This is a genomic window from Nocardia sp. NPDC127606, assembly GCF_042671725.1.
Classification (GTDB): Bacteria; Actinomycetota; Actinomycetes; order Mycobacteriales; family Mycobacteriaceae; genus Nocardia.
On sequence record NZ_JBHXWQ010000003.1, the window covers coordinates 281,825 to 397,167 of the forward strand.

General features: G+C 67.9%; 94 protein-coding genes (2 of these 94 running past the window's edge). 53 read left to right on the forward strand and 41 right to left on the reverse strand.

Annotated features, from left to right (window positions below; genetic code table 11):
* Both moaCB and glp read right to left on the reverse strand, forming a co-directional pair.
* Window positions 1-802 carry the 5' portion of a bifunctional molybdenum cofactor biosynthesis protein MoaC/MoaB gene (gene moaCB, locus ACFVJ5_RS16985; RefSeq protein ID WP_379221080.1) on the reverse strand. It extends 212 nt beyond the left edge of the window, so the window shows 802 of its 1,014 coding nt (coding positions 1-802); the start codon lies at window positions 800-802; its stop codon lies off the left edge, out of view.
* Window positions 799-2,004 carry a gephyrin-like molybdotransferase Glp gene (gene glp / locus ACFVJ5_RS16990; RefSeq protein WP_379221082.1) on the reverse strand — a complete coding sequence of 402 codons (1,206 nt, stop codon included), beginning with the start codon at window positions 2,002-2,004 and terminating at the stop codon, window positions 799-801. The genes moaCB and glp overlap by 4 nt, the downstream gene beginning before the upstream one ends.
* A 142-nt stretch (window positions 2,005-2,146) precedes the next feature.
* On the opposite strand from glp, the gene moaA reads away from it, so the two are divergent.
* From moaA to ACFVJ5_RS17005, 3 genes are read left to right on the forward strand one after another with little or no spacing between them, the layout of a single operon-like run.
* A complete protein-coding gene (gene moaA, locus ACFVJ5_RS16995) occupies window positions 2,147-3,205 on the forward strand; it encodes a GTP 3',8-cyclase MoaA (protein WP_378991486.1) in 1,059 nt (352 codons plus the stop codon).
* The gene (locus ACFVJ5_RS17000; protein ID WP_056812377.1) at window positions 3,198-3,440 is read left to right on the forward strand and encodes a MoaD/ThiS family protein; all 243 of its coding nucleotides are present in this window, start codon (window positions 3,198-3,200) and stop codon (window positions 3,438-3,440) included. Before moaA ends, ACFVJ5_RS17000 begins: the two co-directional genes overlap by 8 nt.
* A gap of 2 nt (window positions 3,441-3,442) precedes the next feature.
* Complete coding sequence (locus ACFVJ5_RS17005; protein WP_379221084.1) at window positions 3,443-3,787, forward strand: iron chaperone; 345 nt, start codon at window positions 3,443-3,445, stop codon at window positions 3,785-3,787.
* 42 nt (window positions 3,788-3,829) lie between these two features.
* On the opposite strand, the gene nadE is transcribed toward ACFVJ5_RS17005, so the two are convergent.
* On the reverse strand, window positions 3,830-4,654 hold the full coding sequence (nadE, locus tag ACFVJ5_RS17010; protein ID WP_378633155.1) for an ammonia-dependent NAD(+) synthetase: 825 nt from the start codon (window positions 4,652-4,654) through the stop codon (window positions 3,830-3,832).
* Between the two features lie 6 nt (window positions 4,655-4,660).
* Window positions 4,661-5,308, reverse strand: a complete 648-nt coding sequence (locus tag ACFVJ5_RS17015; RefSeq protein WP_379221884.1) for a TetR/AcrR family transcriptional regulator — start codon at window positions 5,306-5,308, stop codon at window positions 4,661-4,663.
* A 96-nt stretch (window positions 5,309-5,404) separates the two neighbouring features.
* Here ACFVJ5_RS17015 and ACFVJ5_RS17020 point away from each other — a divergent pair, with 96 nt between their 5' ends.
* From ACFVJ5_RS17020 to nrdE, 4 genes are all read left to right on the forward strand, one after another.
* Window positions 5,405-5,974: an NAD(P)H-dependent oxidoreductase gene (locus ACFVJ5_RS17020; protein ID WP_379221086.1), complete on the forward strand. Its 570-nt coding sequence runs from the start codon at window positions 5,405-5,407 to the stop codon at window positions 5,972-5,974.
* Window positions 5,975-6,361: 387 nt separating this feature from the next.
* Window positions 6,362-6,595 (forward strand): glutaredoxin-like protein NrdH, encoded by a 234-nt coding sequence (gene nrdH / locus ACFVJ5_RS17025; protein ID WP_379221088.1) that lies wholly within the window; start codon window positions 6,362-6,364, stop codon window positions 6,593-6,595.
* A gap of 97 nt (window positions 6,596-6,692) precedes the next feature.
* A complete protein-coding gene (gene nrdI / locus ACFVJ5_RS17030; RefSeq protein ID WP_378953263.1) occupies window positions 6,693-7,166 on the forward strand; it encodes a class Ib ribonucleoside-diphosphate reductase assembly flavoprotein NrdI in 474 nt (157 codons plus the stop codon).
* Window positions 7,167-7,201: 35 nt separating this feature from the next.
* On the forward strand, window positions 7,202-9,307 hold the full coding sequence (gene nrdE / locus ACFVJ5_RS17035) for a class 1b ribonucleoside-diphosphate reductase subunit alpha (protein WP_379221886.1): 2,106 nt from the start codon (window positions 7,202-7,204) through the stop codon (window positions 9,305-9,307).
* Window positions 9,308-9,357: 50 nt separating this feature from the next.
* Here nrdE and ACFVJ5_RS17040 read toward each other — a convergent pair whose 3' ends face one another.
* Together ACFVJ5_RS17040 and ACFVJ5_RS17045 are read right to left on the reverse strand one after the other, a co-directional pair.
* Window positions 9,358-9,768 carry an RDD family protein gene (locus tag ACFVJ5_RS17040; RefSeq protein ID WP_378651675.1) on the reverse strand — a complete coding sequence of 137 codons (411 nt, stop codon included), beginning with the start codon at window positions 9,766-9,768 and terminating at the stop codon, window positions 9,358-9,360.
* A gap of 71 nt (window positions 9,769-9,839) precedes the next feature.
* Window positions 9,840-11,324: a cellulase family glycosylhydrolase gene (locus ACFVJ5_RS17045; RefSeq protein WP_379221090.1), complete on the reverse strand. Its 1,485-nt coding sequence runs from the start codon at window positions 11,322-11,324 to the stop codon at window positions 9,840-9,842.
* 218 nt (window positions 11,325-11,542) lie between these two features.
* Between ACFVJ5_RS17045 and pnuC the strand changes: the two genes are divergently transcribed.
* The 3 genes from pnuC (at window position 11,543) to ACFVJ5_RS17060 (ending at window position 13,884) form a co-directional block, all read left to right on the forward strand.
* Entirely contained in the window at window positions 11,543-12,184 is a 642-nt protein-coding gene (pnuC, locus tag ACFVJ5_RS17050) for a nicotinamide riboside transporter PnuC (RefSeq protein ID WP_379221092.1), read from the forward strand.
* Window positions 12,181-13,245, forward strand: a complete 1,065-nt coding sequence (locus ACFVJ5_RS17055) for an AAA family ATPase (RefSeq protein WP_379221094.1) — start codon at window positions 12,181-12,183, stop codon at window positions 13,243-13,245. The genes pnuC and ACFVJ5_RS17055 overlap by 4 nt, the downstream gene beginning before the upstream one ends.
* 150 nt (window positions 13,246-13,395) lie before the next feature.
* Entirely contained in the window at window positions 13,396-13,884 is a 489-nt protein-coding gene (locus ACFVJ5_RS17060; RefSeq protein WP_379221096.1) for a DUF3558 family protein, read from the forward strand.
* Window positions 13,885-13,941: 57 nt separating this feature from the next.
* Here ACFVJ5_RS17060 and ACFVJ5_RS17065 read toward each other — a convergent pair whose 3' ends face one another.
* Window positions 13,942-14,934, reverse strand: a complete 993-nt coding sequence (locus ACFVJ5_RS17065) for an LLM class F420-dependent oxidoreductase (protein WP_379221098.1) — start codon at window positions 14,932-14,934, stop codon at window positions 13,942-13,944.
* A 183-nt stretch (window positions 14,935-15,117) separates the two neighbouring features.
* Between ACFVJ5_RS17065 and ACFVJ5_RS17070 the strand changes: the two genes are divergently transcribed.
* Window positions 15,118-15,645, forward strand: coding sequence for a hypothetical protein (locus tag ACFVJ5_RS17070; RefSeq protein ID WP_378633174.1), 528 nt, complete (start codon window positions 15,118-15,120; stop codon window positions 15,643-15,645).
* On the opposite strand, the gene ACFVJ5_RS17075 is transcribed toward ACFVJ5_RS17070, so the two are convergent.
* Window positions 15,624-16,310 (reverse strand): DUF899 family protein, encoded by a 687-nt coding sequence (locus ACFVJ5_RS17075; protein WP_379221100.1) that lies wholly within the window; start codon window positions 16,308-16,310, stop codon window positions 15,624-15,626. The two genes, ACFVJ5_RS17070 and ACFVJ5_RS17075, sit on opposite strands and share 22 nt — an antisense overlap.
* Window positions 16,311-16,389: 79 nt before the next feature.
* Here ACFVJ5_RS17075 and ACFVJ5_RS17080 point away from each other — a divergent pair, with 79 nt between their 5' ends.
* Together ACFVJ5_RS17080 and mgtE are read left to right on the forward strand one after the other, a co-directional pair.
* Window positions 16,390-16,965, forward strand: coding sequence for a TetR/AcrR family transcriptional regulator (locus ACFVJ5_RS17080; RefSeq protein WP_379221101.1), 576 nt, complete (start codon window positions 16,390-16,392; stop codon window positions 16,963-16,965).
* Between the two features lie 357 nt (window positions 16,966-17,322).
* Window positions 17,323-18,771 (forward strand): magnesium transporter, encoded by a 1,449-nt coding sequence (mgtE, locus tag ACFVJ5_RS17085; protein ID WP_379221103.1) that lies wholly within the window; start codon window positions 17,323-17,325, stop codon window positions 18,769-18,771.
* Here mgtE and ACFVJ5_RS17090 read toward each other — a convergent pair.
* The 3 genes from ACFVJ5_RS17090 to ACFVJ5_RS17100 form a co-directional block, all read right to left on the reverse strand.
* Window positions 18,768-19,748 (reverse strand): peptidase, encoded by a 981-nt coding sequence (locus ACFVJ5_RS17090; RefSeq protein WP_379221105.1) that lies wholly within the window; start codon window positions 19,746-19,748, stop codon window positions 18,768-18,770. The two genes, mgtE and ACFVJ5_RS17090, sit on opposite strands and share 4 nt — an antisense overlap.
* Window positions 19,749-19,884: 136 nt before the next feature.
* Entirely contained in the window at window positions 19,885-20,829 is a 945-nt protein-coding gene (locus ACFVJ5_RS17095; RefSeq protein WP_379221106.1) for a hypothetical protein, read from the reverse strand.
* A gap of 20 nt (window positions 20,830-20,849) precedes the next feature.
* Window positions 20,850-21,836 (reverse strand): hypothetical protein, encoded by a 987-nt coding sequence (locus ACFVJ5_RS17100; RefSeq protein ID WP_379221108.1) that lies wholly within the window; start codon window positions 21,834-21,836, stop codon window positions 20,850-20,852.
* A 393-nt stretch (window positions 21,837-22,229) separates the two neighbouring features.
* On the opposite strand from ACFVJ5_RS17100, the gene nrdF reads away from it, so the two are divergent.
* Window positions 22,230-23,192, forward strand: coding sequence for a class 1b ribonucleoside-diphosphate reductase subunit beta (gene nrdF / locus ACFVJ5_RS17105; RefSeq protein ID WP_056812336.1), 963 nt, complete (start codon window positions 22,230-22,232; stop codon window positions 23,190-23,192).
* Between the two features lie 47 nt (window positions 23,193-23,239).
* Here nrdF and ACFVJ5_RS17110 read toward each other — a convergent pair whose 3' ends face one another.
* Window positions 23,240-24,196 carry a helix-turn-helix transcriptional regulator gene (locus ACFVJ5_RS17110; protein ID WP_379221110.1) on the reverse strand — a complete coding sequence of 319 codons (957 nt, stop codon included), beginning with the start codon at window positions 24,194-24,196 and terminating at the stop codon, window positions 23,240-23,242.
* A 63-nt stretch (window positions 24,197-24,259) separates the two neighbouring features.
* Between ACFVJ5_RS17110 and ACFVJ5_RS17115 the strand changes: the two genes are divergently transcribed.
* Window positions 24,260-25,417, forward strand: a complete 1,158-nt coding sequence (locus ACFVJ5_RS17115) for an epoxide hydrolase family protein (protein ID WP_379221111.1) — start codon at window positions 24,260-24,262, stop codon at window positions 25,415-25,417.
* Here ACFVJ5_RS17115 and ACFVJ5_RS17120 read toward each other — a convergent pair whose 3' ends face one another.
* From ACFVJ5_RS17120 to ACFVJ5_RS17130, 3 genes are all read right to left on the reverse strand, one after another.
* The gene (locus ACFVJ5_RS17120) at window positions 25,418-25,822 is read right to left on the reverse strand and encodes a hypothetical protein (RefSeq protein WP_379221113.1); all 405 of its coding nucleotides are present in this window, start codon (window positions 25,820-25,822) and stop codon (window positions 25,418-25,420) included.
* A gap of 152 nt (window positions 25,823-25,974) precedes the next feature.
* On the reverse strand, window positions 25,975-27,528 hold the full coding sequence (locus ACFVJ5_RS17125; RefSeq protein ID WP_379221115.1) for an AMP-binding protein: 1,554 nt from the start codon (window positions 27,526-27,528) through the stop codon (window positions 25,975-25,977).
* Window positions 27,522-28,814 (reverse strand): lipase family protein, encoded by a 1,293-nt coding sequence (locus ACFVJ5_RS17130; RefSeq protein ID WP_379221117.1) that lies wholly within the window; start codon window positions 28,812-28,814, stop codon window positions 27,522-27,524. The genes ACFVJ5_RS17125 and ACFVJ5_RS17130 overlap by 7 nt, the downstream gene beginning before the upstream one ends.
* A gap of 95 nt (window positions 28,815-28,909) precedes the next feature.
* Between ACFVJ5_RS17130 and ACFVJ5_RS17135 the strand changes: the two genes are divergently transcribed.
* The 3 genes from ACFVJ5_RS17135 (at window position 28,910) to ACFVJ5_RS17145 (ending at window position 31,269) form a co-directional block, all read left to right on the forward strand.
* Window positions 28,910-29,587 (forward strand): TetR/AcrR family transcriptional regulator, encoded by a 678-nt coding sequence (locus ACFVJ5_RS17135; protein WP_379221118.1) that lies wholly within the window; start codon window positions 28,910-28,912, stop codon window positions 29,585-29,587.
* Between the two features lie 108 nt (window positions 29,588-29,695).
* Window positions 29,696-29,989, forward strand: a complete 294-nt coding sequence (locus tag ACFVJ5_RS17140) for a helix-turn-helix domain-containing protein (protein ID WP_379221120.1) — start codon at window positions 29,696-29,698, stop codon at window positions 29,987-29,989.
* Window positions 29,986-31,269 (forward strand): type II toxin-antitoxin system HipA family toxin, encoded by a 1,284-nt coding sequence (locus ACFVJ5_RS17145; protein ID WP_379221122.1) that lies wholly within the window; start codon window positions 29,986-29,988, stop codon window positions 31,267-31,269. Before ACFVJ5_RS17140 ends, ACFVJ5_RS17145 begins: the two co-directional genes overlap by 4 nt.
* 14 nt (window positions 31,270-31,283) lie before the next feature.
* Here ACFVJ5_RS17145 and ACFVJ5_RS17150 read toward each other — a convergent pair whose 3' ends face one another.
* The 9 genes from ACFVJ5_RS17150 to ACFVJ5_RS17190 form a co-directional block, all read right to left on the reverse strand.
* Window positions 31,284-33,011, reverse strand: a complete 1,728-nt coding sequence (locus ACFVJ5_RS17150; protein ID WP_379221123.1) for a PQQ-binding-like beta-propeller repeat protein — start codon at window positions 33,009-33,011, stop codon at window positions 31,284-31,286.
* Between the two features lie 93 nt (window positions 33,012-33,104).
* Window positions 33,105-34,013 (reverse strand): dioxygenase, encoded by a 909-nt coding sequence (locus ACFVJ5_RS17155; RefSeq protein WP_379221125.1) that lies wholly within the window; start codon window positions 34,011-34,013, stop codon window positions 33,105-33,107.
* A gap of 86 nt (window positions 34,014-34,099) precedes the next feature.
* Window positions 34,100-35,194 carry an ABC transporter substrate-binding protein gene (locus ACFVJ5_RS17160; RefSeq protein WP_379221127.1) on the reverse strand — a complete coding sequence of 365 codons (1,095 nt, stop codon included), beginning with the start codon at window positions 35,192-35,194 and terminating at the stop codon, window positions 34,100-34,102.
* 48 nt (window positions 35,195-35,242) lie between these two features.
* Complete coding sequence (locus ACFVJ5_RS17165; protein ID WP_379221129.1) at window positions 35,243-36,031, reverse strand: ABC transporter permease; 789 nt, start codon at window positions 36,029-36,031, stop codon at window positions 35,243-35,245.
* Window positions 36,031-36,849: an ABC transporter permease gene (locus ACFVJ5_RS17170; protein WP_378633218.1), complete on the reverse strand. Its 819-nt coding sequence runs from the start codon at window positions 36,847-36,849 to the stop codon at window positions 36,031-36,033. Before ACFVJ5_RS17170 ends, ACFVJ5_RS17165 begins: the two co-directional genes overlap by 1 nt.
* The gene (locus ACFVJ5_RS17175; protein WP_379221131.1) at window positions 36,846-37,856 is read right to left on the reverse strand and encodes an ATP-binding cassette domain-containing protein; all 1,011 of its coding nucleotides are present in this window, start codon (window positions 37,854-37,856) and stop codon (window positions 36,846-36,848) included. The genes ACFVJ5_RS17170 and ACFVJ5_RS17175 overlap by 4 nt, the downstream gene beginning before the upstream one ends.
* Window positions 37,853-51,295 carry an amino acid adenylation domain-containing protein gene (locus ACFVJ5_RS17180; protein ID WP_379221133.1) on the reverse strand — a complete coding sequence of 4,481 codons (13,443 nt, stop codon included), beginning with the start codon at window positions 51,293-51,295 and terminating at the stop codon, window positions 37,853-37,855. The genes ACFVJ5_RS17175 and ACFVJ5_RS17180 overlap by 4 nt, the downstream gene beginning before the upstream one ends.
* Before the next feature lie 143 nt (window positions 51,296-51,438).
* Window positions 51,439-51,861 carry an AMP-binding protein gene (locus tag ACFVJ5_RS17185; RefSeq protein WP_379221135.1) on the reverse strand — a complete coding sequence of 141 codons (423 nt, stop codon included), beginning with the start codon at window positions 51,859-51,861 and terminating at the stop codon, window positions 51,439-51,441.
* A 189-nt stretch (window positions 51,862-52,050) separates the two neighbouring features.
* On the reverse strand, window positions 52,051-52,854 hold the full coding sequence (locus tag ACFVJ5_RS17190; protein ID WP_379221136.1) for a VOC family protein: 804 nt from the start codon (window positions 52,852-52,854) through the stop codon (window positions 52,051-52,053).
* 297 nt (window positions 52,855-53,151) lie between these two features.
* On the opposite strand from ACFVJ5_RS17190, the gene ctaD reads away from it, so the two are divergent.
* The 10 genes from ctaD (at window position 53,152) to ACFVJ5_RS17240 (ending at window position 62,988) form a co-directional block, all read left to right on the forward strand.
* Window positions 53,152-54,894: a cytochrome c oxidase subunit I gene (gene ctaD, locus ACFVJ5_RS17195; protein ID WP_378633231.1), complete on the forward strand. Its 1,743-nt coding sequence runs from the start codon at window positions 53,152-53,154 to the stop codon at window positions 54,892-54,894.
* Window positions 54,895-54,975: 81 nt separating this feature from the next.
* Entirely contained in the window at window positions 54,976-56,205 is a 1,230-nt protein-coding gene (serB, locus tag ACFVJ5_RS17200; protein WP_378991635.1) for a phosphoserine phosphatase SerB, read from the forward strand.
* A 79-nt stretch (window positions 56,206-56,284) separates the two neighbouring features.
* Window positions 56,285-56,710 (forward strand): hypothetical protein, encoded by a 426-nt coding sequence (locus ACFVJ5_RS17205; protein WP_379221138.1) that lies wholly within the window; start codon window positions 56,285-56,287, stop codon window positions 56,708-56,710.
* A gap of 111 nt (window positions 56,711-56,821) precedes the next feature.
* Window positions 56,822-57,604, forward strand: coding sequence for a peptidyl-tRNA hydrolase (locus tag ACFVJ5_RS17210; protein WP_379221140.1), 783 nt, complete (start codon window positions 56,822-56,824; stop codon window positions 57,602-57,604).
* A gap of 140 nt (window positions 57,605-57,744) precedes the next feature.
* Window positions 57,745-57,903, forward strand: a complete 159-nt coding sequence (locus tag ACFVJ5_RS17215) for a hypothetical protein (protein ID WP_379221142.1) — start codon at window positions 57,745-57,747, stop codon at window positions 57,901-57,903.
* Between the two features lie 18 nt (window positions 57,904-57,921).
* Window positions 57,922-58,758 (forward strand): ABC transporter ATP-binding protein, encoded by an 837-nt coding sequence (locus ACFVJ5_RS17220; RefSeq protein WP_358063630.1) that lies wholly within the window; start codon window positions 57,922-57,924, stop codon window positions 58,756-58,758.
* A 210-nt stretch (window positions 58,759-58,968) separates the two neighbouring features.
* Window positions 58,969-59,775, forward strand: a complete 807-nt coding sequence (locus ACFVJ5_RS17225) for an NUDIX hydrolase (RefSeq protein ID WP_379221144.1) — start codon at window positions 58,969-58,971, stop codon at window positions 59,773-59,775.
* Between the two features lie 9 nt (window positions 59,776-59,784).
* Window positions 59,785-60,561, forward strand: coding sequence for an enoyl-CoA hydratase-related protein (locus tag ACFVJ5_RS17230; RefSeq protein ID WP_379221145.1), 777 nt, complete (start codon window positions 59,785-59,787; stop codon window positions 60,559-60,561).
* Between the two features lie 216 nt (window positions 60,562-60,777).
* Complete coding sequence (locus tag ACFVJ5_RS17235) at window positions 60,778-61,755, forward strand: class I SAM-dependent methyltransferase (RefSeq protein ID WP_101466273.1); 978 nt, start codon at window positions 60,778-60,780, stop codon at window positions 61,753-61,755.
* Window positions 61,756-62,988 (forward strand): class I SAM-dependent methyltransferase, encoded by a 1,233-nt coding sequence (locus ACFVJ5_RS17240; protein ID WP_379221147.1) that lies wholly within the window; start codon window positions 61,756-61,758, stop codon window positions 62,986-62,988.
* A 35-nt stretch (window positions 62,989-63,023) separates the two neighbouring features.
* Here the strand turns inward: ACFVJ5_RS17240 and ACFVJ5_RS17245 are convergent, their stop codons facing one another.
* Window positions 63,024-63,563 (reverse strand): DUF1697 domain-containing protein, encoded by a 540-nt coding sequence (locus ACFVJ5_RS17245; RefSeq protein ID WP_379221149.1) that lies wholly within the window; start codon window positions 63,561-63,563, stop codon window positions 63,024-63,026.
* A gap of 102 nt (window positions 63,564-63,665) precedes the next feature.
* On the reverse strand, window positions 63,666-64,412 hold the full coding sequence (locus ACFVJ5_RS17250) for an acyltransferase (protein WP_101466276.1): 747 nt from the start codon (window positions 64,410-64,412) through the stop codon (window positions 63,666-63,668).
* 122 nt (window positions 64,413-64,534) lie between these two features.
* Between ACFVJ5_RS17250 and ACFVJ5_RS17255 the strand changes: the two genes are divergently transcribed.
* On the forward strand, window positions 64,535-65,827 hold the full coding sequence (locus ACFVJ5_RS17255; protein WP_379221151.1) for a PQQ-binding-like beta-propeller repeat protein: 1,293 nt from the start codon (window positions 64,535-64,537) through the stop codon (window positions 65,825-65,827).
* Between the two features lie 27 nt (window positions 65,828-65,854).
* Here ACFVJ5_RS17255 and ACFVJ5_RS17260 read toward each other — a convergent pair whose 3' ends face one another.
* The gene (locus tag ACFVJ5_RS17260) at window positions 65,855-66,748 is read right to left on the reverse strand and encodes a polysaccharide deacetylase family protein (protein ID WP_379221153.1); all 894 of its coding nucleotides are present in this window, start codon (window positions 66,746-66,748) and stop codon (window positions 65,855-65,857) included.
* A 271-nt stretch (window positions 66,749-67,019) separates the two neighbouring features.
* Between ACFVJ5_RS17260 and ACFVJ5_RS17265 the strand changes: the two genes are divergently transcribed.
* Complete coding sequence (locus tag ACFVJ5_RS17265; RefSeq protein ID WP_379221155.1) at window positions 67,020-68,318, forward strand: putative glycoside hydrolase; 1,299 nt, start codon at window positions 67,020-67,022, stop codon at window positions 68,316-68,318.
* A gap of 47 nt (window positions 68,319-68,365) precedes the next feature.
* On the opposite strand, the gene ACFVJ5_RS17270 is transcribed toward ACFVJ5_RS17265, so the two are convergent.
* On the reverse strand, window positions 68,366-68,728 hold the full coding sequence (locus tag ACFVJ5_RS17270) for an STAS/SEC14 domain-containing protein (protein WP_379221156.1): 363 nt from the start codon (window positions 68,726-68,728) through the stop codon (window positions 68,366-68,368).
* Window positions 68,729-69,128: 400 nt separating this feature from the next.
* On the opposite strand from ACFVJ5_RS17270, the gene ACFVJ5_RS17275 reads away from it, so the two are divergent.
* Together ACFVJ5_RS17275 and ACFVJ5_RS17280 are read left to right on the forward strand one after the other, a co-directional pair.
* On the forward strand, window positions 69,129-70,973 hold the full coding sequence (locus tag ACFVJ5_RS17275; RefSeq protein WP_379221158.1) for a CocE/NonD family hydrolase: 1,845 nt from the start codon (window positions 69,129-69,131) through the stop codon (window positions 70,971-70,973).
* Window positions 70,974-71,198: 225 nt separating this feature from the next.
* Window positions 71,199-71,795, forward strand: a complete 597-nt coding sequence (locus tag ACFVJ5_RS17280) for a TetR/AcrR family transcriptional regulator (RefSeq protein ID WP_379221160.1) — start codon at window positions 71,199-71,201, stop codon at window positions 71,793-71,795.
* A gap of 23 nt (window positions 71,796-71,818) precedes the next feature.
* Here ACFVJ5_RS17280 and ACFVJ5_RS17285 read toward each other — a convergent pair whose 3' ends face one another.
* The 3 genes from ACFVJ5_RS17285 to ACFVJ5_RS17295 are packed head-to-tail and all read right to left on the reverse strand — an operon-like array spanning window position 71,819 to window position 75,398.
* On the reverse strand, window positions 71,819-73,072 hold the full coding sequence (locus ACFVJ5_RS17285) for a glycosyltransferase family 4 protein (protein ID WP_379221161.1): 1,254 nt from the start codon (window positions 73,070-73,072) through the stop codon (window positions 71,819-71,821).
* Entirely contained in the window at window positions 73,069-74,613 is a 1,545-nt protein-coding gene (locus tag ACFVJ5_RS17290) for a 1,4-alpha-glucan branching protein domain-containing protein (protein WP_379221163.1), read from the reverse strand. The genes ACFVJ5_RS17285 and ACFVJ5_RS17290 overlap by 4 nt, the downstream gene beginning before the upstream one ends.
* Window positions 74,610-75,398: a class I SAM-dependent methyltransferase gene (locus tag ACFVJ5_RS17295; protein WP_379221165.1), complete on the reverse strand. Its 789-nt coding sequence runs from the start codon at window positions 75,396-75,398 to the stop codon at window positions 74,610-74,612. The genes ACFVJ5_RS17290 and ACFVJ5_RS17295 overlap by 4 nt, the downstream gene beginning before the upstream one ends.
* Window positions 75,399-75,585: 187 nt before the next feature.
* On the opposite strand from ACFVJ5_RS17295, the gene ACFVJ5_RS17300 reads away from it, so the two are divergent.
* From ACFVJ5_RS17300 to ACFVJ5_RS17315, 4 genes are all read left to right on the forward strand, one after another.
* Window positions 75,586-76,371: an electron transfer flavoprotein subunit beta/FixA family protein gene (locus tag ACFVJ5_RS17300; protein WP_067449214.1), complete on the forward strand. Its 786-nt coding sequence runs from the start codon at window positions 75,586-75,588 to the stop codon at window positions 76,369-76,371.
* A gap of 37 nt (window positions 76,372-76,408) precedes the next feature.
* Complete coding sequence (locus ACFVJ5_RS17305; RefSeq protein WP_379221167.1) at window positions 76,409-77,365, forward strand: electron transfer flavoprotein subunit alpha/FixB family protein; 957 nt, start codon at window positions 76,409-76,411, stop codon at window positions 77,363-77,365.
* 219 nt (window positions 77,366-77,584) lie between these two features.
* Entirely contained in the window at window positions 77,585-79,150 is a 1,566-nt protein-coding gene (locus ACFVJ5_RS17310) for a protein kinase (RefSeq protein ID WP_379221169.1), read from the forward strand.
* A 35-nt stretch (window positions 79,151-79,185) separates the two neighbouring features.
* The gene (locus ACFVJ5_RS17315; RefSeq protein WP_379221171.1) at window positions 79,186-80,172 is read left to right on the forward strand and encodes an aminoglycoside phosphotransferase family protein; all 987 of its coding nucleotides are present in this window, start codon (window positions 79,186-79,188) and stop codon (window positions 80,170-80,172) included.
* Window positions 80,173-80,192: 20 nt separating this feature from the next.
* Here the strand turns inward: ACFVJ5_RS17315 and ACFVJ5_RS17320 are convergent, their stop codons facing one another.
* Complete coding sequence (locus ACFVJ5_RS17320) at window positions 80,193-81,047, reverse strand: LysR family transcriptional regulator (RefSeq protein WP_378633279.1); 855 nt, start codon at window positions 81,045-81,047, stop codon at window positions 80,193-80,195.
* 145 nt (window positions 81,048-81,192) lie between these two features.
* On the opposite strand from ACFVJ5_RS17320, the gene ACFVJ5_RS17325 reads away from it, so the two are divergent.
* From ACFVJ5_RS17325 to ACFVJ5_RS17340, 4 genes are all read left to right on the forward strand, one after another.
* A complete protein-coding gene (locus ACFVJ5_RS17325; protein WP_379221173.1) occupies window positions 81,193-82,527 on the forward strand; it encodes an NAD(P)/FAD-dependent oxidoreductase in 1,335 nt (444 codons plus the stop codon).
* 249 nt (window positions 82,528-82,776) lie between these two features.
* Complete coding sequence (locus ACFVJ5_RS17330) at window positions 82,777-83,595, forward strand: GNAT family N-acyltransferase (protein WP_358063701.1); 819 nt, start codon at window positions 82,777-82,779, stop codon at window positions 83,593-83,595.
* A gap of 45 nt (window positions 83,596-83,640) precedes the next feature.
* On the forward strand, window positions 83,641-84,555 hold the full coding sequence (locus tag ACFVJ5_RS17335) for a lysophospholipid acyltransferase family protein (RefSeq protein WP_379221175.1): 915 nt from the start codon (window positions 83,641-83,643) through the stop codon (window positions 84,553-84,555).
* A gap of 378 nt (window positions 84,556-84,933) precedes the next feature.
* Window positions 84,934-91,086: an amino acid adenylation domain-containing protein gene (locus tag ACFVJ5_RS17340; RefSeq protein ID WP_379221177.1), complete on the forward strand. Its 6,153-nt coding sequence runs from the start codon at window positions 84,934-84,936 to the stop codon at window positions 91,084-91,086.
* Window positions 91,087-91,141: 55 nt separating this feature from the next.
* Here ACFVJ5_RS17340 and ACFVJ5_RS17345 read toward each other — a convergent pair whose 3' ends face one another.
* The 3 genes from ACFVJ5_RS17345 to ACFVJ5_RS17355 form a co-directional block, all read right to left on the reverse strand.
* Entirely contained in the window at window positions 91,142-91,993 is an 852-nt protein-coding gene (locus ACFVJ5_RS17345; RefSeq protein ID WP_379221179.1) for a 3-hydroxybutyryl-CoA dehydrogenase, read from the reverse strand.
* Window positions 91,994-92,139: 146 nt separating this feature from the next.
* Window positions 92,140-92,784 (reverse strand): Rid family hydrolase, encoded by a 645-nt coding sequence (locus ACFVJ5_RS17350; RefSeq protein WP_379221181.1) that lies wholly within the window; start codon window positions 92,782-92,784, stop codon window positions 92,140-92,142.
* Window positions 92,785-92,813: 29 nt separating this feature from the next.
* Window positions 92,814-94,379, reverse strand: a complete 1,566-nt coding sequence (locus tag ACFVJ5_RS17355; protein WP_379221888.1) for a flavin monoamine oxidase family protein — start codon at window positions 94,377-94,379, stop codon at window positions 92,814-92,816.
* A 239-nt stretch (window positions 94,380-94,618) separates the two neighbouring features.
* On the opposite strand from ACFVJ5_RS17355, the gene ACFVJ5_RS17360 reads away from it, so the two are divergent.
* Window positions 94,619-96,112 carry an APC family permease gene (locus tag ACFVJ5_RS17360; protein ID WP_379221183.1) on the forward strand — a complete coding sequence of 498 codons (1,494 nt, stop codon included), beginning with the start codon at window positions 94,619-94,621 and terminating at the stop codon, window positions 96,110-96,112.
* Window positions 96,109-96,849, forward strand: coding sequence for an IclR family transcriptional regulator (locus ACFVJ5_RS17365; protein WP_379221185.1), 741 nt, complete (start codon window positions 96,109-96,111; stop codon window positions 96,847-96,849). Before ACFVJ5_RS17360 ends, ACFVJ5_RS17365 begins: the two co-directional genes overlap by 4 nt.
* A gap of 61 nt (window positions 96,850-96,910) precedes the next feature.
* Here ACFVJ5_RS17365 and ACFVJ5_RS17370 read toward each other — a convergent pair whose 3' ends face one another.
* The 5 genes from ACFVJ5_RS17370 to ACFVJ5_RS17390 form a co-directional block, all read right to left on the reverse strand.
* Window positions 96,911-98,404: an APC family permease gene (locus ACFVJ5_RS17370; protein ID WP_379221187.1), complete on the reverse strand. Its 1,494-nt coding sequence runs from the start codon at window positions 98,402-98,404 to the stop codon at window positions 96,911-96,913.
* Window positions 98,404-99,483: a Glu/Leu/Phe/Val dehydrogenase dimerization domain-containing protein gene (locus ACFVJ5_RS17375; RefSeq protein WP_379221189.1), complete on the reverse strand. Its 1,080-nt coding sequence runs from the start codon at window positions 99,481-99,483 to the stop codon at window positions 98,404-98,406. Before ACFVJ5_RS17375 ends, ACFVJ5_RS17370 begins: the two co-directional genes overlap by 1 nt.
* Before the next feature lie 182 nt (window positions 99,484-99,665).
* The gene (locus ACFVJ5_RS17380; protein WP_379221191.1) at window positions 99,666-103,139 is read right to left on the reverse strand and encodes an indolepyruvate ferredoxin oxidoreductase family protein; all 3,474 of its coding nucleotides are present in this window, start codon (window positions 103,137-103,139) and stop codon (window positions 99,666-99,668) included.
* Between the two features lie 198 nt (window positions 103,140-103,337).
* The gene (locus ACFVJ5_RS17385) at window positions 103,338-103,823 is read right to left on the reverse strand and encodes an Lrp/AsnC family transcriptional regulator (protein ID WP_379221193.1); all 486 of its coding nucleotides are present in this window, start codon (window positions 103,821-103,823) and stop codon (window positions 103,338-103,340) included.
* 45 nt (window positions 103,824-103,868) lie between these two features.
* Entirely contained in the window at window positions 103,869-104,447 is a 579-nt protein-coding gene (locus ACFVJ5_RS17390) for a dihydrofolate reductase family protein (protein WP_379221195.1), read from the reverse strand.
* Between the two features lie 429 nt (window positions 104,448-104,876).
* Here ACFVJ5_RS17390 and ACFVJ5_RS17395 point away from each other — a divergent pair, with 429 nt between their 5' ends.
* On the forward strand, window positions 104,877-105,311 hold the full coding sequence (locus tag ACFVJ5_RS17395) for an ester cyclase (RefSeq protein ID WP_379221197.1): 435 nt from the start codon (window positions 104,877-104,879) through the stop codon (window positions 105,309-105,311).
* Between the two features lie 509 nt (window positions 105,312-105,820).
* Window positions 105,821-106,183 carry a nuclear transport factor 2 family protein gene (locus ACFVJ5_RS17400; protein WP_379221199.1) on the forward strand — a complete coding sequence of 121 codons (363 nt, stop codon included), beginning with the start codon at window positions 105,821-105,823 and terminating at the stop codon, window positions 106,181-106,183.
* 108 nt (window positions 106,184-106,291) lie between these two features.
* On the opposite strand, the gene ACFVJ5_RS17405 is transcribed toward ACFVJ5_RS17400, so the two are convergent.
* On the reverse strand, window positions 106,292-106,483 hold the full coding sequence (locus ACFVJ5_RS17405; RefSeq protein ID WP_379221201.1) for a hypothetical protein: 192 nt from the start codon (window positions 106,481-106,483) through the stop codon (window positions 106,292-106,294).
* A gap of 36 nt (window positions 106,484-106,519) precedes the next feature.
* On the opposite strand from ACFVJ5_RS17405, the gene ACFVJ5_RS17410 reads away from it, so the two are divergent.
* The 9 genes from ACFVJ5_RS17410 to ligA all read left to right on the forward strand — a co-directional run.
* A complete protein-coding gene (locus ACFVJ5_RS17410; RefSeq protein ID WP_379221202.1) occupies window positions 106,520-107,158 on the forward strand; it encodes a hypothetical protein in 639 nt (212 codons plus the stop codon).
* 46 nt (window positions 107,159-107,204) lie between these two features.
* Window positions 107,205-107,597: a nitroreductase/quinone reductase family protein gene (locus tag ACFVJ5_RS17415; protein WP_379221204.1), complete on the forward strand. Its 393-nt coding sequence runs from the start codon at window positions 107,205-107,207 to the stop codon at window positions 107,595-107,597.
* A 751-nt stretch (window positions 107,598-108,348) separates the two neighbouring features.
* Window positions 108,349-108,873, forward strand: a complete 525-nt coding sequence (locus ACFVJ5_RS17420; RefSeq protein ID WP_379221206.1) for a hypothetical protein — start codon at window positions 108,349-108,351, stop codon at window positions 108,871-108,873.
* Between the two features lie 2 nt (window positions 108,874-108,875).
* On the forward strand, window positions 108,876-109,067 hold the full coding sequence (locus tag ACFVJ5_RS17425; RefSeq protein WP_379221208.1) for a hypothetical protein: 192 nt from the start codon (window positions 108,876-108,878) through the stop codon (window positions 109,065-109,067).
* 1 nt (window position 109,068) lies between these two features.
* Window positions 109,069-109,275 carry a hypothetical protein gene (locus ACFVJ5_RS17430; RefSeq protein ID WP_379221209.1) on the forward strand — a complete coding sequence of 69 codons (207 nt, stop codon included), beginning with the start codon at window positions 109,069-109,071 and terminating at the stop codon, window positions 109,273-109,275.
* A 461-nt stretch (window positions 109,276-109,736) separates the two neighbouring features.
* A complete protein-coding gene (locus tag ACFVJ5_RS17435) occupies window positions 109,737-110,960 on the forward strand; it encodes a cysteine desulfurase family protein (protein ID WP_379221211.1) in 1,224 nt (407 codons plus the stop codon).
* Window positions 110,960-112,078, forward strand: a complete 1,119-nt coding sequence (mnmA, locus tag ACFVJ5_RS17440; protein WP_379221213.1) for a tRNA 2-thiouridine(34) synthase MnmA — start codon at window positions 110,960-110,962, stop codon at window positions 112,076-112,078. Before ACFVJ5_RS17435 ends, mnmA begins: the two co-directional genes overlap by 1 nt.
* Window positions 112,079-112,278: 200 nt before the next feature.
* Window positions 112,279-113,337: a methionine synthase gene (locus ACFVJ5_RS17445; protein WP_379221890.1), complete on the forward strand. Its 1,059-nt coding sequence runs from the start codon at window positions 112,279-112,281 to the stop codon at window positions 113,335-113,337.
* 127 nt (window positions 113,338-113,464) lie between these two features.
* Window positions 113,465-115,343, forward strand: the 5' portion of a protein-coding gene (gene ligA / locus ACFVJ5_RS17450) for an NAD-dependent DNA ligase LigA (protein ID WP_379221892.1). It continues 218 nt past the right edge of the window; the window shows 1,879 of its 2,097 coding nt (coding positions 1-1,879); the start codon lies at window positions 113,465-113,467; the stop codon falls past the right edge of the window.

The window sequence follows — 115,343 nt, forward strand, 5'->3', positions numbered from 1 at the left end:
CACGATCGAGCACGGCGCGGGTGGCCTCGGGCGTCGCGTCGGTGGGAGAGGCGCCGGTGCCACCGGTGGTGACGACGAGCGCGGGCGCTGCGCTCAGCGCGTCGGCCAGCCCGGCGGCGATCTCGGCATCGGCGTAGACCAGCGGCCCACGCACCGAAAATCCCTGCGCGGTCAGCCAATCGACGAGGACGGGCCCGGTGGTATCGGTGCGGGTCCCCGCCGCGGTGCCGGTAGACGCGACCACCACGACGGCGGACCGCGACAAGGTCTGGTCATCAGCCGATTCCGCCGCAGCGCTGACTACTGCCGCTACATCGGAGTCGGATCGATGCTCGGGTCGCACCCAATGCCCGTGCTTTCCACCCTCTTTGGTGACCAGCCGAACCCCGTTCATCACGGCGGCGGGATCCACCGCCTTCACCATGTCGTGCAGGGTCAGCCCGGCCACGGCGACAGCGGTCAGGGCCTCCATCTCGACCCCGGTGGGCCCCTTGGTCTTCGCGGTCGCCTCGACCGTGATGGTGGTCTCGGTGAACGCGAACTCCACCTTCACCGACGACAACGCCAGCTGATGACACAGCGGAATCAGCTCGGATGTCTTTTTCGCACCGGCGATTCCGGCCAACCGTGCCGTGGACAGCACATCGGCCTTGGGCATCCCCTCGGCCCGCACCAGCGCGACCACTTCCGCGGTCGTCTGCAATTCGCCTGCGGCGACAGCGATCCGGGTGGTGTCGGCTTTCGCGCTGACGTCGACCATGCGCGCGCGACCCTCGCGGTCGACGTGGGACAACTCGCTCATAGCGATAAGATTCGCACAGCGACACCGGCGGCCAGCGAGGTGACCTCGGCGGGAATGTCGACGAGGACATCGGCCCAGGCCATCCCCGCGATGAGATGTGAGCCGGGGCCCGAGATCACTTCGACCCCGTCCTCGGTGAGCAGGCCGCGCAGGTATTGGCGACGACCGGCAGGAGACCGAAGCGGTGTCAGCAGCGTGGTTTCGCCGCTCACGAGTTCCGGCAATCCGCCCAGCGCGCGCACGGCGGGGCGCGCGAACACGGCGTACGACACCATCGTGCTCACCGGATTGCCCGGGAAGCTGAGTACGGGGACCTCGTCGACCACCGTGTAGCCCTGCGGTCCGCCCGGCTGCACCGCGACCGAGCCGAACGTCCCGCCGAGCGGACCCAGCACGTCCTTGACGACCTCGAAGTCGCCCTTGGACACGCCACCGGAGGTGAAGACCAGGTCGGCGACGGCGGTCGCGGCGCGCAGTACCGAGGTGAACACCGCGGGGTCGTCGGTGCTGTGCGCGACGTCGACCACCTCGACGCCGTCGACCCGCAACGCGGCGGCCAGGGCGATGCCGTTGGAGTTGTAGATCTGGCCAGGGGCCAGCGTGGTGCCCGCGGGCTGGAGCTCGTCCCCGGTGGTGATGCAGACAGCGCGTAATCGACGCAGCGCCGGCACCGTGGGCAGGCCGACCGCGGCCAGTGCGGCGATATGCCGGGGTGCGAGCACCGTGCCCGCCCGCGCGACGAGCTCGCCGGTGCGCACATCGGTACCGGCTTCGCGCACGAATTCGCCACGTCCACGGCCACGTTCGACCACGATCCGGCCCTCGCCCGCCTGCACATCCTCGACCGGCACCACACAGTCGGCGCCGGGGGGCATCGGCGCACCGGTCATCACCTTCATCGCGGATCCGGCGGGCAGCGCGTCGGTGCCCGGCTTACCCGCCGCCACCACGCCGACCACCGGCAGCGTGACCGGCGTGACGGCCACATCGGCCGCGCGCATCGCGTAGCCGTCCATCGCCGAGTTGCGGAACACCGGCAGATCGATCGGTGACACCACATCGGCCGACAGCGTGCGGCCGAGCGCCTCGGGCACCGGCACCTGTTCAGCCGGGCGGTCGGCGAGGCGGGCCAGCAGCGCGGCGACGGTGTCGCGGTACTGGTCGACGCTGCGCGCCGACGCGGTAGCGGGCCGGGGAGTCATGCTGCCAGCTTAATCGTCGGTGTCAGGGCCGGTCGGCGTCGCGTTGCTCACGGTGGTGGGCGTTCGGCGGTGAGCTGACGAGTTCGCGAAGAATCGGCCCGGCGCACGGAATGTGACGGGCCTTACGGGTCATACTGTAGAGATGACGCTGGTCGAGATGGGGATACCCGCCGTGCGATCGGAGCGGCCGTCCCTGGACGGCAGGCCCGAGACGCCGTTCCTCGTCGACCGCTTCGGCCGGATCGCCCGCGACCTGCGCGTGTCCATCACCGAGAAGTGTTCGCTGCGCTGCACCTATTGCATGCCTGAAGAGGGCCTGCCGCCGATCCCGCGCCAGGAACTGCTCACCGCCGACGAGATCGTGCGGCTGGTGTCGCTGGCGGTGCGCGAGCTGGGTGTGCGGGAGGTGCGGTTCACCGGCGGCGAACCGCTGATGCGCCGTGAACTGGAACAGATCATCGCGGGCTGTCACGCGGCGGTGCCCGGCACCCCGCTGGCCATGACGACGAACGGCGTCGGTCTGGAACATCGCATCCATAAGCTCGCCGCGGCCGGTCTGACCAGGGTCAATGTCTCCCTCGACACCGTCGACCGGGAGGATTTCACCCGTCTCACCCGACGCGACCGACTGGAGTCTGTTCTCAACGGCATCCGGGCCGCGCGCGACGCGGGCATGGCGCCGGTGAAGGTCAACGCCGTGCTGATGCGCCAGAACCTGGCCGGCGCGGCCGACCTGCTCGCGTGGTGCCTGGCCGAACAGTGCGAACTGCGCTTCATCGAGGAGATGCCCCTCGACGCCGACCACGAGTGGGCCCGCGATCACATGGTGACCGCCGCCGACCTCCTCGACGTCCTCGGCGAGCGCTTCACCCTGACCCCCACCGCCCGCGCGGACCCGTCGGCTCCGGCCGAGAAATGGCTGGTCGACGGTGGACCGGCGACCGTCGGCATCATCGCCACGGTTACCCGCAAGTTCTGCGACAGCTGCGACCGTACCCGGCTCACCGCCGACGGCATGCTGCGCTCGTGCCTGTTCAGCGACCAGGAGTTCGACGTGCGCACCGCGCTGCGGGCAGGCGCCGACGACGACGAGGTCGCCGAGCTGTGGCGCGGTGCGATGTGGCAGAAATGGGCCGGTCACGGTATCGACGCCGCCGGCTTCGTCCCCCCGGAACGCACGATGGGAGCCATCGGTGGTTGAGGTTCGCTATTTCGCCGCCATCGCCGACGCGGTCGGCAAGAACACCGAATCCCTCGACCTACCCGACGGCGCCACCGTCGCCGACCTGCGCGCCACCCTCGCCGCCACCTACGGCTCCGACATCGACAGCCTCGTCGGCGTCTGTGCCTTCCTCATCGGCGACGAGCTCACCCGCGACCCGTCGGCCATGCTCCGCGACCGAGTCGACGTTCTCCCGCCGTTCGCGGGCGGCTAGCCGTGGTCCAGAGCAAGGCACCCGACGTGGCGACCTACCTCACCGAACTCCCGGAGGATCGCCGCGAGGCGCTCACCAGGCTGCGCGACCTGTGCCTCCAGGAGCTGCCGGGCTTCACCGAGGTGATGTCCTACGGCATGCCCGCCTACGAACGCGACGGCACCGGCGAGGTCGCCTTCGCCAGTCAGAAGCAGTACATCTCCTTCTACCTGCTGCGCTCCGACGTCCGCGCGGCCTTCGCCGACCGTCTCGCGGGACATGACATGGGCAAGGGATGCTTGCGTTTCCGCAAGGAACCGGACTACGAGCTGGTTCGGGACCTGTTGCGCGCCACCGCGTCCAGGTGACGGCGCCGCGATCTGTTGAGCCGGTGGGGCCGAGATCACGCCCTAGCGCCACCAGGTGTCGAGCGGGGTCACCGGGACGGTGCGCTTGTGGCGGGTGTTGGTGAAGATCGACTCCACGCGGGCGGCCACCTCGGGGGTGACGTCCTTGCCTTCGAGGTAGTCGTCGATCTCGGCATAGCGCAGGCCGAGTGCGTCCTCGTCGGCGAGGGCGGGGCGGTCGTCTTCGAGGTCGGCGGTGGGGACCTTGGACCAGATGCTCGAGGGGGCGCCGAGTTCTTGCAGGAGGGCCGCGCCCTGGCGCTTGGTGAGACCGGTGAGGGGAGTCAGGTCGACACCGCCGTCGCCGAACTTGGTGAAGAACCCGGTGACCGCTTCGGCCGCGTGATCGGTGCCGACCACCAGCAGGCTTTCCTGGCCCGCGAGGGCGTACTGGGCGACCATCCGCTCACGCGCCTTGATGTTGCCGCGCACGAAGTCGCGCAAGCGCTCGTGATCGAGCGCGCCCGCCACCTCGATGCCCACCGCGTCGGCGCTGGGCCGGATGTTCACCACGACCGTGCGATCGGGGTCGATGAAATTCAAGGCGGTCTGCGCGTCGTGCTCGTCGGCCTGGACGCCGTAGGGCAGCCGCACCGCCAGGAACTTCGCCTCGACACCATCGGCGCGCAACTCCTCGACGGCCAGCTGGCACAGCCGACCGGCCAGCGCACTGTCCTGCCCGCCGCTGATCCCGAGGGCGAATCCCTTGGCCGGGGTGGTGGCCAGGTAGTCCTTCAGGAAGTCGACGCGCCGCCGGACCTCCTGCTTCGCCTCGATCTCGGGCAGCACACCCAATTCGGCAATGATCTGTTCACGCAGTGTCCCCATGCGGTCTCACTCTACTTGGGGGACAGGCGAAACGACTCGGCGAACGAGCCATTCCCAGTTGTCGCCGATCTGATCGCGCGTGTACCCGAGCACTTCGACCTGGTGGATGACCAGCGCCGCCGACAGCGTGGACAGCAGCGTGTCGGCGATCAGCGCAACCTCACCGTCGACGCCGCTCGCGCGAAGCAGCAGCATGACGTGCGACTTGTGCAGGGCGTAGGGTCCGCCACCGAAACGCCCGTCCTTCTCCGCGGCCTGGTGTAGATCGCCCTCGACCTCGATATCGAGCAGCCGGGTCCGCCCGAAGGCGATCAGCCGCTGGACCGGGCCCGCCTCGGGACCGAGCGGCGCGGGCCCGAACATGAACGCGGCCTGGAATTTCTGCTCGGAGTGATCCAGCAGGGCCAGCATCAGCCCGGTCCGATTGCCGAACCGGCGAAAGACTGTGCCCTTGCCGACGCCCGCGCGCTTGGCGAGCGCGTCCATCGTGAGGCCGTCGACGCCGTGCTCACGCACCAACTGCTGGGCCGCGTCGAGCAGCAGCGCGCGATTGCGCGCGGCGTCGGCACGTTCGACGGGCTCCGCACTGCCGGGCAGCGGTCGTCCGATCCCCAGCAGGGGCGGCTCGTCGGGCTTGGGTGTGCCGTAGCTCACGCCGCTCACACGTCCTCCGCGGGAAGTAATCGGACCGGGGTCCGGTTAATGTCGGATGAAACTTGGATCATTCCACTGAGTACACCAGGAGTCGCAATGAGCGAGACCCGCATCCTTACTCTCGTCGGAAGCCTGCGCGCGGGCTCCATCAATCGCCGCCTGGCCGAGGCTGCCGTGCAGACCGCGCCCGCCGGTGTCGACATCACCATCTACGAGGGTCTCGGCGAGATTCCGTTCTACAACGAAGACCTCGATGTGCCCGACGCCGTGCCCGCGCAGGCCGCTGCGCTGCGTGCCGCCGTCGCCGCGGTCGATGCCGTCCTGCTGGTCACCCCCGAGTACAACGGCACCCTGCCCGCCGTGCTGAAGAACGCCATCGACTGGGCCTCGCGTCCGTACGGCGCCGGCGCGATCAAGGGTAAGCCGGTCGCGGTGGTGAGCGCGTCGATCAGCCCGAACGCCGCGGCGTGGGCGCACGGCGACACCGTCAAGTCCGTCGGCGTGGCGGGCGGCGTCGTCGTCGAGTCGGCGCACGCGCAGTTCGCGACCATCGGCGAGCGTTTCGCGCAGACTCATCCGGCCGAGGATGCCGAGGCGCTGACCCAGCTCGGCGCGACCGTGCACGAGTTGGTCGCCGCGGTGAACGGCACGTTGATCACCGCGTAAGCTGATCGTTCGGCAGGGCGTCGCCTCCATCGCGGAGGCGACGCCCTTTCGCTGTCCACGGAGTTTGCTGAAGACTCGCCGGTAGATGAAATCGTGATCTGAACCACTGTTTTCCCTGCTGGTCGGCGGCCCGTCCTGGGACTTACCGCGTGGGAATTACATCCGTGCGACTCGCAACACCTTGTGTTGTTCCCATCTGTCGGACACTAGGTGTAGTGTCTGTCGTACTGGAAGACGGTGTGGAGCCACCACTGATCGGGCCCAAGGGAAGGGGTTGCGAGCAGGGCTTTCTTCGCTAGATCCAGGAGTTTGCGCAGCATCACCCGTTCGTGCATTGCATACGGATCACAGGCTGTGGATCAGGCATAGGAGAGAGGGACTTCCATCATGACCATCACCGTGTACACCAAGCCCGCTTGCGTGCAGTGCAACGCCACCTACAAGGCTCTCGACAAGGTCGGCGTGGACTACAACGTCATCGACATCTCGGAGAACGACGAGGCGCGTGACTTCGTGATGGCGCTGGGCTACCTGCAGGCGCCGGTCGTCGTCGCGGGTGACGATCACTGGTCGGGCTTCCGTCCCGACCGCATCAAGTCGCTCGCCGTCGCGGCTGCATAATGGTCACCGACGCGGAGCGTTCCTCAGTCTTTCGCGCATGGCCGTAGCGAGGCGGAGGTACGCCTAGTTCGCGCCGGTTCGCCGGTAAGGAGGCGCCATGCCCGAGCAGATGACTCCGGGCGGGCTGGTCTACTTCTCCAGCGCTTCGGAGAACACCCATCGTTTCGTCGAGAAGCTCGGTCTCCCGGCAACTCGACTTCCACTACACACCACCGCTGAATCGCCGCGGATCGACGAACCCTACGTGCTGATCACCCCCACCTATGGTGGTGGTCGGCACGTCATGGGCGGACAACGTCCCGACAAGGACCTCGTTCCACGGCAAGTCGCCAAGTTCCTCAACGACCCACACAACCGCGCGCTGCTGCGCGGGGTGATCGCGGCCGGCAACACGAACTTCGGCGATACCTATTGCGTTGCAGGAGACATCATCTCGCAAAAATGCGGGGTGCCGTATCTGTATCGCTTCGAACTCATGGGAACCGCTGAGGACGTCGCGCGCGTCCGAGAGGGATTGGGATTGTTTTGGCAACAGCAACCACAGCACCGGCAGGCAAGTCAGCACGCCTAGAGCAGTCGGCGGTGCGCGGCGAGGCGGGCGAGGTCATGGACTTCCACGCCCTCAACGCCATGCTGAACCTGTACGGCCCCAACGGCGAGATCCAGTTCGACAAGGATCGCGAGGCCGCGCACCAGTACTTCCTGCAGCACGTGAACCAGAACACCGTCTTCTTCCACAACCTGGACGAGAAGCTGGACTACCTGGTCAAGGAGAACTACTACGAGACCGAGGTGCTCGACCAGTACGGTCGACCCTTCGTCAAGCAGCTGTTCCAGCAGGCCTACGCCAAGAAGTTCCGGTTCCCGACCTTCCTCGGCGCGTTCAAGTACTACACCTCGTACACGCTCAAGACCTTCGACGGTAAGCGCTACCTGGAGCGTTTCGAGGACCGCGTCTGCATGGTCGCGCTGACGCTGGCCGCCGGCGACGAGATGCTGGCGAGCAACCTGGTCGACGAGATCATCGACGGCCGGTTCCAGCCCGCCACCCCCACCTTCCTCAACTCCGGCAAGAAGCAGCGCGGCGAGCCCGTGTCCTGCTTCCTGCTGCGCATCGAGGACAACATGGAGTCCATCGGGCGCTCCATCAACTCCGCGCTGCAGCTGTCCAAGCGCGGCGGCGGTGTCGCCCTGCTGCTCAGCAACATTCGTGAGCACGGTGCCCCGATCAAGAAGATCGAGAACCAGAGCTCGGGTGTCATCCCGATCATGAAGCTGCTGGAAGACTCCTTCTCCTACGCGAACCAGCTGGGTGCGCGTCAGGGTGCGGGCGCGGTGTACCTGCACGCCCACCACCCCGACATCTACCGCTTCCTCGACACCAAGCGTGAGAACGCGGACGAGAAGATCCGCATCAAGACGCTCTCGCTGGGTGTGGTGATCCCCGACATCACCTTCGAGCTGGCGAAGAAGAACGAGGACATGTACCTGTTCTCGCCCTACGACGTCGAGCGCATCTACGGTGTGCCGTTCGCCGATGTGAACGTCACCGAGAAGTACTACGAGATGGTCGACGACAAGCGCATCCGCAAGTCGAAGATCAAGGCGCGCGAATTCTTCCAGACCATCGCCGAGCTGCAGTTCGAGTCGGGCTACCCCTACATCATGTTCGAGGACACGGTGAACCGGGCCAACCCGATCAAGGGCAAGATCACCCACTCGAACCTGTGCTCGGAGATCCTGCAGGTCTCCACCCCCTCGGAATTCAACGACGATCTGTCCTATTCCAAGGTGGGCAAGGACATCTCGTGCAACCTGGGTTCGCTCAACATCGCCAAGGCGATGGATTCGCCCGACTTCGGTCAGACGATCGAGACCTCGATCCGCGCGCTCACCGCCGTCTCGGACCAGACGCACATCTTCTCGGTGCCCTCGATCGAGCAGGGCAACAACGAGTCCCACGCCATCGGCCTCGGTCAGATGAACCTGCACGGATACCTGGCGCGTGAGCGGGTCCACTACGGCTCCGAAGAAGGTGTGGACTTCACCAACATCTACTTCTACACCGTGGTCTACCACGCGATTCGGGCCTCGAACCTGATCGCCAAGGAGCGCGGCTCCGCGTTCGGTGGGTTCGCCGACTCCAAGTACGCCAGCGGTGAGTACTTCGACAAGTACACCGACCAGGCGTGGGAACCCAAGACCGACAAGGTGGCTCAGATGTTCGCCGAGGCCGGCGTGCGCATCCCCACCCAGGACGACTGGCGCCTGCTCAAGGCCTCGGTGCAGGAATACGGCATCTACAACCAGAACCTGCAGGCCGTGCCGCCGACCGGTTCGATCTCCTACATCAACCACTCGACCAGCTCGATCCACCCGGTGGCGTCGAAGATCGAGATCCGTAAGGAAGGCAAGATCGGCCGCGTCTACTACCCGGCCCCTTACCTGGACAACGACAATCTCGAGTACTACGACGACGCCTACGAAATCGGCTACGAGAAGATCATCGACACCTACGCCGCGGCCACCCAGCACGTGGACCAGGGGCTGTCGCTGACGCTGTTCTTCAAGGACACCGCCACCACCCGCGACCTGAACAAGGCGCAGATCTACGCATGGCGTAAGGGCATCAAGACGCTCTACTACATCCGCCTGCGCCAGATGGCTTTGGAGGGCACCGAGGTGGAGGGTTGCGTCAGCTGCATGCTGTGAGCTGAGCTCGAAAAAGGGGCGGTCTCCCGAGGGAGACCGCCCCTTTCGTGTCAGCGGGCACTGTCGAAGAGATCGAAGCAGGACCAGCCGCCGCGGAACCACTGGACGGTCAGCTGCCAGGTCGACGGGTAGGTGCCGTCGGCGTGGCGCAGTCGGAGTCCGTACCGGCACTTGCCGATCGTTGTCCGGGTGAGGTGCTGGATGACCGTGCGGTGCAGGAAAGACGCGCTCAGCCAGGCCAGGATGCCGTACAGGACGGCTGTCGTGCCGGGTGCGAGGTACCAGGCGGTGACGCCGATCGCGGCGTGCAGCGCCATATCGATGAGGAACGCGGGGATCACGCCGGTCTCGTCGCCGCTGGAAGTGCGCCCGGTGAGCGGGAATTCGTCCTTCGGTCGTGCGGGGCCGCGCTCGTATCCGCTGTTCCTCGCCGCGTGCCGGGGCGGTGCTGCGTTGCTCATGGGGCTCAGCGTGGTCGACGCCGCTTAACAAGCACCCGGTGTCGACCTTGCCGACCTGATCACCTCCGGTGTCAGCCCGCTGATCCGGACGACAACCAGGGGAATCCCGAGGCCGATCCCGTGCCGCCGCCGGTGGGAAGGTCCGCGCCCGCCGAGCCAGGGCGGTGGATGCGAACGGTGACCGGGTCGGTGCCGTCGGCTTCCACGGTGACGATGCGCGCGCCGGGCGCCGAAGTGACCCGACCGCCGGTGACCTTCACCTCGTAGCTGTCCGGATGGAACAGATCCGAGACGTAGATCTCGGTCGGCGCCGAGGCTGGGCGAGGACGGTACCGGTAGGCGAAATCGCCTGTGCCGGAATCGAAGACCATGCCGTCGGGGGTTCCCGCGGTGGCCTGTGGATAAGTGCGGACCAGTTCGCGGCCGAGTTCACCGCGGAAGGGATCACCGTCGCGGGCGCTGTAATGCCAGTAGTGCCAGCCGACGAACCGTTCGTCGGCCCGGGTGGTGGTGTTGCGCAACACGGTCGGATCGCCGTCGCCGAATTCGGTGACCATGGTGGGGATGTCGGTGCGGCCGGCGAACGCGTCGATGTTCGACCAGGTCCGGTCTTGCTGCGGCGGGCACAGTGCCCGCAGCTCCTCGGGCAGGCCGAGGTAGATCGCGAGCTGGCTGGGAATGCAGTAATCATGCGGGGAGAAAACGATGTTCGGGCTGGTGATCGGTGGATTCTTGCCCAGGTGGCTCGGCATGGTCTCGTTCCAGGTGACATTCGGCTCCCAGAACACCGGCACGGTGGCATTGTGCGCTCGGACCGCATCGGTCAGCTGTTGCAGCGCCCGTTGATATTTCACGTCGAAGTCGGGACAGCCGTCGGGATAGCAGGTGAGAAACGCTGAGCCGGGCCACGGTTCGTTGAGCAGCTCGATCCCGAGCACACTCGCTCGCCCGTTCATCCGCTCGGCGAGCGCGCCCAAGGCCGCTCCCAGATGGTTCAGCACTCCGTAGGTGTTGTTCCACACCTCGTCCCACCCGGCATTCATGCTCGGCATCAGGTAGTACAGCGGGAATCCGGGATTGGGCTCACCGTCCGAGGGCCGAGCACGGATGGCCCATTCGGGAAACCCGTTGCCGTTCCAGATCTTCGACAATCCGTCCTGGTGATTGTCGAGCAGCGTGTAGATGCCGTGCGCGGCAAGGGTATCCACGACATTCTCGACCCGGTCGAGGTAGGCGGTATCGACAACACCCGCTGTCGGCATCAGCCCGTCGAACGACACCCCGAGCCGGACTGTGGTGAACCCGTGTCGAGCCAGGGTCGCCGCCGATTCGTCGGTGAGGGTGAATCCGTCACCGGGTTGCAGGTAGGGCGCGTCCTTGTCGACGGTGTTCACCCCGTGCAGCAGCACAGTGCGTCCGTACCCGTCGATCAGCGCGGACCCCTGTGCCCGCAGCGGCGTCAGCGGTGTCGCGGGATCGGCGGTCGCCGGAGCGCTGCTCACGGCCAGCCCGGCTGCGAGTGCCAGCGCCGTCAGCCAGCGCACCGGTCGCCTCATCGTCCTCATCATCTGCGTCCTCGATCCCCAGGTGGACGCTCGTTCAACTGAACGTATGTCCAAGTCTGTTGGCGAGAGAACATAGCCGCATCGCAGTGATGTGGTCAAGGCCACAATCGCGAAAGGTCATGAATCGCTTCGTGTTCGACGCCGAAGACGTCTTGCCATGTGATGCGGGATTAATTATGGTCATTGAGACTAATAGTGAGGGTGGGGACATGAACGTGCTGGATCTGGTTGCCGCGCTGCAGCAGCCGTTGTTCACGCTGCTCGGAACGGCGGTGAGCTGGACCGAGGTGCTCGGATTCGGCAGTGGGGCGCTGTGCGTGTGGTTGGTCGCTCGCCAGCACATCGCGAACTGGCCGATCGGCATCGCCAACAATGTGTTCTTCATTCTGCTGTTCACCCAGGCCGGGCTTTTCGCCGATGCGGGGTTGCAGCTGGTGTTCATCGCGCTGGCCGGGTACGGATGGTGGACCTGGGTGCACGGGTCCTCACGCGTGACGCCGCTGCCCGTGCGCCGGACCACGCGGGTCGAATGGATCGTGCTCGCGGCGTGCGGAGTGCTCGGTACTGTCGCGATCACCGTGCTGCTCGACACCGCCACCGAGTCCACCGTGCCGTTCTGGGACGCGCTGACCACCGCGCTGTCGCTGATGGCGACCTATGGGCAGTGCCGCAAACGCCTGGAGTCGTGGTGGCTGTGGATCGCGGCCGACATCGTCTACATCCCGCTCTACGCCTACAAGGGGCTGTTCCTGACGGCGCTGTTGTATCTCGGATTTCTGGCGCTGTGTGTGCGGGGGTTGATCGCATGGCGGCGCGATGTGGTCGCGGCGCCGGTGCCGGTCGCCGCATGACGCGGTACGGGCACGGACTGGTACTGGGCAAGTTCTATCCGCCGCACGCCGGTCATCACCATCTGGTCCGCACCGCCGCCGCCCGCTGTGATCGGCTGACCGTATTGGTCTGCGCCTCGTCGGTGGAGTCGATCCCGCTCGCCGACCGGGTTGCCTGGATGCGCGAAATGCACGCAGATCCAGGGGTTTCCGTCGTCGGCGCCGTGGACGATGTGCCGATGGACATCACCGATCCTGCCGTGTGGGATGCCCATATGGCGGTGTTCTTCGCCGCTGTTCCCGACCCGGTCGACGCGGTGTTCACCTCGGAGGCCTACGGCGAGGAGCTGGGCCGACGCTTCGGCGCCGATGCGATCTGCGTCGACCCACGGCGACTGCGCCACCCGATCTCGGCGACCGCGATCCGCCGAAACCCCGTCGCGCACTGGGACTTCCTTTCCCCGCCGGTTCGCGCCGCGATGACCAAGCGGGTGGTGGTGCTCGGCGCGGAGTCGACCGGAACGACGACCATGGCGCGGGCGCTCGCCGCGCACTACGGCGCTCGCTACGTCCCCGAGTACGGCCGCGAATACAGCGAACGGAAGCTGGCCGCCCTCGGTCCGGGTGGGCACTGGTCCGACATCGGGTTCACCTCGCCGGAGTTTCCGCTGATTGCCGCGCACCAGCAGGCGAGCGAGGATCGCGCGGCCCGCGAAACCGGTCCGATACTCGTCTGCGATACCGACGCCTTCGCCACGACCATCTGGCACGAGCGCTATCTCGGCTACGCCCATCCCGGCATCGTCGCCGAGCACCGCCAGCATCTGTGGTTGCTCACCGACCATGCCGGCGTCGCGTTCGAAGACGACGGCCTGCGCGACGGCGAGCACCTCCGGCCGTGGATGACGGAGCGTTTTCGCGACGAACTCACCCGCACCGGACGCCGATTCGCCATGCTGACCGGTCCGCACGAGCAGCGCCTCGCCACCGCTGTCGCCGCTGTCGACGAGCTGCTGGCCGCGGGCTGGGCCATCGCGGATCCGCTGCCCGAGCGTGCCGCCACTGAACGGGCCTACCCCTAGTTTTCCGGCCGGGCGCGTGGTGTGGGTGTTCGTCACAGCCGCGGTGCGAGCGAGGTGGTGACCGACCAAGTCTTGTCGAAGGATCGCTCGGTGAGGTTGCCAGCCTTGTTAACGTGGCCGCGTTTTGCGATGCACGGTGAGAGGGAACGGATGAAGCGCGCGCTCATGGCGTTGGCGACCGGGGGATTGGCGTTGGCGACGCTCGTCGGATGTTCGAGCGAGGAGCCCCGGTCCGCGGAACCGAAGGCATTGTTCGAGCCGTGCGCCGGAGTCAGCGCGGATGCACTACAGAAGGCCGGTGTCGACCCCGCGACGAAGGTGGCGGCAGGTGCGGTGTCCGCCGGTTGGCAGACCTGCGAATGGACCGGCGCCACCGCCTACCTGAGGGTGTTCTCGACTTCGCGAACCCTCGAGGAGTTCGAAAGGGAAGCAGGTCCGACACCCTTCACCGACTACACAGTCGCGGGCCGCACCGGCCGTCGCCTCGGCGACGCCCCTACCTCCTGTGACATCCTCTTCGCCGCGTCCCAAGGCGTCATCCGCATGGTCGTCGTGAACAACCCCACCCAGCAGACCGCCGACGCCTGCACCACCCTGCGCCACATGGGCGATTCGATCATTCCGACCTTCCCGACCTGAGCCGAGTCCGCGCCCTGCGAAGCGAAGGCGCGGACCGCCCGAGTTCACCGGCGTGGATTACGCCAATGCCGGGATCACCTCGCGTTCGAAGAGTTCGATGCCGGAGGTGTCGTAGGCGGCTTCGGGGAAGTTGACGATGGTGTAGGCGAGGCCGAGGTTCTTGACCTTCGTGAGGCGTTCGACGATTTGTTCCGGAGTGCCGACCGCCGCGCTGGTCGCGAACTGTTCGTGCACGCGGGCTTTCGCCTCGTCGGCGCCGAGGAAGGGGGTGAAACGGTCGACGATGGTCGAAAGGCGTTCCTGCACTTCGGTTTCGGTGGTGCCCACGATGGCGTTGAAGTTCGAGCTGCGGGTGATCGCGGCGAAATCGGTGCCGACCTCTTCGCAGTGCTGACGCAGGATGTCGGACTTGCGGGCGAACTCGTCGGGGTCGCCGCTGAAGTTGGTGTAGTCGGCGTATTTGGCGGCGATGCGCAGGGTCTTCTTCTCGCCGCCACCGGCGATCCAGATCGGAATCCCGTTCTCCTGCAACGGTCGTGGGTGCACGATGGCGTCGTCGACCTGGTAGTACTTGCCGTCCAACGTCGCTCGGCCGGTCTTCCACGCCTCGCGGAAGATCTGTACGCCCTCGTCGAGGCGGCCGAGGCGCTCACCGGCAGGCGGGAAGCCGTAACCGTAAGCGCGCCACTCGTGTTCGTACCACCCGCCGCCGATGCCCATCTCCACCCGCCCGCCCGAGATGAGGTCGACGGTGGCCGCCACCTTGGCCAGGTAGGCGGGGTTGCGGTAGCTCATGGCAGTACACATCTGGCCCAACCGCACGCGGGAGGTGGTGGCCGCGAACGCCGCCATCAACGTCCACGCCTCGTGGGTGGCCTCGTCGGTGGGAACGGGTGTGGTGTGGAAGTGGTCGTAGACCCAGATCGACTCCCAGTCGGTGCCCGCGTCGAACCGCTGGGCCAGGTCGCGCATCACCGACCACTGGTCGGCCGGTTCGATACCGACCAGATCCAGCCGCCAGCCCTGGGGAACGAAGATGCCGAAGCGCACAGGTTTTCTCCTGGAGTGAGTAGAGCTCGAGCGGCGCCACACGCCGCGGCTGTCGAGATCCACTGTTCCACTTCTGCGCGCTCAGGCAACTATTGTGCGCGCACCGCGCTGAACCCTGGACCGGCCGTTATGCGCCGAAAATCAGTTGGCACGCGGGGAGAACCCGGGCATGCTTGCGGGCGTATGAACAATATTTCTCCACCCCGCCTCGGCGTCGACTTCGGCCGAGTGATCCAAGGGGCAGCGCTCGAACCGGGCGCCGCGGACACCGTATTCCTGTCGGGTGGCTTCGACGAAGCGATGAGCACTCCACCCGGTCCCGATGCGTTCGCCGTGCTCAACCGGCTGGTGAGAGCCTTCGACGGCAACGCCTGGGTGATCTCCAAATGCGGTCCGCGCATCGAACAACGCACCAGGCAATGGCTCGACCATCACGACTTCGCCGCGCGCACCGGCATACCCCGAGAACACTTGCGCTTCTGCAGAACTCGCGCGGGCAAGGCGCCGCACTGCGCCGAACTCGGCATCACGCACATGATCGACGACCGGCTCGACGTGCACGTGATCCTGCGCGACCTGGTGCCCCGGCTGTACCTGTTCGGCGCGCAGACCGGGCCGATCCCGCCGTGGTTGACCCACACGCCCGACTGGCCTGCGGTCGAGCGTGCGGTGGGCGCTGATCTCGCAGGTCAGGCGCTCGGGTCGCCGTAGGACGCGGCGACGTCCTTGCTGCTCGGCCAGCCGCTGTAGGTCGGTGACTGCGGCCAGCCCTCGGGGCTGTCCTGCCATTCCTCCTGGCGGCCGTAGGGGAGCGCGTCGATGAGGCCGAAGGTGTAGGCGAGTTGTTCGGTGCCGCGGCCGTCGGTGTGCCAGCTGCGGTAGACGGTGTCGCCGTCGCGCAGGAAAGTGTTCACGGCGAAACCCGCCCCGGGCCCGGCGCCCATGTCGGCGCCGAACGGGCTGTCAGCGGTGGAGTACCAGGTCATCGCGTTGCCGACGCGCTTCTTGTAGGCGAGCACCTCGTCCATCGGCCCCTGCGTCACGATGACGAATCGCGCGTCGTAGCCGTCGAGGAAGTCCAGCCGCGCGTACTGCGCGGTGAGGCCGGTGCAGCCGGGGCACTGCCAGGTGTTCCCCGGTGTCCACATGTGGTGATAGGTGATCAGCTGCGAGTGTCCGTCGAAGACCTCGGCGAGCGAAACATCGCTGCCGTCTTCGGCTTTCAGTGTGTAGGCGGGCAGGCGGACGGCGGGCAGGCGCCGGCGCTGGGCGGCGACGGCGTCGAGTTCGCGGGTCGCGGCCTTCTCCCGGATCCGGAGCTGATCGAGTTCGGCCTGCCAGGCATCCTGATCGACGATGGTGGGCAATGCGGTCATAGTGAGCACCCTTCGATGTGTACGGCGTGCACATTTGATATGTTCACACCGTACACTTCGCCGGAAGGGGGTTCAAGAGTTGGCGTATCACCACGGTGACCTCGCGGCGGCATTGGTCGAGGCCGGGCTGGAACTCACCAGATCCGGCGGTCCCGATGCCTTGACCATCCGTGCGGTCACCCGCCGGGTCGGCGTCACGCCGAACGCCGCCTACCGGCACTTTCCCGACCGGCGAGCCCTGCTGCGCGCGGTCTCGGCCGCGATCGAGTCCAGGATGGCCGAGGGGATGGAGCGCAGCCCGGCGACCCCGCGTGCGAGCCTGCGCGCGGTCGGCCTGGGCTATATCGGCTTCGCGTTGCTCGAGCCCGGCTGGTTCGCGGTCGCGTTCTTCGGCGCCGGTGACACCTCGCCCGAGTCGGTCGTCGACTCACCCGCCTACCTCGCCCTCGCCGACGCGCTCGACATGATGGTGCACATCGGTGATCTCGCCCCGGCGGCGCGCGCGGGCGCGACCTGGAGTTGCTGGTCCACTGTGCACGGATTCGCGGAACTGGCGTTGCGCGGGCCGTTGCGGCACCTGGACCGCGCCGAACTGTGGCCGCTCGCCGAACAGGCCGTGGACACTGTCATCGCGGGACTGCCGTCGACGGTGTGATCGGTATCACTGTGACCAGTGGTACGCGAGCTGAAGGTGAAACGATCGGCCCTCGCATGTAGTCTCGTCAGTGGAAGGGTGTGCCCGAGTGGGTACTCCAAGCGATCCGCGGAGCGATCACCCGCGGCGACTGCGAGGAGGTGGGGTTGCAATGCGCAATGAACCTCCCAGTCGAAGGCCGCGCGGCGTCGCCCCTTCGTCTTCGTACTGCCGATCCTGACCTGCTCGGTCCGGACTGTGCGTGCCGGCCTCGGTGGTGGACGCCCCGCGGTGTGAACCACCGTCACTCGTTCCACTTCTCGCGCATCCTGTAGCTGTGCCGCAGGCGTGTGCGCTGTCACGCCAGAGGACTCGATCATGTCGAACGTCGATCTCGTCACCACCCGTCATGTACCCACCGAAACCGTTGTGCCCGAGGTGGTTTCACCGCGCCGCGCAGCCGTGGAGGACCACGCTGTCACCGAGGCGCTCGCGATCCTGTCCGAATCGGTGCGCGACATCGTCGAGACCCACCGGGTCTGTGGCGGCCTGGACTGGCTCGACAACCGCCCGCCGCACGTCATCGCCGACGCGCTGGCCCGTATGGACGCCGTGCAGGCCGGTGTCGTGTTCCGGCTGCTCGACAAGGAGCGCGCGCTCAGCGTGTTCGAGGAGCTGGAGCCGGTCGACCAGCAGCAGATCCTGCAGGGCCTGCGCGAGAAGAGCTTTCGCGATCTCGTCGAGGCGATGGACCCCGACGACCGCGCCCGCATGCTGCACGAAGCGCCCGCCAAGGTCGCCAAGAAGGTCCTCGCCGGGCTGAGCCCGCGCGAGCGCCGGATGACCGCCACGCTGCTCGGCTACCCCGAGGGCTCGGTCGGGCTGTACATGACGCCGGAAGTCGTTGCGCTGCCGGACAATCTGACCGTCGCGCAGGCGCTGGGTTGTGTGCGCGCCAAGGGTGCCAACGCCGAAACGGTCTACACGCTGCCCGTGGTCGATCGCGGCCGCCGCCTCACCGGCATCGTCGAACTGCGCGAACTGGTGCTGCACTCGCCGGACGCGATGGTGTCCGAACTCGTCGTCACCGAGCCGCCGTTCGTGCGGGCCACCGATGCCGCGGAGAAGGCCGCCCGGCTGATGAGTTCCACCAACCTCATCAACCTGGTGGTCGTCGACAGCGAGGACCGGGTGGTCGGGCTGCTCACCATCGACGACGCGATGGAGGTGCTCGAGGCCGCCGACAGCGAGGACGTCGCCAAGCAGGCCGGTTCGGCGCCGTGGGAGGGCCACTACATGGCCGCCAAGGTGTTCCAGCTGGCGCGGTATCGGGCGCTGTGGTTGATGTTGCTGCTGTTCGCGGCGACCCTGACCGTGAGTGTTACCGATATGTTCGCCACGACCCTCGAACAGGCCGCGAGCCTGGCGCTGTTCATTCCGTTGCTGATCGGGGCAGGCGGCAACGCGGGTGCGCAGGCGGCGACGGCATGCGTGCGCGCGCTGGCGGTCGGCGAGGTGCGGGTCTCGGATCTGTTCAAAGTGATCTGGCGCGAATGCCGGGTCGGGCTGGTGCTCGGCAGCATGCTGGCCGCCGCCGGGCTGCTGATCGGCACGGTGTTCGTGGGGCCGAAGATCGCCATCGTCGTAGCCATCACGCTGGTGGTCATCTGCGGTTGGGCGGCCACCATCGGCGGCACGATGCCGTTGCTGGCCAAGAAGTTCCGGATCGACCCCGCGGTCGTGTCGGCGCCGATGGTGACCACCCTGGTCGACGCGACCGGGCTGATCATCTACTTCACCACCGCGAAGCTCGTGCTGAGAATCTAACGCTGCGGAAAGAGCGTGAGCGCCTGTGCCATGACGTCTTTCGCGACGTCGTCGGTGGCGGCGACCACCTCGACCACCGGGATGCGCCTGCCGAAAACGGTGGATTCGGCGGGCAGTTCCGGGCCGACGGCCGCGGTGTAGATCGGGATCGAGCTGTCGTACACCGAGACCGAACGGTGCACGGTGCGACCGTTGATGTGGTCCTCGGTGCTGTTGGCGGCCAGATACGCGGGCACGCGGTACTCGTAGCTCACGGTGATCTTCTCGCCGCGATAACCGAACAGGCACTGGGTGAGCCGCTGTTCGTCGTCGGGGACGGCGCCGGCGAGTTTGCCCCGGACCGTGCACGGATCCGCGCCGAGGAGCACGGTCGGCGCGGTGTCGGGGGAGGTGCCCTGCTTCGGTGACTGACGCCAGCGGTCGATCATGCCCGGCATCAGTTCGTCGGCGACCGTGCACGGGTTCTTGCCCGGTGTGGACAGGCCGAGATAGAAGGCCGCGCTCGACGGGAACTGGGCGGTCACGCCGCAGGCGCGCGGTTCGCCCGTGTCGCGGTCGGGGACCGTGCGGACGTTCGCGTCGCCGATCTGCCTCGTGGTGCCCCGGCCGCCGGCGGACAGGCTGCTCAGCAAGGTGGCGTGCCAGGTCAGGGTCGAGCCCTCACCGGCGGTGTCGCTGCCGATGATGGCCCGGCACGAATCCAGGCCGACGGTCACGCTCTTGACCTCGCCGAGTCGTGCCAGGGTGTCGCGCGGCAGCAGCGCGCAGACGTCGACCTGGCGGGTCGCCTGGGCCACCTCGGCCCGCTGGGCCGGATCCTGGGGAACCTTCGACCAGAACTCGGGCGGCTGGGCGGGAATCACCGGTGCGGGCGGCGGCGGCAACTCCGCGTAGTCGGGTGGTGTGCCCGCGTCGTCACTCCCGCATCCGGCGCACACGAGCAACGCGGCAGCGGCCAGCGCCATCCTGCGATACATCGGCACCCCTGTCCTCGACAGATACGGGCCCGGACCCGCGCCCGACCACCGAGTCTGCCCGCGACGGCAACACTCGCGCAAACATCACGCCAGGTCGTTCTCAGAACGTTGTCGTCATCGCACCGGCGCCGAGGTGTCAGCGCACCAGCGGCAGAGTTTCGCGCATGACTTTCTCCGCGATGGCCGAGTGGGCCGTGACCGAGACCGTCGGCACGCGCCGACCGAGCAGTGCGTCGGTCGGCCCCGGCGCGAGGCCGGGACCGACGACGGCCGACAGCGACGCCATGTCGGCCTGGGCCGTATCGAATCGGTACACCTGGCGCGAGCCCACGGTGAAGGCCGGGGTGTCGTCGATGATCGAGCGTTCCTCGTTGTAGTCGAAGGTGACGATCGCGTCGTGCCCGTCGACGCTCACCTTGCACGTGGTGACGCGCTGATCGGCCACCGGCACCCGAACGCCGAGCAACGGCGCGACCGCGCACGGATCTGCTCCGGTGATCACCGCCCGATCCGAATCCGGCGAGGAACCCTGGGGCGGCTCCTCGCGCCACTCGGTCAACGCGATCCGCACCAGCGTCTTCGCCGTCGCGCACGCGTCCTGCGGCGCCCGCACGCTGAAGGACAGGTCGGCCCCCGCCACGAACCGCGCCCACGCCTGACAGGCCCCGCGCACCTGCGGATCATCCGACGCGGCGGGCTCGTCGTTGAACAGCACCCGCACGTCGCCCATCGACTCCTCGTCCACCGGACCGTCCATGCTCGGCTCGCCCTCGAACATCACCCCGGTACTCCAGGTCGCGTCGATGCCGGTGAGATGACCCGGCACGGCGATACTGAGCCGGCACTGATTCGGATGCACGTTCTCGACGTCGCGCACTGTGCCGAGGGTGCCCAGTGCCACGCGGGGGAGTAGCGCGCACACATCGATCGCCCTGACCTTACGCAGAACCGCGACCTTCTCCTGATCGGAAACCGCTGCGGTGGACCAGAATCCACCATCGGGCATGGAGTCCGGTGCGGGTTCGCTACCGCAGGCGACCATCGTCAGCACTGCGGTGGCGAGCAGGATGAGCTGTCGCACAGGGGTTCTCCTTGTCCGGTTCAGGCGGCGGGGAAGAGTTCGGTGGTCGAGCGGAGGACGGATTCGAGGGCGGCACGGTCGGTGCCGAAGACTCGGATGGTGGGGACGGCGGGGCCCATCAGCTCCGATCCCGGTCCGGGCAGGCTGGGGCCGACTATCGCTGTGTACGAGGCATATTCGCTCGCGTCATCGGTGGGGCCGTACCCGGTGTGGCCGTTGACGGTGAAGATCGGCTTGCCGCTGTCGGCGTAGCCCCGCGCCTCGTAGCCGTAGTCCACATCGATGGCCGCACCGCGGAAAGTGAACTGGCAGGACCAGATCCGCAGATCGAGGACGGTGACCGCGGCATCGAGCGCGGCGGCGACCTCGCACGGGTCCTTGCCGTGCAGTGCGGTCCGCGGGGTGTCCGGGGAGGTGCCCTGTGCCGGTTCGGCGGCGAGTCCGCCCATCGCGCGGGCCAGTGCGGACCGGGCGGCCGGGCACGGTTCGGTGCCCAGCGGTGTTCGCACGTGTACCGGGAGCGTGGTCGTATTGGCGAAAGCCGCGGTGGCGAGACAACTTCGGTCGAGCTGTCCTTCGACCTGGGGGCCGTTGTCGAGATCGCGCAGAACACCGACGGTGATGCCGTCGACCTCCTCGCGCTCGGACTGCCCCCAGCCGTACCCGTTCGGCGCGACACCGATCGACCAGCTGACCGAGGTGCCCTTGCCGCGCTCGGTGGAGTCGAACGTCGCTTCGCACTTGTTCGGGCCGTCGTTCTCGACCGCGAGCAAGGTGCCGATCTTCGCCAGGTCGGTGCGGGGGACGAGCGCGCACGGGTCGATCGCGCGCAGGCGTCGCAGCAGTTCGAGGCGCTGACCGTCGGAGGTGGGCGCCGTCTTCCAGTACGCGGGCATCGCCGAAGCTGCCTCGATCGGGGTGACCGGCCTGTGTTCGGGCAGGTCTTCTTGACAGGCGGTGAGCCCGATCATGACAGCGGCGGCCACCGCGCAACGACGCCACAGCATCGACAATCCCCCTCGCGCGGGACGACTCCCGCCTCCCTCCGGCTCGCGGTCGAGCCCTGTCGAACGCCCAGTGTGCCGGAATCGGCGCCCCGTATCCGCACCGGGCCCGGGTGCGCCGGGCAGTGGCGGCGCTCACCGGTGAAGCGGGTGCCGGCACACATGTGGCGAATCACTGGCGATGCGATGGTGGTGACTTCGCGATCGTGCCGCACAATGGGGGCCGCGTGTGTGGCGCGGGTGTTCGGCCGGTCAGGTCGAGTTCTGCGCGCCGCAACACAAGCTGTAGTGCTCCCCGAGGTTGTCACCCACTACGAGTAGTGTTCGTGGGTGAAGGGCTTCGCGCACGGCGGCGGGTGCGGGTCAACAGGTCTGGCGGAAAGGTGTGGAGGCGGAATGAAGCTCATCGATCGGGCGTCGGCCATCAATTGGAATCGGGTGCCCGATGAGAAGGATGCCGAGGTCTGGGATCGGCTGACCGGCAATTTCTGGTTGCCCGAGAAGGTCCCGGTGTCCAACGACATCCCGTCCTGGAACACCCTCACGCCCGACGAGAAGCAGCTCACCATGCGGGTCTTCACCGGCCTGACGCTGCTCGACACCATCCAGGGCACCGTGGGCGCGGTCTCGCTGATCCCCGACGCGATCACCCCGCACGAGCAGGCGGTGTACACCAACATCGCGTTCATGGAGTCGGTGCACGCCAAGAGCTACAGCTCGATCTTCTCCACCCTGTGCTCCACCAAGGAGATCGACGAGGCGTTCCGCTGGTCGGAGGAGAACCGCAACCTGCAGCGCAAGGCCGAGATCGTCCTCGGCTACTACAACGGTGACGACCCGCTCAAGCGCAAGGTGGCCTCCACGCTGCTGGAGAGCTTCCTGTTCTACTCCGGCTTCTACCTGCCGATGCACTGGTCCTCGCGGGCCAAGCTCACCAACACCGCCGACATGATCCGCCTGATCATTCGCGACGAGGCCGTGCACGGGTACTACATCGGCTACAAGTACCAGAAGGGCCTCGAGCTGGTCTCCCAGGCCGAGCGCGACGAGCTGAAGAACTACACCTTCGAGCTGCTCTTCGAGCTCTACGACAACGAGGTCGACTACACCCAGGACCTCTACGACGAGGTCGGCCTCACCGAGGACGTCAAGAAGTTCCTGCGCTACAACGCCAACAAGGCGCTGATGAACCTCGGCTACGAGGGCCTGTTCCCGAAGGACGAGTGCGAGGTGAACCCGGCGATCCTGTCGGCCCTGTCGCCCAACGCCGACGAGAACCACGACTTCTTCTCGGGTTCGGGTTCCAGCTATGTCATCGGTAAGGCGATCAACACCGAAGACGAGGACTGGGAGTTCTGAGCGAATTCGATTCGAACGGCGGCGGAGCGTTTTCCGCCGCCGTTCCGCTATTGCGGGGTGGTCGCCCTGGTGAATCGCGCGGCGATCAGGCGCAGGTGCTCGACCAGTTCCGGGCCGTGCTCGATGTCGAAATCGGTGTCGAGGGCGCCGAGCAGGAAGGTCAGGCCGCGCGGATTGTCGGCACCGATCTCCAGGCGGCAGGAGTCGGCGTCGATCGGTTGCACGGTGCCGTAGGTGGCCGCGGAGCGGGCCGGTTCGGAGTCGGCGGGCACGTGTAGTCGCACGACGGCGCGGTAGGGCCAGAGCTGGGCGACACCTTTCGCGACGTGTGCCGCGGCGTCGCCACCGGGGATCTCGCGCGGTGAAAAGCGCGGGCCCACCGGGATTTTCGGTGACATGCGGTCCACCCGGAAGGTGCGCCAGTCGTCGCGGTCGATATCCCAGGCCACCAGGTACCAGCGTGGGCCCCAGGTGACGAGTTCGTGCGGTTCGGTCTCGCGACGGGATTCGCGGTCACCGCTGCGATAGTCGAAGCGCAGGCGCTGTCGGTCGCGGCACGCGGCCGCGATGGCGGACAACATCGCCGGATCGACATCGACGCGGGCCCGGCCGGGAGTCTGGACGTTCGAGACCTGCATGGCGTGTACGCGGTGCCGCAATCGCGCGGGCAGCACCTGCTCCAGTTTGACCAGCGCGCTGAGCGCGGTCTCGCCGATGCCGCTCACTCCGCTGATCGACGCCGTGCGCAGGGCGATCGCCATGGCGACGGCTTCCTCGTCGTCGAGCTGCAACGGCGGCAGCTGCGCACCCGCCTCGAGGTGGTAGCCACCGTCGATGCCCTTCACCGCGCGGACCGGGTAGTCCAGTGCGCGCAGCTTGTCGATATCGCGGCGCACTGTGCGGGTGCTGACATCCAGGCGCGCGGCGAGCTCGTCGCCGGACCACTCGCGCCGGGTCTGCAGCAGGGAGAGCAGCCGAAGTAGCCGCGCCGAAGTTTCTTTCACGAATTCGACTCTGCCAGTGCTATAGGACAGAAGGTGTCCGCTTGTGGTCATACCGTTGTTCTCATGAGCAACGAGATCACCCCGTTCCACGTCGACATCCCGCAGTCCGACCTGGACTATCTGCAGGCCAGGCTGACCGACGCGCGCTGGCCCGCCGAGCAGCCCGGCGCCGAGTGGAGTCGCGGTGTGCCGGTCGCGTACCTGCGCGAGCTGGCCGAATATTGGCGGACCTCCTACGACTGGCGCGCGGCCGAGGCGGAACTGAACAAGTTCGCGCAGTTCACCACCGAGATCGACGGCCAGCGCATCCACTTCCTGCACGTGCGGTCGGCGAACCCCGATGCCACGCCGCTGATCCTCACGCATGGTTGGCCGGGTTCGGTCGTCGAGTTCCTCGATGTGATCGGTCCGCTCACCGACCCCGCGGCCCACGGCGGCGACCCGGCCGACGCCTTCCACCTGGTGATCCCGTCGCTGCCCGGCTTCGGCTTCTCCGGTCCGGTCACCGAGGAGGGCTGGGATCCGGCGCGCATCGGCAAGGCGTGGGTCGAGTTGATGAGCAGGCTCGGTTACGAGAGCTACGGCGCACAGGGCGGTGACTGGGGCGCGTTCGTCACGCCGGAGGTGGGGCGCGCGGGCGGCGACAAGGTGATCGGCGTGCACGTCAATGCCGCGACCTTCGGCTACATCCCGTTCGGTCCGGTCTCCGACGACGAGAAGGCGACGATGACCGCCGCCGAGCTCGCCCGGCTGGACCGCCTCGCCCTGTTCAAGAGCGAGGGCAACGGCTACTTCACGATCCAGGCATCACGCCCGCAGACCGTGGCCTACGGCCTGCACGATTCGCCGATCGGCCAGCTCGCGTGGATCGTGGAGAAGTTCAAGGAGTGGACTTTCCCGGCCGCGGGCCTGCCCGAGGATGCCGTGAACCGGGATCGGCTGCTGACCAACGTGATGCTGTACTGGCTCACCGGCACCGCGGGGTCGTCGGCCGCGCTGTACTACGAGGCCACCCACGTTCGCTCCTGGAAGACCGCGCCGCTGACCACGCCTGTCGGCGTCGCGGTTTTCGCCGAGGACATCGCGATCCGGCGCTACGCCGACGCGGACACCGATATCGTGCACTGGTCGGAGTTCGACCGTGGCGGCCACTTCGCGGCGATGGAAGTGCCGGACCTGCTGGTCGACGACATCCGCGCGTTCTTCCGCGGACTGCGCTGATCAGCGATCCCAGGGCGCCCGCAGTGACGGGTCGTCGAAGGCCTCGGCCGCGTCCCGGTAGAGCTCGGAGATTCGATGCTTCACCGTGGCGCGGTCGGCCTCGGAGATGTGCGCCTCGTCGAGGCGGGACGCGGCGTTGGTGACCGCGTGGAAGACCCGCGTCGGTTTGCCGTCGATGATGTCGGCGACCGGGAACTTGTAGTCGGCCTCGGTCGCCGGATTACCGCCGGGCTCGCGATACAGGTAGATGCTCGCCAACTTGAGCGCGTCGCCGTCGGCCCACTTCAGTGCGTCGTGTTCGGCCTTCGGGCCGCTCCACTTGTGGTCGCGGGGCGCCCACGGCAGGTCGAGATCGGCGGCGTTGTCGGATGCGGGCGGGACTCGATCATCGGCATGCTGAGCCATGTTTCCTCCTCGAGCGCTGGGTGGCCGAGCTTGGTCGCCGGGCGGGCGCGACGTCATGGAGCACTGTTGGCCATGATAGCAATGGGGCCGCTACCAGCGGTTTCTCCGCAGAGCGGGCGGCGCCGACCCCTCGTCGGCGCCGCCGAGTTCGGTCAGCCCAGCGCGGCCAGGCCGCGGCGGTCGATCTTGCCGGTCGGGGTGCGCGGTAGTTCGTCGACGAACAGCACATCGCGTGGGGCTTTGAAGCGGGCGAGGTGGGTTTTCACGTAGGTGCGCACGGTTTCGGCGTCCAGCTCGCCCGCGGGGACGACGAACGCGGCGAGCCGCTGGCCGAATTCCTCGTCGGGCACACCGATCACCGCCGCTTCGGTGATCGACGGGTGCCGGTAGAGCAGGTCCTCGATCTCGCCGGGGAAGACGTTCTCACCACCGGAGACGATCATGTCGTCATCGCGTCCGTCGATGAAGAGCCTTCCACCGGAATCGAAGTGACCGAGGTCGCCGGTGCTCATCAGGCCACCACGGATCTGCTTGGACCCGCCGCCGGAGTAGCCGTCGAAGGCGATGGTGTTGCCCACATAAACGGTGCCGACCGCGCCGGGCTCGCTGATCCGGGTGCCGTCGGTGTCGTAGAGCGCGACGGTGATCCCGACCGGCGCCTTCCCCACGGTGCCGGGAGCGGCGATCCAGTCCTGCGGGGTGGCGATGGTGGCTGTGCCGGTTTCGGTGCAGCCGTAGAAGTTGTAGATGACCGGGCCGAAGGTTTCGATCGCCCGGGTGCCCAACGACGAGGGCAACGCGGCCCCGGCGGTGAACACGATCCGGAGGGAACTGGTGTCGTTGGCGGACAACAGCTCTGGGTCCAGATCCAGGATGCGACGCAGCATGGTGGGCACCAGCACGACCATGTCGGCGCGATGCTCGGCGATCTGGGCGAGCGCGCGTGCGGCGTCGAACCGGCCGTGCAGCACGATCGTCGACCCCAGATTCAGCGAGAGGATGAACTGGGACAGTGCGGTGCCGTGGAACAGCGGCGCGCACAGCAGCACTGTCTGCCCGCGTCGCAGCGGGACCCGGTCGACGAATTGTGCTGCGGCCAAGGGGGATTCGACTCGCCGTGGCGCGCCCTTGGGCGTACCGGTGGTGCCGCCGGTGAGCAGGACGAAACCGCCCTGCTGTGTGGGCGTGCCGATCGGTGTGGCGTCGGGACGAATGGTGGTGTCCAGCAGGACTATCCGTTCGGGTAGATCCAGAGCCGTCGCGGACAGGGCAGGGTCGAGCACGAGGGCGCTGACCCCCTCTCGGTCCAGCACGTCACGCAACTGCGCCGCACCGAAGCCGGTATTGAGCAACACCAGTCGAGCGCCGAGTTTCGCGGTGGCGGCCATGGATTCGACCAGCCGCACTCCGTCGGGACAGAGCACGCCGACCGTGTCACCCGCGTCGAGGCCGTCGGCGTGCCAGGTGGCGGCGAGCGCGTCGGTGCGACGGTCGAGCTCCCGGTAACTGATCCGCTCGCCGTCGCAGATCAACGCGATGCGGTCGGGCGCGCGTCGCGCCGAGGAACGGATCCCGCCGGCGATCGGGCCGAACGCGCGCATGGTGCGGGCGGTGCGCAGGATCTGCGCGGGGTGACGCGGATCGATGATGCCGGCCCGTGCCAAGGCGCGGATCTGGCGTAGCGAGGTCGTGGCGGCGCTCAACATACGCGCGGCCCCGGATCGGCGCCCGCGGCGACCGCGAGCAACCAGGCGACCGTGCCCAGTTCGGGGACGATCTCGGCACTGATGTGCTCCGAGAACGGCACCCGGATCATCCGCATGTTCACACCGCGGGCGCAGTAGTCGGCGGCGATCTTGTCGATCGCCAGTTCGGCGGGCAGCAGTTGATCGGTGGTCGAATGCCACATCAGCAGCGGCATATCGGGGGTGTTCTCGGGTCTGCCGAAACTCGCGGCCGACAGCGCGGGTCGCGCGGCGGCCAGTGCGGCCGCTGGATCGGTCAGATACTCCGCCATCGGGCGGAGCAGGGTGGTCGCCACGGAGGTGTAGAGACAACGTTCCCGCAGGTCGTCGGCCACCCGGCGGCCTTCCGGAGTCAGGTACTGCCGCAGTTGGTCGTCGAAGTCGGGGTATTCGCGGGCCAGTCCGAGCACGGCGAGCCAGCCGGTGAAGTTGGCTTGCGGCTGCTGTCCCGAGATCGCGAACGGTGCGATCGCGACCTTGTCGCCGGGGATCCCACCCTGCACGCTGCCCTTGATGTCGAGTTCGGGAGCGTAGTGGCGGCGTTGCTCGGCGGCCGAGGCGGACGCGTTGCCGCCCCCGGAATAGCCCCACAACCCCACCGGTGCGGCGTCGAGTCCGAGTCCGCCGCGCTGGGCCGCGCGGATGCCGTCGAGCACCATCCGACCCTCGCTGGGCGACATGATCGTGTTCTCTTTGCCGTCGAAATCGGTGACCACCACGGCCGCGCCCGCCGCGAGGAACTGGCTCATGATGGCCACCTCCTTCTGGATGCCCGCGCGCAGGGTGTACGACGGATTGCACTGCCGGCCGAGGCTGTCGATCGCCTCCTGATACGAAATCAGCGGGCGCGCACCGGGGCCCAGCCACGGGATGCCCGGCATCAGCACGGTGGTGGCGGTGGCGATCGGGTTGTCGTGGACGTCGGAGCTGCGCAACAGGAGTTGGGTGGTGTGCACCGGGGCCGGGATGCCGAGCACGTGCGTCTGCACCACCCGGCTGCGGATCACATCGCCGTTGGCGTAGCCGGCGAGATCGGCCGGATCGGCGTACCAGGGGTCGTGCTGCGGCGTGGGGATCGGCACGACCGCCGGATACACCTGCGCCTCGTTCGGCAGTGGCGGCAGTTCGAAATCCTGGGCGCCCGCCGGACCCGCTGCCACCAGCGCCGACATCGCGAGCAGAGGCAGGGCTCGGGCGCCGAGGCGTCGGAACCGGGGCGACCGGCAGGTGGCCGTGCTGCGCTGCATGGCATCTCCTTCGATAGGTGATGCTGATTACAGCACGGTGGCTTGTTGATAACAAGAGTTCTTGTTTATATTCCGGAATCTGTAGGCTGAGCTGCGTGACGTCGACCGACAAGAGCCAAGTCCGCTCCCGGCGCATCCAGGGCCTGGACGCCGAACAGCGCCGCGCGCGCAGGCGCGAACAGATCCTGGCCGCCGCCTTCGACCTGATCGCCGCCGACGGCTACGTCAACACCGCGATCGAGCAGATCTGCCAGACCGCGTTCGTCGGCAACAAGGCCTTCTACGAGCTCTTCGACAGCAAAGAAGACTGCTATCTGGCGCTGCTGCAGCAGCAGAGCGAACGCGCGCAGGACAAGGTCGCCACCGCGCTGTCGGAATCCTCGAGCGCCCGCGACGACGTGGTCGCCGCCGTCATCGGCGCCTTCGCCCATTCGATGGTCGACGACCCCCGCGTGGCGAAGGTGACTTTCGGTGAGGCCAGCGGCATTTCGGCGAAGGTCGAACAGCAGCGGCGCGTCAACCGCCGCTGGGCTGCCCAGTTCCTCGAAACCCTGTGGCGCGAATACGGATTCGTGCCCCCCGAGGGAATCGGCGTCGACCTGCACGCCCTCGCTGTCTCCACGATCGGCGGCCTGTTCGAAACCGTCGCCGACTGGCTCCACACCGACGCGGGTGCGACCGGCGACATCGACGTCCTGATCAGAGATCTCACGGCCTTCATCGAGATCGTGCACCTGGGACTGGCCGCGGCGGCGGACCGTTCAGGGCACTGAGGTCGCTGAGGGCGCAGCCCCGAGGGTGGGTTTCCGCGCCACGAAGGTCGACGTCGGCGGGGCAACGCCCTCTTGTCGTCGTATGGCGACAAATGATATTGTCTTTATATGGCGACAATTGAGGTATTCCGAGCGGACGACCTCGGCCCGGCCCTGCGTGAGGCGCGAATTGCCGAAGATATGACTCAGCAGGCCCTGGCCTCGATCGCCGGAGTCGGCCGCCAATGGCTCAATGCGTTCGAGGCCGGTCAGAAGGGCTCCGCCCCGCTGGACATGGTCATGCGGGTGATATCCGCCCTCGGTGTATCAGTGACGCTCTCCCGCCGAGTACCGACCCTCTCATTCCCGGTCGATGAGGAACCCATCGACCTCGACTCCCTCGTCGACGGCCCGCACCAATGACCGAATCGAACGATCACGTCCTCTATGTGGTGATGAACGGCCGCGTGATCGGTGACATTCAGCGCTCGAGTCAACGCAGAATGAGGCTCCGCTACACCGATCCTCTGCCGGGCCGATTCACTCCGTTGTCTGTGTCGATGCGGGGTCCCATGGGCCGCTATCGGGAGAAGGTCCTGGCACCTTGGCTGGAGGGCCTGCTTCCGGACCGTCCAGAAACCTTGCGCCAGTGGCGTCGTCGATTCGGCATCGCCGGCGACAACAGCTCCTTCTCGCTGCTCCGACACGTCGGGGAGGACGTCGCCGGCGCTGCCCAGTTCGTCCGACCGGACCGACTCGACTTCATCCAGGAACGGCAAGGCGAACTCGGTGAACTGGGGCCGACTCAGATCGCGGAGATGCTACGCCGAGCGAAGGCTGACCTCCCGATCTCGGCCGCTGACGACACGTCCGGCAAGTTCTCCCTCGCTGGAGCCCAAGCAAAGATTGCCCTCCACCGGACCATTGATGGCTGGAGCGACCCGGCCGGTGCCATCCCGTCGACACACATCATCAAACCTCCTGTCCCCAACATGCTCGACCAGGACTTAGCAGAGGCGGTCACCCTGCGAACCGCGGCCGGCCTCGGTCTTCGCACCGCGTCTTGCGCCATCGAGGAGTTCGATGACGAGCGCGCCATCGTCGTCGCCCGCTACGACCGAATTCGGCGCGACGACCATTGGCAGCGCGTCCATCAGGAGGATATGTGCCAAGCGATGGCGATCTGGCCGATTCACAAGTACCAAAGTCAGGGCGGCCCAGGCGCCGAGACGATTGCCGACCTCATCCGCACCAGCAGTCATCGCCCTGAGGAGGACAACCGCAGATTCGCGCAGGCACTCGTCTTCAATTGGCTGATCTGCGGCACAGACGCTCACGCGAGAAACTATTCGCTGTTGCTCAGCGGTGAATCGGTACGACTCGCACCGCTCTACGATCTGAACTCGCACCTTGCTTACTCTGATGGCACTGGCAACGACCTGTCCATGAGCATGCATCAGCAGTTCCGCGCCGAACAGATGACCGTGACCGACTGGCTTCGATTCGCGCCGGCCATTCACGTCGAGCCCGACTGGCTGCGCGAGGAGATCGACCGCCAGTCCGACGGGTTGATGAGCGCCATGACGACTGCTACCGAGCATGGCGACATCGCCCGATACAACAGCCCGACGATCACGCGACTTCTCAGCAATACCGAACGATGGATCGACAGGGTGGTTTCGGGACCGCGATTTCAGCGCTGACCGAAAGCCGTTGGTCAGGGTGCGAATCCGATCAGCTGTAGGTCTGCGGATTTGTCGGTGAAGGGGACCAGGATGATGCCGGGTGCGGCGATGATCTGGGAGGCCTGTCCGGATCCGAGGGGTACCGGGGGCGCGTTCTCGACGAGGTCGGCGCGTCGCCACGTACGCAATTGCGCATCGCCGACTGCGATCAGTTCGTCGGTGGTCAGCATCGAGTCGAACGGTGTGACACCGCCCAGTCCGGCATCGGGGTCGGTGAGCGACCGGTCCGGCGCTGCGCCCTGCGACATCGTGATCCCAGTACTCCAGGAGTTGGTGACGAGGGTGCCGGTCGCCGGGTCGTTGGCGATCACCTCGACATAGTCGGCGGTGACGGCGGTAGTACCGAGCAGTCCGGGAGCCGCGACGACCAGGTGGTCGAGTGGTGCGTTCCGGTAGGGCCAGTCAACCGACAGCGCGTCCTTCTGCACCGAAACCTTCGGTGCGCGATCGGGGTCGGGATTGGGGAGATCCCGCTTCGCCGTCTCCGCGCCCGTGGCCGGATCGAGCGCGAGGATCGCGGTCCACGCGGACTCCTCGTTTCGGCATACCCGCACCTGGTAAACCGCAGGGGAGGTGATGGCGATCCGCGACTTCATGGTGTCGCAGCCATCCGGTGTGGCGGGCTCGGACCACATGTGTCGCCCGGTGCGCGCGTTGTACCGGGCGAAGTTGCCGTACGAACCGCCGAAGAGTTCGTTGTCGACCAAGGCCAGCATCGGTTCGCCGGCGGCATCGAAGCCGCGGGCGACTCGCATCCCAGTTCTGCTGTCCTCGGCGAATTCGGATTCGGTCCAGAGCTTTTCGCCGGTGGTGGCGTCGAATGCGATCCACCCGAGGTGGTTCCAGCTGGTGAGGACGGCGTTCTCGGAGGGGATGGAGAGCAAGTTGCTGTCCTGCTGGTGCACGCCGTCTTCCGCCGCATCTGGGCGTTGGTAGTGCCAGCGGGCGCTACCGGTTGCTCCGTCGTAGGCGGTGATGCCGGTCGGCGTGCCGACGAGGAAGCCGGGTCCGCCGACGATCACCCTGCTCGCTTTCGGTAGATCGATGCGAAATCGTTCCTGCCCGAGTCGATTCGGGATCGGCGGTGCGACTACCGAAGCGGCGGTGCGATGGTCGATGGACCGGTCGTCGTCACCGACCCACAGCGCCCCGCCGGTCGCGAGCGCGCACAGCAGCAGGCCGATCGTGGCAGGCACCGCGATCGTGCGCGTCGTCGGTGTGAAACGTGGTGCGGCGGTGAGGGGATAGCAGAGGAGAAGGATGCCGAGGCCCACGAGAACCCAGGCGGCGAGCGCGGTGGGCAGCCGGGGAAAGGCTGTGTAGTGCTCGAATATCTGCTGCGTGACGGACGGAACGTGCAGTTGCACTGTGCGCCCGATGGCGACGGCCAAGAGCAGATATATCGTCACGCCGGGGTTGCCGAAACCTGCGGCGCGCAGTCGTCGCGCCGCCAGGAGAACGACCGCGACGACGAGCAGTGCCGCGACGCCGACCACGATGGCGGACATGCCCAGGGCATCGGGTAGCTCGGCTCGAGCATCGTCTTGTGGCGTGACCGGATTCGCGGCGGCGAGGAACCGACTGTAGAGGCCGAGAGCGACGCCACCGATCAGCACCGCGACACTGAGGGCTGCGGTAATCGTTGCCGACCGCGAACAGTCCGGTAGCCGTGGCAAAGACGTAGTGCGGCTGTTGTTCATCGACCCTCCCCAGCGATGGCGCGACAGAGTCGCGTCCTGAGGATAGCGGGCTCACGGCTACCGACCGTTCGAGAGTCAGTTTCCGCCGACTCGTCAGCGGGGTGCTCGGCCGCCGGGTGGTGGGCCGCCCGGCGCGCCGTTGCCCGACGGGGGCGAGCCCGGGAAACCGTTGCCGGACTGGGTGTTCTGAGACTTGGCCGCTACGCCGACGGTGAGGGAGACGGACATGCCGGTGGTGGGGGTGCCGGTGACGGTGGCCAGTTCGGCATCCCAGCCGTCGCCGAAGACGCCGTCGGAGGCGAGGGTCACGCCGGACAGATTGCGGGTGCTGTTCACATAGCCCGAGTCGGCGTCGAAGACGGCGGTGCACGCGTCTTGGGGAAGGGCGATCTGGGAGGTGAGTCGGGCGTTGTCGCCCGCGACCGCGGTGGCGAGGGAGTCGTAGACCTCGAAGTGGATATGTGGCCAGCGACCGGCGTAGCAGGCGGGGAAGATCGAGGTGAACCGTACGGTGCCGTCGTCGTCGGCCACCTGGACGCCGCGCAGGTAGTTCTGTTCGGTGGCGCCCTCGGTGTAGAGGGAGTATCGGCCCTCGCGGTCGCAATGCCAGACGTAGACCGCCATTCCGGTGCCTGCCGCGTTCTTCACGAGGTCGCGCAGATTCAGGGTGAGTGTCATCGGAACACCCTGGGCGGTACCGGAATACGTGCCGAAACTGGTGGTGATGTCGGAGCGCACCACGCCGGATTCGATCAGGACATTGGGTCCGTTGGAACCGTCACCGGGGTAGGGGCCCGCCGTCTCCTGCGGTGCCGCGGCGGGGGTCTGCGCGGACGCGGAGGTGGTGCCGTCGGCCGAGCTCGTGCTCGTGCCGGAGCCCTCGGTCGAGGCCGCGCAACCCGCCGCCGCTGCCGCGACCCCGGCGACGCCGAGGAAACTCAGCGCTCGCCGCCGTGACATCACTCGAAGATCGTGTCCCAGTCCCAGATCGTGCTCGTCCATAGCTGCTCCTTCGCTGCCTTGTTGGCGACCACGCTAAGCAGGTGGCCTGCGCTGGGACTGCGAACACGCTGGGAGCCGGCTGGGAGTCAGTCGGTGACGTAGCCGTTGAGGCTGTTGCGCAGGTCGGTGAGGACCGCGCGTGCGGCGGTGAGACCTGTCGTGTGCCAGATCTTGTCGTCGACCGCGAAGACACGCTTGTCGGTCGAGGCGCCCAATTCCTCGAACTGGTCGGAGCGCAGGACCTGTTTGCCGTGTTTCTCGCCGTCCGGGCCGTCGAACATCACGTAGATGATGTCGCCTTCGGCCTTGGTGGCGAGGTCGGTTTCGGTGATGTCGAAGGACGGTCCGCGCTGGGCGGTCGGGCGCTGGACGCCGACATCGGACAGGACTTGGGCGGCGAAGGTTTCGGCGCCCTGGACCTGCGTGGTGTCGGCGGTGAAGCGCAGCACCGAAGCCTGGGACTGGCTCGCGTTCAGCGCGGGGCCGAGGTCGTGGGCCTCGGTGAGGTAGTTCTGCAGGGCGGTCTCGGCGGCATCGTTGCGGTTCATGCCCGCGGAATAGGCGGCGAAATCGGACTGCCAGCTGCCGCCGGCACCGATCAGCACGGTGGGGGCGATCTTGCTCAGCGCCTCGTACCCGCCTGCGGCCGGTGCGACGTCGCCGAGGATCAGATCGGGCTTCAGCTCGGCGATCCGAGCCGGATCGGGCTGACCGATCGGTCCGATGCTGGGTACTTTCACTACGCCGTAACCCAGATACATGGGCTGCGAACGGTCGCCGTCGAGGGTCACCGCGCCCGCGACGCGCTCCCACAGACCGACCGCGCAGGCCGCGTCGAGCGCCGAGGTGGTGAGCACGACGATGCGTTGCGGGTCGGCGGGAACCTGCGAGGTACCGGCGGTGTGAGTGACCGTTCGGGTGCCGCCGGAGCCGGCGTCGGGCGCGCTCGGCAACGGGCACGCGGTCGCGGTGTCGCGATCGGCCCCGACCACGCCCGCACCGGCGATATTCGTGGTGGTGCGGATGATCGTGCTCGCGTCATCGTGCTTGTCCGCGCATCCCGCGGTGAACACGGCGGCGCACAGCAACGCGGCAGCCACGACGACGCCGCGTGAGCGGACGCGCCCGCCCTGCTCTGCGGTGCGACGGAATCGGGTGCGGTTTCGGACGCTCGCCAGCATGCGCACGAGGGTACTGCGTAGCCGGCGGCGCGAATGCCGCGGGCCGAGCTACCGGCGGCTCGCCCGCCGGAAGCCGATGGCGGCGGGCACGGCGAACACCAGGAGCGCGGCGCCGGACCAGGCGAGGGTCAGCAGCAGGGGCACGGCGACGGGACCCTTGTCGGACAGTCCGCGCATCGCGTCGACGGCCACCGACATCGGCTGGTAGCGCACCACCGGCTGAATCCAGGTCGGGAAGGCGACGAGCGGCACGAATCCGGTGCTGAAGAACATCATCAGCGAGGCGAGGATCGTGATGCCCTCGACCAGTGAGGCCTTCGCGCTGTAGACGGCGACGGCGGTGACCATGGTGGCGAAGGCGAGTCCGAACACCACGGGGATCGCCAGGAATACGAGGCCGGCCAGTGGACCGTGGTGGAAGCGGAAGCCGAGCAGGTAGCCCACGATCAGCACCGCCACGGTGCCGAGCAGGATCCGGCAGCCTTCGGCGAGGATGCGCGAGATCAGGCCCGACGCACGATGCACGGGCAGCACCCAGAATTTGGCCAGCAGACCCGCGTCGCGTTCACGGCCGAGCAGCACGCCGCTCGCGACGGCGCCGGACAGCGCGCCGACGAGGGCGACCATCGGCACCGAGCCGTAGAGGGCATCGTCGCCGGTGAACTTCTCGATCTGACCGCCCACCACGATGTTGAGCATCACCAGCAGCAGACACGGGATGAGCAGGGTCTCGAGCAGCGTCACCGGGTTGCGTGCCCAGCGCACCAGCAGCCGCTCGGTCTGGATCAGCGTGTGCCGCACCAGCGACACCGCCGAGGTCTCCGATTGTTCTGCCATCAGGCCCTCCTCGAACTCAGCCGGATGGCCACCGGCGCGCAGATCGCCACCATGGCGGCGAGCCAGAGCAGCGACGGGGTCACCAGCGACCAGGTCACCGTCCCGGCGTTGCCCTTGGTGTCACCGGCCAGCGCGCGCAACACGATCGCGAACTGGGAAACCGGTTGATTGCGCACGAACCACTGGATCCACTCCGGGAACTGGCTCGCCGGTGCGAGACCGGTCGAGAGCATGCCGAAGATCAACGGGGGCAGCAGCAGCGCCTGCGAGGTGGCCTCGGGGCTCTTGGACAGCGTGCCGATCACATCCGCGCCGAGGGTGAACGCCAGTCCGATGAGTACCGAGAACGCCAGATAGCCGAGGGTATGCGCGGCGTCGAGCCGGAACCGGAAACCGATCACATAGCCCGCGGCGATCCCCGCGGCCAACGAGATGAGCAGCCGGAACAGGTTGGCCGACATCCGCGCCGCGACCGGAACCAGCGGGCGCAGCGGCATCGCGCCGAAGCGGCGGTTGAGCCCGGCCACGGAATCGGTGGCCGAGCGGAACGCCGCCGAGATGGCGGTGAACGCGGCGGCCTGCAGGATCACCAGCGGCATCATGTACTGGGCGTAGCTGCTGAAACCGTTGCCGGAGAACGTCATCACCGTTTTCAGCGGGATGTAGAAGCTGGCCGTGAAGGCCGCGGGCGCGAGCACCGAGGCGAGGAACTCGCCGGATTTGATCGAGGGCACGATCAGCCGGGTGCTCAGGACCCACCACTGCTGCACCGTCTCCGGTGTCGCGCGCACGGAGGTGTTCCAGGTGATGGCGGTCATGGGGTGGCCGCCGATTCGTCCTCGGTCGAGGCGAGGTGACCGGTGAGCTGCAGGAACACATCGTCGAGCGAGGGTCTGCGCAGGGCGATGTCGACGAGCTCGACCGAGGCGTTGTCGAGTCTGCGCAGGGCCTCGGCGAGTGTCTTGGCACCGTCGGGCGCGGGGATGGTGATGCGATCCGATTCGGGGGTGAGCGCGGCCAGGTTCTCCGTGGGAAGCAGCGAGCCGAGCGCGGCGACGATGGTCGGTAGCCCTTCCAGATCCAGCGGCACGATCTCGCAGTAGCTGCCGCCGGTACGGTGTTTCAGCTCGTCCGCGGTGCCGGACGCGATCACCACGCCGTGATCGATCACGATGATCTGGTCGCTGAGCGCGTCAGCCTCCTCCAGGTACTGGGTGGTGAGCAGAGTGGTGATCCCCGCGGTCTTGAAGCTGCGCACCAGATCCCAGACGCCCTGCCTGCTGCGGGGGTCGAGGCCGGTGGTCGGCTCGTCGAGGAAGACGACGTCGGGCCGCACCACCAGTCCGCACGCGATATCGATGCGGCGCCGCATGCCGCCCGAGTAGGTGCCGACGCGCCGATTCGCGGCCTTCTCCAGATCGAATTCGCCGAGCAGTTCCCTGGCCCTGGCCTGTGCCGCCGGTTTGCGCAGCCCCATCAGCCTGCCGAACATGACGAGGTTCTCGTAGCCGCTGAGCATGTCGTCGAGCGCGGCGTACTGCCCGGTCAGCATGATGCGTTTGCGCACCGCGGCGGGGTCGGCGACGACATCGTGGCCTGCGACCACCGCCCGCCCGCTGTCGGGCGTGACGAGGGTGGACAGGACGTTCACCATCGTCGTCTTGCCTGCTCCGTTGGGGCCGAGGATGCCGAGCACCTCACCGGGTGCGGCCTCGAAATCGACACCGCGCAGGGCGTGCACGTCGCCGAAGGACTTCTCGATCCCTTCGACCACGACACCGCCGGTGCGCGGGTTGCTCTGCACGAGAGTGTGTTCGACGCTCATATCCGGTCTCCTGCTTCCAAGTGGTCATCGAGCAGTGGCGAGATGACCGACAATGCGTAGGGATTGGTCATGTCGTCGTGGGTCACGTCGACGTCGTGGTCGGTGATGTCGCCGGTGACGTAGGGCCGCCACCCGTCGGGTCCCATCCATTCGGCGGGATCGACCGTGGCGCGGAAATAGACGACGTCGCCGTGGTAGACCGGGCGCTGATATCCGGTCCGGGTGCCCGCGGAGGCGTTGTAGGAGCCCGCCATGCGCTCGATGGTGGCCGCGTCGATGAGCTCGACCCCGCCGAGTCGGGCGGTGATCAGCTCGGCCGCTTGTTCGGCGGTCGATTCGGCGGGCACGTCGTCGATGCCGAAGATGGCGCCGAAGGTGTTGATGAAGGCGCCCGGCGAGAGACGCTCGATGGTGTCGCCGTCGATATCGGCGGTATCGGTGTCCAGGAGCGCCACGACGCCGACCCGCTCGCCCGCCGCCCTCAGTTCCACCGCCATGGCCTGGACGATGAGTCCGCCGAAGGACCAGCCGAGCAGGTGGTAGGGGCCGCTCGGCTGCACCGCGCGGATCTCGCGCACGTAGCGCCGGGCGAACTCCTCGATGGAGCGCGCGGAGGGTTCGCGGCCGCTGAGATCGGGCGCCTGCAGCCCGTAGATCGGGCGGCCCGGCCGTAGCTGTTCGGCGAATCCCAGGTAGCTCCACGACATTCCGGAGGAGGAGTGGACGCAGAACAGCGCGGGTCGGTCGCCGTCGGGGCGGATCGGCAGCAGCACGTCGAGACCGAGTCCGGTCGGGCCGGGCTCCACGACCGCTGCCGTGCGCGCGGTCATGGCGGCGGCCTCGTCGGCCGAAGCGGTCTGGGCCGCGGGGGTTTCGGCGAACCGCGCTGCCGCGTCGAGTGCCTCGACCCAGAGATTCGCCAGTTCGGCGACGTCCTCACGATCCAGCAGCTGTGCCGCGTAACCGAAGTCGGCCCGCAGCCGGTTGCCGACGACCATGGCGTTGATATCGATCGGCGACATGATCGGCACCTCCGGATGCTCGGCCGCCTCGAGATCACCGAGCGCGTCGGTGGGTAGCCAGCCGAGACCTTCGAGGCCGGGTGGTGTGTCGACCGAGGTGTGCCTGCCCAGGTAGTTCACGCAGATCTGGCCGGGGAGCGGAGTCGGAAGGTGCTCGGCCGCTGCGGGATTCAGGTAGCGCAGCAGGCCGAATCCGATGCCCTTGTCGGGGACCGCGAGCAGGTCGTGCTTGACCCGGCGGATGGCCGCGCCCATGGCCGGGCCGCCCGCCAGCGCGTCGTCGATGTCGATGTCGGCGAGATCCAGGCGCACCGGGTACAGGTTCGTGAACCAGCCGATGGTCCGCGACAGGTCGGCGCCGGGCACGACTTCTTCCTGTCTGCCATGGCCTTCCAGACGCAGCAGCGCCGAGGGCTCGTCCACGCCTCTGCGCGCACGCCAGCGCACCAGCGCCACGGCCAGAGTGGCGAACAGCGCGTCGGTGACACTGCCCTGGAACAGGCGGGGCAGGGTGGTGAGCAGCGCTGTCGTGGTGTCTTCGTCGACCTCGACGTCGAGGCGGCGGACGGTCTGCCCCTGATCGGTGCCCGGATCGAGGTGACGGGCGCCGAGCAGCGGGTCGGGGCCGTTCACCACCGCTTGCCAGTACGGGAGTTCGGCGCGGCGCCGCTCGGAACGGGCCTGCTCGGTCATGGCGTGCGACCAACGCCGCATCGACGTGCCGATGTCCGGGAGGGTCGGGGTGGCGCCCGCCGAGACCTGGGCCCAGGCGGCGATCAAGTCCTGCACCAGGATTCGCCACGACACGCTGTCGATCGCGAGATGGTGCGCGACGATGATCAGGCGTCCGGGCCCGGTGTGCGCACCGGCGTCGCCGACCGGATCCAGCCACACGAACTGCAGGACGACCCCGTCCGCCGGATTCAGTCGGTTCATCGCGGAGTCGAGCTCGGTCTGGGCGTATTCGCGCAGCTCGATCGGGTCGATGGCGGCGTCGAAGGCCGTGCGGTGCACCAGTGCGTCGACCTCGATCGAACCGGGGTCGGCCACGCGCAGCCGCCAGCCGTCCTCGGCTGCCCACAGGCGGGCTCGCAGCATGTCGTGCCGGTCGATCACGGCCGAGACAGTGGCGACGAGTTGCGCGCGTTCGATGCCGACGGGCAGTTCCAAGACCGCGGTCTGGGCGAACCGGTCGAAATCGCCGCCGCGTTCGACCATGTAGCGCACGATCGGTGTCAGCGGCAGGTCACCGGTGCCCCCACCGGGCAGTTCGGCCAGCGCTTCCACCGTCTCGGCGGCATCGACGGCCGCGCCGAGCGCCGTCACCGTGCGGTGTTCGAAGACCTGCAACGGCGTGCAGTGCACGCCGCGCAGCTTCGCCTGGGTCACGAGCTGGATGGCGAGGATGCTGTCGCCGCCGAGGGCGAAGAACGAGTCGTCGATGCCGACCTGTGGACGGCCGAGCAGTTCGGCGTAGACGTCGGCGAGTACCAGTTCGGTCGGTGTCTCCGGTGCGCGGTACGGGGTGTCGTCGGTGACGAACACCGGATCCGGCAGCGCTTTTCGGTCGAGTTTGCCGACCGCGTTGATGGGGATCTCGTCCAGCACCACGAAAGCGGCGGGCACCATGTAAGCGGGGAGCGTGTCGGCGGCGAGGGCGCGGATATGTGCGATGTCGAGGTCGGCGCCGGGCATGCGTACCAGGTAGGCGGCGAGGGCGGTGGAACCGGTGGGGCCCGGAACACCCAGCGTCACAGCGAGATCGACACCGTCGATGGCGCCGAGCACCGCGTCGATCTCGCCGAGCTCGATGCGCTGGCCGCGCACCTTGACCTGGAAGTCGGTGCGGCCCAGGTATTCCAGCGCCAGTCGGGTCGGTGAATCAGCGGGATCACCGGATCGAGCGGGGCTGGTGGTGCGAGTCCACCGCACCAGGTCGCCTGTGCGATAAAGGCCTGCGCCCGGGCGGCCGAAGGGATTGGCGATGAATCGTGCTGCCGTCAAGCTCGGCCGCGCGTGGTAGCACCGTGCGAGGGCGGTGCCCGCGAGGTACAGCTCACCCGCGACGCCGACGGGTACCGGGCGCAGGCGGTCATCGAGGACGAGTGCGGACGCACCGCGAACGGGAGAGCCGATGGTAACCGGCTCCGCAGCGGACAGCGGCTCGGAACCTGTTGCCCAGATGGTGTATTCGGTCGGGCCGTACAGGTTGACCATCGTCCGCCCGCCGGCACCGCCGCACCAGCGCGCGACCAGATCGGGGCCGACCGCCTCACCCGCGACCGCGAGCACCCGCAGGCTCGACACGTCGGCGGGGTCGATGGTGGCCAGTGCCGACGGCGTGATCACCATATGGGTGACCTGCTCGGCGGCGATCAGGGCCGCGAGGGGGGCGCCGCCGAAGACATCCGGCGGGGCGATCACCGAGGCGCCGCCGCAGCCGAAGGCCATGAGCGCCTCGAAGATCGACGCGTCGAAGCTCGGCGAGGCCACCTGCATCACCCGGGCGTGTTCGTCGAGGGCGAGGTCGGTGCGCTGGGAGGCGACCAGGTCGGCCACGCCGCGATGGGTGACGGTGACGCCCTTCGGGGTGCCGGTGGAGCCGGAGGTGTAGATCATCCACGCCGGGTTCTCGACCCTGATCGGAACCGGCAGTTCCTCGGGGGTGAGGTCTGCGTCGTCGGTGGCGTCCAAGCGGGTGGCGAAGCCGGGGTCGTCCAGGATCAGCCAGCGGGTGGCGTCGGACAGTTTCGGTCGGTACTCGGCGAGGGTGATTCCGACTCGCGCGCCGGAATCGGTGAGCATGTGGTCGATGCGGTCCGCCGGGTGTTTCGGGTCGACCGGCAGGAACGCCGCGCCCACCTTCGCCGCCGCCCAGATGCCGGTGTGGAGTTCGGCGCAACGGGGGAGGCCGAGAGCGACCACAGATTCTGTCTGCGCACCTGCCTCGATCAGCAACCTGGCCAACTGATTCGACCGGGCGTTCAGCGCACCGTAGGTGGTGTCGGTGACCGGGGCGGCGTGGGTCGCGGTGGCCGTCGCGGTGTCGGCAACCAGTGCTGGTCGGTCGGGGAAGGTCGCCGCGGTGGCGGTGAGCAGGTCGGCCAAGGTCGTCGTGCCCGCAGTGGAGGGGCCGTGGACCGGGATGAGTTCCGCGCGTTCGGATTCGGCGAGGATGTCGATATCGGCGAGGCGGATGTCGATGTCGGTGAGGACGGTGGCGAGCACCTGCCGCCATCTTGCCGCGAACGAGGTGACCGTGGCGGCGTCGAACAGGTCTGTCGCGTAGGTGAGGACACCGTCGATGCCTGTCGGGCCGGTCTCGTCGAAACGTTCGCGCAGGTCCAGGGTGAGGTCGAAGGCCGAGGAGCGGCGGTCGAAGTCCTCGACTTCGAAACGCAGTCCGGGCAGTTCGAGCACCGGTTCGATGAAGTTCTGCAGCGACAGCGACACCTGGAACAGCGGGTGATGGGCGGTCGACCGGGTGGGGTCGAGTGCCGCGACGAGCTGCTCGAACGGTACGTCGGCGTGGCCGAAGGCGTCGAGGTCGGTGCTGCGGACGGTGGCGAGCAGCTGGCGGAAGCCGGTGCCGGGGTCGACGTGCGTGCGCAGGGCCAAGGTGTTGACGAACATGCCGACGAGATCGTCCAGCGCGGCCTCACCGCGACCCGCGACCGGCGTGCCGATGACGACATCGCCGGTGCCGCCGAGTCGGGCCAAGAGCACCGCGAGGGCGGCGTGGACGACCATGAAGACGCTGACGTTGTTCGCGGCGGCGAAGTCGATCAGCGCACGGTGGGTCTGTTCGTCGACGATGAAGTCGACATCGTCGCTGCTCATGGTCTGCACCGCCGGACGGGGGCGATCGGTGGGGAGTTCCAGCGCATCCGGTGCGCCCGCGAGTGTTTCGCGCCAATACCGGATCTGCTGTGCTGCCACGGACTCCGAATCCGTCGCGCTGCCGAGAAGCTCGCGATGCCACAGCGCGAAGTCCGCGTACTGCACCGTGAGCGGGGGCTGCGTGGGAGCTCTGCCCGACACCCGCGCCGAGTAGGCGGCGACCAGGTCCGCCGCCAACGGGGCCATCGAAGCGCCGTCTGCGCTGATGTGGTGTACGACGAGGACGATGACATGCACTGGCACAGGGTCTTCGGATCGATGGGCATTGTGGGGTCCGGTCTCGGCTGGGCGACTGTTGAGGCGGAACAGGCCGACACGCAGTGGTGCCTGACGGGTGAGGTCGAAGCCGGTGCCTGCCAGTTCGTTGATCTGCTCACGCAGTGGCGCACCGTCTTCGGTGTCGACCAGCGGCATCGACGGGACCGCGGTGTCGATGCCGACGACGACCTGACGCGGGCCCTCGGCGTCGGCGGGGTAGCGGGTGCGCAGGCTTTCCTGACGTTCGACCACGTCGGCGAGTGCGCGGCGCATGGCTTCCACCTCGAGGGTGCCGGTGAGGCGCAGAGCGATCGCGATGTTGTAGGCCGACGAGTCGGGGTCGAGTTGGTTGAGTACCCACATGCGCTGCTGGGCGGGGGACAGGGGGATGCGGTCCGGGCGCAGGCGTGGAGCCAGGGCGGGCCTGCCCGGACTGCCCTCGGCGGCGGGGACGACCCGCGCCGAGAGCTGGGCGACGCTCGGCGCGTCGAACAGATCCCGCAGAGCGATGGTGGAACCCAGAGCCGAATTGACCCGCGCGACAACCTTCGTCGCGCTCAGCGAGTTGCCGCCGAGTTCGAAGAAGGACTGATCGACGCTCACCCGTTCGCTGCCGAGGACATCGGCGAACACCGCGGCGACGTCCTGTTCGATCGGTGTGCGCGGTGCGAGATAGGACTGCTGGGTGGCCGAGAAGTCCGGTATCGGCAGGGCTTTGCGGTCCAGTTTGCCGACCGGGGTGAGCGGGATATCGTCCAGGACAACGACATAGGCGGGCACCATGTATCCCGGCAGTTCCGCCGCGACCTCGGCGCGCAACCGTTCGGTGTCGAGTGCGACCTCCGGCACGGGAAGCACGTAGGACACGAGCACGGTGGCGCCCGCCGGTCCTTCGCGCCCGATCGTCACCGCGTAGTCGACCTCGTCGTCGCGCGAGAGCACCGCGTCGATCTCGCCGAGTTCGATCCGCAGGCCGCGGATCTTGACCTGGAAGTCGCTGCGGCCCAGGTATTCCAGGGTGAGCGCGGCGTTCTCGCCCGCGACCCAGCGCACCATGTCGCCCGTCCGGTACATCCGTTCCCCGGCGACCCCGAACGGGTTGGCGACGAACCGGCTCGCGGTCATCTCGAAGCGGTTGAAGTAGCCGCGCGCCAGCGCGGGCCCGGCCAGATACAGCTCACCGGCGATACCGGCCGGCACCGGACGCAACCAGCTGTCCAGCACCACCAGTGCCGCACCGCGAATCGGTCCGCCGATGGTGACCGGCTCGCCGGGGATCAGTTCGGCGGGGCCGGTCGCCCAGATGCTGAACTCGGTGGGGCCGTACAGATTCACCATCCGCCTGCCCGCGGCCCACTTCTCGATGAGTTCGGGGGTGGCCGCCTCACCGGCCACCGACAGCACCCGCAGTTCGGTGAGATCGGTGGGCTCCATCGTTGCCAGCGCCGACGGGGTGATCACCGCATGGGTGACCCGCTCGGTGCGCAGCAGCGTCTCGAGTTCGCCGCCGCCGTAGACCTCTGGCGGCGAGACGACCAGGCGTCCACCCGCGGCGTGCGCGGTCAGCATCTCGAAGACCGAGGCGTCGAAGCTGGGGGAGGCGACCTGCAGCGCACTGGCGGTCGGGTCGAGAGCCAGGGTTTCACGCTGGGCGGCAACGAGATTCGCGATGCCACGATGACTGAGGAGAACCGCCTTCGGCTTGCCGGTCGAACCGGAGGTGTAGATCAGGTAGGCCGTGTGGTCGATATCGAGCGGGCCGCCGCGTTCGGCGTCGGTGATCGGCGCGTCGGAGACCAGCATGGCGCGGCGCATGGTGTTCAGGTCGTCGAGCAGCAGCCAGTCGATGGACCCGGGCAGGTCTTCGCCGGTGGCCGTCACAGTGACGCCGATCGGGGCCTTCGAATCGGTGAGCATGTGCTCGATCCGCTCCACCGGATAGCTCGGATCCAGCGGGACGAAGGCCGCCCCCGTCTTGGCCAGCGCCCACACGGCGACCACCGATTCCAGCGACCGGGTGAGCGCGAGCACGACGAAGATCTCGGGCCCGATCCCGCGACGCAGCAGGACCCGGGCGAATCGGTTGGACCACGCGTCGAGGTCGCCGTAACTCATCCGCAGCTCGCCCGAGCTGACCGCGATCGCGTCGGGATCGATGCGCGCGCCCGCTGTGAGGATGTCGGGCAGCGTGCGCATCGGCAAGGGCGGTGGCCCGTGAACCGGTGCGAGCGTGGCCAATTCGGCGTCGCTGCAGTTTCGCAGTTGCGAGACCAGGGCATGCGGATTCTCGGCGAGTTGGGCGAGCACCCGGACGAACCGGTCCAGGAGTGTCTGTGCCGCAGCGGGTTCCAGCTGATCGGCCATGAACTTCACGGTGATGCGCAGGGCGTCGCCCGCTCCGGCCTCGCCGCGCAGCGGAATCACCATGAGGTTCAACGGGTACGGCGTGGCGTCGGTGCCCTCGACATCGAGCACTCGCATGCCCGCGATGTCCAAGGCCTGCGACAGCGCCTCGCGATCGATGGGGTAGGACTCGAAAACGGTGAGAGTGTCGAACAATTCGGCCAACCCGACAACGCGGTGGATGGCGGCGAGGCCGACGTGCTGGTGGTCCATGAGCCGCGCCTGCTCGGCCTGCACGCGGGCCAGCAGGTCGGAGACCTTCTCCGACGGATCCAGCGTCACCCGCACCGGGACGGTGTTGATGAACAGCCCGACCATCTCCTCGACACCGGGCAGCTCCGGCGGCCGACCGGACACCGTGGCGCCGAACACCACATCGGTGCGACCGGTGAGCATGGCCAGCAGCAGCGACCAACCGGCCTGCACCAGCGTGTTCACGGTCGCACCCGCTTCCCTGGCCGCGGATTCGAGTACCGCGACCGTGGCGGAGGACAGATCGTGCGAGAGCATCGCGGTCTCGGTCGACTCGATCCCGGCGAGGGTGGGGACGGCGCGGGTCGGCGTGTCGATCCCGGCCATGGCCTGTTTCCACGCGGACAGCGAGGCCTCTGTGTCCAGGTCTGCGAGCCAGGACAGGAAGTCGCGATAGGACTGGGCGGGCGGCAACATCGACGCGTCGCCCGCGGTGACGTACAGGGTGAGCAGCTCCCGAACCAGCAGCGGCGTCGACCAACCGTCCAGCACCAGATGGTGATTGGTCATGATGAGACGCAACGTTTCCGCGCCGGTCCTGATCAGGGTGAAGCGGAGCAACGGGGGCCGGGTCAGGTCGAAGCGGGTCAGCGCGTCGAGCCCGATCACTCGATCGAGCTCGACGGCCCGCTGGTCTTCGTCGGCGATCTCGGTGAGATCTACTTCTTCCCAGCGGATCTCGGCGGCGGACAGGACGAGTTGACGTGGGCCGTCGTCGGTCTCGACGAAGGCCACGCGCAGGTTCTCGTGCCGATCGACGAGCGCCTGCGCGGCACCGCGCAGCCGGGCGGCGTCGACCGTGCCCGCGAGGGTGAGCAGCGATTGGACCGTGTAACCGTCGGCGGTGTCGGAGTCGTAGAGCGCGTGGAAGAGCAGGCCGTATTGCAGCGGCGAGAGCGGCCAGACGTCGGTGAGCGTCGGGTAGGCGTGCTCCCAGCGCTCGATCTGCGGCTGATCGACCGTGACGAGCGCGAAATCCGAGGGCGTGCGGCCTCCCGCGTCACCGGTTCCGGCGTGGGTGACCAGTGCCCGCAGGGCCTGCGACCACAGCTCGGCCAACTCGCGCACGTCGGCCTCGTCGAGCAGTCTGCTCGCGTAGGCCCAGGTGACCTCCAGTCCGGCATCGGTCAGCACCGCGTTGATGTCGACGACGGCGGCCAGTGGGGCTCGGTCGTCGTTGGTCGCGGCGAAGCGTTGCGGTACCCACGGATCCTCGCCGGTCACCGCCCTGCCGAGATAGTTGAAGCTCAGCTGGGGTGTCGGCGCGTCGGCCAGTGCCGCGGCGGACTCGTCGTTCAGATAGCGGAGCAAGCCGAAGCCGACACCGCGATCGGGGACCGACCGCAACTGCTCCTTGGCTGCCTTGATCGCCGAACCCGCCGCACGGCCACCGGCGAGCGCGTCGCCCAGATCGATCCCGGTCAGGTCGAGCGCGACCGGGTACACGCTGGTGAACCAGCCGACCGTGCGCGCGACATCGGCGCCGGGCAGCAGGGATTCGTCGCGGCCGTGGCCCTCCAGCGTCAGCAGTGCGCCGGTGCGGTCACGCCACCGGCACACGGCCATGGCAAGGGCGGCCAGCAGCACATCGTCAGCGCCGCAATGGAACTGCTCGGGCACACCGTGCAAGACGGTCTGTGCGACGTCCGAAGGCACCGTCGTCTGCCACTGCGCCATCGTGGCGACCACATCGAGGGCGGGGTCGAAGGCACCAGGAGCCGAAACGGTCGCCGTTGCGGGGTCGGACAGCTCGGAGGAGACAGACTGCGAGGCGATCTGCGCCGTGTCGTCGGACCGATCGGAAGTAGCCGAGGTGGTCTTCGCGCTGTCGGCGGTCCGACGGTCGGTCCGGGCGAACGGCGGGTCGGGCGTGGCCAGGATTCGCTGCCAGATCGGCAGCTCGTCGAGACGTGATGTGGCGTTCTCGGGCTGGCTGTGCGCCCAGCGGCGGAAGGAGGTGCCGACCTGGTCGAGTGCGCCGCCGAAGGCCGCGGTGGCCAAGTCCGGCAGCAGGATTCGCCAGGAGATACCGTCGGTGACCAGATGGTGCAAGACCAGCCAGCACAGCGGGGTGGCGTCGGCGCGTTCCATCAGGACGAACCGGGCAACCGCACCCGCGGTGGGATCGAGCAGATCCGCGGCGTCCCGCAACGCGCGATCGACCGCGTCCTCGGTGTCGGCGCGAACCACGTCGAGCAGATCCGCGGCGTCGACCGAACCCCGTTCGGCGACAGTCCATTCCCAGCCGTCCGGGATCGGTCGCAGCGAGGAGCGCAGGAGATCGTGGTGCTCGAACAGGACCTGTAGCGCCGCCGCGAGCCGCAGGCGGTCGAAACCGTCGGGGAGCCCGATCAGGACGGCCTGCCCGTAGCGTCCCCAGGTGTCCGGGTGCTCGACCATCGCGTGCACGATCGGGGTGAGCTCTACCGCACCCACCCCGCCACCGGGCAGCTCGTCCACCACGTGCACCTCGGTGTCGTCGGCGACAGCGGCGAGCGCGGCGACCGTCTTGCGTTCGAAGACATCGCGGGCGCTGAACGAGATACCGGCGGCCTTCGCCCGCGAGACCAGCTGGATCGACACGATGCTGTCGCCACCGAGCGCGAAGAAACTGTCGTCGACACCGACCGTGTCGAGTCCGAGCACCTCGGCGAAGAGGGCGGCCAAGGCTTCCTCACGCGGGGTGGACGGCGCCCGGCTCGCCACCGCGCGGGCACCGAAATCCGGTGCGGGCAATGCCTTTCGGTCCACCTTGCCCAGCGGCGTCAGCGGCACCCGGTCGAGCACCATCACGACGGCGGGCACCATATAGGCCGGAAGCGTCTCGCCGACAGCGGCTTTCACGGCTTCGGGATGGACATCGGCGCCCGGCTCGGCCGTGACATAGGCGACGAGCGCGGTGGCGCCGGTCGGCGACTCGACACCGAGTGTGATCGCGAAGTCGATCTCGGGCAGCCGCTGCAACGCGGCATCGATCTCGCCGAGCTCGATCCGGTAGCCGCGCACCTTCACCTGGAAGTCGCTGCGCCCCTGGTATTCCAGGGTGACGTGCCCCACGGCGTCGGTCCAGCGCACCAGATCGCCGGTGCGATACATCCGGTCGCCGGGTGCGTGGGGATTCGGGACGAACCGGCTCGCGGTCAAGCCGCTGCGCCGGTGATAACCACGCGCGACGCCGGGGCCCGCGAGGTACAGCTCACCCACGGTGCCCGCCGGTACCGGACGCAGCCACGGGTCGAGTACCAGGCCGGATACGCCACCGACCAGGCTGCCGATCGTCACCGGGGCGCCGGGGACCAGCGGTTCGCTCAGGGTGGTGGTGATGGTCGTCTCGGTGGGTCCGTACCCGTTGATCAGCGAGCGGCCGGCCCATTTCGCCACCAGTTCCGGCGGGCACGCGTCACCGCCGACCACGATCGTGCGCAGGTCGGGCAGCGTCACCGGATCGAGTGACCCGACCACAGCCGGAGTGACATTGAGATGGGTGACGCGGTGGGTGCGCAGCACGTGCGCCATGTCCTCACCCGCGTATGCCGACGGCGGGACCACCGCGAGGGTGGCGCCCGCGGCCAGGGTCACCACGATCTCTTCGACCGAAATGTCGAAACTCGGCGAGACCGCATGGGCCACAACAGAGTCCGGCTCGACCCCGAACCCGGCCCCCGAACTCGCCGCGAGGTTCGCCAGGCCGCGATGCGAGACCAGCACGCCCTTGGGCAGTCCGGTCGACCCGGAGGTGTAGATGATGTAGGCGACCTGATCCGGCGCGATCGCGGCAGTGCGGTCGGCATCGGTGATCGGCGCGGGGTCATGGGTGGCGAGTTCCGCGGCGGTGGCCGCGTCGTCCAGTGCGAGCCAATCGACCTTGTCGGGCAGGGACTTTCGCACCTCGTCGACCGTCAAGCCGGTGACGACCCCGCTGTCGTCGATCATGTGCTCGATGCGATCGTCGGGATAGGTCGGATCGATGGGCACGAACGGCGCGCCGGTCTTGGCCACCGCGATGGTGGCGAGCACGGACTCCGCGGAGCGCGGAATCGACAGTGCGACAGCGTGCTCAGGCCCGGCACCGGCGGCGATCAGCAGCCGGGCCAGACGATTCGTGTAGTCGTCGACCGCGCGATAACTCAGTGTGTCGTCGACGCCCCAGCGCAGCGCCACCGCGTCCGGATCGATCGCGGCACCCGCCGCGAGGATCTCGGGCAGAGTGCGCGTCGCCACGCCGGCCGGGCCACGCGCGGGCACCGAGGCGGCCTGCTCGGCATCGGAGAGCACGGGCACCGTCGACAGCGGGGCGTCCGGTCCGGCGACGAGGAAACGATGCAGGAACAGCAGGAATCGCTCGTGATGGCCCGCCAGGTCGGCGTCGCTGTACAGGTTCGCGTTGCCCTGTAGGTCGATGTGGGTGCTCTCGCCGCCGACGCCCGGGTACAGGTTGACGAACAGGTCGTCGATCAGGCCGGAGGTGAGCACATGGAGCCGCCCGACGACCGGGCCCAGCGCGATTTTGGTGTCCACCATCATCAGATTCACGGCGGGACCGAACGACGCCGCCTCGTCCATCGCCCAGCCGAGATCGCGGACGATGTCCTCCTGGCGGTACCGCTGGCGGCGCAACGCACCGGTCAGCTCGCTCTGCACGGCGAGAATCGCCGCCCCGACGGTGGCGGTGGGATCGAGGCGCACGCGCAGCGGCACGACATTGGCGAGCATGCCGCCCGAACGACGCAGGGTCGCCGAGGTCCGTGCGGAGACCGGCAGGCTCAGCACCACTTCCGGCGCGCCGGTCATCGCGGCGAGATAGGCGCCGAACGCCGCGACCACCGTCGGCGCGACGCCCGAATTCACCGACGCCGCAACAGCATCCAGCAGGTCACCGGTCTCCGCGGGCAGAGCGCCCGATACCCGGTTGGGGTGGGCGTCGACCTCGGCGTCGCGGCCTGCGAGCGTCACCGGATCCGCCAGCGCGGCCAGGTGCTCGCGCCAGTATTCGCGGTCGGTCGTGAAACGGTCGGAGGTGCGGTAGGCCAGATCGGCATCGACGATCTTCTGCAACGGCTCGGCCTTGGTGGCCGGCGGCTCCCGGCCGTCGAAGGCGGCGTTGTAGAGCTCGCCGACGCGCTGTACCAGCGCCAGCGCGCCCATCCCGTCCAGCACGATGTGGTGCATCCGCGCATACCAGAACCAGCGATCCTCGGCGACGCGGAGCAGGGCGAGGCGGACCAATCGGTCGTGCATCACATCCAGTGGTGCGGTGTACTCGGCGCGCATCCACGCGTGCGCGGCAGCTTCCGGGTCGGCGCGGTCGCGCAGGTCCAGTTCGGCGATGTCGTCGTCGAGATCCAGGTCGACGATCTGGTGGGGATGGCCGTCGATATCGACCAGCCGCAGATAGCCGGTACCGAATTCACGACCGGTCCGCTGGACCGCGTCGGTCAGCAGCGCGAGGTCGACCGCGCCGGCCAGCTCCACGTACTGGGCGATGGAGATGGGGGTATCGCCCGCGATGTGCTGGGCGAACCAGATGCCGCGCTGGGCGGCGGACAAGGGAAAAGGGCCTTCGGGTGCGACGGCATCCGACGCATGCGAAGAAGACTGGATCATGAGCGAACCTGCATTCTCATGTCTTGAGCTGGGCGTTCACCTCTGGTCCCGACCGTCGGGTAGCTACCTGGTAGGTAGTACTCGCCGTTGCGTACTGCGCTCTATGTTCATTCTGGACCTGTATCGAGCGCATCGGAATGGGTTCAGCAGACTGCGCGCAGTTCCGTGGCCGCCAGCGGCGCGTCGGAGGTGACCAGATAGCGCTGCAGGGTCGAGCGGTCGTCGAGCACCAGCCAGTCGGCACCGTCGGCGAGTTCGCCCCGGCGGGCCTTGGTGGTGATCCCGAATCCGGCGCCGGGGGCGGTGGACGCGCCCTCGGTCGGCGACACCGGGATCGCACCGATCTTGCGTACCGCGGCCTCGGCGACGACCGACTCGATCCGGGGGTCGACGGCGAGGGCGATCCGGTCGCCCGCGTCGGCGCCACGGGTGAGCAGGAGCCGGGCCATGCGGTTCGCCCAACGATCCAGATCGGCGTCGGCGAGGTGACCGGCGGCGACCGGCGCGCCGGAGCGGCTGCGCATCGGGATGACGTTGTCGGCGGGTGCGGTGACCAGGGTGCTCATCGTGTTCCCCTTCGAAGGCTTCGCGGGTGTCTTTGGGTACACCTCTAATCTCGTCTTCGGGAGGGGGATCCGACAGCAACCCCAGCGTTGATGCGTCCACTCCCAGGGGGATCGATTACCACCCCTGGGTGGGCGAACCCCGGCGGCGGCGGCCTCGTGCACGCGCCGCCGACCGCCGTGGGTTTCGCCTCAGCGGGCGTTTCCGCCGATGCTGAAATGCGCGCCGGTGGGGTCGATCAGGCCGGCGAGGCGGCCGTAGGGGGTGTTCATCGGTTCGAAGGCGATGGTGCCGCCGAGGGCCACCGCTTGCTCGGCGGACTTGTCGACGTCGTCGGCGCCGAAGAAGACCGTCCACGAGCCGGGTACGCCGTCGGCGAGATGGCCGTTGGCGTCGAGGATGCCGCCGCCCATGGGCGGGGTCGCGTGGATGGTGGTGTAGCGGAAGTCCGCGGTGTCGGCGATGGTGAGGGTGTCGCGCCAGCCGAAGACATCGCGGTAGAAGACCAGGGACTCGTCGTAGGAGCGGGTGATCAGTTCGAACCAGGACGGGACGCCGATGTGGTCGGTCCATGTCCCGTCGGCGACGATGCCGACCGCTTCGAAGCCCGCGAAGGTGTCGGCTTGCCAGACGCCGACGCCGATGCCGCCGACATCGGCGATCACCGCCATCGCACCGAGATCGCCGACCGCCATCGGTTCGACGATGACATTGCCGCCCGCTCGACTCACCGTCGCCGTGGTCGCGAGGGCGTCGGGGGAGTTCAGGTAGACGGTCCAGCGGTCGGGATACGGGTCGCCGGGATCATCGTGACGACCCATCGCGCCTGCCACGGCTCGGCCGTCCTTGCGCAGGGTGGTGTAGCCGCCGAACTCCTCGCCGCCGCGTTCGGCGGTCCAGCCGAACAATTCGCCGTAGAAGGCGATCGCGCGATCGAGATCGGTGGTGTAGAGGTCGACCCAGGTGGGGTCACCGGGTTTCGGGCTGAACGACATGACTTCTCCTCGGCTGAAGGGGTAGCGCGACAGAGACGCTGGCATGTTCGTGCGTCGGCATCGATCATGACGCGCCGACCGCCGAAAAGTCATCGCCGACAACCATTGCACCCACGCGACCTGCGGAGGAAGATCGGGATCGCGAACTACGGCGCGCCGAATACGACACAGAGTAGGACCCGCGCGGAATGCTGCGACAGCACGGTTTACGATTCACTCCAACGCATGTCTGCTGCTGTCCGTCATGGAGGCGCGGCCGACGCTGCGAGTGACGTACAGGCATCTTCAGGAGGATCAGTGACTGCGGTAGAGCCCAGGCCAGTCCCTCAGTTGGAAGCGACTCGACCGTATCCGGCCCGGACCGGGCCGAAGGGCTCGTTCCTCTACAAGGCGGTCACCACCACCGACCCCAAGGTGCTCGGCACCATGTACTTGGTGACGGCGATCAGCTTCTTCATGATCGGCGGCCTCATGGCGCTGCTCATGCGTGGTGAGCTCGCGCGTCCGGGTCTGCAGTTCCTCTCGCCCGAACAGTTCAACCAGCTGTTCACCATGCACGGCACGATCATGCTGCTGTTCTACGCGACGGCGATCGTGTTCGGCTTCGCCAACATCGTCCTGCCGCTGCAGATCGGCGCCCCCGACGTCGCCTTCCCGCGACTGAACGCGTTCAGCTACTGGCTGTACCTGTTCGGCGCGTCCATGGCGACCGCCGGCTTCGTGACCCCCGGCGGCGCGGCGGACTTCGGCTGGACGGCCTACGTGCCGCTGACCGACATCCTGCACTCGCCCGGTGTCGGCACCGACCTGTGGATCCTGGGTCTGGCCGTGTCCGGCCTCGGCACCATCCTCGGTGGCGTCAACATGCTCACCACCGTTGTCTGCCTGCGCGCACCCGGTATGACCATGTTCCGCATGCCGATCTTCACCTGGAACATCGCGGTCACCTCCGTGCTGGTGCTGCTCGCGTTCCCGCTGCTCACCGCGGCGCTGTTCGGTCTGGCCTACGACCGCCACCTGGGCGGCCACATCTACGATCCGGCCACCGGCGGCATCCTGCTCTACCAGCACCTGTTCTGGTTCTTCGGCCACCCCGAGGTCTACATCATCGCGCTGCCGTTCTTCGGCATCGTCTCGGAGATCTTCCCGGTCTTCAGCCGTAAGCCGATCTTCGGCTACACCACGCTGGTCTACGCGACGCTGGGTATCGCGGCGCTGTCGATCGCGGTGTGGGCGCACCACATGTACGCCACCGGCGCGGTGCTGCTGCCGTACTTCTCCTTCATGACCTTCCTCATCGCGGTCCCGACCGGTGTGAAGTTCTTCAACTGGATCGGCACCATGTGGCGCGGTCAGCTGACGTTCGAGACACCGATGCTGTGGTCGATCGGCTTCCTGGTGACCTTCCTCTTCGGTGGTCTGTCGGGCGTCATCCTGGCCTCGCCGCCGCTGGACTTCCACGTCACCGACTCGTACTTCGTCGTCGCGCACTTCCACTACGTGCTCTTCGGCACCATCGTGTTCGCGACCTTCGCGGGTATCTACTTCTGGTTCCCGAAGATCACCGGTCGCATGATGGACGAGCGTCTGGGCAAGTGGCACTTCTGGACCACCTTCGTCGGCTTCCACACCACCTTCCTGGTCCAGCACTGGCTGGGCGCCGAGGGCATGCCGCGTCGCTACGCCGACTACCTGCCGTCCGACGGTTTCACCACGCTGAACACGATCTCCACGATCGGTGCGTTCATCCTGGGCTCGTCGATGCTGCCGTTCATCTGGAACGTCTTCAAGAGCTTCCGCTACGGCGAGGTCGTCACGGTCGACGATCCGTGGGGCTACGGCAACTCCCTCGAATGGGCCACCACCTGCCCGCCGCCGCGCCACAACTTCTACGAGCTGCCGCGGATCCGGTCCGAGCGCCCCGCGTTCGAGCTGCACTACCCGCACATGGTCGACCGGATGAAGGCCGAGGCGCACGTGGGCTGGGGCTCGGGTAAGCACAGCACGCACGTGTCCGAAGGCGCGCTCGCGAAGAAGTAGGACACCACCGAACGACAGGGTGTGCACCTGCTGGGTGACCAGCGGGTGCACACTCTTTTTGTGGGTAATCGAACGGAGCAGATCGACTTGGCCGACACCACAGTTCTCGTGACCGTCACCGGTCCCGACCGACCAGGCGTCACCTCGGTGCTGCTGGCGACGTTGTCCCGGCACCAGGTGAGCTTGCTGGACGTGGAGCAGGTGGTCATCAGGGGTCGCCTCACCCTCGGGGTGCTGGTGTCGTGCCCCAACGATCCCGAGGCGTTGCAGGACGAGCTCGAAGAGGCGATGAACACCGTCGGCATGCAGGTCGACGTGTCCGTGGACGCGCAGATCGGCAAGCCGCCGATGTCCACGCACGCGGTCGTGGTGCTCGGCGCCCCGGTCACCGCGAAGGCCTTCAGCGCGATCTCGCGTGAACTGGCCACCGGTGGCGCCAATATCGACTCCATCCGTGGCATCGCCGACTACCCGGTGACCGGGATGGAACTGATGGTCACCGCGACCGACACCAGCGACGAAGGCGACGCGCGGCTGCGCACCGCACTGGCCGAGGTGGCCGTCGCCGAACAGGTCGACATCGCGGTGGAACGCGCCGGGCTGGCCCGCCGGGCCAAGCGCCTGATCGTGTTCGACGTCGACTCCACCCTGATCACGGGTGAAGTGATCGAGATGCTGGCCGCGCACGCCGGCGTCGAAGATCAGGTCCGCGAGGTCACCGAGGCCGCGATGCGCGGCGAGCTCGACTTCGCCGAATCGCTGCGTCAGCGTGTGGCCACCCTCGAGGGTCTCGACGAATCGGTGATCGAGGAGGTCGCCGACCGGATCGAGCTCACCCCGGGCGCGCGCACCACGATTCGCACCCTGCGCAGGCTCGGCTTCCGCTGCGGTGTGGTCTCCGGTGGGTTCAGGCAGGTGATCGAGCCGCTCGCGCACGAGCTGGAACTCGATTTCGTGCAGGCCAACACCCTGGAGATCATCGACGGCAAGCTCACCGGGCGGGTCGTCGGCGAGATCGTCGACCGGGCGTTCAAGGCGACCGCGCTGCGCAAGTTCGCGGCCGAGGCGGGCGTGCCGATGGAGCAGACCGTCGCGGTCGGTGACGGCGCCAACGACATCGACATGCTCAACGCGGCCGGGCTCGGCGTGGCGTTCAATGCCAAGCCCGCGTTGCGCGAGGTGGCCGATACGGCGCTGTCGCATCCCTATCTGGACGCGGTGCTGTTCATCCTCGGCGTCACCCGCGACGAGGTGGAAGCGGCCGACGCGCGTGACGGTGGCGTACGACGGGTTCCACTGCTCGGCCGGTAGCGTCACGCGGAATCGCGACCGCACCGACGTAGAGTGACCGCACAGGCACGTCGTCACCGCTCGTCACCGGGAGGTTGTTGTGCGCAGGTCAGTTCTCGTCCTGGTCGCCCTGGCGGGTCTCGGCGGATTGACCGCCGGATGCGGTGGCGACGAGACCGAACCCTATGACGTCACCCTCCAGCCGACCGCCGTTCCGCAGTCCGCGGTCGAACCGCTGACGATCGAGCTGGCCGCCAACGGCAGCACGGTCGTGGCCACGGTGGGCCAGCGCCTGCTGGTGCGTCTGCCGCGTGATCCCGCGTCGACCGGCGAGTGGGGCATGGTCAACGCCGAGAAGGGCATCCTGATCGCCGACGGTGGGCCGACCAGTGAGGGCAACGCCACCGTGTGGCCGTTCCGGGCGATCGAGCGGGGCGTGACCTCGCTGCAGTTCACGTACGGGCCGGCCAGCGAACCGTCGATCGGCCCCGAGCCGACCTTTTTGGTGGATGTCCGGGTGATCTGAGCCGGGTGGCGCGAGACCGCCTCCGGCAAGGGCCCGAGAACCCGGTGAGGCCACGCGCCCGCGCGATTAGGCTGGCTGGCGGACTGGTGTCGATCGAACGGGTGTTGTGGCATGGGTAGTGGGTTGGAAACCGAGGAGCAGGCCGAGGCCCCGGTCCGTGACGAGGCGGCCGAATTCGCCGCTCGGCACGCGGAATTGGCGCAGGGTTACGGCGGCGGCGGCGATCCCGACGACCCGGCGATGGTGCAGGCGATGCAGATGGTGTTGCACATCCCCAAAGCCGACCCGCCCGCCCGCAGCGCACTGCTGGAAGCGGCCGCCGCCGCGGCGGTCGCGGTGTGCCTAGACCCACGTTCGGGGCCCGGCGGGGAGTGGGAGCCGCGGTACCTCGCGTGGAAGCGGTCGCGCATCAGGAAGGTCGCCCGGCGCGCGCGTGGTGCGCAGTGGGTGGCCGCGGGAGACGTCGACGGGGTGACCGTCGAGGTCGACGGCGCGCAGGCCCGTGCGTTCGTTCCCGGCCCGGTCGGGGAGATCGATCAGCGCATCCGCAAACTCCAGATCGGCGGTACCGATCTCGACCACGACGAACCGGGCCCGGCGGATCCGGCATCGCCGGTGCTGTGGGTGAACGCGGCGCTGGAGATGTCGGTGGGCAAGGCGGCCGCGCAGGTCGGGCACGCGAGCATGCTGCTGGCGGGTGCGTTGCCCGTGGCCGCGGCGGCCGCGTGGGCGGGCCGCGGGTTCCGCTGCACGGTGCGCGACGCCGACGAACAGCAGTGGGCGGGGTTGGTGGCCGAGGTGTCGGCGGGTCGTGCGGTGGCGGTGCGCGACGCCGGTTTCACCGAGGTGGCGCCCGGTTCGATGACGGTGATCGCGGTGCCGCCACGGGAGTGATCGCCTCGACACGCGCGACGCGAATCCGACAGTTGGGTTGCGGTTTTCGCGACTCGCCGCGATAACCCGGTGTGGCGGCAGCGCCTCGCGGGTATACGTAACCGACAGCCGTGCACGTCGAGGTACAGGGAGGTTCCGCGATGTTGACGATAATTGTGGTGATCCTGATCGTGTGGGCCGTGCTGTCGGTGCCGGTTTCCTTCGTCGCCGCGCGGATGTTGCGCAGCGAAGTTCGCAGCACGGGTGATCCGTCGACGACCAGGATCGACGAATCTCGCACGGGCCGGTCGCTGCGCTGAGAGCCCGCGTGGGCCAAGATGGAGCGCGTGTCGCAACCCGATCCCGATCTGCTCATCGACTTCTCCGACGTGACCATCCGTCGCTCGGGCCGAACCCTGGTCGGCCCGGTCTCCTGGCAAGTAGAGCTCGACGAACGCTGGGTGGTGCTCGGCCCGAACGGCGCGGGCAAGACCTCGCTGCTGAGAATGGCCGCCGCCGAACTCCATCCGACCTCCGGTAACGCGAATCTGCTGGGGGAGACGCTCGGTCGCGTCGACGTCAGCGAATTGCGGCCACGTATCGGACTCTCCTCGGCGGCGGTGGCCAGCCGCATCCCGGTGGACGAGAAGGTCAGTGACCTGGTGGTCTCGGCCGGCTACGCGGTGCTCGGCCGCTGGCGCGAACGCTACGAGGACATCGACACCGAACGCGCCGTCGACATGCTGGAAACCCTCGGTGCCGAACACCTTTCCGATCGCACCTACGGCACCCTGTCCGAAGGCGAACGCAAGCGGGTGCTCATCGCGCGGGCCCTGATGACCGATCCGGAACTGCTGCTGCTCGACGAACCGGCCGCGGGCCTCGACCTGGGCGGGCGTGAGGAGCTCGTCGAGCGTCTCGGCGATCTCGCCGCCGACCCCGACGCGCCCGCGATGGTGCTGGTGACCCATCACGTCGAGGAGATCCCGCCCGGTTTCACCCACGCGCTGCTCCTCAAGGAGGGTGAGGTGGTCGGCCAAGGTCTGCTGGGCGATGTCCTCACCGCCGAGAATCTGAGCAACGCCTTCAGCCAGTCGATCGCGCTCGACCGGGTCGACGGACGGTGGTTCGCGCGGCGGGCTCGTCGTTCGGGCGGGCATCGGCGCCGCAACTGAGCGTTGGCTCGTCGAACTGACCCGTGGGCGCCGATGTCGCGCACCGACGGCCGGGCTGACCTGGCGGACGTCCGGTCGTCGGGAATCCCCTCTCACGGCTGACCAAGCGGGCGTTAGGGTGCTGAAAGGGCTGCGCTCGAAGGAGGCAGCCGGTCCGGTCGGCAGATCGGTGTTCGCCGGGCGTGCGGTTCGGTGGTGGAGAGGAACGATATGAGTGAGTCCGGGGTCTCCGTTCGGGACGCGTCGACCGTGATGCTGGTGCGTGACGGTGCGGCGGGTATCGAGGTGTTCCTGCAGCGTCGGGTCAAAGGGATGGCGTTCGCGGCGGGGGTGACGGTGTTCCCCGGCGGTGGCGTCGACGCTGCCGACGGCACGGCCGATATCGCCTGGACGGGCCCCGAACCCGCGTGGTGGGCAGAGCGTTTCGCCACCGACGAACAGACCGCGCAGGCGCTCGTCGCCGCTGCCGTGCGGGAGACGTTCGAGGAATGCGGCGTGCTGCTGGCCGGACCGACCGAGGATTCCGTCGTCGACGACTCGGCACGCTATCGCGAGGCGCGCGGCAAGCTCGAGCGCCGCGAATTGTCGCTCGCCGATTTCCTCGCGGCCGAGGGCTTGGTGTTGCGCGCCGATCTGCTCCGGCCGTGGTCGAACTGGATCACACCGGAGGTCGAACCCCGCCGCTACGACACCCGTTTCTTCGTCGCGGTGCTCCCGCAGGGCCAGATCGCCGACGGCGCCACCTCCGAGGCCTCCCAGGTGGCCTGGCGGACACCGCAGGACGCCCTGGCGAGCTGGCGGGCCGGCGAACACGTGCTGATGCCACCGACGTGGTCGCAGCTCGACGCCCTGTGCGGGTTCGCCGACACCGAGGCCGCGTTGGCCGCCGACCGCGTCATCGAGCCGATCATGCCGAAGTACTCGCCCGGGGCGGCCGGGCGTCCGCTGTCGGACTTCCCCGACAACGAACGGTATTTCGACGAGCTGCCGCAATTGGGTGCACTCGGCGGCCGGTAGGTTGCTCCCATGGCCGAATTCGTGACCCTCGAGCTGCCCGCCGAGCCGACCACCCGTGGCGTCGCGCTGTTGCGCATCGATCGTCCGCCGCTGAACCTCGTCGACGTCCAGCTGGCCCGTGAGGTGGCGGCCGCTGCGGCCACGGTGGCCGAGCACCCCGGGGTCTCGGCCCTGATCGTCTACGGCGACGAGCGGGTGTTCAGCGCGGGCGACGAGATGGCGGAGCTGGCCGAGCTCGACGCCGGACAGGCCGCCGCCATGGCTGCCGATCTGCAGGCCGCGCTCGGCTGCCTCACGCGGGTGCCGCAGCCGACGGTCGCCGCGATCACCGGCTACTGCCTCGGCGCGGGCCTCGAACTCGCGCTGGGCGCCGACCACCGGATCGTCGGCGACAACGTGAAACTCGGTCTGCCGCAGATCAAAGCGGGCCTGATCCCCCTCTCCGGCATCCGACGGCTCTCGCTGCTCATCGGCGCGAGCCGGGCCAAGGATCTCGTCTACACCGGTCGTTTCGTCGGCGCCGAGGAAGCCGAGAAGCTCGGCCTGGTCGACGAGGTCGTCGCGCCCGACGATGTCCTCACCGCGGCGCGCGCGTGGGCCGCTCAGTTCGTCACCGCCGCCCCCCGCGCCCTCGCCGCGGCGAAGGCGGTTTTCGAGGCCGGACCGCACGGCCATTCCACCGCCGTCACCGAATGGTCGGCGCTCTTCGACACCGACGACGCCCGCACCGGCACCCGTACCTTCGCCGCGGAAGGCCCGAACGCCGCCACCTTCATCGGTCGCTAGCAACGCGGTCGGAACCTGGGTTAACTTCGTGTGGGCCGGTTTCGCGAGAACCCGGGTAACCTTCCAGCCATCCCGTGTTGGGGCGGTGCGAACCGCCTGTTCGGTCCGGTGGCGGCTCGCGCTCGCGGGAACCCGGCGCCCGGTCCTGTGTGCCGGAAAGGGCAGTCTCTTGTCCCAGCAGCGGCGTGCCCGGGCGCACATATTAGGCTGGCCTGCATGACGGTCCATCCCGACGACCCGGCGCCGAACCCCCACGCCACCGCGGCCCAGGTCGAAGCAGCGCGCAAAGACACCAAACTCGCCCAGGTCCTGTACCACGACTGGGAAGCGGAGACCTACGACGACAAGTGGTCGATCTCCTATGACGAACGCTGTATCGCGTATGCGCGCGGCCGGTTCGACCTCGCCGTTGGCCCCGCTCCGCTGCCGTACGAGCGTGCGCTCGAGCTGGGCTGTGGCACCGGGTTCTTCCTGCTCAACCTGATGCAGGGTGGTGTCGCCAAGTCCGGTTCGGTCACCGACCTCTCGCCCGGCATGGTGAAGGTCGCGCTGCGCAACGCCGAGCACCTCGGCCTCGATGTCGACGGTCGCGTCGCCGACGCCGAGACCATCCCGTACGACGACGACACCTTCGACCTGGTCTGCGGCCACGCCGTGCTGCACCACATCCCCGACGTGGAACTGGCGCTCAAGGAGTGCCTGCGCGTGCTCAAGCCGGGCGGGCGCTTCGTGTTCGCCGGTGAGCCCACCACCATCGGCAACATCTACGCCCGTCGCCTCGGCCAGGCCACCTGGAAGGTGACCACCGAGATCACCAAGCTGCCGTTCCTGTCGGGCTGGCGACGTCCGCAGACCGAGCTGGACGAGTCGTCCCGCGCCGCCGCTCTCGAGGCCGTTGTCGACCTGCACACCTTCGACCCGAGCGATCTCGAGAAGATGGCGAAGTCGGCCGGTGCCGTCGACGTGAAGGCCACCACCGAGGAACTCGCCGCCGCCCTGTGGGGCTGGCCGGTGCGCACCTTCGAGGCCGCCGTGCCCGACGAGAAGCTGACCATGCCGTACCGCCTGGCGCAGTACCGCGCGTGGCTGGGCCTGAGCTGGCTGGACGAGAACGTGCTGCGCAAGGTCGTGCCGCGCGAGTTCTTCTACAACGCGATGATCACCGGCGTGAAGCCGGGCGCGGCGCAGAAGTAGGTGGGCTATCGCTTCGGCCGCGACGATGTCGCCTATCTCGGCAGCGCGGCAGGCCGTGCCGCGCTCGCCGAGGTCGACCGGCTGGAGCTGACGACCGCGACGCACCTGCGCGATATCGAGCAGGTGCGTCGTTCACACGGTGCACTCGCGCCCGCCTTGATCGAGACGGTGCGGTTGCGCCGTAAGGCCGTGGTGAAGCTGCCCACGGCGGGGGAGTGGCTGTTCACCGACGACGCGCTGCAACAGGCGACGCCGGCGCTCGTCGCCCGGCATCGGGCGACCCGCCTGGCCGGTCGCGCGGTGCACGACGTGACCTGCTCGATCGGCGCGGAACTGTCCGAGTTGGCCGCGGTCTGTCCGGCGGTGATCGGTAGCGATCTCGACGATGTCCGCTTGGCCATGGCCGCCCACAATCTCGGGGTGGGGCCGGTGGATCGCGGCCCGGTGCCCAGCTCGGATGCCGCCCCGTCAGCGGCTGCTAGCCGAAATATTGTGTTGGCCAAGGCTGATGCTCTCGCGCCGACCACGCGCGACACCGTGATCATCGCCGATCCGGCTCGTCGAGCCGACGGCCGTCGCACCTACGATCCCGCGAAACTCCAACCCCCGCTGCCGGATCTGCTCGCCGCCTACGCGGGCCGCGATATCGCCGTGAAGTCCGCTCCCGGCCTGGATTTCGACCGCCTAGGTTGGGACGGCGAGGTGGAGATCGTCTCCCTCGACGGCGCAGTGCGCGAAGCCTGCCTCTGGTCGCCCGGTCTCACCGAGCCCGGCGTCACCCGCCGCGCCACCGTCCTGAACTCCCACGGCGGCGCGACAACTCTCACCGACGCCGCCCCCGACGACATCCCCGACCGCGCCCCCGGCGACTGGATCATCGACCCCGACGGGGCCGTCGTCCGCGCGGGCCTGGTTCGCCACTACGCCGCGCAACACGGCCTCTGGCAACTGGACCCACAGATCGCCTACCTCACCGGCGACACGGTCCCCACGGGCATGCGTGGCTTCCGCATCGAGGACCGCTTCGAACTGCGCGAGAAGACCCTCCGCCAGGAGCTGGCTCGCCGTGACTGCGGATCCCTGGAAATCCTCATCCGCGGCGTCGACATCGACCCCGACGCCCTCCGCAAGAAACTCAAGCAGCGGGGCTCGACGCCCTACACCCTGGTGATCACCCGCATCGGCCGCGCGGGCGTCGTCTTCCTCTGCCGAGCGGTCGCTCCCACCCGCTGACTACTCAGCTACGGGCACCCGCAGGGGGCACCGGGTCAGGCTTCCATCTTCTTCACCACACGCTGCACCGTGAGCCAGGTGCGGGTGGTGATGTCCTTGCCGTAAGTCTTCTCCAGGCGGGCCATGAAGTCGGGGGTTGTGCCGGTGCTGTTGTCGATGACGGTGAGGAAGGCGCGGGTCTTGCGGTCGTAGCCGATGACGCGGGTGAGGGGGTCGTCGTCGAAGGCAGTGGTCTCGGCTTCGCGCATCTTCGTCTTGAAGAAGGTGACGGTGAGATAGGAGCCGCGTTCGTGGGGGAGACCTTCGAAGGGGTCGCGGTCGAGGAGCGCGCGCAGTTCGGGATGGCTGCGGATGATGGTGCCGCCGGGGATGCCGAGTTCGGCGTTGAGCGCCTGCTGGATGCGATCTTCCAGGTCGGCGGGGTCGTCCGCGGTGCGGAAGACGACATTGCCGCTGGTCAGTACCGAGGCGACCTTCTCGAAGCCGAGCCCTTCGAACACCCCGCGCAACTTCTCGTTGCGCATGTTCGGGTTGGTCGGCATGATCCCCCGCAGCAGCGCCGCATAGCTCTCCACGCCGCTGACCGTACCGACCCCCACCGACAGAAACCATCGCATCCGGCGGCCGTGTCAGCGGGATTCGGCCGATTCGCGCGAACCGGCCGAATCGCACCGGAGTCAGGCCTGAGCGGCGGCGTTCTTCTTGCGCTCGATGTCGGCCAGCGCCGCCATGTAGGCCTCGCGCTCCTCGGCGCTGGCATCCCAGGCGACCTTGCGGTTCTTCACGACCTTGGCGGGAGCGCCGACCGCGATGCTGTAGTCGGGGACATCCCCCCGCACCACCGCGTGCGCGCCCAGCACGCAACCGCGGCCGACCCGGGTGTCGCGCAGGACGGTCACCTTCGCCGCGATCCACGTGTCGGGGCCGATCCGCACGGGGCTCTTCACGATGCCCTGATCCTTGATGGGCATGTTGATGTCGTCCATGCGGTGGTCGAAGTCGCAGATGTAGCACCAGTCGGCGACCAGGGTCGACTCGCCGATCTCGATGTCGAGGTAGGTGTTGACGACGTTGTCCTTGCCGAACACCACCTTGTCGCCGATGCGCAGCGAGCCCTCGTGGCAGCGCAGGGCGTTGCCGTCGCCGATGTGCACCCAGCGGCCGATCTCCATGCGCGCGAGTTCCGGGGTCGCGTGGATCTCCACATTGCGGCCGAGGAACACCATTCCGCGCAGCACGATATGCGGGTTGGCCAGGCGGAACTTGGCCAGCCGGTAGTACCGCACCAGGTACCAGGGGGTGTAGGCGCGGTTGGCGAGCACCCAGCGCAGCGAATCCCTGGTCAGAAATCGGGCCTGCTGCGGATCGCGGCGGCGTGATCCACGCCAGCGCGCGCTCAGCGGCGCGCCCCACATGCTCGTCACGAACTACTCTCCCGTCATGATCGCACCGGGCGTGCCCCGGGGATTCGGTCGTCGGGTACACAGAGTACTTTCGCAGGGCACACTTACCGTGCCATACCCCGATTACCCAGGGAGATCAGCAGGTGCGAACTCGGACTCGCGTCGTTGCCTCGCTCGCTGCCGCCGGTGTGGTGGCGCTGGCCGGGTGCGGTACGGATGTGGACGACATCACGGTCGGCGCCGGAAAAGGCTGGCCAGCAACGCATCACGATGGCAGCAACGCGAGCGGCAGCCCGGTGCCGGGTGCGAACTCGATGTCGCTGAGCTGGTCACGTCCGGTGGGCGGCCCGATCGCCCAGCCGTTGACGATCGGCGCCGAGGGTCAGATGTTCGTCACCACGAGCACCGGCAACTGTGCGATCTTCTCCTTCCAGATGCTCACCGGCCGCAAACGCTTCTGCAACCCGCTCGGCCCGTCGACGATCGAAGCGCCGACCGTGCTCGATGGGGTCAGCAATGTGTACGTCGGTGACGACGGCGCGGTGAATTCGTTCAACTACCTCGGTCAGCCGCGGTGGCGCACCCCGGTGGCGGGCGTGCCGGTGGCGATCCAGTTCACCGGCGACGGCAACGTGCTGACGGTGACGCAGTCCGGTCAGGTCGACGTACTGAGCCGTCAGACCGGCGGCCGGGTGGTGCCGACCCTGCAGTTGCTCGGTGAACCCGACTTCCTGAAGTACCCGGGTCTCACCCGTCCCGCCTCCGGCGACGGACTCGACGACTGCCGGACCGGTGGTCCCCGCTGCGCCGTCGCCAACACCACCGCCGTCGACCCGTCGACGGGCCGCTTCTTCGTCACCGTCTGGGAGCCGGGTAAGCAGGCCGCCGCCCTGCGCGCGCTGCGCTACGCCGACGGCGCCGTGACCCAGGAGTGGAACGCCGAGGTCCTCACCGGCGGCAGCGCGACCAGCCCCTCCCTCTCCGCCGACGGCGACACCGTCTACATCGGCGACAACAGCAAGCGCCTGATCGCCCTGAACACCACCGACGGCGCCACCCGCTGGACCCAGCCGTTGCCGTGGGCGCCCCAGGGCGGCATCTCCGTGGCAGGCGACCTGATCATCCCGGCGGGCGACGACGGCTACCTGACCGCGCTGCGCGACCACGACGACAAGGCCGAGATCGTCTGGGAACGCAAGGATCTCGCCCTGCGTGGCACCCCGGCGCACACCGCGGGCGATATCGGCTACACCGTCGCCGCCATCGGCGCGGGCCTGAGTCTCATCACCTTCGACACCACCACCGGCAACACCATCGACTCCGACCCCTTGCCGGCCGCCACCGGCACCACCACCGGCACGTCCATCGGTCCGGAAGGCGAAGTCGTCGTCGCCACCCGCCTCGGCGAGATCTTCGCCTTCACGCCGGACGCCTGAGTACGGCCGAGGTGCGCCGCAATCGGCTCAGTACGGGTTGGCTCGGTCCAGCCAGCGTGCGTCGAGTTCTGTCGCGCGCTGCCTGATGAAGGAGATGCGCGCCGGATCGCCGTCGGCGGTGTAGCGCTGGTCCGGGTTCGCGGCGAGCCAGTCCAGCCAATAGGCCGAATCGAACGGGACCGCACCCCGGCCCGATCGAATGCGCGGCACCCCGCCGGGGTCGATCGCGGCGTAGGGGGCGGGGGCGGGGTTGGAACCCACCAGCATCACGGCGTCGAAGCGGTAGGACGTGCCGTCCCAGTTGCCCGCCGTGGCCAGCGCGTGATCGCGGGGATAGACGCCGAGCGGTAGTGCCATGGTGCGCACGGTGACTCCGGGCGCCGCCGTGGTCACCGCGCGCACGTTCTGTACCAGTTCGCGTTGCACGCCGTCGGCGTCGAGGTTCGCGAGGTTGGCGTGATCGGCTGTGTGCGCTCCTATTTCGTGGCCGTTCGATACGAGCCACTGCAGCGCGCGCGGGTCCGCGCCGAACGGCTCGTTGTTCACGTAGAAGGTGGCCACCGGCCGGAAGTCGGGGTAGCGGGCACCGAACTCGGCGAGAATGCCCGCGGCACTGTCCGGTGCCACCGCGCCGGTGTCGGTGAAGCCGAGTTGGCTGCCGGTGGAATCGTCGAAGGTGAGTACCACCGGGTGGGTGCCGGCGGGGAGGTCGAGGTCGCCGGAGATGTATTGCGCGGCGGTCACCGGGCGATAGTCCTCGCGGTACAGCCGTTCCAGTTCGTCCCGGAATTCCGCCGGGGTCTGGTCGTATTCGCCTGCCGGATTCGGGGTGATCTGGTGATACATCAGGACCGGGACGAATCCCAGTTCGTTGGCGGCGATTTCGGCGGGGTTCGGCGGTGCCGGTTTCACCGTCGTCACCGATGGCGTCGTGTGCGCCGGGACCGCTTCATTGTTCACTGCGGTACAGCCCGTGAGTGCGGCCGCCAGCGCTGCCGCCGACACGAGCCGAAACATTGTGTTCGAACCGCCCATCATCAATGCGATATTACGCCGCGGCGACGGATTACAGTCGATCTATCGATACCGAGTACGCCGCGTCGGAACTGCGAAATAGTTGGCGTGTCAATGGTTTTGGAAGGCGGTGTTGACGGTGGAATGGCAGCTCCGATCGGCCGATCGACGGCGATGGATGGCCCCCGTTATCGGTATTGCCCTCGCGTCGCTGGTCATCTCCCTGGTGGCCGGATTCGCGCTGAGTAGATCCGCGGCATCGCCGGTCGCCGACACCGTGCCGCCGACGCTGCGGATGACACCGACCGATCCGGTGAGCTCCTATCGCGCGCCGGTCGTGGTGCGCGGCACCGCCGTCGACGCGGCTCGGGTGTCCATCGGACCCGATTCGGTGGTCCCCGCCGCGGACGGGACATTCGAACTCTCGGTGCGATGGGCCCCCGCCTTCGAGGTCGTCGCGACGGACGCCGACGGCAATCAGACCAGCAGCACCGCGGTCACGTCGAGCACGCTGCCGAGAATGCGCGCGGTGCACGTCACCGCGCACGCCTGGTCGCACGAGGGACTGCGCGAAGCTGTCCTCGATCTGGCCCGCGAAGGCCGTATCGATACCGTGCAGCTCGACATCAAAGACGAGGACGGCGTGATCGGCTACGCCTCCCAGGTGCCGCTGGCCCTCGAATCCGGTGCCGCCGAGGCGATCTACGATGCCCCGGCCGCGCTCCGGCAATTGCACGACATGGGCCTGCAGGTAGTCGGCCGCATCGTCGCGTTCCGCGATCCGACTCTCGCGGGCTGGGCCTGGCACAACGGGCGGCCCGACTGGGTGGTCCAGAATCCGTCCGGGCAACCCTATTCCAGCCATTACGGCCCGATCGCCTTCACCAATTTCGCCAACCCCGACGTTCGTGGATACAACATCGCTCTCGCGGTAGAGGCAGCGCAACTCGGCTTCGACGGCATCATGTACGACTACGTCCGCCGCCCCGACGGCAGCCTGAACAGCATGCGTTTCGCCGGCCTCACCGACACCCCCGCCGCCGCGGTGGCGGGCTTCCTCGCCGAGAGCCGCTACCCCGTGCACGTCGCTGGTGCACACCTGAGCGCCGCGGTCTACGGAATCGCCTCCACCCGCCCGGACGAGATCGCCCAGGACATCCCGCTCATCGCTCGCAGCGTCGACTTCGTCGCGCCCATGATCTACCCGTCGCACTGGGGCCCCGGCGAATACGGCGTCGCGAACCCCAACGCCCAGCCCTACGACATCATTTTCCGCTCACTGCAAGACTTCAAGGCGGCCACGGCGGGCACCGGCGCGAAAGTGGCCCCGTGGCTCCAGGACTTCAGCCTCGGCGTCACCTACGGCGACGCCGAACTCCGCGCCCAGATCGACGCCACCCGAGACGCGGGCATCGACAGCTTCTTCCTCTGGAACGCCGCCACCCGCTACCACGGCGGCGGCCTCCAACCGGCCTGAAGCGGAACCGGTTTCGGAGCGAACGGCCTCGCCCCACGCAGCGCCGATCACTGCACCCAGGCGAGCGCAGCACTCTCGTTGGCCAGTGCGAACACCCGTACCTGCGCCGGAATCAGAAACCCGAACAGGTGCACGGCCTCGCCCAGCATCCGGTGATCGGTGACCAACGCGATCCGCCCCAACGCGTCCCGTGGCACCTTCACCAACTCCAGATCCTTCGCCATCGCCCCCAGCGAATACCCGTCGAAGTCCTCGCCGAGCACATACACCAGGTTGACCGGCTCCTCCCGCTCGACGGCTTTCCTGATCGCCGGATCGAGCACTTCCGAATAGTCGTCGGCGGTCACCGTCCCACTGGCCCGGAACCCGATGGTCGCCACGGGCAGATCAGGAATCGGCTGCAAAGGCATCGGCTCTCCTCGACTCGAAGGCAATGGTCCAGACCCCGCGACCCTAGATCGAACCCATCGCTTCGACTTCACCCGTGACGGATGAACCGCGCAGCGTTGTAGGTCACTTCTTGCCCTCGAATGTTAGGTACATTACTGTACCTAACAGATAGAGACGTCAGTGTTTCTATCTTGAGCTGCTGTCCAACGAAGGGCTGGTCGGGATTCGATGAGGTTGTTCTCCAGGAGATGGTCGGCCGGGGCGGTAGTGTCCGTGATCGCGATCGCCGCCTCGGGGCTGGCGGTTCCCGCTGTGCAAGCGCAGCCGGATGGCGGCGCGCGAGGCGCGGCATGGACCGCTACCGCGGATTCACCACCGCTGTATCCAGGCATCCATATCGACTGGGATGTACCGATCACGATGAGTGACGGAACAGTGATCAAAGCGAATGTCTACCGTCCGATGGACGCTGCGGGACGCATCGTGGAGACGCCGACACCGACCATCGTCAACATGACGCCCTACACGAAATTGGCGTCGATGCTGGCCACCTCGGCCCTGTCGATCCCCGTGCTGTTCGACTTGTTCACCGATGTGATGAATCGGTTCGATCTGTTCAACCTGACCGGAACGCCGTTCTCGGGGATCGGTGAGCTGATCGGCGTGAGCTCCGGTGGGGCAGCGCGATTGTTCTCGGCCGATGACAAGTTGATCAAGAGTGGCTACACCTACGTGGTGGCCGATATCCGCGGTACCGGGTTCTCCCAGGGTTCGTGGGACATGTTCAGCGAGCGGGAGACGCAGGACACCGCGGAGATGATCGACTGGGCCGCGAATCAGCCGTGGTCGGACGGCAATGTCGGGATGAGCGGTATCTCGCACTCGGGCATCGTCCAACTCCAGGTCGCCCAGCAGAATCCGGCCGCGCTGAAGGCGATTTTCCCGCTCGTCGGCGCCAGCGACATACTCCGCTCGTACGCTCTACCCGGCGGTGCGGTGAACCCGTTGTTCACCCCGGCTTGGCTCCTGGCGATCACCACCACGAAGTGGATGCCAGATCTGGCATCGATCTTCAGCGGCCGATTCGACTGGCAGTGGCTCGAGGATCGCGCCTCGAGTCCGATCGTCTGGCTGGATACGTTGATCCAAGCGATCTTCGTGTTCTCAGCGGATCAGATACCGCCGAACCTGGCCGAGCACCTGGCGCCGACCAGCGATCTGCGGACCGGACTCGAGCGGCCGGCCGATCAGATCAAGGTTCCGACCTTCATCGTCGGTGGATATCAGGACTTGTTCGCTCAGTCACAGATGAAGACCTATGAGCAGATCCCCCTGCCGCCGGGACAGAAACAGATCCTGATGAATGACGGCTACCACACGACGGTCGGTTCGGGTGCCGGTCGTCCGGGTGGGCCGCCCCGACTGGATGTGTTGCAGCGGGCCTGGTTCGACAAGTGGCTCAAGGGCATCGATAACGGCATCGAACAGTTCGGACCGGCCACGCTGTTCCAGCAGGGTGGCGGTTGGACTACCGGTGACTACCCGCGGCCCGGCATGACTCACACCCGCCAGTACCTGTCCCCGGCGCCCAGCGGGACGACCGGTGTCGTCGCTCACGATGGCTCCCTGAGTTCCGACATTCCGGCGGAGGCGGTCGACCTCACTGTTGCTCCAGGCCTGTCCACTCTGTGTTCGCGCGATGCGGCACAGGCGACCGCCGGCGTGCTGTCGATCATCGACGGGTGCGCGAAGGACTCGCGCATCGCCGAAGTCGCTGCGTTGACCTTCACCGGTAAGGCAGTCGACGCACCGACTGTGATCTCGGGGCCGGTGGCGGTGCACCTGAACACCGTCCACGATGTCACCGACGGATATTGGAGTGTCACCCTCAACGATGTTGCTCCCGACGGAAATTCGAATGTGCTGTCTTCCGGCCAGCTGATGGCATCGTTGCGGGCGGTCGATGACAGTCGCAGCCGCAAATCGGCCAATGGTGACTACACCGAGCCGTACCAGTTCCTGGATCTCGAGACGCGGCAACGAACCGTCCCAGGTCAGGCGACCACACTCGATATCGGCTTGACCGGCGTGCACGCGGTCTTGCAACCGGGGCACCGGGTGCGGGTCGACGTCTATGCCTCGAACCTGCCCAAGGGCTTTCCGCTGCCGGCTCTGTTGATCGAAACGCAGCTTCGCCCACAGCATCTAGTGCTCGACCCCAACGCGCCGAGTTGGGTCAACGTGCCGCTGAGTAGGCCGATCTGACAACCGACTGACCGGGGCAGTCCGGGTGGGCGACCTGCCCGCCCACCCGGGCTCGGGTTTTCGCACTCCTGAGAGGCAACTCGGAGGAGGCAGTGGCACCGCCGTGCGCCGAAACGGTGGAGCCCGCACATATGGCACGATCGACAGGTGGGCTCGATACCGTCACATTCATCGCTTGCGCAACAGCGGCTACGGCCGGGCCCCAGCGCGTTGACCCGTGAGGAAGTGCTTGCCTCGCAGCGCGGACGACTCGGCTGGGCGGCTTTGAACGTCGTCGCGAAAAAGGGGTACCAGCAGACAACGGTCAGCGACATCGTCAAACGAGCCGAAGTCTCGCGCCGCACCTTCTACGAACTGTTCGCCGGTAAAGAAGACTGCTACGTCGCGGCCTTCGAGTTCACCGTCGAGGTCGTGCAGAACATGCTCAACTCGGCGCTACAGCCGTACACCGACCTCGACTGGACAATTCTCGTCCAGAAATCACTGCAGGAATACCTTGCGATCCTTGCCGGCGAACCCGACCTCGCCCGCGCCCTGCACGTGGAAGCTCTCGCCGTGGGCCCCGCCCTCACTGTGCATCGCGCAGGGATGAAAAAGGTCTTCGTCGACCGGATGCGCCGCGTGCACGGCATCGGCGTCGCACAGGGCGAACTTTCCGGCAACCCGCGCGAAGGAGTGCTGGACCTGCTCATCGGCGGTATCGACGATCGGATCAGAGACTGCATCGACACCACCGGACCACAAGGACTCCCTGGTATCGCCCCCGACTTGATCATCGCGGCTGTCGCACTGATCCGAGCAAGCGCCGAGCCGACACTCTGACTACAGGTCGCGCGAGATCGGCCTTACTTCGGATCGCGTTCCGGCAGGGGTCTTTCCACGATATCCGGGCGGCCGAGGGAGGTGCGGACTCGGCGTTTGGCGGCCGTGTAGACCTGGGCGGTTTCGGCGGCTACTACGTCCCAGGCGAAGTCGGCGGTGAGGCGTTCGCGGGCGGTGTGGGCGCGGGCCTGGGCAGTGGACGGGTCGTCGAGGACGGCGCGGGTGGCGTCTACCAGGCCGTCGATGTCGGCGGGGGCGAAGGACGCGCCGGTGACGCCGTCGATCACCGCTTCGCCCAAACCGCCTGCGGTGGAGGCGATCAGGGGGACGCCCGCGGCGGCGGCCTCGAGGGCGACGATGCCGAAGGGTTCGTAGCGGCTCGGCAGGACGATGGCGTCGGCGCCGTGCAGCCAGCCGAGGAGTTCGTCGTGGCCGAGGCTGCCGACGAAGTGGACGGCGCGGGCGACGCGGTGCACGCGGGCGCGTTCACGCAGCCACTCGAACTGGGTGCCGACACCGGCGACGGTGAGCGTGGTGCCGGGGTGGGCCCGGCGGATGCGGGGCAGGGCGGCGATCGCGTCCTGCACGCCCTTCTCGTATTCGAGGCGGCCGACATAGAGCAGGCGCGGCGGGCCGGAGCGCGGCGCGCGGGAACGGAAGGTCCACGAACCGACGTCGATGCCGTTGCGGATCACCGTGATCGGGGCGAGCTCGGGTCCGTAGAGCCGTTCGACTTCGTCCTGCATGGAGGTCGAGCAGGTGATGAGCTGATCGGATTCGTTGGCCAGCCACCACTCCACCGAGTGGACCTGCTTGTTGACCCGGCCCGACACCCAGCCGCTGTGGCGCCCGGCCTCGGTGGCGTGGATCGTCGACACGAGCGGAACGTCGTAGTACTCGGCGAGCGCGATGGACGGATGCGCGACGAGCCAGTCGTGCGCATGCACCACATCGGGCGTCCAGCCCTCGCCGACGCCCGGCTTGCCGAGCGCCACCCCGGCACGCACCATCGCGTGTCCCATGGCCAGCGTCCAGGCGAGCATGTCCTCGCCGAAGTCGAAGCACGGCGGGTCCTCGGCCACCGCGACGACGAGCACGCCGTCGGCGATGTAGGAGTGGGTGGGGTGGGTGACCGAGTCGGTTCCCGTCGGCCGGCGTGCCAGGACGACGACCTCGTGACCGGCCGCGGCCAGCTCGACGGCCAGGTGATGCACATGCCGACCGAGCCCACCGACCACGACCGGCGGGTACTCCCACGACACCATCAAAATCTTCATGCGGATCCTTCAACAGCGGCCGACGGGACAGCGGTCGGCAACCGCCGCGCGTCCAGACCAGGGAAGAATCCGTCGGCCATCGCCCATCCTGCCGCGAGACGGGTCGCTTTGGCGAACTGACCGGCGCCGATCGCCTCGGCGAGCTCGCGGACGGCGTGCGCGTGTTCGTGCGCCCGATCGCGGGCGTACCCGGCGGCGGAGTCCTTGCTGACCATGAACGCCCAGTCGCTGGAGACGGTGAGAATCGCCTCACGCAGCAACTGATCGGCGACCGGGTCGCGCAGGGATCCGTCGCGGCGCACCTTGTCGAGGGTGTCCAAGGCCAGTCGGACGATGTCGGCGTTGAGCTCGACGAGGTCGGCGACCTGGTCGCCCGCCCAGACCCGCCAGTCCTTGCCCGAACCCCACGAGGAGTCGTTGAGCTGCACAGGTTCGCCGACGAAGCCGTTCTCGCGGGCATCGGCGAGGGTGCCGACGTTCACGCCCGCTTCGGGCAGCGCGCGCAGCACCTGCTCGAGCCACTGCGGGCCCTCGTGCCACCAGTGTCCGAACAGTTCGGTGTCGAACGCGGCCACCACGAGGGCGGGCCTGCCGATCCGCGCGGACTCCTCGATCAGCCGGGCGCGGACGGTCTCGACGAAGTCGGCGACGTCGCGGGTGACCGCTTCGGCCGCCAGTTCGGGATCGTAAGGGGCCTTGTCAGGACCGTCGACGGTCTTGCCGGTGACGCGCGAGGGTTTGAGCCCGGTCGCGTGGTCGTAGTGGTGGAAATCGCGGTAGGCGCTCTGGCCGGGGTAGCCCTGTTTCGGCGACCAGACCCGGTAACTCACGGCCAGGTCGCGTCCGAAGGCGACGACCTCGGAATCGCGGACCGGCCTGCCGAGCGAGGTGTCGCCGCGCAGCGACGGGCCGTCGACCATGAAGTGGGTGATGCCCGCGGCGTCGTAGCCCCGTTCCATCCCGGGGGTGTAGCCGCATTCAGGTGCCCAGATGCCGGTCGGCGTGGTGCCCCAGCGCAGGTGCGCGTCGGCCAGGCCCTCGGTGAGCTGGAACTGGCGCAGGCGTGGATCGAGCAGCGGCTGGAACGGGTGCGCGAGAGGTCCGCCGAGCAGTTCGATCGCGTCGGCGTCGATCAGCGACCGCCAGACCGGCGAACCGCCGTGCTGCCAGTTCTGTTCGAAATCGGCCAGTGCCGTCGCGGCGAGCCGATGTTCGTGACGGCCCAGCGCCACATTTCCCGACATCGACGCCTCGTCGGCGCGCAACTGCCAGTTGCCCAGCCAGTGATGCATGCCCGCGAGGCAGTGTGGATCGTCGAGCTGCGCGGCGAGCACCGGGGTGATGCCGAGACTCAGCAGATGCGAACGTCCTTCGGTGGCAAGATTTTTCAGCACCTTGACCAGCGGCAGATAGGACGCGGCCCAGGACTGGTAGAGCCATTCCTCGCCGACCGGCCAGCGCCCGTGATGGGCGAGCCACGGCAAGTGGGAGTGCAGGACCAGCGTGAACTGGCCCGGCACGGCGGAGCGGGAATCGGTCAACGTGGTGCCTTTTCGGCGATCGCGACCAGATCCAGGCTCGCGTCGATATCGCCCGCACGCAGGTCGAAATCGTCGATGGTGACGGCCGCGACATCGGCGGTGAGGTCGGCGGGCCACGGCTCACCGGCCAGCGCCCGCTCGATCTGGGCGTCGATGAACGACCCACCGTGCTTGGCGTCCAGCGCTTTCAGGCTCGCGCCGTGGTGCACGCCCAGCATCTCGGAGACGGTGAACCCGGCATCGACGAGCAGTTCGGTCAGCTCGGCGGCGTTGAGTTCGCGGGTGTGGAACGGGTTGAGGGGGGTGTCGCGACCGGGGGAGAAGGTGATGCGATTGGGGGTGCTGATCAGCAGCACGCCGCCGGGGCGGAGCACGCGCAGGCACTCGCGCAGGAACTGTCCCTGGTCCCAGAGGTGTTCGATGACTTGGAAATTCACCACGACGTCGACGGATTCGTCGTCGAGGGGCAGCGCGGCGAGGTTGCCCTGGATCATCTGCACGCGCGGGTAGCGCGCGCGGACGTGCGCGACGGCGCTCTCGTCGTAGTCCAGGCCGGTGACGCGCTGCGCGACGCCCGCGATCATGTCGGCGCCGTAGCCCTCACCCGAGCCCGCCTCGAGCACGATCTTGTCGGTGCAGCGGTCGAGCAGGCGGGCATAGGCGATCTCGTGCCGACGGAACCAGTAGTTCTCCTCGGCGATGCCGGGCACCGTCCGCTCGCCGGTCAACGGCAGTGGTTCATGTGTGGCGGCCACAGGTGCGGCAGGGATCACAGCCTCGCTCATTGGTCCGAGGTTACTGGTACCGCCGGTTCACGCAGGAGTCAGGGACCTCTTGCGCAAGTAGGTTACCCACGAGTAACTTAGCGTAGGGTAGTGTTCCGATCTGAGCTAGATATCTCACACGGACGTACGGCTCAGCTCGTGCGGCCCCACCACACACGTGTCCCCAGAAGGAGGTCGACGAAGACCGATGCCGAACATCGTCGTACTCATCAAGCAGGTCCCCGACACCTGGTCCGAGCGCAAGCTGACCGATGGTGACTACACCCTCGATCGCGAGGCCGCCGACGCGGTGCTCGACGAGATCAACGAGCGCGCCGTCGAGGAAGCGCTGCTGATCAAGGAGGCCCAGGGCGGTGAGGTCACCGTGCTGGCCGCCGGTCCCGACCGCGCCAACGAGGCCATCCGCAAGGCGCTGTCCATGGGCGCCGACAAGGCCATCCACATCAACGACCCGGCGATCCACGGCTCCGACGCCGTGCAGACTGCCTACGTGCTGGCCGCCGCGCTCGGCCAGGTCGAGGGTGTCGAGCTGGTCATCGCCGGTAACGAGGCCACCGACGGCCGCGCCGGTGCCGTGCCCGCGATCATCGCGGAGTACATCGGCATCCCGCAGCTGACGCACCTGCGCAAGCTCACCGTCGACGGCGACAAGATCACCGGCGAGCGGGAGACCGACGAGGGTGTCTTCAAGCTCGAGGCGTCCCTGCCGGCGATCGTCTCGGTCACCGAGAAGATCAACGAGCCTCGCTTCCCCTCCTTCAAGGGCATCATGGCCGCGAAGAAGAAGGAAGTTCTGGTCTTCACCCTGGCCGACCTGGGCGTCGACCCGGAGACCGTCGGTGTCGCCAACGCGGGCACCCAGGTCACCGGTGCCACCCCGAAGCCGGCTCGCACCGCGGGCGAGAAGATCGCGGACGAGGGCGAGGGCGGCAACCAGATCGCGTCCTACCTCATCGGTCAGAAGATCATCTGATCCGGCGCCGTCCGAGACTTCCAAGGAGAAAGAACTAATGGCTGAAGTACTTGTGCTCATCGAGCACGCCGACGGTGCCGTGAAGAAGGTCAGCACCGAACTGCTCACCGCCGCCCGTGCGCTGGGCGAGCCCGCCGCCGTCGTGACCGGCCCCGCCGGTACCGCCGACAAGCTGGCCGCCGCGCTGGCCGCCGGTGGCGCCGAGAAGATCTATGTCGCCGAGTCCGACGACATCGAGGGCTTCCTGGTCACCCCGAAGGTCGACGTCCTGGCCGGCCTGGTCGATTCCGCCGCGCCCGCCGCCGTGCTGGTCGCCGCCTCCGCCGAGGGCAAGGAGGTGTCGGGCCGCCTTGCCGCGCGCATCGGCTCCGGTCTGCTCGTCGACGTCATCGGCGTCAACGCCGACGGCTCCGCTGTGCACTCCATCTTCGGTGGCGCGTTCACCGTCGAGGCCAAGGCCACCGGCGACGTGCCGGTGATCTCGGTGCGCCCCGGCGCCATCGAGGCCGCTCCGCAGGCCGGCGCGGGCGAGCAGGTCGTCGTCGAGGTTCCGGCGCAGGAAGACGGCGTCGTGAAGGTCATCTCGCGTGACCCGATCGTCGGTGGCGACCGCCCCGATCTCGCCGAGGCGAGCATCGTGGTCTCCGGTGGCCGCGGCGTCGGTTCCGCCGACAACTTCGCGGTCGTCGAGGCGCTGGCCGACTCGCTGGGTGCCGCTGTCGGCGCCTCGCGTGCCGCTGTCGACTCGGGCTACTACCCGGGCCAGTTCCAGGTGGGTCAGACCGGCAAGACCGTCTCCCCGCAGCTCTACATCGCCCTCGGCATCTCCGGCGCCATCCAGCACCGCGCCGGCATGCAGACCTCGAAGACCATCGTCGCTGTCAACAAGGACGAGGAAGCACCCATCTTCGAGATCGCCGACTACGGCATCGTGGGCGACCTGTTCAACGTCTCCCCGCAGCTGACCGAAGCCGTGAAGTCCCACAAGGGCTGATCGCCACCCGGTCGGTTCGACCTCGGCCCGCGAAACCCGTTCCTGCGCCAGCGCAGCCCGGTTTCGCGGGCCGTTGCCGTTTCCCGGACTGGGCACGGGGCGCTGAGCGGTCGACCTCGCAACATCGAGTGGTGCGTGTGGCGGAGTCGACCACCGTCGCGAAGGCGTGTGGCGCAGGTACTTCGGTGGAGCTCGCCGACGGCGGGTAGCGTGCGAGTTGTGTTGGAATCGGGGGCGGGGTTCGCTGGATATCGCTTGGAACGGGTGCTCGGGCAAGGGGGGATGGGGACGGTCTATCTGGCCGAGCATCCTCGGTTGCCACGCAGTGTCGCGCTGAAATTGCTGAATCGGGAGTTCTCGGCCGATCAGGAATTGCAGCGGCGGTTCGAGCGGGAGGCCGATGTTGTCGCGCAGCTGGATCATCCGAGCATCGTCGGGGTGTACGACCGTGGCAGCGATGACGGCTATCTGTGGATCGCGATGCAGTTCATTCGCGGAACCGATGCCGCCACCTGGGATTCGCGTGCGCACGAGCCGGGGGTCACCGCGCGTCTGATCGGGGAAACGGCGTCGGCACTGGACTACGCCAACCAGCACGGGGTGCTGCACCGCGACGTCAAGCCGGGCAACATCCTGATCGCCGACGCCGAACACGGTCGCGAAATCCGGGCGGTACTCACCGATTTCGGGATCGCCCGGGTGGCCACCGCCAACACCCAGCTCACGGCGACGGGCACCTTCACCGCCACCCTCGCCTACGCCTCACCCGAGCAGCTCTCCGGTGAGATCGTCGACCACCGCAGCGACCAGTACTCGCTGGCCTGCACTCTGTTCGCGATGTACGCCGGTCACCCGCCCTACACCGCGACCAACCCCGGCCAGGTGGTCGCGGGCCACCTGTCGCAGCCGGTGCCGCGACTCACCACGGTCAGAACGGATCTGCCGCCCGCGGTCGATGGCGTCATCGCCCGCGCGATGGCCAAGCGTCGCGACGAGAGATTCGGCAGTGCAACGGAATTCACCGACGTACTGCGGGATGCGCTCGAGGGAAGGCATGTCGTCGCGCCGACCGTGCGTCAGCCGTGGACCGACCCCGCACACCAGGTCCCGGGCTCCGGTGAACACGCGCAGCGGCCATGGACGGACCCCGCCCAGCAGTGGCACAGCTCTGATGGACACCCGCAGCAGTCCGTCCCGTCCGGGTACGCACCGCAGCCCGCCCCGCAGGCATATGGCTCCGGCGGACAGGTGCGGCCCGGGTGGGGACGCGCGGAATACGGTGTGCCGGTTGGCGACCCGCGGATGCACCCGATGGCGGCAGGCGGTCCGTGGCAGCAGGCCGCGGTCGGCGGCCCGGAGCCGTCGAAGGCCGCCGCCTTCTTCGTCGGCATCGTGACATTGCTGTTCAGTCTGTCGATCGCGGCCTTCCTGATCTACGGCATCACCGAAACCCTCGACGAGATCGACCGGGGCAAGGATCCGAGCGGGTCGTTCATGGCGATCGCGATTCTCACGGTCGTCGTCGCGTTCACCGGCAGCGGCGCGGTGTTACTGCTCTGCGCGCGCACCGCCGGTCGCGTCATGTCGATCATCACGGCGGTGCTCGTCGGGCTCTTCGCGCTGTTCGGGGTCATCGGGTCCGCGGTGGGCGAGGTCTACGCCGCGACCGCAGCCAGTGCCGCGGTGTTCGTCCTCTCGGCGGCGCTGGTCGGCTTCGCCGCATCATCGTCGACCGGGCGCTGGATCCGCTATCGCAAGGCGGTGCGCGCGAGTCGTTGGCGATGACCGGCGGTATACGCGGTGGTCAGTAGGGTGGGCTGATGTCGTCGGGGTATGTGCCGGTGGTGTTGCCACCTTCGGTCGAGGAGACGGTTCGGGCGGTGTTCGGTGCGGCCGGGGCGCGGTGGATCGACGCGTTGCCCGAGGTGGTGGCCGGGTTGGCCGCGCGGTGGGGGCTGACGGAGTTCTCCGCGCCGTTCGGTGGCGGAACGCACGCCTATGTGGCGGCCGCGCGGCGCGTGGGCGGGGCATGGGTGGTGTTGAAGGTGCCGATGGTCGACGAGGAGAACGTCGCCGAGGCCACCGCACTGCACAGCTATGACGGCGACGGTGCGGTGCGGCTGCTCGATTTCGACCCGGACAGCGGTGCGCTGCTGCTCGAATGGGCCCGTCCGGGCACGGAATTGCTCACGCAACCGGGGTTCCCGAGCCTGGAGGGTCGACCGGAGAACGCCGACAAGGTGGCGTTCGCCTGCGGGCTGTATCGCCGACTGCGGCGCGTCCCGTCCGCGGTTCCCGCCGGTTTCCCGGAGCTACCCTCGGCCACCGATATCGTGGCCGGTCTCCGCGCACGGCTGGTCGATCCGGAACCCGCACTGGCCGAGCACATCTCACCGCTGCTGCGCGAACAGGCGGCACGCAAGTGTGCCGAGTTGAGCGTGCCGGCCGGTGAACTGCTGATCGTCAACCGCGACACCCATCTCGGCAATATCGTTGCCGCCGAACGTGAGCCGTGGCTGCTGATCGATCCGAAACCCTGCCTCGGCGAGGCCGCCTTCGACGCGGGCTTCCTGATCATGATCCAGGTCCAGACGACTCCCACCCCCGAGCACGCGCGCGCCGTGGTGGTCACGACGGCGCGACATCTCGATGTCCCGATCGACCGCGCGGGCGCCTGGGCTTTCCTGCGCGCGATCGAGGAGATCGTGTGGTCGGTCGAGGACGGTGACGACGAGACCCTGCCCCTGCACCTGGCGGTCGCGACGGCGCTGGCCGGCGACCCGTGGCGATCCGGCGAACCGAGGTGAACGGCCGGGACCACCGCTGCTCACGGTCGGTGCAGCGCATCCAGCAGGGTCTGCACGATCGGATTCTCGCGGGCGTCCTCGCGCAGGACCGCTGACACGGGGATGCGCAGGCGGTGGTCGGTGAGGTCGAGGGTGAGCAGGCCCTTGGTGGGGCCCTCGTAGAGGATCGTCCAGGACTCGGGGCGGTTGAGCAGTTCCATCGTGGCGGTGTGATCGGGCGGGATCGGCGGGCCGAAGGTGGGTCCGGTCGGGAGGTCGGCGAAGGCGGAGCGGATCAGTGTGTGCAACAACACCTGCTCCTGCTCGGGCGGGAGCAGCAGCGGATAGGGGCTCAGATCGGCGAGGGTGACCGCGCCGCGTTCGGCGAGCGGATGATTGCTCGAGATGGCGATCACCAGGTCCTCGACCCATAGCTGTTCCACCGCGAGACCCGGCTGTTCGACACTGCCGCGGATCAGCGCCAGATCGCAGTCGCCGTCGGCCACCGCCGTGATCCGCTGACGGAACGGTTTGATCACGTATTCGATCTCGGCGTCGGGGTGCGCGGCCCGCGCGGTGGCGATCGCCGACAGCGACGGCGCGGCGAAAGACATGTTGGCGGCCAAACGAATGCGCGGTCCGGTGGTGCGCACGGCGGCGCGGATCGCCGATTCCAGGCTCAGCATCTGCTTGGCCAGTGGCAGCAGGCGCGAGGTCGCGTCGGTCGGGACGACGGCGCGGGTGGTGCGTTCGAACAGTTGCGCGCCGAGGTCACGTTCCAGTCTCGCGATCTGGTGGCTGATCGCGGATTGGGAGATGAAGCATCGGTTGGCCGCGCGGCTGAAACTGAGCTCCTCGCAGACGGCCACGAAGTAGGCCAACTGTCGAAGTTCCACCAGGTACCTCCCATTGATTAGTTATGCAGATAAGAGTCATCTCTAGTATGCGCCCAGGCAGTGGAAACATCTTCGTTCCGCATCGCGTTTACTCATAGGAAAGGATTTATTACCGATCTGGAACGCGATCTTGGAGCGAGTGATCATGGAACACACAGATGTCGTCATCGTCGGCTCGGGCTTCGGAGGCCTGGCCGCAGCCAAGCAACTGGCCAAGTCACGAGTCGGTGTCGTGCTGATCTCGAGCACGCCCGAACACCTGTTCCAGCCGCTGCTCTATCAGGTGGCGACCGGCGTGCTCGCGCCCGAGGAGATCGCGCCGCCGATCAAGAACGTACTGCGTCGCCACCCCGAGATCGACGTCCGCCTCGGCAAGGTCACCGGCATCGACGCCGAGAACGCGGTCCTCACCTACGAGACCGCCGACGGCCCCCGCCAGATCGCCTACGCCTCGCTGATCGCCGCCACCGGCGCCAGCCAGAGCTACTTCGGCCGCGACGACTTCGCCGAGAAGACCTATTCGCTCAAGACCATCGACGACGCCCAGCGCCTGCGCGACCAGATCGCCCACGTGTTCGCACTGGCCGAGGGCGCCGACGAGGTGACCAGGCACCGCCTGCTCAGCTTCGTGGTGGTCGGCGCGGGGGCGACCGGTGTCGAGGTAGCGGGCCAGATCAAGGAACTCGCGAAACGGCACTTCCACCAGCAGGTTTCGGTGACCCTGGTCGAGGGCGCGGGCGAGGTGCTGCCGCCCTTCGGCGGCGGGCTCTCGGAGTACGCGAAGCGCTCGCTCACCGACAGCGGCGTCGAGGTGCTGCTCGGCACCTTCGTCACCGACATCGACGAGGGCAAGGTGACGGTCAAGGACAAAGAGGGCATGGAGCGCCGGATCGCCGCCGAGACGGTGGTGTGGTCGGCGGGCGTGCAGGTCGGCGGCTTCGCTACCCTGCTCGCCGAGGCCACCGGCGCCGAGACCGACCGCGCGGGCCGCATCCTGATCAACCCCGACCTGACCGTCGGCGGCCACGCCGACATCTACGCCATCGGCGACATGACCTCGCTCAACGGTTACCCCGGCCAGTCGCCGGTCGCCATGCAGGAGGGTCGCCACGCCGCCGACATCATCCGTCGCAAGAAGGACGCGGGCACGCCGTTCGTCTACTGGGACAAGGGCAGCATGGCCGTGATCAGCCGCTTCAGCGCGGTGGTGAAGCTCAACGAGCGCGTGACGTTCAAGGGCACCATCGCCTGGGCGATGTGGCTGGCCGTGCACCTGATGTATCTGGTCGGCTTCCGCAACCGCTTCGCCGCGGTGGCGGGGTGGCTGGTCGCGTTCATCGGGACGGCACGTCCCGGCTTCGACGAGGCCGAGCGGGCGAAGGTGGAGCCGACGAAGGCTGAGCCGGCGAAGGTCGAGTCGGCGGATGCCGGACGCACCGACGACACCGCAGCGGCTACCAAGGAGCGGGTGCACGCCTGATCCGTCCCTGCGACGGCCCGCCGAGGAATCGGCGGGCCGTCGTCGTTTTCGCAACGCTCGAAATACCCGATCGCGAAGCGGGTCCAGCGCCGAAATCGGTCGTGTTCGGCTAGAAACCCGCAGGTGGGCGAACGATGGGCAGCGGGTCGGTAAACGCCCGGTGTGACGCCCATCTCGTTCACCGAACGGGCATCGGCACGACACTGGAGCGTCGCTCCGATGCCAGCTCGGACTGGCTTCATCAGCAGTATGACAATTTCGTCCGTGTTGACCGCCCCGGCGCCGGACTCCGGGGTGGGGAAATCTCGGTACTCCTTGGTCGTCGCGTCTGATGCCGAGCACCGGGAAGCCGCACAGCGACTGCGCTATCAGGTGTTCGCCTCCGAACCCGGTTTCCAGATGCCCGAGAACGCCACCGGCCTCGACGCCGACAAGTTCGACGAGCACTGCGACCACCTGCTGGTTCGGGACGAGTTCTCCGAACAGTTCGTCGGCTGCTACCGCATGCTGCCGCCGGACAAGGTCGACGCGGCGGGCGGCTACTACACCGCCACCGAGTTCGATCTCACCCAGCTCGATCCCACGGGCAACCGGATCGTCGAGATGGGCCGGGCCTGCGTGGTGCCCGATCACCGCAACGGCTCGGTGCTCACCCTCATGTGGGCGGGCATCCTGCACTACATCCAGCTCACCGGCTACGACTGGGTGATGGGCTGCGTGTCGGTGCCGATGCAGGATTCGCCCACCGATCCGGCCGGGGTGAACGTGCGCGGCGTGCGCGACCAGCTGCTGGGCCGCCACGCGTGCGACCCCGAGCGTCGCGTGCACCCGTACAACCCGGTGATCGTCGACGGACTCTCGCTCGACCAGATGACCCCGCCGAGTCGTCCCAAGATGCCGCCGCTGCTGCGCGGCTACTTACGCCTGGGCGCCGAGATCTGTGGCGAACCGGCCCACGACCCCGATTTCGCCGTCGCCGACTTCGTCGCGCTGCTCGGCATGGAAACCATCAACACCCGGTATCTGGAGCGGCTGCAGAGCGCGGCCGCCAATTTCGACGGGAAGTAAACCATGGTGTTCGACGCGCCGCCCGCAACGCACTCTCATTCGTGGATGCCGTCGAGCCCCTGTGGTTCCGGCTGCATCGAGCCGATCGACGAGGTCGGCACCGCCAGGATGTTCGCCCGCCTGGCCGGTATCGCCGGGCTGGTGCTCAGCTTCCCGGTGTTGACCGTGGCCACCCCGAAGTTGCGCCGCGAACAGGTGCAGCGTCGCTACGCCAGGGCGGCGCTGGGTTGCCTGGGGATGCGGTTGCGCATCATCGACAACCGCGTTCCCGGGCAGGGCGCGTCGGCGGAGGGCTTCGCCGATACCGGCACCGCGGTGATGATCGTGGCCGGGCACATCGGCTGGGCGGATGTGGTGGCGCTGGCCGCGGTGCAGCCGGTCAGCTTCGTCGCCCGTGCCGACATGGTCGAATGGCCGCTGCTGGGCAAACTGGCCAAGCTCACTCGCGTCATCCCGATCGAGCGGGCGCGACTGCGTGAGCTGCCCGGCGTGGTCGGGCAGGTGGCCGACCGGCTGTCCGCCGGTAACCGGATCGTTGTCTTCCCCGAGGGCACCACCTGGTGCGGCCGGGCCTACGGTTCGATGCGGCCCGCCATGTTCCAGGCCGCCGTCGACACCACCACCCCGGTTCAGCCGGTGCGGCTGCGTTACCTGGACAGCGACGGAATGCCTTGCACCGTACCGGGTTTCGTCGGCACCGACACCTTCGCGGATTCGGCGAAGCGAGTGCTGCGCAGTAGGGGCATGATCGCCGAGATCGTGCTCGAGCCGCTCGAGCACCCCGGGCTGGATCGCCGGGATCTGGCCCGGCGCTGCGAGACGGCGGTGCGTGGCACCGACCGTTCCCGCCACGGGGTGGCCGACACCCAGTGGATCGAAGCGGGCAATACCCGCGTGCAGGACCCCTCGATGGGGGAGCAGGAGCAGGTTCGCCGACCGGCGAGGGCTACTGCCTGGTAACCATTCCCGGCCGGAATCATCGATTACCGGAGACCGCGTTCGCGGTCTCCGGTTTTCTCGTCTGCGTCGGAGGAATCGTCACGGATGTGCTGGTCGGCGACTGGGTGACAAATAGTGGGAATGTGAAATGCTCGTGTCCGCTCGACGATTGTTCGTCCTGCGTATGACCTGCGTATGAGCTGTGTAACAAACTGGCCAGTCGGCTATACCCAGTGGTGTGTACGTTGAAACGATCAAATTGCCACTGCGCCGAAATTGATGAGATATTTGCGGTACCGTCACGCAGGATTTTTCCGATACCCCGTGTAGCCGAGAGTCCAGGCGATGTTCGAGATGTGCGATCGCAAGGGTGATCCATGGTGAAGGGAAGCCTTTCCGGTGACTGAGCAAGCTTCTGGCGTACGCCGTCGCGCCGCGCGCCGAATCCGCCGCGCGCCCGTGACGTCCACGCTGCCGCGCCTCCTGCTGGCCGCCGTCGAGCGTGCCCCCGAGGCGCCCGCGTTGCGATTCGCCGGACAGACCCTCACCTACACCGAACTGGACCAGTGGTCGTCGCGCCTGGCCAGGGTGCTGATCGCCCGCGGCCTCGGCCCCGGCGACCGGTTCGTCCTCGCGCTGACCCGCTCGATCGAGTCCGTGGTCGCGGTCTGGGCGGCCGCCAAGTCCGGCGCCACCTTCGTGCCCGTCGATCCCCGCTACCCGGCCGAACGGGTGGCCCATATGCTCGCCGACTCCGGTGCCGCGTTCGGGTTGGCCAAGGTGGCGGACGCGGCCCGGCTCGACGCGGGGATCCAGTGGCTGTCGGTCGATTCCGACGAGTTCGGCGTCGAATGCGCCGCGATGTCGGACGAACCCGTGAGCGCGGGCGAACGCGTCCGCAGGCTTTCCCCGGACGACCTCGCCTACATCATCTACACCTCCGGCTCGACCGGCGTCCCCAAGGGCGTCTCGGTCACCCACACCGGCCTGGCCGGGCTGTGCGCCGAACAGGTCCGCCGCTTCGACATCACCGCCGACTCACGCACGCTGCACTTCGCCTCGCCCAGCTTCGACGCCAGCATGCTGGAGATGCTGCTGGCGATCGGGGCGAGCGCGACGATGGTCATCGCGCCGCCCGATGTCTACGGTGGCGACGAACTGACCGAACTGCTGCGCGCCGAACGGGTGACCCACGCCTTCATCACGCCCGCCGCCCTGGCCGGGCTCGACCCGACGGCGCTGCCGGAACTGGCCGCGCTCGCCGTCGGCGGTGAGGCCTATCCGCCCGAGTTGATCGCGCGGTGGGCGCCCGGGCGCGCGTTCTTCAATGTGTACGGCCCGACCGAGACCACCATCGTCTGCGCGATGAGCGATCGACTGACCGCCGACGACGTGATCACCATGGGCGACACGATCCCCGGGATGACGGCACTGGTCCTCGACGCCCGCCTGCGCCCGGTTCCGGATCGGGTGCCCGGCGAGCTGTATCTCACCGGCGAAGGTCTGGCCCGCGGCTACCACGATCGCGCCGGGCTCACCGCGAGCAGATTCGTCGCCGACCCGCTCGGTCGCGGCAGGCTCTATCGCACCGGTGACCTGGTGCAGTGGGTTCCCGTGCCCGGCGGGGTCGGCCTGAAATTCCTCGGGCGCACCGACGCACAGGTAAAGCTGCGTGGCTTCCGCATCGAACTCGGCGAGATCGACGCGCTGTTCGCCGCCGACGACACGGTGCGCTTCGCCGCCACGCTGATCCGGACGCTGCCCAGCGGGGAGAGCGCGCTCGTCTCCTACCTCGTCGCGGCCGCCGGTGCCACGATCGACACGGCGGCACTCACCCGGCTGGCCGAGCGGCACCTGCCCCAGCACGCGGTGCCCGCCGCGATCGTGGTGCTCGACGAGGTGCCGTTGACGCCGGTCGGCAAGCTCGATCACCGGGCACTGCCCGCACCGGAACTCACCGCCCGCGAGTTCGAGGAGCCGCGCGGTGACACCGAACGCACCGTGGCCGCGGTCGTCGCCGAACTGCTCGGCGCCGACCCGATCGGACGCGGCGACGACTTCTTCGCCCTCGGTGGCAATTCGCTGCTCGCCACCCAGCTGGCCGGCCGGCTCGGTGCCGCGGCCGGTGTGCGGGTACCGGCCCGCACCGTGTTCGAGCACGGCACGGTGGCCGAGCTGGCCGGTGCCCTCGACGCGCTGATCGGGGACGCGTCGGCGCGGGTACCGCTGACCCGCCGCGAACGTGGTGCGCACGTCCCGCTGTCGCTCGCCCAGCAGCGCATGTGGTTCATGGCGCGACTGGATCCCGACTCCAGCGCCTACAACATCCCGGTCGCGCTGCGGCTGACCGGCCCGCTCGACACCGTCGCGCTCACCGCCGCACTCGACGACGTGCTCGAACGCCACGAGGTGCTGCGCACGGTGTATCCCGAGCACGAGGGCGCGGGCTTCCAGCAGGTGCTGCCCCTGGCGCAGGCAGGCCTCGACGTGGTGGTCGACCCGATCGCGGACGCCGATCTGCCGGGTGAACTGGCCAGGCTGACGTTCGGCGGATTCGATGTGTGCCGTCGAGTTCCCGTGCGCGCGGCCGTATTCCGGCTCTCCGCGACCGACCATGTGCTGGCGGTGGTCGTGCACCACATCGCCACCGACGGCTTCTCGCTCGGCCCGCTGACGCGCGACCTGATGACCGCCTATGCCGCCCGCGCCGCCGGTGCGGCGCCCGGCTGGGCGCCGTTGCCCGTGCAGTATGCGGACTACACGCTCTGGCAGCAGGAAATGCTCGGCGCGGCAGACGATGCAGGCTCGCTGCTGGCCGAACAGCTCGGGTTCTGGCGCACCGCGCTCGCCGGTGCCCCGGCCCTGCTCGAGCTGCCCACCGACCGGCCGCGTCCGCCGGTCGCGGGCACTCGCGGTGCCGCCCAGGACTTCGCGGTGTCCGCCGAGGTGCATGCCGCGCTGGAAACCCTGGCGCGCGAACACAATGCCTCGCTGTTCATGGTCGTGCGGGCCGCGCTGTCGGTGCTGCTGGCGCGGGTCGCCGGTACTGAAGACGTCACCGTCGGCGCGCCGGTCGCGGGCCGCGGCGAACCCGAGCTCGACGATCTCGTCGGCATGTTCGTCAACACCATCGTGTTGCGCACCCGCGTCGACGCCGCCGAATCCTTCGCGGCCCTGCTCGATCGGGTTCGCGATATCGATCTGGCCGCCTTCGCCCACGCCGATGTGCCGTTCGAACGCCTTGTCGCCGAACTGGATCCGCCGCGCACTCAGGCGCACCACCCGCTGTATCAGGTGGCGCTGTCGTTCCAGAACTTCGGCGCCACGCGCCTCGAACTGCCCGAGTTGACGGTGTCGGCGGTAGACCTGGGCGAGGAAGCGGCGCCGGTGGATCTCCAGCTCACCGTTGTTCCGCTCGAGGACAAGGACGGACCTGCCGGTCTGCGCTGCTCCTGGCGCTACGCCACCGACCTGTTCGACGCCTCGACCATGGCGACGCTCGGTGCCCGCCTGGCCGGGCTGCTGGCCGCGGCCGTCGCCGCGCCGCACCGGCCCGTCGGCGACCTGCCGGTGCTGACGGAAGCCGAGCTGACCGAGCCCTCCGGCGAGCTCCGCCTCGTCGCCGACGCGACGTTGCTCGACGAGTTCCACGCCCGCGCCCGGCATCGTCCGGACGCACCCGCGGTCACCTTCGACGAGGTCACGGTGACCTACGGCGAGCTGGCCGGACGCGTCAACCGGCTGGCCCGGCTGCTCGTCGCAGACGGGGTCGGCCCCGGAAGCACTGTGGGCGTGGCGATTCGGCCGTCGATCGATCTCGTCGTCGCCATGTACGCGGTCTTCGCGGCCGGCGGCGCCTATGTGCCGCTCGATCCCGATTCGCCCGCCGAACGCCGCGCCGACATCCTCGCCGCCGCACAGCCGGTCTGCCTGCTGACCACCACCGGCGATGCGATCGAGGCCGACGGACTGCCGGTCGTCGTGGTGGACCGGGTCGAGCTGTCGCAGTTCTCGGATGCCTGGCTGACCGACGCCGACCGCCTGCGCCCGCTGCACCCCCTCGACCTGGCGTATGTGATCTTCACATCCGGTTCGACGGGTAAGCCGAAGGGTGTCGGTGTGCCGCATTCGGCGATCGTCAACCAGGCCGCGTTCATGGTCGGCGAATACGGAGTGGGGGAGTCCGACACTGTCCTGCAGTCGATTCCGTTCACCTTCGATGCCTCGATGATCGGCTTCGCTTCCCCGTTGCGCGCCGGCGCGCACATGATCGTGGCCGCCACGCAGGGGCTCACCGATCCGGCCTACCTCGCCGAACTCGTTGCCCGCCACCGTGTCACCGGCACCACCATCGTGCCCTCGGTCCTGCAGATGCTGCTGGATTCCGCGCCCACCGGCGCCCTGCGTTCGCTGCGCGCGGTGTGGGTCGGCGGTGAGGCGCTGCCGAACGCCACCATCGCACGCTTCACCACCGTCACCGCGGGTCGTCTGCACAATCTGTACGGTCCCACCGAGGCCACCGTGTCGATCACCGGCGCCGATGTGACCGAGGTGGGCGACGGCATCGTTCCGATCGGCTTGCCGCACTGGAACTCTCGCGCCTACGTTCTCGACGCGCGGCTGCGGCCGGTGCCCGTCGGCACGCCCGGCGAGCTGTACCTGGCCGGTGCGCAACTGGCCCGCGGCTACCTCGGCAGCCCCGACAAGACGATGGAGCGATTCGTCGCCGACCCGTTCGGTCCCGTCGGCGAACGGATGTACCGCACCGGCGATCTGGTGCGCAGACTCCCGTCCGGTGACCTGACCTACCTGGGCCGCACCGACGTTCAGCTCAAACTGCACGGCCTGCGCATCGAACCCGGCGAGATCGAGGCGGCGCTGCGCACGCATCCGGCGGTCGCGGGTGCGGCGGTCGCGGTGCATCACGAACAGCTGGTCGGCTACGTGACACCCCTCGATGCTTCGGTCGACACCGCCGAGGTGCTGGCAACCATTCGAACCCTGTTGCCCCCGTACATGATTCCGCACCGTCTGCTGGTGCTCGACGAGTTCCCGCTCGGTGCCACCGGCAAGCTCGACCGCAAGGCGCTGCCCGCGCCCGCCGTGGAGATCCGCGAATACCAGGCGCCGGCCACCGCCGACGAGCAGATCGTCGCCTCGGCGATCGCCGGAGCACTCGACCTCGAACGAGTCGGCCGTGACGACGACTTCTTCGTCCTCGGCGGCACCTCGCTCGCGGCGATCCGGGTGCGCGCCACCCTCGCCGAGCAACTGGGCATCGAGGTTCCGCTGCGCCTGTTGTTCAGCTATCCGCTGGTCAGCGACCTGGCACTGGCGTTGCGCGACGAGTCGTCGGCCTCGGCCGCCGGTCCCGATCCGGGCGTCGACGCGATCCTCGACCCGTCGATCGACCTCACCGGCTGCGCGCCCCAGCGCACCGGCGCACCGGCCACGCTGCTGCTCACCGGCGCCACCGGGTTCCTCGGCAGCTTCCTGCTGCGCGAACTCCTGGAACAGACGTCGGCGACCATCCACTGCCTGGTCCGCGCCACCGATGACGCGGGCGCGGTGCATCGCGTCGTCTCCACCGCCGCGAAGTACCACATCGACCTGCGGCCCCACCTCGACCGAATCGTCGGCGTCCCCGGCGATCTCGCGCAGCCGAACCTCGGCATGGACCCACTGCGTTTCGCCGAACTCGCCGCCAGGGCGGACGCGATCTACCACAACGGTGCGCTGGTGAACCACCTCGAGCCGTACGCGCGGATGCGAGCGGCCAATGTCTGCGGCACCACCGAGGTGTTGCGCCTGGCCACCACCACCAGGGTCAAGCCGATCCACTATGTGTCGACCCTGTCGGTGCTGGCGGGGGTCCCGCAGGACAACGGGGTGCCGGCCGGTCTGCCCGGTTACGCGATGACCAAGTGGGTCGCCGAGCAGCTCGTGCACACCGCGATCGAGCGCGGCGTTCCCATCGCCGTCTACCGCCCCGGCTTGATCACCGGCGACTCCCGTACGGGCGTCGCCCCCGCCGAAGACGCCTGGTGGACGATGTTGCGGTCCATGCTGGTGCTCGGGGTGGCTGTCGATGTGCGGGCGATCGCCATCGAGATGGCCCCGGTCGACCATGTCGCGGCGGGGATCGTCAGCCGATCTCGCCAGGCGGCGGCCATCGGCAACATCTTCCGGGCCTCCGGTGCGCAGGTGCCGCTGCAAGTTGTCTACGAGGAGATCCGCAGTCGCGGTTACCGTTTCGACTTCATCGACCCGATGGAATTCGGTCTCCAGCTCTCCACCGCGGCCGAACGCCAGGACGCGGACCCCATCCTGGCGCGGGCTTCGGCACTGAGCGGCAACTACGCGGCCGCCCTCGCCAAGGCGAATCCGGCGACGGTGCTCACCCGCGTGGAATCGGCCCCCGCCGAACCCTTCCGCGGCCTGCCGATCGAGTTCCCCGCGGTCGACGCCGCGGTCATCGCCCGCTACTTCGACCACTACATCGACATCGGCTTCTTCCCGGCCCCCGGAGCGGAGAATCTCACGCCCGCGTGAGCGGGGGCGCGCCGAGGTTCCCGCAGGAGCACCTGGCTCCTGCGGGAATCAGCATCTACTTCGCGTAGTCGTAGAATCCGCGCCCGGTCTTGCGGCCCAGTCGGCCCGCGTCCACCATCCGGCGCAGCAGCGCGGGCGGGGCGAGGTGCGGCTCGGCGAACTCCGAGTACAGCGACTCCGACGCCGCGAGGGCGATGTCGAGGCCGACGGTGTCGAGCAGTGTCAGCGGGCCCATCGGGTAGCCGCAGCCGCCCTTCATCGCCGCGTCGATGTCCTCGGCGGTGGCGTAGCCCGACTCGAGCATCCGGATCGCCGAACACAGGTAGGGGATGAGCAGCGCGTTGACGATGAACCCGGAGCGGTCACCGGCCTGCACAGCCATCTTGCCGAGGGTGTTCTTCACGTAGTCGGTGACGGCCACGGCCGCTTCCGGCGCGGTCACCAGGGTCGAGATGATCTCGACCAGCGGCATCACCGGCACGGGGTTGAAGAAGTGCACGCCGACGACCCGCTCGGGCCGCTCGGTCGCCCCGGCCACCTTGATCACGGGGATCGAGGAGGTGTTGGTGGCGAGGATGCCCTCGGGCTTGACGATCTTGTCCAGCTTGCCGAAGATCTCGTACTTGAGCGCCTCGATCTCCGGCGCGGCCTCGATCACCAGGTCACGATCGGCGAACTCGTCCATGTCCAGGGTGACGCGCACCCGCGCGAGCACCGCGTCGGCCTCGTCCTGGGTGATCTTGCCCTTGGTCACGGCACGGCCGATCGAGGTGGCGATCCGGTTCTGTGCCGCCTCGGCGAACTCCGGCTTCGTCTCGAGCACGAGTACCGAGCTGCCCGCCTTGGCGCACACCTCCGCGATCCCCGCGCCCATCGTGCCGCCACCGATTACACCGATCAACTCCACTGGAGAACTCCCAACATCGCATTGCCCTGGCTGTCCCGGAGATTATTTCACCCGGGCTGGCACTCAGTGCCACAGGCTGGCGAGAACGTGAGTTATCGCACCGGCCGGACGCGACCTTGACCAGGGAATTCGTCAGGCGAGCCGACTCACTTACGGGCCGGGTACACAGCGTCGACTTCGACTTCGACCAGCCACCCCGCCACCGGCAGACTCGCGACTTCCAGGGCGAAGCGGCTCGGTCGTGCCGCGTTGCGGACCAGGGGTGCGGCCGGTGCCGCGGTGCCGAGCGGGACCAGTTCGGTGTCGCCGGTGGTGAGGTTCGTATTCGCGAAGAACTGCCGATAGGCGCGGTTCCAGCCGGCGTAGTCGGCACGGTCGGTGCCGGGGGCGTTGTCGAGGAACACGCGCATGGTGATGACGTCGTCCAGGGTCAGGCCCTGGGCTTCGAGGTTCTCCCGGATTCTGGCCAGCACCGACATGCCCTGTGCTTCGGTGACGGTGACACCGGCGGGCAGCTTCGCGTCCGCGAACTGCTGGGTGTCGATGAAGGATTCGGGGCTGCCGGTGGGGGCCGCCTTGTTGGTGGCGGTGGGGCCGAGGCCGCTGGTCTTGTAGACGGTGGCGTCGGCGGCGATCGTCACGCCCTGCGCGATCATCGGAATCGCCTGTCCCGCTTCGAGAACCGACGTACTCGGCGCAGCGGACGGCTTCGACTCCGCCGGGTCGGCCGAGCAGGAGGTGAGGGCCAGCGCCGCGAGGGTCGTCACGGCCAGGGTGATCGTCGTCTTCATGGTCGATACTCCTTGTCGGGGTGAGAGATTCAGGCGGCGACGCGAGCGTGCAGAGCGGTCACCACATCGCGAGCGGAGGTGAAGGCGCCGTGCTGCCAGGCGATCGCGTTGGACAGGTGGTCACCGGCGAAGTAGACGCGCTCCACGGGGGCAAGGAGTTTCGTGTACTCGGGGGTGGCCTCGCCGCCGTGGGAATTGCTGCCCGACCACCCGACCCACGCGCCCTCGGAGTACTTGGTACACCGCCAGCTGCCGGAGAACGACGAGGCGATGTCGCGTCGATACTTGTCGCCGTGAATCGCCGCGCCCTCGTCGACGGCCTTCGCCAGACGCTGCCGGTGCGTGAGTGATTCGAAGGCTTGATGACGTTTGCCGGTGTTGTAGTAGCCGACCACCACGCCACGGTCGCCGTTGTAGTGGTCGTACGGGAACATGATCTGCGAAATGTCTTTGTCGGTATTGCTCGCGCCGCCGTAGATCCGGTCGTCGAGCTCCCACCAGCGGCGCGAGTACTCGATGCCGAGCTTGCCGGACGACACCGGGATCGCCGCCTTCAGCGCGGTGAGCACATCGGCGGGCAGGTTGTTGGCCAGGCGACCGACGAGATGGGGCGGCAGCGTGCAGATGCAGTAGTCGGCGTCGAGGGACTTGTGCGCGCCGTCCTGGGTGTATTCGATCCGCACACCGTCGGGGGTGTTCTTCATCGCCGACACCTCGGCGCCGAAATGGATTCGCTGCGTGCCGATCTCGCGCTGGAAGGCAGCGTAGATGCGGTCCATGCCGCCGACCGGGGTCATCATCATCATGGCCTGGTCGTAGCCGAATTCGAAGCTGAAGTTGCGGCCGAGACCGCTGCGGATCGTGTCGGACATCGGGAACGGCTTCGGCTGTTCGCCGAAGTTCAGGCCCGCGCCGGGTTCGGAGGTGTAGCCGCGCCGGGTCGAGCCGAGATAGCGGCCGTCACTGGAGAGATCGCCGAAATCGCGCAGGAACGACGACAGCGCTTCCTTGTCGGCGCCGGAGAGCACGTCGTCGAGTGCGCCCCGCGACGCGGCCTTCTGCAGCAGCTCGGACATGTAGCCGTACATATCGGCCTTGGCCGCGCGGTACTGCACAGATTGCCCGGAGATCGAGGTGCCGCTCTGGTAGTTGACCAAAGTGCTGGCGTTCTGGTTGCCGAACGGCTGGATCTCGACACCGAGTTCGCGACAGTAGTCGAGGGTGATGTGGCCCTGCGGAATGCGCGTGGCGCCCAGATTGAAGTAGTGCCCTTCGGCGAAGGCGCAGCTCTGGGTTTCGCCGTTGAGATCGGTTTCGGTGGTGCCGTTGCGCACCGACCACACCCGTCCGCCCGCTCGCTTCCTGGCTTCGAGCACGGTCACGTCGTATCCGGCCTTGCCCAGTTCGTAGGCCGCGCACAGCCCGGCGGGGCCGCCGCCGAGGATCGCCACCTTCGCGCCACCGTCGCCCTTGCCGATGAGGTCGCCCATGGCGGGCGAGCGGAACGACACCTGCGCCGTGGCGGGCGCGAGGCCGAGAGTCGACATCGCGCCGTAGGCGAGGCCGGCACCACCGGTGATGCCGAGACTCTGCATGAATGATCTTCTGGTGACTGCCATGGGTAGCTCCGTCCGCCGCGATATCCGTTCTGCGACAGCGTCCGTCGACGGTGGGTCGGTGCCGCTACGCCGCGGAAAACGTTCACCGATCGGCGAGTGAGATCCCCCGCCGCCGCTTTCTCGCTCGGTGACCATCGCCTCGACTCACGTCCGCAATACCGCCGAAACCAGGTCTGGATATCCTCGCCCGCACCGACAACGCTGGGAGGTGTGTGGTGACGGCACTGGCCGACGCGGTCGCGCGCTCGTTCGCGGCCGGGGAACCCGAGCGCCCCGCCGTGTCGCCGTTGCGTGCGCTGGGGCGCAGACAACTGTCGGGTGTGGCGTTGCTGGGCCAGTCGATCGCGACCACCGCGCCCGCCGCGTCGATGGTCTTGTTGCCGGTCACGATGCTCACCCACAACGCCCTGCTGCCCGGCCTGGTGACGATCATCATCGCGACGCTGGTCATCACGCTGATCGCGTACTGCGTGGCACAGTTCACCCGGCGCCTGTCCGCGGCGGGTGGGCTCTATACCTTCGTCAGTCACGGCGCCGGACCGCGTGTGGCGCTGACGTGTGGCGTCGGAATGCTCGTGAAGTACCTGGGCAGTGCGTCGCTGACGATGTATCACGGGTCGCAGACCGCTCTCGCCTTGGCAGCGCAACTGGGAATCACGCTGCGCGGCTGGCAGATCGGGGCCGTCTACCTCGGCATCGCGGTGCTGATCGGCGCGGTGCTGGTGCGTGGGGTGCGGTTCGCCGCGATCGCGATTCTGGCGGTCGAGGCGTGTTCGCTGGCCTTCATCATCGGGCTCATGCTGGTGTCGGGGCCCGCTGTCGCGATCACCCCGACCGCACCGGATGTTCCCGCGGTGCTGGCCATCGCGATGTCGGCGCTGTTCGCGCTGGCGGGCTTCGAGAGCGCCACGTTCTTCGCACCGGAGACGCGGCGTCCGCTGGTCACCGTGACCCGCACGGTGCTGCTCACCCCGGTGCTGTGCGGGGCGCTGTTCATCTTCGCGTCGTGGGCGGCCTGGTCCGGGCATGCGGGTGCGGTGGTGAACGCGTATCTGCACGGGACGGCGAGCGGGTCGAGTCTGCTCGTGGTGATCCTGCTCGACGCGGGGCTGACGTGCTCGTGGCTCGGATCCGCGATGGCGTCGTCGAACGCCGCGTCGCGACTGATGTATTCGATGAGTGTGGAGGGTGTGCTGCCGCGGCTGCTGAGCCGGGTCGGTCCGCGGTTGCGGACCCCGCACGTGGCATTGGTGCTGATCATCGGCATCGTCGCGACGGTCGGTTCGGGTTTCGTCGCGCTCGACGGTGTGCCCGCCGCGGCCAAGACCGTGATGCGCACGGCGCTCGCGCTGTCCTACATCCTGGTCGCGGTGGGGGCTGTGCTGTTCCTCGGCCGTATCCGCGAGCTGAGCCGGGTCGACCTCGTCGCCGGGTGGGTCGGCAGTGGGGTGCTCGCCGCGGTGCTGGTCTGTCTGACGGTGTCGGATGCGAGCGACGGTGTGGTGGTCGCGCCCGCGACGGTGTTCGCCGTGCTGCTGGTCGGTGCTGTCTGGTATCGCTATCTCCGGGACAGGTGTCCCGAAAGTCTCACGGCCATCGGTGTTTTCGACAGTCCCGAATCCGCGGACGTGCTGCCCGGCGCCGGGGTGTTCGCCGTCAACTCCCGCGGCGCGATGGCCCTGGTTGGGGCGGACCGCGGCGAACAGTGACAACGACGACCCGCCGCGACGGCCCGACCGGGCACGAGCCGAGGGCTGTCCAGAAGGCCCTCGCTCTGCTCGAGGCGGTGGCGCAACTGGGTTCGGGCGCCACCGCGAAGGACATCGCCGCGCAGACCGGGATCGCCCCCGCGACCGCGTACCGGCTCCTGAATCTCCTCGTCGCCGACGGCTACCTGGTGCGGATCGAGGACCTGTCCGGTTTCGCCCTCGGCCGCCGTACCCGTGAACTCGCCGGGGCCGCCGCCCCCGAGCCCGTCTCCGGCAATCACCGGATCCTCGGCGAACTGCGCGCCCAGCTGCGTTTCGGCATTCATCTCGCCGCCTTCGCCGACGGCCGGATCAGGATGATCGACAAGGACCCCGACCACGAGCTGAGTGGGGAGAAGGTGCTGCTCACCTGCCCGCACGCCTGCGCCATCGGCAAGATCCTGTTGGCGCGGTACCCCGAATCCGCGGTCGAGGCGACGCTGCGCAAGGTCACCACCTTCACCATCACCGACGCCGCCGAACTCGCCGCCGAGCTACGCCGAGTCACCGTGGACGCCGTCGCCGTCGAGGTGAACGAGTGCCGTCTCGGACGCAGCGCCGTCGCCGTCCCGGTCCGCGCCGCCGACGGCACTGTCACCGGTGCGCTGGCCGCGATCGGCAAGACCGGCCGCCTGCCTGTGCACGATCGCGACCTCGTCGACCTGCTCAGGTCGGCGGCCGGTCAGCTGACACTCTGACCGCACGCCCGAGGCCCGGCGATCGGTGGGATCGCCGGGCCTGATGAGCATGCAGCGCGTTCTATCGAACCGGTGTCAGCTCCGGTTCCGCGGAATCCGGTCGCCTGCGACCGAGAACCGAGTGTCTGCGACCGTAGGCGAAGTAGACGACGACACCGAGAGCCATCCAGATCACGAAGCGCAGCCACGTCTCGATCGAGAGGTTGAGCATCAGCCACAGGCAGGCCAGGGCGCCGAGGATGGGCACCACCGGGACGAAGGGGACGCGGAATCCGCGCTCCAGGTCGGGGCGGGTGCGGCGCAGTACCAGGACGCCGATCGATACCAGGACGAAGGCGACCAGCGTGCCGATGTTGACCATTTCCTCGAGCGTGCCGAAGTCGACGAACCCGGCGAGCAGCGCGCAGACCACGCCGACGAGCACGGTCAGCCGGACTGGCGTGCCCTTCTTACCGGTCTGGGCCAGGCTCCGGGGGAGCAGGCCGTCGCGAGCCATGGCGAACAGCACTCGGGTCTGGCCGAGGAACATCACCATGACCACCGTCGACAGACCGGCGAGAGCGCCGATGGCGATGATGTTCTTCACCCACGTATCGCCGTGGATGGCGAAAGCTGTTGCGAGCGTGGCATTGCCGTCGGCCAGTTCGGTGTAGGACACCATGCCGGTGAGGACCACCGAGACCGCGATGTAGAGCACCGTCACGATCGCCAGCGAACCCAGGATGCCGCGCGGGACGTCGCGCTGCGGGTTGCGTGTCTCCTCGGCGGTGGTGGCGACCACGTCGAAGCCGATGAAGGCGAAGAACACCAGGCTGGCCGCGGCGAGCAGGCCGTACCAGCCGTAGCTGGTGCCGCCGGACCCGGTGAGGAAGGCGAACAGCGACTGGTGCATCCCCTCGGCCTTCTCCGACGGTTGCGCCGGCGGGATGTAGGGGGTCAGGTTCGACGGCTTGAAATACGTCGCGCCGACGACCAGCACCAGGGCGATCACGCCCAGCTTGATCGCGACGGCGATGGCCGACACCCGCGACGACAGCTTCGTCCCGGTGGCCAGCAGCACGCCGACCACCGCGATGATCAGCACCGCGCCCCAGTCGAACTTCACCGTGCCGAGGTGGAGCACCGGCGCCGATGATCCGAGCACTTCGCCGAGGTATTGCGACCAGCCCTTGGCGACCACCGCCACCGCGAGCGCGAACTCCAGGATCAGGTCCCAGCCGATGATCCAGGCGATCACCTCGCCGAAGGTGGCGTAGGCGAAGGTGTACGCGCTACCCGCCACCGGCACGGTCGAGGCGAACTCCGCGTAGCACAGGGCGGTGAGCCCGCACGCGATCGCGGCGAAGACGAAGGCCAGCGACACCGCCGGTCCCGCCACCGTGCCCGCGGTGCGCGCGGTGAGGGTGAAGATGCCCGCGCCGATCACCACCGCGACACCGAAGATCGTCAGGTCCTTCGCCGTCAGATCCTTGCGGAGCTTGGCATCCGGATCGTCGGTGTCGCGGATCGACTGTTCGACCGACTTGGTGCGGAACAGGCCGCTCTTGTTCATCATCAGAGCGACCTCGGAATGGCATCGAGACGGCGCTCGGCGAATCGGTTGGCGGCGGCGCCGGTGCCGATCCCCTCGGTGATGGCGGCGGCGATGATCTCGCGGCAGCGCGGGTAGATGTCGGCGACCTCGGCTTCGACCTCGGCCGGCGTGGCGGCGCGCAGTTCACCGGCCACCTGGATGAGGCCACCGGCATTGGCCACGAAATCGGGCACCCAGGTGATGCCGCGGTCGGTGAGCGCCTGCTCGACCTCGGGTGTCGCGAGTTGGTTGTTGGCCGCGCCGCAGATGAGCTTCGCCTCGATCGTCGCGGCGCTCGCCGCGGTGAGGGTGGCGCCCATCGCGCAGGGGGCGTACACGTCGACCGGCGCGGTGGACACCGTCGACAGCAGCCGGACGGCGGGCAGTTCGTCGGCGATGCGCCGCAGCGCCGCCTCGTTCACATCGGTCACGCAGACCTCGGCGCCGTCGGCGAGCAGCAGGGCGGTGAGTTCGCGCCCGACCTTGCCGACGCCCTCGACGCCGACCGTGCGACCGGCCAGTGTCGGTGCGCCCCAGACGAATTCGGCTCCGGCGCGCATCGAGTGGAAGACGCCGAGCGCGGTCAGCCGGGCACTGTCGCCGCTGCCGCCCGCGCCGACGCTGCGGCCGGTGACATGGCGGGTGTGCCGACCGATGACATCGAGATCGTCGGTGTTGGTGCCCACGTCACCGGCGGTGATGTAGCGCCCGCCGAGGGTTTCGACGAAGCGCGCGTAGGCGGCGAGCAGGTCCGCACTCTTCAGTGTGGCCGGATCGCCGATGATCACCGCTTTGCCGCCACCGAGGTCGACGCCCGCCGCAGCGGCCTTGTAGGTCATGCCCCACGACAGTCGCAGCACGTCCTGCAGCGCGGCGGATTCGTCGGCGTACGGGTAGAAGCGGGTACCGCCGAGGGCGGGGCCGAGTGCGGTCGAGTGGATGGCGATGATCGCCTTCAGCCCGGACCTGTCGTCCTCGCAGAACACGACCTGCTCGTGGGCGCGGGCGCTGAGCTCGTGCGATCGGCCGAAGACTCCTGCTTCGGTGTGCGCAACGGTCACTGTCGATTCCTTTCCGGTTTCCGCGCACCAGGGTTGTGCCCTGGGGTGCGGGATAGTGGTGCCGCGGGTCAGCGGCGGTTCAGTTGTGCCGCTGGTGCGGCGACGTGGTGGTACCGCGGGGCGCTCAGCCGTGGGTCGCGGCAGCCGAGTGGCACCGTGGGTTCGGTGGCAGCGTGTTTCGATCAGTCCTCGATACCGAGCTCGCGTAGCCCGGCGCGGTACAGCTCGACGTTGCCGAGCTTGATGTCCTCGTAGCCGCGCACCACATCGGTCAGTGCGGCTGCCGCCGTGGCTGTTTCGTAGTTCTCGGTGGTCAGATCGTGTGCCAGTCGACGCACCAGCTCGGTGTAGTGGGCCAGCAGTTCGCGTTCGACCTTGCGGACGTGGGCATAGCCGAACGGATCGAGCTTGGTACCGCGCAGGAACTTGCCCTTGGCCAGAACCTTCAGCGCCACATGCGACTTCGGCCTGAGCCCGATCTTCTTGTCCCGGCCCAAGGCGCGCAGCATCGGCGGGTGCAGCTTGTAGGTGAGCTTCTCGCCGCCTGGCACCTGGGCTTGCACGTCGGCGAGGAAGTCCGGGTCCACGAGCAGCCGGGCCACCTCGTACTCGTCCTTGTAGGCCGTGAACTTGAACAGCCCGCGCGCGACCGCCTCACTGAGCTCGGTGCGCTCGGTGACGGAACGCTCTGCCGCCCAGACGGATTCGACCGTCTCGAGGTAGCGACGCGCCACCTTCGCGTTCTGGTAGCCGATCAGCTGCGCTGCTCGCAGTTCCACGAGCCGACGCACCTCACCCTCGACGCTGGTGTGCGCCAGCAACTCCGCGGGCGCCACCGGCTGGGTGCGCCGCGGCCGACCTGTGTCGACCGCCGCGGCGAACGCCGCAGGATCGGCGACGGCGACCCGTCCCCACCGGAACGCCGCGATGGTGGCGTTCACCGCGACACCGTTGATGCCGATGGCCTCCTCGATCGCCGCGACCGGCAGTCGCAGCCCGCCGTTCTGGACGGCCGCGCCCACGATCAGGAAGTTCGCCGCCGCCGTGTTCCCGAACAGGGTCAGCGCTGCCGCGAGCGCGTCGAAGTGACTGATCGAATGCGTCACCGTGGCAAGCCGATCCAGCAACGTGTCCGTCGCGGGGTAGGCCACGGACTTGTCGAAGACCATGTCGCCGGTCGGGGTCTGGCTCGTCGACGCCACCGCCACGGTGCTCGCCGCATCGCCGTACTGGAGGTAGCGGGGGTCGGTGGCGGTCAGCAGGTCGACAGCGAGCAGGCAGTCGGCGCTGCCCGGGGTGAGCCGGTTGGCCGGCTCCAATTCCGTTGTGGAGAACCGCAGGTGGGACAGCACCGGACCGGCCTTCTGGCTCAGCCCGATCTGGTCCAGGCTCTCCACCTCGTAGCCTGCGCGCAGGGCTGCGGTGGCCAGGACCTGGTTCACCGTCACGATGCCGGTGCCGCCGATTCCGGCGATCAGCACGTTCTGCGTGCGGGTGGGCGCGTCCACGCCCGGGTCGGCCACGGCGGGCGGCTCAACGGTCTTGCGCGGCTCGGTCTTTCCCTTGTCGGGGACCACCTCCACCGTCACGAACGAGGGGCAGTCGCCGTCCAAGCAGCTGTAGTCGGTATTGCACGAAGTCTGATCGATGCGGGTCTTGCGCCCGAACTCGGTCTCGACCGGCTGCACCGACAGGCAATTCGACTTGGCGCCGCAATCACCGCAGCCCTCACAGACGGCCTCGTTGATCACCACCCGCGTGTTGCGGGTCGGCAGCGTCCCGCGCTTGCGCTGCCTGCGGGCGTCGGCGGCGCAATGCTGGTCGTAGATCAGCACCGTGACGCCCTCGACCTCGCGCAGCAGTTTCTGCGCCTCGTCGAGCCGGTCGCGATGCCACAGCAGCGTGCCTTTCGCCAGCGCCCGCTTGTTGTGCCGCTTCGGCTCATCGGCGCAGATGACGACCTTCCGGACACCCTCGGTGGTGAGCTTGTGGGTGAGCTGCGCGACGGTGAGCCCGCCCTCCACGTCCTGGGCGCCGGTCATCGCGACGACCTCGTTCCAGAGCAGCTTGTAGGTGATGTTCACGCCCGCCGCGACGCAGGCCTGGATCGCCAGCTGCCCGGAATGGAAGAAGGTGCCGTCGCCGATGTTCTGGAACAGATGCGGTACATCGGTGAACGGCGCCTGCCCGATCCACTGGCTGCCCTCACCGCCCATCTGGGTGAGCCCGGTGACCGCGCTGTCGGTGCGCCCGGACATGGTGACCAGCGTGTGGCAGCCGATACCGCCGCCGCCGATCGAGCCCTCGGGCAGGGCGGTGGAGCGGTTGTGCGGGCAGCCGCTGCAGAAATAGGGCGTCCGCTTGGCGGACAGGACTTCCAGCGGAAGTGCCGGGGGCACTGCCCTTTTCAGCTCCACCCGTCCGCGCAGCACCCGGCGCAGCGGCGCCAGCAGTCGTCCGGCGGTGAGTTCGCCGTCGACCGGCATCAGTCGCGCGCCGCGCTCGTCCTGCTTGCCGAGCACGCGCGGTGCGTCCGGGGTGCCGTAGAGGATCTCGCGGACCTGCGTTTCGATGAACGCGGTCTTGTCCTCGACGACGATCAACTGCTCGAGTCCGCGGGCGAACTCGGTGAGCGCGGCCGTGCCCAGCGGGTACGGCATGCCGATGCGCAGCAACCGGATTCCGGCCCGGTGCATGGTCGCCTCGTCGACACCCAGATCCAGCAGAGCCTGGCGGACCGCGTCGAAGGTGGTGCCGGTGGCCGCGATCCCCATCTTCGCCTCGGCGGGGTCCACCTCGATGACATCGAGCGCGTTGGCCGCGCCGTACGCGTGCACCGTCGCCCAGCGCGGTCCGTACAGGTCCGCCTCGGCGAGCACGCTGTCGGTCGGTGCCGCCATCGGCCGCTGCCGGTAGACGAAAGGTGCTCCCTCCCACTGCACTTCGGGCACCGTCACGGCGAGGTCGGACACGCCGGCGTCGACCGTCCACGCCCCGTCGGCGACATCGGCCACGATCTTCAACGCCACCACGCAACCCGACGCCCGCGACATCGCGATGCCCTGCATGCCGAGGGTGATGATCTCCTCGGCGTTGCGTGGGAACAGAACGGGCACCCCCATGGCGGCCAGCGAGCGTTCGCTCACCGCGGGCACGGTCGACGATTTCGAGGCCGGATCATCGCCCACCAGCAGCAGCACGCCGCCGCGCGGATTCACGCCGTACATGTTGGCGTGCCGGATGGCGTCGGTCGCGCGGTCGACGCCGGGACCCTTGCCGTACCAGACGCCGACCACGCCGTCGTGGGTCGGCCGCCCGGCGGGCAGTTCGGCCTGGCTGCCCCAGACCGCGGTGGCGGCCAGTTCCTCGTTGAAGCCGGGGACGAAGGTGATGTCGTGCTCGGTGAGCACCTCCGGCATGCCGAGCAGCATCTTGTCCACCCCGCCCAGCGGGCTGCCCTGGTAGCCGGAGACGAACGTCGCGACGCGGCGACCGGCGCGGATATCGCGCACGTGCTGTTCCACCAGCAGCCGGGCGATGGCCTGGACCCCGGTCAGCAGCACCGGGCCCGCGCCGGAGCGGTAGCGATCGGCGAGGTCGTAGGGCGCGGCCGGCTCGGCCGACGGTCGGGCAGTCGCACAGACGACGGTGGTCATGAACGCCTCACCACACTTTCCACAACCCAGATCGTGAGCTGCGCAACGAAGGAACTTGCTATCGGTGCTGCGAAATGTGCCGTGGAGGGGCAATCGGTGTCAACAGTCAGTCCAATAGTTGATCAATCTGCTCAAAAGTGATCTGGGCCACTGGGCTGGATGTATCAATCTGCTCGAGCACGAGAGACCTGGGTCACATCACGGCTGATTCGTCCGGTTCGTCAGATGCTCGACCAGTGGCAGGCTCCGATACCCGATCGGCGTGGCCAGGGCGAGCATGGTCTCGGTGTGGTTCACGCCGTCGATGGCGTGCACCCGCTGGATGATCTCCAGGAGATCCTGCTGCGACTGCGCGGCGATGCGTACCAGCAAGTCGGCGCGACCGGTGGTGGCGTGCACCTCGAGTACGTGCGGGAACCCGCGCAGCGTCTCGATGATCGGATCCATCTTGTTCTGATCGAGTTCGATGCCGAGGAAGGCGTGCACCGCGAACCCGATCGCCTGCACATCGATGTCGGGCGGATAACCCCGCACGGCACCCGACGACTCGAGCCGCTTCATCCGCGCCTGCACGGTGTTGCGGGCGACCCCGAGCCGCTGCGCCAGCTCGAGAATCGGCGCCCGCGGGTCACGGGCCAGTTCGGCCAGCAACGCGGCATCGAGTGCGTCGAACTTGATGGTCATGGGCGCATTCTGACACGCACCGAACCGAGGAACCGCACACCGGACTCAGCCGTGCAGAGTCGGCCGGTAGACGAGTTCCTGGATGTTGCCGTCGAGCGTGCGACTCTCGAGCAGTTCGAGGTCGAAGTCGGCCGCGCCTCGGAAGATCGGGTCGTCACCGGTCTGTCCGGTGATCACCGGGAACACCGTCACCTGGACTCGGTCCACGAGCCCCGCGGCCATCAGTGCCCGGTTCATCGACAGACTTCCGTGTGAGCGCAACGGCACCTCGGACTCCTCCTTGAGCGCGGCGACGACGTCGACGGCATCACCGCGGGCAATCGTCGCGTCCGGCCAGTCGAGCGGCCCCTCCAGCGTGCTCGACACCACCGTCGCCGGGAGATCACGCATCCGCGTGACCCAGGGATCACGTACCTCCGCCACGTCGCCCGAAGCCAGCATCTCCGCGAACGCCCGATAGGTCTTGGGCCCGAACACCATCCGCTGATCCACTCCGAACAGGGCCAGCCGGTGATCGAGCAGCTCGGGCCCTTGCTTACCCCAGTACCCACCCCAGTCACCGCCGCTGACGCTGCCGTAGCCGTCGAGGCTGGAAAAGACATCGAACGTGTAAGTGGTCGCCATCGGATCTCCTTGTGTCTGTGGGATGTATCGATGCAGACGAAGTCATCGCGGCAAACTCATCGCGCAACATGCAGACCTGGGCGGCCGGGGGTGTGGCACCGAGGTCGTCGCCCGCGTGGTTCTTCGGTGTATCCGGCTGCGCTTTCTCGCTGTCGCCCCTTACCTTGCTTGCGAAAAAGGCGCACAATTATTGCGTATACCGGCTTCAAGGTTTGTGTCCGGTGGGGAGCTGAATGCTCGCCGGGCAACATCCGGGGCGGGCAATCCTCCGTGATGGCAGCGTCCTCGTATCGGGTTGCGATGGCTGGATTCCGTCGGCATCGCGGCCCGAGCGTCACACCATGCTGAACGCCGGGCGCGGCGAAGGCTGCCTGTCGTGACTACGAGCCCACTTCGCCGGTTCGGCGTAACTACCAGTTAGGAAACGCCATGTCAGAGCAGAACAAGGCTGTAGCCAAGCGCATTTTCGACGCGTGGAACGCACGAGACCTCGATGTATTCGACGAGCTGATGGACGCCGACTCCCTCAACCACGATCCGCAGAACCCGTTCGCCGAGATCCATGGTCCCGACGGCCTCAAAAGGCTCGTGCAGATGTATCTCGCCGCTTTCTCGGATCAACGATTCCTCATCAACGAACAAATCGCTGAAGGCGACTTCGTCACTACCCGATGGACGGGAACAGGAACCAATGACGGCGAGATGATGGGTATGCCCGCTACCGGCAAATCGGCAGTCGTTCAGGGAATTACGATCAATCGCTTCCGGGACGGCAAGATCGTCGAGAGTTGGGCATCCTGGGACACGCTCGGGATGATGCAGCAACTCGGAGTGGTCCCGTCGGCGCACTCTGCGACAACCTGACTCCTGACGTGCCCGGCTCGGCCCCGGACAACCAGCCCCGAGCCTGGCCGCCGGGGCTGGATGGCGGCCTTGCGTGCTGATGGCGTGGCACGCCATCAGCACGTGGTTTCCCGCCTCCCGCTGGTTCGGACCGACGGCGAGTCGAGCGATCAAGTGCTCTCCGTCGTCGAATGCGGCGTCACTGCGACCTGGATTCGCGCGGCCGGTCCTCGGCTCTGCGAACGCCGCTAATTGTTCCTTCGGCGCTTGTTCGGCGGCCTTCATAGGGAGGTATCGCCGGTTCCGCGTCGTCCGGAGGGCGCGTCCCGGTCCCGCCGATGTTCTCTTCCGCCAGGTTGTGGTCGCGAGTCGAGGTGACCTCTTCTTGGTCGAATGTGGCGGCCTGGCGATCGGCCGTTCCTCCGCCGGGCGTATCCGACCCGGTATCTCGTGAACTTTTGGCTCCTCGTTCCGAGTGAGGCTCTTCAGATATCGCGATGACGACCACGACTGAATCAATCGGGTAATCAATGAAAGGTCACACGCCGTCACAGTCCGGGACTAGGCGGCTACTCCCTTACGGGGGAGTCTGGCACGGCCATGACGGTCTGGAACGCTTCTTCCTTGCGATGAGCGCGACCTGGGACCGATTCGAACTGGCTGAACAGACGTTCCTGTCCGATTCCAGTCCGCTTGTCGTCCTGACGCGCGTGCACGCCCGGTCCCGGGCCAGCGGTCGAGAGCTGGATTTCCCTATCCTGCAGACGATCACCGTGGCCGGCGGGCGGATCACCGAGATCCGACCCTTCTACTGGGACACCGCGACAATCGCCGATGCCTGTTTGCCGTCTACTCGCGAGCTCGACGGCACGAACGTCCGTATCTGCCGCTGATCGGTTGTCAGGCAAAGCGACTCGATGAGGTCGCCTGAACACGCTCTTCTGCCGATGGCAGGTTGTCGTCGACCCGGCGAATATGGGGATGCCCCCGACGATCTTCGATCAGGACTTGCCGTCGTCGACTGGCGTGGTGGGGCCCGGTTGGTTGGATTTGTCGCCGAGGCGCGCGTGCAGCCGTTCGCGGACCTGGTCCGGGGTGTATGCGCGACGTTTGCGTTCGGCCCGCACGATGACTACCCCGGTCGCCGCGACACCCGCGGTCCCGGCCAGACCCAATATCTTCCACCAGCGCATGCGCCTAGGCTAGTCGCTGTGCCACGCGAAACACCGATGAGTATCAGCTTGGACGAAGCAGCAGAGCTTACGCGAACGGGAGATCTATGGCTGTTTCGCGGGCATTCTCGAGCCGATCGCGCGATTCGGGGGTTGACCAACAGCCCGGTGAACCACGTCGGCATGGCAGTGGTGATCGATGACCTACCGCCGCTGATTTGGCACGCCGAACTCGGTCGGGCACTGCCGGATATCTGGTCGGGTAGCCATCATCGCGGAGCCCAGCTCCACGATCTGCGGGCTGCGGTCATCCGATGGACCGAGGAGTACGGGCAACAGGCGTGGATGCGTCAGTTGGATCGGCCGGTGACCCGCGAGATGGAGGGTGCAGCGCTGCAGGTGGTGGCGAGGCTGGACGGCATGCCCTTCCCCTCCACCGGCGCGCTGGCGGGGCGCTGGTTGCTGGGCCGGGTGCCGGTTCCGAAGCGGTCGAAAGAGCGCGAATCCGATCATGCCGGTCTAGAGAACGCCTACTGCGCGGAGATCGTCGCCATGACGTATGAGGCCATGGGCTTGTTGCCGAACAGACGTCCGAATTGGTATGACCCGGGCAGATTTTGGAGTGGCGACAACCTGCGATTGGCCGAGGGGTATCACCTCGGCGGGGAAATCACGGTGCACGTTCCCGAACACTGACCTCGGCGACTTCCGCCACGAGTGACGTCTTCGCTAGATTGAGGTCGTGACCAAACTGCGAGACCTCCAACACCGGGTGGTAACGACAGGGCAACGGTACATCGGTAACCCGATCCTGGGTCGGCTGCCGGTTCAGACCTTGCTCGAAACAACGGGACGTAAGAGTGGTCAGCCGCGGATCACGCCGATCGGCGGCCGCCGAAGCGGCAACTCCTTCTGGCTCGTTTCCGAGTTCGGCGAGAAATCCCAATACATCCGAAACATTCAGGTGGACAACCGTGTTCGGCTGCGTATTCGTGGTCGGTGGTACTCCGGCACCGCTCACTTGATGCCCGGCGACGACGCAAAAGCTCGGCTGCGCGAGCTGCCGCGGGCCAACAGTGCAGTTGTACGAGCGTTCGGTACCGACCTGCTGACCGTTCGCATCGACTTCGGCTGACCGCGACCCCGACGGCCACGGTGCCCGCCGGCGAACGCACTCAACTGCCGATGAGCGTGCATCGCACCATGATCGACTTCATCCGGGAGGGGCGACCACGGCCGGTCGACTCCGATCCCAGGTTTCACTCGCGGTCTGCGAGACCGAAGATACGAATCAACCCGTATGAGGACTGCGTGTGCTGAGGCTTCGGGCTTCTCGCCAGGCAAGATCGACGTGCGCTGGGCGTTGGTGACCGCAATCGAGCTCGGTGCCTGATCGATCGCGGACAGTGCTGCCGCAGCCCCGTAGCGCAGCGAGTGGAGTCAGACGTGGTGGCAGGTTTCTGCCGTCGATTCCGTGCGGATCATCCGGTCTGAGGTGACACCTCGCAGGGGTCACGCCGAGGTGGAACGGCGGTTCCGATGCGGGAACTCCGTGCCTGCTCTGGCCTGGTCGTAGCCCCTGGTGGACCGCATCGGGGGAATATTCGGCAGCGGCACTCGGGTCTGCGAGCTGATCGACGATCGGGTAACGGGGTCACCGTAGTATCGGCGGAAAATACAACACATATGCTGGTCAAGGCATGTTCCTCCGCGATCTCCGGCTGGCGGACCGTAACAGCCTGGGCAGCGCCTCGTTGCCGTCCGCGTTCACGGCAGTACTTCAAATCCGCCAAAACTTCGGCGAGTCGGGAACCCCCAGGAGCTGGACACTCCGACATGTACGCGAGATGAGCTGTGGAAACCTGGCTTCTTCGTAGTGTGCGGGCATGGAACCTGCATGGATAGCGGTGATCGGAACCGTATCTGGTGGCGTCGTGAGTGCTGGGAGCGGCGCCATCACAAGCTTTGCACTCGCTCGTCAGCAACGCGCCAGTACAAAGCTTCAGTTCGCGGTCGCAAGTCGGGACAGACGAAGACAGGAACTTCGTCAGGTCTGCCTGGACTACCTCTCTGCCTACAGCGCCTTGAGAGATCGCATCCTCGTGCTACATCGAGATCAACAGGCAACCGACTCGGCCCAGCCAGGGCTTCCATTTCTGCTTCTGCAGGACTTCGCGCCAGAGGAGACGACCCAGTTCAAACAGGCTGAGCACACACTTCAGATCACCGCATCTACGTCAATTATCGAGGCGGCCAAGGCGACAACGCTCCACCTCTATAGCTTGGCCAGGGCAGCGCGCAAACTTGACCAACCGGCATTCAACCAGAAGAACGCAGCAGGGTTGCCATTACGCGAAGCGCTCGAGGCTGCGATGCGTTCAGAGCTGGAGGAGGAACACGGGGTGAATTGACGTTGACCGCCGACAGGCTCAGGACCGAGGCCGTGATCGTCGGCGCGGTCCCTGGCAACGGCGCCAACGCGACCACCTTCGGCGGCTTGGTCCTGGCCGCGCACACTTCCGACGGACGGCTGCGCTGTATCGGTGGAGTCGGGACCGGTTTCACCGCGGCCTCGCGGCGCAGCATCCGCGCCGCGCTGGACTAAGGTGCGTCGCGAGACCAGCCCACTCGATGATCCGCCGCCGGCACCGGTCGCGCGGACCGCGTGGTGGGTCGAACCGGCGTTCGTCGCCGACATCGAGTACCGCGAGATCAGCAGCGACGGCCTGCTGCGCCATCCCAGTTTTCGGGGGATCCGGACCGACAAGACACCCGACGAGGTCGGCATGCCCGGCGCGAGCGAAGTTCGGTAGACAGCCGATTTCCGAACACCGATCTACGGGCCATTGGCGTGTACTGACGTGGAGAATCAGGGCATGGCAGCCGCTGTAGCGGGATTTGGTTGGTCCAGTGGGCACCCAGGTCAGATCCAGCCTGACCATCGCGCAGCGCGGCGAGGGGAGTCAGCCGTCCGGATAGGTGCGGAGATCGTGATTCGATAGCAGCCCAAACCGTTGTTGCCTGAGCGTGAAAGCAGCAGATCGTCCCGGATGTGATGGTTCGGATGAGGCAGACCGAGGTGCGAGACGGGCAGTTCCGGCGAGGTAACTCCGTGCCTGCTCTGGCCTGGTCGTAGACCACCGGGCAGTCGGAATCGGGGAATATTTCACCCCCACTCGTGTTGTGGATCGTGGGTAAATCGTAGAAAAATCGTAGAAAGCGAGGGTGGACCCCGAAGATGACCAGGTCAGCGGTGGTATAGGCTTTGTCGGTCATGAAGTCGGCTTATTCGGGTCCGGTCAACGGTGCGCCCAAGACGGTCTACCTCGATCACGCGGCGACCACTCCGATGTTGCCTGCCGCGGTCGAGGCGATGACGGCTGCCCTGGGGGCGGTCGGTAACGCGTCCTCGCTGCACGGTTCGGGGCGGGCGGCGCGGCGGTCGCTGGAAGAGGCGCGCGAGTCGATCGCGGCTGATCTGGGTGCTCGGCCGTCCGAGGTGATCTTCACCTCCGGGGGCACCGAGAGCGACAATCTCGCCGTCAAGGGGATCTTCTGGGGGCGCAGGGCGGCTGATCCGCGGCGCACCAGGATCGTCACCAGCTCGGTCGAGCATCACGCGGTGCTCGATGCCGTCGAGTGGCTGGAGAAGCACGAGGGCGCGCAGGTCAGCTGGCTGCCGGTCGACGCCGAGGGTGTCGTCTCGCCGCAGGCGTTGCGCGAGGAGCTCGCCGCGCATGCCGACGAGGTGGCGCTGGTCAGTGTGATGTGGGCCAACAACGAAGTCGGCACTATCGAACCGATCATCGAATTGGCCGCTGTCGCACAGGAATTCGGCATCCCGATGCACAGCGACGCCATTCAGGCGGTGACCCAGATCCCGGTCGACTTCGCCGCCAGCGGACTGGCCGCGCTCAGCGTGGCCGGGCACAAGGTCGGCGGTCCGCACGGGATCGGTGTGCTGCTGCTCGGCCGCAACGTGCCGTGTGTGCCGCTGGTGCACGGCGGCGGGCACGAACGCGACCTGCGCTCCGGTACCTCCGATGTGGCCGCGGCGATCGGGATGGCCGCCGCGCTGCGCGATGCCATCGGTGAGCTGCCCGCGCGCGCCGAGCAGTCCCGTGCGCTGCGCGATCAGTTGATCGCCGGGGTGCGGGCCGCGGTGCCCGACGCGGTACTCAACGGTCCCGCCGACCGTCGCCTGCCCGGTAACGCCCATTTCACGTTCCCCGGTTGCGAAGGCGACTCGCTGCTGATGCTGCTCGACGCCGCCGGTATCGAGTGCTCCACCGGGTCGGCCTGCAACGCGGGGGTCGCCTCGCCCAGTCATGTGCTGATCGCGATGAGTGTGCAACCGTGGCAGGCGCGCAGTTCGCTGCGCTTCACACTCGGCCACACGTCGACCGAAGCCGATGTCGAAACACTGTTGACCGTGCTGCCGCAGGTCATCGATCGAGCCAAGGCCGCGGGCCTGGCCGGCGCTAGAGGAGGTGCCTGATGAGAGTTCTCGCCGCGATGAGTGGTGGTGTCGATTCGGCGGTGGCCGCGGCGCGGGCCGTGGACGCGGGCCACGAGGTGGTCGGGGTGCATCTGGCGCTGTCGGCGAACCCGGGCACGCTGCGTACCGGGTCGCGTGGCTGCTGCTCCAAGGAGGACGCCGGTGACGCGCGTCGCGCCGCCGATGTGCTCGGAATCCCGTTCTACGTCTGGGATTTCGCCGATCGCTTCAAGGAAGACGTGATCGACGACTTCGTCGCCGCCTACGCCGCGGGGGAGACCCCGAACCCGTGTCTGCGGTGCAACGAGAAGATCAAGTTCTCCGCGCTGGCCGATCGGGCGCAGGCGCTCGGCTTCGACGCGGTGGTGACCGGGCACTACGCGCGGCTCGACGAGGGCGTGCTGCGTCGTGCTGTCGACGCGGACAAGGACCAGTCCTACGTGTTGGCGGTGCTCACCGCCGAGCAGCTCGCGCGGGCGATGTTCCCGGTCGGTGACACCCCCAAGCCGCGGATCCGCGAGGAGGCCGCCGAGCGTGGGCTGGCGGTGGCGAACAAGCCCGACAGCCACGACATCTGCTTCATCCCGTCCGGCGATACCCGCGCCTTCCTCGGTGCCAAGATCGGCATCCGGCCCGGTGCGCTGGTGGATTCCGACGGCACGGTGCTCGGCAGTCACGAGGGTGTGCACGGGTTCACCGTCGGGCAGCGCAAGGGCCTGGGCCTGAGCCACACCGCCGCCGACGGCAAGCCGCGCTATGTGACCGGCATCGATCCCGATTCGGGGACCGTCAAGGTCGGCTCGGTCGAGGATCTGCAGGTCGACATCGTCACCGCCGACCGGGCGATCTGGACCTCCGGCGTGCGCCCGACCTCGTCGGTCGAGTGCGTCGTGCAGGTGCGCGCGCACGGTGGGACCGCGCCGGCCGTGGTCGAGCCCGAGGGCGACGGCTTCGTCGCCAGGCTGCGCGAGCCGCTCACCGGCGTCGCGAAGGGCCAGGCCATCGTGCTGTACCTGCCCGACGCCGACGGCGGCGACACCGTGATCGGCAGCGGCACCATCAACGGCACCGACCGCACCGCGGGCATCGAGTCCGATTCGTCGGCCGCGTCAGCCTGATCGTGTCGTGGCGGGTGCGCCGACAGTGGGCGCGCACGGCAGGATGACCGGTGACGGCCCCGCCGCGGTGCGGCGCACGGTTCGTGGTGGTCGACGCCGATCCGGTGTGGACCACCGACCCAGACGACACGAAAGGTGTTGAGCGCGTGACGTTGTGGCGTGGTAGTGAGCAGTCCGACGACCCGGCCGCGGCGGAGCCGGTGGACTTGCTCGCCGGGGCGTTCGCCACCGGCCTCGGTTCCTGGCCCGGCACCGATCCACTCGAGGCGGCGACCACCATCATCGGTGAACTGCCGGAACTGCCCCACCTCGTCGAACTTCCCGATCGCGGGATCGGCGCCGATATGATCGGACGCGCCTCCGCGCTCCTGGTCGATCTGCGGTTCGACGCGACCACCCGCGGCTACCGGCTCGCCGACCGCCCGGGTTCGGTCTCGCGCAGGGCCCGCGACTTCGTGCGCGTAGATCTCGACGCGATCGAGGAAGCCTGGGAGACAGCGGGTCTCGTCGGCTCCGGTCGAGCGATCAAGATCCAGTCGGTCGGGCCGCTGACCCTGGCCGCCGAAGTCGAACTGCCCGGCGGCCATCGCATCCTCACCGATCGCGGTGCGCTCCGGGACCTCACGGACTCGCTGGCCGAGGGCCTTGCCCTGCACGCCGCTGAGATCGGCAAACGGCTCGGGGCGAAAGTGGTTGTGCAACTGGATGAACCGCAGTTGACGACGGTTCTCGATGGATCGCTGACCGGCCCGAGCGTTCTCAACACCGTCCGCGCGCTGCCCGGTCCGGAGGCGATCCACTTCCTCGATGTCGTGATCAACGCGCAGCCGGGCCCGGTCATCCTGCACACCTGCGCATCCCGGCCCGCGTTGCCCACCCTGCGCCGCACCGCCGCCGCCGCGCTGTCCTTCGACGCGTCGACGATCACCACCGCCGACTTCGACGACATCGGCGAAGCCGTGGACTCCGGCAAGAAGCTGGCCCTCGGACTCGTCCCCACCGAACCGCCCACGAGCCCGCTCACCTGGCGCACCGCCGCCGAGCCCGCGGTCCGTCTCGTGGACGACCTCGGTTTCCCACGTTCGGCTCTCACCCGAGTTCTCGTCACCCCCACCTGCGGTCTGGCGGGCGCCCCGCTCGCCTGGTCGCGCAAGGCACTCGCCCTGGCCGCCGACGTCGCCCGCGCTTTCGCCGAAGACCCGGAGTCGCTCACCGTCGAGCGCAAGGAACAGTCGCGGTCGGGTCGGAATCATCGGTGACGTAGTCCCGGCCGCCCTGGGCGAAAATTCCTGCCCGCACGGCTGCGACGTGCGGGAACGGTCGGCGGATGTGTCGGTGGGCTCGACTAGCCTCTAGTGGGTGAGTGACAGCGACAGCGCGGTTTCTGTGAGTGCCGAACCGGCTACGCCCGAGCAGCGGGTGCAGTGGCAGCAGTTGGCCGACGAGGTGCGTGGGCATCAGTTCCGCTACTACTTGCGGGACGCGCCGATCATCACCGACGGTGAGTTCGACGCCCTCCTGCGCGAGTTGCAGGCTCTCGAGGACGCGCATCCGGATCTGCGGACCCCCGATTCGCCCACGCAGCTGGTCGGCGGCGGATTCGCGACCGAGTTCACCGCGGTCGATCATCTCGAGCGGATGCTGTCGCTGGACAATGTGTTCGACTACGACGAGCTGCGTACCTGGGCGAGCAGGGTGGAAGCCGAAACCGGGTCCGAGCTGCACTATCTGTGCGAAGTCAAGATCGATGGCGTCGCGTTGAACCTCGTGTACGAGAACGGCAGGCTGGTGCGCGGCGCGACTCGCGGTGACGGGCGCACGGGGGAGGACGTCACCCTCAACGCGCGCACCATCGAAGACATCCCCGCAGAGCTCACCCCGACCGAGGAATTCCCGATCCCGGAGCTCCTGGAAGTACGCGGCGAGGTGTATTTCCGGCTCGAGGACTTCGAGACGTTGAACGCCCAGATCGTGGCCGAGGGCAAACCGCCCTACGCGAATCCGCGCAATACCGCCGCCGGTTCGCTGCGCCAGAAGAATCCCGCGATCACCGCCCAGCGTCGGCTGCGGATGATCTGCCACGGTTTCGGCCGCATCGAGGGTTACCGCCCGGCCTCCCAGCACGAGGCCTACCGGGCACTGGCTGCCTGGGGTCTGCCGGTCTCGGCCCACACCCGACTGGTCGAGGGCATCGACGCGGTCATCGAGCGGGTCGCCTACTGGGGCGAGCATCGCCACGACATCGAGCACGAGATCGACGGTCAGGTGATCAAGGTCGACGAGACGTCCTTGCAACGCCGCCTCGGTTCCACCTCCCGTGCCCCGCGCTGGGCCATCGCCTACAAGTACCCGCCCGAAGAGGCCACCACCACGTTGCTGAGCATCGAGGTCAACGTGGGCCGCACCGGTCGGGTCACCCCGTTCGCGGTGATGGCGCCGGTCTCGATCGCCGGCTCGACGGTGTCGATGGCGACGCTGCACAATGCCTCCGAAGTGAAGCGCAAGGGTGTGCTCATCGGCGATACCGTCACGATCCGCAAGGCCGGTGATGTGATTCCCGAGGTCCTCGGGCCCGTCGTCGACGCGCGGACCGGCGCCGAACGCGAATTCGTCATGCCGACGCACTGCCCCGAGTGCGCCACCGAACTCGCCCCCGCCAAGGAGGGCGACGCCGACATCCGCTGCCCCAACCAGCAGCACTGCCCCGCCCAGCTGCGCGAACGCGTCTTCCACCTGGCGGGCCGCGGCGCCTTCGACATCGAAGCCCTCGGTTACGAAGCCGCCAACGCCCTGCTCACGTCGGGTGCGATCACCGACGAGGGCGACCTGTTCGCCCTCGATGCGCAGGATCTGCTCGGCGTGCCGCTGTTCACCAAACAGGACGGCGCCCTCTCGGCCAACGGCGCCCGCCTGCTCGACAACCTCGACGCCGCCAAGGACACCCCGCTGTGGCGGGTGCTCGTCGCGCTGTCCATCCGCCACGTCGGTCCGACCGCGGCCCGCGCGCTGGCCGCCGAGTTCGCCGGCCTGGAGCGCATCGAATCCGCGACAGGAGAAGAACTGTCGGCCACCGACGGCGTCGGCCCCACCATCGCCGCCGCGGTCGTGGAATGGTTCACCGTCGACTGGCATCGCGCGATCGTGGACAAGTGGCGGGCGGCCGGGGTGCGGATGGAAGACGAGCGCGACGAGTCCATCGAACGCACCCTCGACGGCCTGTCGATCGTCGTCACCGGCTCCCTGCAGACCTTCAGCCGCGACGGCG

Coding starts and splice junctions, on each gene's coding strand:
- ACFVJ5_RS17090 (WP_379221105.1), bottom strand. CDS start 19,748: ATGTATCGCAGGATGGCGCTGGCCGCTGCCGCGTTGCTCGTGTGCGCC.
- ACFVJ5_RS17270 (WP_379221156.1), bottom strand. CDS start 68,728: ATGCCTTTGCAGCCGATTCCTGATCTGCCCGTGGCGACCATCGGGTTC.
- ACFVJ5_RS17230 (WP_379221145.1), top strand. CDS start 59,785: ATGGCCGAATTCGTGACCCTCGAGCTGCCCGCCGAGCCGACCACCCGT.
- ACFVJ5_RS17300 (WP_067449214.1), top strand. CDS start 75,586: ATGCCGAACATCGTCGTACTCATCAAGCAGGTCCCCGACACCTGGTCC.
- ACFVJ5_RS17405 (WP_379221201.1), bottom strand. CDS start 106,483: ATGCGCTGGTGGAAGATATTGGGTCTGGCCGGGACCGCGGGTGTCGCG.
- ACFVJ5_RS17180 (WP_379221133.1), bottom strand. CDS start 51,295: ATGATCCAGTCTTCTTCGCATGCGTCGGATGCCGTCGCACCCGAAGGC.
- ACFVJ5_RS17145 (WP_379221122.1), top strand. CDS start 29,986: ATGACCGAATCGAACGATCACGTCCTCTATGTGGTGATGAACGGCCGC.
- ACFVJ5_RS17315 (WP_379221171.1), top strand. CDS start 79,186: ATGTCGTCGGGGTATGTGCCGGTGGTGTTGCCACCTTCGGTCGAGGAG.
- ACFVJ5_RS17410 (WP_379221202.1), top strand. CDS start 106,520: ATGAGTATCAGCTTGGACGAAGCAGCAGAGCTTACGCGAACGGGAGAT.
- ACFVJ5_RS17170 (WP_378633218.1), bottom strand. CDS start 36,849: ATGACCGCCATCACCTGGAACACCTCCGTGCGCGCGACACCGGAGACG.
- ACFVJ5_RS17215 (WP_379221142.1), top strand. CDS start 57,745: ATGTTGACGATAATTGTGGTGATCCTGATCGTGTGGGCCGTGCTGTCG.
- ACFVJ5_RS17190 (WP_379221136.1), bottom strand. CDS start 52,854: ATGTCGTTCAGCCCGAAACCCGGTGACCCCACCTGGGTCGACCTCTAC.
- ACFVJ5_RS17125 (WP_379221115.1), bottom strand. CDS start 27,528: ATGTTGAGCGCCGCCACGACCTCGCTACGCCAGATCCGCGCCTTGGCA.
- ACFVJ5_RS17060 (WP_379221096.1), top strand. CDS start 13,396: ATGAAGCGCGCGCTCATGGCGTTGGCGACCGGGGGATTGGCGTTGGCG.
- ACFVJ5_RS17140 (WP_379221120.1), top strand. CDS start 29,696: ATGGCGACAATTGAGGTATTCCGAGCGGACGACCTCGGCCCGGCCCTG.
- mgtE (WP_379221103.1), top strand. CDS start 17,323: ATGTCGAACGTCGATCTCGTCACCACCCGTCATGTACCCACCGAAACC.
- ACFVJ5_RS17370 (WP_379221187.1), bottom strand. CDS start 98,404: ATGATGAACAAGAGCGGCCTGTTCCGCACCAAGTCGGTCGAACAGTCG.
- nrdE (WP_379221886.1), top strand. CDS start 7,202: ATGGACTTCCACGCCCTCAACGCCATGCTGAACCTGTACGGCCCCAAC.
- ACFVJ5_RS17055 (WP_379221094.1), top strand. CDS start 12,181: ATGACGCGGTACGGGCACGGACTGGTACTGGGCAAGTTCTATCCGCCG.
- ACFVJ5_RS17385 (WP_379221193.1), bottom strand. CDS start 103,823: ATGACCATCAAGTTCGACGCACTCGATGCCGCGTTGCTGGCCGAACTG.
- ACFVJ5_RS17355 (WP_379221888.1), bottom strand. CDS start 94,379: ATGCAGAGTCTCGGCATCACCGGTGGTGCCGGCCTCGCCTACGGCGCG.
- ACFVJ5_RS17435 (WP_379221211.1), top strand. CDS start 109,737: ATGAAGTCGGCTTATTCGGGTCCGGTCAACGGTGCGCCCAAGACGGTC.
- ACFVJ5_RS17390 (WP_379221195.1), bottom strand. CDS start 104,447: ATGGCGACCACTTACACGTTCGATGTCTTTTCCAGCCTCGACGGCTAC.
- ACFVJ5_RS17165 (WP_379221129.1), bottom strand. CDS start 36,031: ATGGCAGAACAATCGGAGACCTCGGCGGTGTCGCTGGTGCGGCACACG.
- nrdH (WP_379221088.1), top strand. CDS start 6,362: ATGACCATCACCGTGTACACCAAGCCCGCTTGCGTGCAGTGCAACGCC.
- ACFVJ5_RS17155 (WP_379221125.1), bottom strand. CDS start 34,013: ATGGACGAGCACGATCTGGGACTGGGACACGATCTTCGAGTGATGTCA.
- ACFVJ5_RS17130 (WP_379221117.1), bottom strand. CDS start 28,814: ATGCAGCGCAGCACGGCCACCTGCCGGTCGCCCCGGTTCCGACGCCTC.
- ACFVJ5_RS17045 (WP_379221090.1), bottom strand. CDS start 11,324: ATGAGGCGACCGGTGCGCTGGCTGACGGCGCTGGCACTCGCAGCCGGG.
- ACFVJ5_RS17235 (WP_101466273.1), top strand. CDS start 60,778: ATGACGGTCCATCCCGACGACCCGGCGCCGAACCCCCACGCCACCGCG.
- ACFVJ5_RS17335 (WP_379221175.1), top strand. CDS start 83,641: ATGCCGTCGAGCCCCTGTGGTTCCGGCTGCATCGAGCCGATCGACGAG.
- ACFVJ5_RS17120 (WP_379221113.1), bottom strand. CDS start 25,822: ATGGCTCAGCATGCCGATGATCGAGTCCCGCCCGCATCCGACAACGCC.
- ACFVJ5_RS17400 (WP_379221199.1), top strand. CDS start 105,821: ATGAAAGGTCACACGCCGTCACAGTCCGGGACTAGGCGGCTACTCCCT.
- pnuC (WP_379221092.1), top strand. CDS start 11,543: ATGAACGTGCTGGATCTGGTTGCCGCGCTGCAGCAGCCGTTGTTCACG.
- nrdI (WP_378953263.1), top strand. CDS start 6,693: ATGCCCGAGCAGATGACTCCGGGCGGGCTGGTCTACTTCTCCAGCGCT.
- ACFVJ5_RS17070 (WP_378633174.1), top strand. CDS start 15,118: ATGAACAATATTTCTCCACCCCGCCTCGGCGTCGACTTCGGCCGAGTG.
- ACFVJ5_RS17295 (WP_379221165.1), bottom strand. CDS start 75,398: ATGAGCGAGGCTGTGATCCCTGCCGCACCTGTGGCCGCCACACATGAA.
- ACFVJ5_RS17115 (WP_379221111.1), top strand. CDS start 24,260: ATGAGCAACGAGATCACCCCGTTCCACGTCGACATCCCGCAGTCCGAC.
- ACFVJ5_RS17225 (WP_379221144.1), top strand. CDS start 58,969: ATGAGTGAGTCCGGGGTCTCCGTTCGGGACGCGTCGACCGTGATGCTG.
- ACFVJ5_RS17330 (WP_358063701.1), top strand. CDS start 82,777: ATGACAATTTCGTCCGTGTTGACCGCCCCGGCGCCGGACTCCGGGGTG.
- ACFVJ5_RS17275 (WP_379221158.1), top strand. CDS start 69,129: ATGAGTGACGGAACAGTGATCAAAGCGAATGTCTACCGTCCGATGGAC.
- ACFVJ5_RS17100 (WP_379221108.1), bottom strand. CDS start 21,836: ATGCTGTGGCGTCGTTGCGCGGTGGCCGCCGCTGTCATGATCGGGCTC.
- ACFVJ5_RS17395 (WP_379221197.1), top strand. CDS start 104,877: ATGTCAGAGCAGAACAAGGCTGTAGCCAAGCGCATTTTCGACGCGTGG.
- nrdF (WP_056812336.1), top strand. CDS start 22,230: ATGAAGCTCATCGATCGGGCGTCGGCCATCAATTGGAATCGGGTGCCC.
- glp (WP_379221082.1), bottom strand. CDS start 2,004: ATGACTCCCCGGCCCGCTACCGCGTCGGCGCGCAGCGTCGACCAGTAC.
- ACFVJ5_RS17185 (WP_379221135.1), bottom strand. CDS start 51,861: ATGAGCACCCTGGTCACCGCACCCGCCGACAACGTCATCCCGATGCGC.
- ACFVJ5_RS17350 (WP_379221181.1), bottom strand. CDS start 92,784: ATGAAGACGACGATCACCCTGGCCGTGACGACCCTCGCGGCGCTGGCC.
- ACFVJ5_RS17210 (WP_379221140.1), top strand. CDS start 56,822: ATGGGTAGTGGGTTGGAAACCGAGGAGCAGGCCGAGGCCCCGGTCCGT.
- nadE (WP_378633155.1), bottom strand. CDS start 4,654: ATGGGGACACTGCGTGAACAGATCATTGCCGAATTGGGTGTGCTGCCC.
- ACFVJ5_RS17160 (WP_379221127.1), bottom strand. CDS start 35,194: ATGCTGGCGAGCGTCCGAAACCGCACCCGATTCCGTCGCACCGCAGAG.
- ACFVJ5_RS17220 (WP_358063630.1), top strand. CDS start 57,922: ATGGAGCGCGTGTCGCAACCCGATCCCGATCTGCTCATCGACTTCTCC.
- ACFVJ5_RS17325 (WP_379221173.1), top strand. CDS start 81,193: ATGGAACACACAGATGTCGTCATCGTCGGCTCGGGCTTCGGAGGCCTG.
- ACFVJ5_RS17305 (WP_379221167.1), top strand. CDS start 76,409: ATGGCTGAAGTACTTGTGCTCATCGAGCACGCCGACGGTGCCGTGAAG.
- ACFVJ5_RS17265 (WP_379221155.1), top strand. CDS start 67,020: ATGGCCCCCGTTATCGGTATTGCCCTCGCGTCGCTGGTCATCTCCCTG.
- ACFVJ5_RS17420 (WP_379221206.1), top strand. CDS start 108,349: ATGGAACCTGCATGGATAGCGGTGATCGGAACCGTATCTGGTGGCGTC.
- ACFVJ5_RS17380 (WP_379221191.1), bottom strand. CDS start 103,139: ATGACCACCGTCGTCTGTGCGACTGCCCGACCGTCGGCCGAGCCGGCC.
- ACFVJ5_RS17150 (WP_379221123.1), bottom strand. CDS start 33,011: ATGAACAACAGCCGCACTACGTCTTTGCCACGGCTACCGGACTGTTCG.
- ACFVJ5_RS17175 (WP_379221131.1), bottom strand. CDS start 37,856: ATGAGCGTCGAACACACTCTCGTGCAGAGCAACCCGCGCACCGGCGGT.
- ACFVJ5_RS17075 (WP_379221100.1), bottom strand. CDS start 16,310: ATGACCGCATTGCCCACCATCGTCGATCAGGATGCCTGGCAGGCCGAA.
- ACFVJ5_RS17020 (WP_379221086.1), top strand. CDS start 5,405: ATGAGCGAGACCCGCATCCTTACTCTCGTCGGAAGCCTGCGCGCGGGC.
- mnmA (WP_379221213.1), top strand. CDS start 110,960: ATGAGAGTTCTCGCCGCGATGAGTGGTGGTGTCGATTCGGCGGTGGCC.
- ACFVJ5_RS17285 (WP_379221161.1), bottom strand. CDS start 73,072: ATGAAGATTTTGATGGTGTCGTGGGAGTACCCGCCGGTCGTGGTCGGT.
- moaA (WP_378991486.1), top strand. CDS start 2,147: ATGACGCTGGTCGAGATGGGGATACCCGCCGTGCGATCGGAGCGGCCG.
- ACFVJ5_RS17040 (WP_378651675.1), bottom strand. CDS start 9,768: ATGAGCAACGCAGCACCGCCCCGGCACGCGGCGAGGAACAGCGGATAC.